Raw genomic sequence first — 92,636 nt, 5'->3', positions numbered from 1 at the left:
ATCTCGATAACCCGATCGCGTGATTTGTCACTTTGATACTTCCTCATATTATCCACAATAACCGGCGATTTTTTCTTCAGCTGGAGCAATTCATGAACAAGGGATTCCTCGGTCATCTTCTCCTCTTCCAACACGCTGGCATACCCCTGATCCAAAAACGAGTTGGCGTTAATAATCTGGTCTCCCCTGCTGGCTTGTTTGGTCAATGGAACCAGCAGCATCGGTTTTCGCAATGCCAAAAACTCAAAGATAGCATTGGAACCCGCTCTGGACAAGACAAAGTCACACGCAGCAAACAGATCTTTCAATTCCTCATTCACGTATTCGTATTGGGTGTAACCATCCCGATCAACTGCAGAATCCGTTTTTCCGTAACCGCAAATATGGACAATTTGAAATTCCGGAAGCAACGCATCAAGTCCGTTTCTGACCGTTTGATTAATTTTTTCGGAACCGCCGCTGCCGCCCATTATCAACAGTACCGGCTTTTCCCGGTTAAATCCGCATTTTTTCAGTCCCGCTTCTTTATCGCCCGTAAAAAGTTCATCACGGATGACCGCTCCAACATACTCTGCCTTAGCTTTAGGAAGATAATTCATCGTTTCCGGAAACGTCGCAAGGACTTTTTTGGCGAACGGAATCGCCAGCTTATTTGCCAGCCCCGGAGTAAAATCAGATTCATGAATAACTGCCGGGACTCCGCGCATTTTTGCTGCCATAATTACCGGCACCGAGACAAATCCGCCCTTGGAAAAAATAACGGATGGTTTCCGTTTACCAATGATACGCCACGCCTGCACCGTGCCTTTTAAAACTTTAAAAGGATCCTTAAAATTTTCCTTTGACATGTACCTGCGCAATTTACCTGTTGCGATTGGATAATATGTAACCCCATCAAGCTGTCCAATCAGTTTCCGCTCAATACCGCTTTTGGAACCAATATAATCAATTTCCCAGCCTTCTTTTTGAAAGATGGGAATAAGAGCAAGGTTAACAATTACATGACCGGCCGTCCCTCCGCCGGTAAACATGATTCGCTTCGTGCCCATTCCTTTATCTCCCTTCTGCCTGTAAACATTAGAAAACCTGGTTGTCATCAAGCCTTTAGGTGACAGCCTTAGTTGCACTTATGCAGTAAGAAAGGATTTTATACTTTCTTAGCTGCTTAGAAAAACTCGGCATTCGCCCTTCTTATAGCGGGGGCCGAAGTTTTTCTTATAAGGTCAACCTTAAGTAATACTTTCTGACGTTATGAAAAATCCCATATGAATAAATTATCTCAAAACAATCCACGAACCACAACGATGAAATTGCCGATTGGAAATAAAAAACCGCCTGGATTAGACGGTTTTTTCAAGATATTTATTACAGAAACAGCCCGGCAACAGTAGCTGACAGGATTGATGCAAGCGTAGCACCAATCAGTAGTTTCATACCAAACCCGGAAACTTCCACTGCCTTCTTGCTGTCAATAGCTTGTACTGATCCCGCAATGATTCCAATCGATGAGAAGTTCGCAAAGCTGGTCAGGAATACCGTTACAATCCCGATGGTCTTCTCTGACATACTGCCCAGCATCTTCTCAAATTCCAGCATTGCCACAAATTCATTCGTGACAATTTTTGTACCCATTACTCCACCAGCTTTTATTACTTCACCAGGATCAATTCCCATCAAAATACCAATCGGCGCAAGAATATAACCAAGTATTTGCTGAAGTGTAACCCCGGCGAAGACAAATTGAATAAGCCAATTAACCAGATTTAACGAAGCAATAAATGCAACAAGCATCGCTGCAACGATTAAAGCGATTTTTCCACCGTCAAGCGCGCCATTACCCATCGCTTCAAAAAGACTTTTATCTGTTGAAACATCTTTAATGTCTACATGGTCTTCTTCTTTAGGTACGCTGACCGGTGCAATTACTGATGAAATCATCAGTGCACTGAACATGTTCAGCGGCAATGCCACAAGCACATATTCGGGCGGCAGAATCTGAATGTATGCTCCAACAATGGATGCTGATACGGATCCCATTGCAGATGCACTGACAATGTACAATCTATTTTTATTTAAATGATGAAACTGGGATTTAATGGCAAGCAGTGCTTCCGACTGTCCGAAAAAGATACTGTTAACCGCATTAAATGACTCGATCCGCGGCAGCCCGGTTATTTTTGATAAAAACCCGCCAAAGTATTTGATGATGGGCGGCAAAATTTTTAAATACGTGAGTACCGACAATAAGGTAGAAAAAAAGATAATTAAAAGCAAAACATCAAAGAAAAAGATGCTTCCACCTTCAGTCCTCGCTACACCACCCAGTATAAAATTCACACCCTCAGAACCAAATTCAATCAGTTTGTTGAATCCGGCTGAAATGCCGTTAATAATGGCTTGGCCAATCTCGGTCGCAAACATAAACCAGGTCGTTAATATTTGTGCAACCAGCATGACCCCAATACCGCGATAATTAATATTTTTTCGGTCATTGGACATAAGATATGCAATTCCAAGAACGATGATGATTGCCAATAACCCAAGAAGTATATCCACGGATGTTCCTCCCTTTTTCTTAGTTGTGATTGAAACTGCTTTCATTCCATAAGCGATTTTAGCAGGTTGTCAGACGTCTTGCAAGTTAATTTTATTGGATGCTTACTCAGTATTCCCTCAGTACCTAGCATATTAACCAAAAAAGAGGCTTCAGCCGCGTTAACAGCTGAAGCCTCTTTTTTTCCTAATGTGCCGGGAAAAAGATCATTTGCAGCAGGAAAATAATTCCAAAAAAGTAGAGAATCCAGTGGACTTCCCTGCCCTTCCCGCTTACCAATTTTAATAGCGGGTATGTGATAAAACCGACAGATATTCCTGTTGCAATGCTGGATGTTAATGGCATCATCAAAATAATGGCAAATGCAGGGAAAGCCTCATCAAACGTTGTCCAGTTAATCCGCGCGAGACCTTCCATCATAAAACATCCGACAATAATAAGTACTGGCGCTGTAATTGCCGAAAGATCAGCAATTGCACTGATAATCGGGGTAAAGAATATAGAAATCGCGAACAATACAGCAACGACAATCGACGTCAGGCCAGTTCTTCCTCCTGCTGCAACCCCAGAAGTAGACTCAACAAATGCAGAGGAAGGACTTGTACCAAACATGGAGCCAACTGTAGTGGCCGTAGCATCCGCCAAAAGTGCCGACTTTGCCCGTGGCAGTTTTCCATCTTTCATAAATCCAGCCTGCTCTGCAACGCCGATCATTGTTCCAGTTGTGTCGAAAATCGTAACAAGCAAAAAGGCAAAGATGACCGTATAAAGACCATTTGCAAACACACCGCCAATATCAAGGTCAAAAAACACCGGAGCTGGCGGCATTGATGTTACCCCGTTAAAGTCCAGTTGGCCGGTAAAAAAACCGATTATTCCCGTAACAAGCATTCCAATGAAAAGTGCGCCTTTTACATTCCAGGCCATCAGGATTAACGTTAAAAACAATCCCGTCAAAGTTAATAATGTCAGCGGCTGATGCAGATCACCAAACGCAACCATGTTGACTTCGCTAGGAACGACAATTCCGGACATTTTCAAGCCAAGAAATGCAATAAACAACCCAATTCCTGATGTGATACCGAACTTAAGCGAAGGGGGAATTGCTTCAATTAGCGTCTCACGCAATTTTGTAAAACTTAAAATGACAAAAATAACACCGGCAAGAAAAACGGTTCCCAGCACAATCTGGTAGGAAACATCCTGGCTCGCAGCAACACTGGCAAAGTACGCATTCATTCCCATGCCGGGTGCAATTGCAATCGGATAATTTGCCCCCAGTGCCATAAACACGGTTCCCACCACAGCAGAAATAACAGTCGCCATGAATACCTGATCAAAAGGAATTCCTGCTGCAGACAGGATAGCCGGATTCACGACAATGATATATACCATTGTAAGAAAAGTTGTTATCCCTGCAACAAACTCTGTTCGGATATCTGTATTGTTTTCTTTAAACTTGAATAGTTTATCCACGTCACTCACCTTACTTCCGAATAATATAATCAACAATTAATATATTATTCGTTTTCGGGAGTGATTGCAATGGTTTCGAATGAATTTTGCTGATAAGCAATCTTACATTATTTTTTCTTCATATTTATCACGAGGGGTGTTCAGAATAAATTCGCTTGGCTCTGCCCTGCTGATCATAATTAAATGATGCATTGCCCTCGTGCAAGCAGTGTATAACAGTGTTCGGTCTTCCTCCCTGGAGTACGACTGGATCGATGCATCAGGAATGATCACTGCATCAAATTCGATTCCTTTGGCTAAATAAACAGGCAGGATGAGAATTCCCTTTTCAAATGCGTATGTTTCCTCGGTTATTTGTTTTACAGGGATCTTATCGTTTAATAAAGTATACACACCATGGCTTTCCTCCATGGTTTTACATATGATAGCAATCGTCTCATTGCCCGAATCCTGCAATTTTCTAAGGTTTTCCATTAAAGTCTGATCCAATTCCGTCTTCTTATTCAACCGGATCAATTGTGGCAAAAATCCTTCCCGATTAAACGGCTCAATTTTTTCTTTACCAGGTGCGAAACAGCTGGTAAATTCCACAATCTGCCGGGTGGACCGGTAGCTTTTTGTCAGGGTAATCCGTTCGTGATGCTCTTCCACTTTTCCCGGAATCAGTGGATTACCATCTGCGGTGTTGGCAAAAATCGCCTGGTTGACATCTCCTAATAATGTCATTCTTGTATACGGGAATACATCATGTAAATATGCAAACTGAAACTCGGAAAAATCCTGTGCTTCGTCAATAAACAAATATCGTACTGATCGGCTGGAATCTGCACCCAGGATACTGTTCCTGAAATAAAGATATGGTGTTGCATCTTCCCATGGTAAAAACCTATTCAGTAAATTTTCCGCTGTTTGGTCACATATTTCATTCCAATCCTGCGTTGCAATATCGGGTGTCCACTCAACAAATAATTGGCGATACGTTGCCGGGACATTAACAAACTCCATACGTTTTATACGTTTTTTTATTGGAGCAAATATCCGCTTTGCAACTTCAGAACGCAACATCTCTTCCTCCAGGGCGGGATCATCAACATCTATTTCCTGATTTTCCTGGTACGCCTTTAAATAATCCTCTTTATCCAGCAGCTCAGCCCGCTCCAGGATCCAATCCTTATCTTTTTCCGATTTCTGACGTTTCCGCAATTCCTTTAACAGCCATTTTAAGACGAGTTCCATCTTGTTGGGAATTGCAATTGTGCTGTCCAACGCATAGAAATAGTCTCGTATCTCATCGCTCGAAATAATGATTTGTTTTTGAAGCGTAATGTTTTTAAACTGTATCCCTTTACTTTCCAAGTGCACAACAAATTGATCGATTAAGTGTTTAAAATCCGCACTCGATTTATAGTTGATATTTTTCATACGAACAGCATTTCCATCAGCATCTGCTTGCGTTAGCACGTACTCCATCTGTTCGAAAGGGGATTCGATTGTCATATTCTTTTCAATCCGATTTTGTAAATAATCCTGAAAAGTCAATTGCCTGACGTTTTCCTCACCCAACTCCGGCAGTACATTGGAAACATAGCTGCTGAACAGCGGGTTAGGCGAAAACAGAACGACATTATCAGGGTTAAGTTCCCCGCGATACCGGTACATCAAATATGCGATACGCTGTAAGGCTGCAGATGTTTTTCCGCTTCCTGCCGCCCCTTGTACAATCAATAGTTTACTACGCTCATTCCGGATAATTTTATTTTGTTCCTGCTGAATGGTCGCTACGATACTTTTCATCGTGGTGCTGGCATTATTGCCAAGTGTCTGCTGCAGAAGCTGATCACCAATTGTTACACCCGTATCAAACATACCCTGAATCAATCCCCGTCTAATAATAAATTGCCGCTTCAGCGAAATTTCACCAGATATAGTGCCATCGATTGTTTCATATGCTGCATCACCAGGGGGATAATCATAGTACAGACTAGAAATGGGGGCCCGCCAATCATAAACGAGAAAATCTTCTTCATCATGATCCATCAGTGAAGCAATGCCAATATAAATCTGTTCCTTTATATTACCCGGGGATTCCGTGAAATCAATTCGTCCGAAATAAGGTGAGTCTTTCAATCTGCTAAGCGTCTTCAATTCTCCGCTTATTTTTCCATGAGTTCGTTCCCTTTCAGACAATAATTCCGACTGTTGTTTAATACTGGCCTGTGTCTCAATCACATCGTCCGGTTCATCCAAATTAACCGTCACATCTTCCCAAAAATTTCTTCGCAGATCCATAACACTTTCTTTGACTCCGGATGATTTGGAATATAGTTTCTCTTCCTTCATTTCGATTTCCCGGGTTACATAATCCACCCGTTGTTGTTCGTTTGAACGGCTGTTTGCATCACTCAAAAGACCCACCCCATTCTTTTTTTATTTTTATTTGACTTTATAAATTGATGATGATATAATTAATATGGATAGATATAATGGATAAATATATACAATGAATGCAACTAACATAATATACCATGTTATGTTTAATTTCGCAAGCTTTTTTATAAAAAAATTCGATTATGATACTTCTTAAAACCAAACAAACCAAGCCGCTGCAAATTAAAGAGGCTGGAAAAAAGTGTTTTATCAAAAGAAAAAACGAATTAACGTGATAGGCTCAGTCGCTTCGGAAATATACTTCACTAGTCTCTTGAATCGTTCGTCTTTTAATTTTTACTTTCTGATTTGTCCCAACCTCTTTCTATATTTCATCTGCAATATTCAAAACATATCGCCTATTAATTTCATTTAATGGACTGAAGTATACTCATGGACCCATACTCGCATTTTTGGTGACCAGCGCATACCCGGATGAATAGATAAAATCGCTTGCTGATAACTTTCCAAATCAGCATAGCCCTCTTTCACTGCATCTTCATCTGTTATGTCACCAAGATATTGCGGATAGACAGCCTCAACTTTAAATTTTTCACCTTGTAATTCCATTATTTCTCCAACGTCAGCATAAATACCATTTCGTCGGGACGCCGTTTTTCCCCCTGACAATACTTTTTCCACTTCTTTCGGAATCGTGACAAGCTTATCTATTGTACAAGTTTTGTTAGGCATTTTTATTTTCCTCCCAGTTTGGACATTTACTCTCAGGTTACCATTAAACATCCATGTTAGGCACATTTCCACACAATTGTTCACATATTTTTTAGATATATACATCCCTTTTTACAAAACTTGGTTGTCACCAAGCCTTTAGGTGACAGCCTTAGCTGCATTTATGCAGTAAGAAAGTTGTATACTAGCTTTTCTGCCAACAAAAAATCCCCATAACGAAAAATCAAATCGTTACGGGGATTTTTTCTTGTTGCCAGGAAATTATAAAATTTTGTACATGTGAATAATTCACTTATTACTAATCAGCCACGTCCAGCTCCAGCGCCCAGCGACTAGCAAACTTCACACTTCCTCACTACGATAAAGAAGACTTGCCGATTGGTGAAACCAGAGGCTTAGTCGCACTTATACCCTTATGGTGAAAGTCGACATCGGTTCGTACTTTAAGGAAGGCCGACTAAAACCGGCCTTTGCGGCCAACGTCGGCACACCCCTATGAAGGGGCGTGTTTCCTTTATCTCATTGCGGTTGAAGGAAGATCGGCTAAAACCGCCGCTTTGCGCGGCAACGCCGACCCACACTAAATGGCAGGGCGCAGTTTGTACGTCGCTAAACGGGCGCTTCCGCTTTTGTTTCCATTTAGCCTTCCAGCAGCAAGTCATAAGGGTCTTCCAGCAATTCCTTGATGCGAACCAGGAATTTTACTGCGTCTTTTCCGTCAACGATGCGGTGATCGTATGACAGTGCCAGATACATCATTGGACGAACTTCAATGGAATCATCCGGCATAACCATTGCACGTTTTTGGATGTTGTGCATGCCAAGAATACCAACTTGTGGCGCGTTTAAGATTGGTGTTGACAGCATGGATCCAAAGGTTCCGCCGTTGGTAATCGTAAAGGTTCCGCCCTGCAGATCTTCCATCTTCAGTTCCTTATTTACTGCTTTCTTACCAAGGTTTCCGATTTCACGTTCCACCCCAGCAAAGTCGAGACGGTCTGCATCACGGACAACCGGTACGACAAGACCTTCTTCTGTTGATACGGCAATACCGATATCATAGAATTTCTTCAGAACAAGTTCTTTGCCTTGAATTTCCGCATTCAAATGAGGGAATTCTTTCAACGCACCGATTACGGCTTTTGTAAAGAACGACATAAACCCAAGTTTCACATCATGCTTTTTCATAAAGCTTTCTTTACGTTTGCTGCGGAGCTTCATAATGTTGGTCATATCCACTTCATTGAACGTAGTCAGCATGGCAGCCTCTTGTTGTACTTCAACAAGATGATTCGCGATTGTTTGACGACGGCGTGACATTTTCACACGTTCAACCGGTTTATCAAATTCTGTTTTCTCGGATTGTGCAGGTTCCTCTTTTTTCTTCGGCTTGGATTCTTTCTGTTCGTTGCCGCCTTTAGCTGCCGAGTCAACATCTTCCGGACGAATACGGCCAAGCGGATCTCTTGCCTGTACACTGCTCAAGTCGATGCCAAGTTCGCGGGCACGTTTACGAGCAGCAGGTGATGCAATGACATCTCCGTTATCCTTTGACTCTTCTTTGGTGTTTTCAATTTCTTTTTCTTCTTTTTTAGGTGCTTCTTCTTTCTTATCGGATGCTTCCTCTTTCGAACTATCCTCAGATTTTTGTTCGGATGATTCGTTGGAGTCATCTGCGGAAGCATCACCGCCAGCTTCTCCATTTTCATCAATCTTTGCAATTACATCGCCAACTTCAACATCATCGCCTTCTTCAGCCACAACTTCTGTAATGACGCCGGCATAATCGGAATTGACTTCCACATTAACCTTGTCTGTTTCCAGTTCTACTACAGGATCGCCTTTTTCAACTTTGTCACCCTTCTTAACCAGCCACTCAGCAATAGTACCCTCTGTAATGGACTCGGCAAGCTCTGGAATTTTAATTTCGTTCACTGGAATCTCCTCCTTTTGACTCGCTTATTGCTTCTTTAATGATTTGACTTTGTTCAGCTTTATGGACATTTGGTTCACCAACGGCCGGTGCTGAACGTTCAGGACGACCAATGTATCGTAAAGATTGCCCTTCTTGTAGCAATTCTCTGAGGTAATCATCAACGAAATCCCAGCTGCCCATATTTTTAGGTTCTTCCTGGACCCAGACAATTTCCTCAAGGTTCGGAAGTTCTTTTAATTCTTTTTCCAGTTGTTTCTTAGGAAACGGATAGATTTGCTCAAGACGAAGTGCCCGGAGCCAATCAAAGTTTTCTTCTGATTCATCAATTGCTTCCTCAATGTCGACCATTACCTTGCCACTGCCAATCAGCAGACGTTTTGCATTTTTCTTGCTGACCTTCAAATTAGGCTGCTGACGGAGCGGTGTGAATTTCCCGTCTGTAAATTCCTTCGAAACCGATGCAACACGCTGATTACGAAGCAGGCTCTTTGGTGTCATCAAGATTAATGGACGTGCCTCTTCTTTACCGCGCATTGCTGCCTGACGACGAATCAGATGGAAAAACTGTGCAGACGATGTGACATTTGCCACCATCCAGTTATTTTCCGCGGCAAGCTGCAAGAACCGTTCAAGTCGGGCACTTGAGTGCTCCGGACCTTGTCCTTCATAGCCATGCGGAAGCAGCATCACCATGTTGGATTTCTCTCCCCACTTGGCTCGGCTTGCTGAAATAAACTGATCAAAAATAACCTGCCCTGCGTTTGCAAAATCACCAAACTGCGCTTCCCAGATTACGAGTGTATTTGGCGATTCAACACTATAACCGTACTCAAATCCAAGCACACCAGCTTCAGACAGCGGACTGTTGCGAATATCAAACGAAGCTTTAGCCTCATCCAATCCGTGCAGTGGACAGTACGATTCGCCAGTATTCACATCATGAAGGACCATATGTCTGTGCGCAAAGGTTCCTCGTTCAGTATCCTGTCCGGTGATTCGTATCGGAATACCGTCTTCGAGAATGGATGCATATGTCAACGCTTCTCCGGCACCCCAGTCGGCTTTTTTGCCTTCTTCCAGAACATCTTTACGGCGTGTCAGGATCTTCTCCAATTTTTTCAGACCTGTGAACCCTTCAGGACGTTTCAACAACCCCTCATTCAGTGCTTTAAGATCGTCCAGCGGCACAGCAGTTTCGAATCGATCAAGTCCGTTCGTTAATGCTTCAGGCATACTTTTAATTTCCGGTTCTGTCGTAGTGTTTTCGCTCATTCCCTCATATACACTGCGCAAACCGGATTGAACCTGTTCTTTTATCTGCTTGAAATCATCATCGTCTACTATACCATTTTCCTTTAATCGTTCAGCAAAAACATTTGCTGCAGTAGGATGCTCGTCAATGGACTTATACAGGTACGGCTGTGTAGCCCTAGGCTCATCCATTTCATTATGGCCATAACGACGATACCCAACCAGATCAATCAGAAAATCTTTATGGAATTTTTGCCTGTATTCATACGCAATACTGATTGCCGATACACATGCAATCGGATCGTCAGCATTAACATGAATAATCGGAATCTCAAAACCTTTAGCGAGGTCACTGGCATACCGGGTTGAACGCCCGTCACCTCGGTTCGTTGTATATCCAAGCAGGTTGTTTGCGATAATATGCAGTGTACCGCCTGTTTTATAGCCGGGCAACCCACTCAGATTCAATGTTTCCGCTACGACACCCTCACCAATGAAGGCAGCATCACCATGAATCAGTACTGGAACTGCTTTTTTGATATCCTGCTCCGGATAACCCTTTTTCGAGCGTTCATCCTGTGCTGCGCGGGCAAAGCCTTCTACAACAGGATTTACGAATTCCAGATGTGACGGATTATGAGCCAATGTAATCCGTGTTGTTGCTTGTTCTTCGTCGCGAACCTCTTTTGTTGCACCAAAATGATATTTTACATCACCTGTCCAGCCATAAGTAACGCCTGTCGATCCTTCCGATGGCATTAACTCCTTATCCGGTGAATGCTGGAACTCGGAGAAAATTTTATCATACGGTTTTCCCAGGACATGAGCCAGAACACTTAAACGGCCGCGATGCGCCATACCCATCATAATATGTTCAATTTTTTCTTCAGTAGCATATTTTACTATGCGATCGAGCATGGGAACCATTGATTCCAAACCTTCAATGGAGAAACGTTTCTGCCCGACAAACGTTTTCTGTAAAAACCCTTCAAATCCTTCAACATGAGCCATCCGTTCAAGTAACTGTTTTTTTTCTTTATCGGAAAGTGACAAATGAAATTTGCCTGATTCAATGCGCTCAAGAAGCCATTGCCGCTCATCTTCATGGTTTACGTGATCATATTCAAACGTAATAGTTCCCGCATAATATTTTTTCAGACGTTTAAAAACATCATAACCATCCTTTACATCTTCAGGAGACTGTTCCCATAACCATGATGCAGGGATGCTGCGTAAATCTTCTTCCGATAAACCATATGTTTCAGGTTGAACAAGCTCCGTTTTTCGGTCCTCATGTCCCACCGGATAAATATCCGCCTCCAAATGTCCAAAACGACGAATAGCCTCAACAAGTTTCATTGCCGAGGTGAGTTTTGTAACATCGTCTATGGACGTCTCAGACCTAGGTACTGCCTGCGATGTATCTCCAGCACGATGGATCCATTCAGGCGCACCATGTTGATCAAACAATGCTTTCATTGATGGATCAACATTTTCAGGGTCCTGTTTAAAGAGGTCATATTGTTCTTCAATATACCCCATGTTTGGACCATAAAATTGTCCCCAGAATCCAAGGCTCGATTCTTCATTCTGTGCCACGTTTTATACCCCCATTAGAAGTTAGCTTTCTCCGCTGTTGCAACGGTCATTTTACACTCAATGTTCATTATAGAACTCTACTGTAACTTCATCAACTAATATACCCTAAATAATGACTTGAAAACAATCAAATCGTAAGCTTTCGATATTTTCAGGTTTTTATCCGAATAATTGGAGCTGAACTTGTGAAAAATACTGACAGATTTCGGTTGATAAAACACGAACATATCTGTTTTATAAGCATTTTTAAACATACTGCTTCTAATGGTTCACATTGCGGGAATTATTCGGTATAATAAGAACATACTAGAATTCATAATCTGATTACATATAATTTTCACGAGGAGGAAGCGTCATGAAACTCGCTTTACTGATGGGCGTTATCGTAACATTCATCGTGTCTTGCTTCACATCAGGCTACGATGCCAAACCGGGAGAACCGAAGAATAATCAATAATTGAATGAACGAAAACCGTCATGCATGTACATGACGGTTTTTTAGCGAAAAATTAAATCCGCACATATAATCCGGCATCAGGCATTATTTCAATTCAGGATAGCCTTGCTGCCTCAGTACTTCATACACAATAATCGCTGCTGTATTCGCCAGATTCAACGAACGGACATTTCCGCTCATCGGAATCCGCAGACACCGTACTTCTTTTCCTTCCAGCAGACTTTTTGGAATTCCGGTAGTTTCACGTCCAAACACGAAAAACAGATCGTCATCCGTGTTACTGTAATCCTGCTCCGTATAGTGTCCCGCACCAAAATTTTCAATATAATAATAAGTTCCCTCAGGATATGTATCGTATAATTCAGTAATCGATGCATATTCACGAATATCAACATGTTTCCAGTAATCCAGCCCGGCCCTTTTCACCATTTTATCGTCGGTGGAAAAGCCGAGCGGATGAATCAGATGCAGAGTGGCGTTGGTAGCCAGGCATGTTCTGGCAATGTTGCCGGTGTTCGCTGGTATTTCCGGCTGGTACAATACGACATTTAAACTCACTTCTCATTCTCCTTGCTTTTTTAATAACCACATCATTATAACACTACTCGCCAATCCGGAAAAATTTATAGTTGATGTCCGGTGTCCATGCCCGTGAATCTTCATAAGACCAATAACGATTCCGGCTGTTATCGGTATGGGCGTTGACAAGTGGCATCCCATACGCATCCTTGCCGATAACTATTGTATTGTGATCCCACCTGTCATCTCCCTGAAAATCGTAACAAATAACATCACCTGGGATAAGTTCATTTGCCGATTCCATTTCTTTTCCCTTTAAACCGGTTGAAGACCCGCTTAAGTACCACCTTAATGAATGGGCCACTGCCCAGCTGTAGCTCCAGTTATCCGACCGATACCACCAGCCGCTTCCCCGGTCAGGCGCACCCCGCATTGGTGCGCCTCCCGCACGGAGGCACTGTGATACATAATTTGTGCAATCAACATCAAATGTGCGATAGACAGGATTATAGCTGTTCCACCAGCGCTCGGCGTACTGAACTGCCGCCCTTCTATCATAGGAAAAGCGTTCACTGGATGCACCGCGCATAGAATCTGACGTTAATACCGGGGTATCTCGATGCTTCATCGGCATGCTAATTTCCCGATGTTCGATTATCTCCCCATTTTCCATTCGGTATTCAAAAGGTATCACTTGTTCCTCCTGGATAAATTCGTCTTGCTGCTTTAACAAAAATGATAAATGCAGCATGTACTTGCAGTTTCGTTTATTGGCATAACTGATTTCTTCAAAGGTATGCCCCCTTCCGCTGATCCGGACAATTTCCGCTTCCCGATCATGGCATAGCGCTTTTTTTCTTTCCCACCAGCTTTCTTCATTTCGATCCGACTGAAAAAAATCCAACCACAAATCCTGTAATTTTCCCATAAAAAATCCCCTCCATCACCATTCTATGAAGGGAAAAAACGGCCATGCCTATAATGTCAACAAAAAATATCCGGCGATAAACTGCGGAATCATAACAACACCAGAAACAAACATCATGTTACGCCGTTCAGCACGACTCTGCTTGCTTTCGGAATGAAAATTAGCTTGCATTTGACTTCCGCTGATAAATGCACCACTTGTCAGTCCCGCAATAATAAAGAAAAATACACCAATACCAACCGCAATCTTTCCAAATAATTCAGTATACTCGGACAATACCCCCGCAAGAAACAGAACTGCTGCAGCAATGACACTTATTAAAAATGCCTTCTTCACTAGATCTCCCCCTTTGCAAAAGGAGTTGTTACTATATAATACGCGAAAAAGGCTGAAAAGTTTCATGATGGTATTGCAAGAAACCCTGTACATGTATCCTGCTTTTACGGGATTGGGTTCGATTTGTTCATCCGAGTTCGGTGCTTTCTCAATCGATTTCAGGTTCAGTTCGCTCGATCTTAGCGGCTGCTTGCTCGCATTAAATACTTTCACCAATTTCATGATTCAGCAAAAATTCCTTTTTATCCAGCCCGCCATTATAACCGACCATTTTTCCATTTGCGCCGATTACCCGGTGGCATGGGACAACAATTGAAAAGGGATTTTTATTAACTGCTCCGCCAACTGCGCGGACTGCTTTCGGCTTGTCGATTGTTTCCGCAATATCCTTGTATGTTTTGGTTTTGCCAAATGAAATCGTATCGAACAACGCCTGCCAGACCTGTTTTTGAAAATCTGTACCATGAAACTCAAAAGGGATCGTGAATTGCTGCCGTTCATTTTTAAAATACTCCTGCAGTTCCTTTTTCGCACCCATAACTTTTTCCGGATCCTTTACAAACGATGCCGCACCGAAATATCGCGCTGCCCAACCGGTCATCTTTTCTTCCAGGTCAGCCATTGAACCATATTCGATCCGTACCATTTTTTCACCGTCACTAACCAGAAGCAATGTGCCAACTGGTGAATCCATTTCATCGTACAATAGCTCCATCGTAATGTCTCCCATCCGATTAGATTTCAGCCGTTTCCTGTTCAAATGCCAATCCCTTTTCCATTTCAAACAAAACCTGTTCATCCATTTCGTCCTTCATAGCCTTCTGAATTCCCGCAAACGCTTCTTCCGTTCCAATTTTACCAAGTGACCATGCGGCTGTTCCGCGAATAACCGGACGCGGATCATCATTCATGACTGAAATAATCTCATCAACCGCTGTTTCATCTTTATAATGTGCCAGAGCAATCAGTGCATTACGCTGCAAGGGTTTTTTCCCGCGCCAGGATCCCGCAATATGGCCAAACGTATTTTTAAACTCCCGGTTGGAAATCCTTAGCATTGGCTTGAGTTGTGGTTTTGCCACTTCTGGCTCTGGTTCAAACTCGGGATGCACATGAAAATCCACTTTTTTATTGTAGGGACAAACGACCTGACATGTGTCAAAGCCATAAATAAAGTTACCGATTTTAGAACGGTACTCGTCATCAAGAAACCCTTTTGTCTGCGTTTGAAAAGCCAGGCACTTCTGAGCATTAAGCTGCCCGCCCTGAACAAGTGCACCGGTTGGACAGGCATCCAGACATTTTGTACAGGAACCACAGCCATCCGCCAGAGGTTCATCTGGTATGAACGGTATGTTGGTAATCAGCTCTCCAAGATAAACGTAGGAGCCGAATTCTGGTGTAATAATCGATGTATTTTTCCCGCTGAAGCCGATTCCCGCTCGTTCCGCGACTGCTCGGTCAGACAATTCGCCGGTATCGACCATCACTTTTGTTTCCACATCCGGGATTTTTTCCTGAATAAACAACGCAAGTTTCTCGAGCTTCTCCCGTAACACAACATGATAGTCAACACCCCAGGATGCACGGCAGAACACACCGCGACAGCTTTCTTTTGTGCTTCTCGGGGCATCTTTCATACGTGATGGATAGGCCAGTGCAATGGAAAGGATTGATTTGGCTTCAGGAAACAACCGCTTCGGCTCTGTCCGCTCTTCAATTGTTCCTTTTTCAAAACCCGACTGGTACCCAAGCTCCTGCTGCCTGCGCAGACGTTCCTTCAACTCTCCAAAAACATCTGCGGCGGCAAAGCCAATTTTATCGATGCCTATTTCTTTGCTGTATTCCGCTATTTCTTTTTTCAAATTGGCCGTATCCATTCCCGCTACCTTCCTTCTATTTTTGGATGACGTTTGCTGTACGCATTCGGTTCAGCACAGCAGCAATTTCATACCGTCTCGGGCGTGCGATATCGCCTGGATGCTGGCTGTTAAAGACAGTAAATGACGCCAAACCATCCTGATCCATTTGCTTTTCAACATCATCCAATAATTGATGTACCGATCGATTTCCCAGCCCATTGGTTCGATCCAAATACTGAATAATCTCAGCAATCATCCGTGTTTGTGATTCATCCGCCAACTGTTCGGTGTCATTAAACGAAATATCCGTTTTCCCCATCAGAATTTTGGTTAAGCCTTTTGCCTGCGTTTTGGCACGATTGCCTTTTCGGGTCTGTAACGAGTTTTGCTTAAAGTAACGGTCGGTAATATCACCGAAAGTTTCAGCTGGCAGTGATTCCCGGTTAAGAGGATCCTGCTCCATAATCCTTCTCGCTTCATCCGTCACATTATAAGGGACATACGCTTCCATCATGATCACCGAGTCGGCAACTGCAAAATAATCACCGGATCCGCCCATGACCAAAATTGTTGAAACATCAAGCTGATCACGCAACTGTTTTATTTTATCGATAAACGGTGTGATTGGTTCTTTTTCCCGTCTGACCAGCCGCTGCATCCGGTGATCACGTATCATAAAGTTCGTCGCACTCGTATCCTCATCAATCAACAGTGTCGTGGCACCCGCTTCCAATGCTTCCATCACATTGGCCGCCTGTGAGGTGCTTCCACTGGCATTTTCGGTTGAAAAGAAATCCGTATCCTGCTTATGCGGCAGGTTATTGATGAACGGTGAAATGTTAACACCAGTTATCTGCCGGCCGTCTTCCGCTCGAATTTTCACTGCATCCGGATCAGTCAGCACGTATTCCCGTCCATCTCTGTGTGTATGCGCATAGACACCACGCTCAATTGCTTCCAGGATGGTACTTTTCCCGTGATAACCGCCGCCGACGATGAGAGAGATACCTTTTTTAATCGCCATTCCTTTCAGTGGTTCCGTTCGATGCGGAATTTCAATTTCCACCTCATTTTCCGACGGGCTTTGAAATGCTACAGCATCCTTCATCGGTCGATTACTGATGCCGCTCTCCCGTGGCAGAACAGCTCCATTTGCAATAAAGGAAATCCAGTTATTTTGACGCATTTCCTTCCTAATGGCTTCCTGCTGATCCGCAAGCTGTGTGACTTTGACAATTTCCTCATCGGTAATTGTAAAAACGGAATTTTTAATAATGGCAGGAATGGCAGTGGAAAATAATTTTTCTGCCTCACGTCCATTGATTCGGCGTCCGTTCGCCGGCAATCCGACCGATATACATACTGTTATGGAATTTGCATCAATCTGTACAGCACTGCGCTTTAATACTTCCTGACCGGGCCTGTCAAAAAAAATACTGCCGCTTTTGCCTGATCCTTTGATGACAAAATTGCCTTTCGCAATCGCCTGGCCGACTTTGCGTGCCATAATGTCTTCCGTTGCCGTCTGCCGTGAATCCGAAGAAAGCCATTCATCTTTTATAGGTCGTTTAGCTGTTGGAATCACAACCCTTATTTTGGATGGAGTTGCAAATGGATCCCCTTGCACATAATCGATATGGAGGGCAAAATCCTTGAATTGGTAACGTCCTTGAATACCTTTGTATGCTTTATAACTTTTTCCATCGATTTGCTTTAATGTTTGCATTAATTTTTGCATGTAAATCCCTCAATTTAATAGAATCTCTATTCAGCATACAGGTATTGTAGTCATTTGTTCAAGTGAAGCGTAAAACACAATAAAAGCCTTATTTCAAAAGTATTGTGCTGCCTAACAATTGAAATAAATTGCCACTAGTTCCAATTAGTAATTTAATATGGCTCCCTTACCACGCCGTTGGAATATACTCGCTTTCACTGCCAGCATAAGTGCGACATCTGCTCAAGCAAGCTTTCGCAGTGTCTTCTTTACCGCGGGCAAGTGCCGAGCCCTCCTCAGCTCGTACCTCGCCTGCGGGGGTCTCACCTAGCTTGTACTTCCCGCAGGAGTCTCGCATATTCCAACGGCTGGTAAAATGGCCAACACTTTTTCAACATTAAGCGAGCAAATCATAGCGGAGGAAATACGCGGAGACTCCTGGGGGAGCTAAGGCATAGGGTGAGACACCGAAGTGCGTATGCACGAGGTGGCTCACAAGCCGCCCCCGGAAAGCGACGTGTATTTCCGCAGCGATGGTAGAACACCATACTATGAGCCTGTCCGATGGAACTAATTTCGTGAATATTTATGCACATACAATAAATAATCGATGTATATTCGACCATATTATGAATAAATATTCGCTAATTTTACTTCGCCGGACAGGCTCCTATGTCACAGTTTATAAATATTGTGTAACAACAACCTTTCAGAAAATAACCTAATTAAAAAACGCAATGCTTCGTATGTGATGGTACGAAACACTGCGTTAAGACTTATGTAATGGAGCGGATGATGGGAATCGAACCCACGTCATCAGCTTGGAAGGCTGAGGTTTTACCATTAAACTACACCCGCATATTAAATTGTTTTTAACCGTTAGCTAATATGTATTTTTTAATCAACGTTTTTTATTATAGCAAGTCTTATTTCCCAAATCAAGTCTTTTTTGAAAAAAAGTGTCGAAAACAGGCTGCGCTTTTCGCACAACCTGTCTACAATACACAATTTTCCACACCGCATTGTTCACAAACGAGAAGTTGTTTAAAATAGTCCACTTTCTTCAGTAAAAAGTATTTATTATCATTATCAATAATTCCCCGTTCCTTCCATTTGTTCACAATGCGGCTGACGGTTTCCCTTGAGATTCCGATATGCTTACTGATATCCTGGATCATAATTGGTTCGGTTATACGCACGCCTTCAGTTGTAACGACCCCGTACATATTGGAATAGCGAATAAACACCGACGCCACGGCGCCTTCAGATCCAAACGCAATATAATCACGGATTTTAGCTTTGCTGGCTTCCAGCGATTCAGCAACCCATCTGGTAAAGTGCAGGCCGATTCCACCGTTATCCGTCAGTATATTTTCCAATGTCTGATTGTCAATACGATATAGCACAGAATCCGTTACAGTTTCGGCAGTATTGGAATATTTTAGCCCACTGAAAACACCAATCTCACCAAATGCATCGTCCTCTCCACGAGTAAAAATCGTCAATTCCTTATTCGGGCCGGTTCGTTTAAAAAGTCTGATTTCGCCTGTATGTATGAAATATAAATAGTCAGCCGAATCACCTTCATTATAAATGGTTGCACCTTTTATGAATTTCACTTTTTGAGAATTTGTAAACAGTAAATGAGCATCTTCTTTTGTCATACGCTGCAATAGTGGTTCCATTTTTTACCGCACCTCCTATTCTAACTACTTTCCATTATAACCGATTTTCAAACAGAAATTGTGATAATTATCACTTATAATGATATTTACATAACTTGTGAAAAAATATAGAATAGGTTTAATTGCAAGGAGGCGAATAGTGTGTCAGTCTATCCAATTATTCTATCACAAACAAAGTTCACCCATCGTGATAAGCTGCGTTACCCATTTGAAGAGCGAGGACTGCAATTTGGCGATGGTGTGTATGAAGTTATCCGAATCTATAAAGGTTCCTATTACCTGCTTCATGAACATGTGAATCGGCTTTTTCGTTCCGCGGAAGCTATTAAACTCGTTCTGCCTTTTTCAAAAGAGGAGATCACCAATCTGTTACTGGATCTGCTGCAACGAAATGACATGACAGCAGACGGCAAGGTATATTTGCAGTCCACCCGTGGTTCGGCCCCAAGGGAGCATACTTTTCCGGAAGATGTGGAAGCAAATGTCTATGCATATGTCCAGGACCTGCCACGAAACCATAAAAATCTCGAAAATGGCGTAAATGTTATCACCCGTCATGACAGCAGATGGGATTATTGCTATATTAAAAGCTTAAATTTACTGCCAAATGTCCTCGCAAAACAGGAAGCAAAAGAAAACGGCTGCTTTGAAGCAATTTTTCATAAAGACGGGTTGGTAACCGAATGCAGCTCATCCAATGCTTATTTGGTAAAAGATGGCAAAATTTATACACATCCTGCATCAAGCAGTATCCTTCATGGCTGTGTTCGCATGCGAGTAGAGCAATTTGCAAGTGATTTGTCACTGCCGTTTATTGAAAATGGGTTTTCATTGGATGATATAAAAGATGCTGATGAGATGTTTTTATCGAGCAGCACTGCAGAAGTGACGCCAATTGTGTCAGTCGACGGTGCAAAAGTTGGAAATGGAACACCCGGAAAACACACCCGGAAACTGCAGGAAGCATATGAAAAAGATGCCAACATTATAAAGCATACCGTGTAGCCTTTTGTTTTTACAAAAGGCTTTTTTCATTAATTGATTCGCATCCCGAAACATAAAGGAGGAAATCTTATATGAGTAATGAAACAAAACGTGCTTTAACTGCAGAAGATTTGAAGAATGTTGAAGTGTTCAGCGACCCGCAATTTATACAGGATGGCAGTGGTTATACGTTTGTTTCCACAATTGTTAATGGCAAAAATGAATACGAATCACACATATTTTTTCAGAGCCTGCATAAATCCGAACCAGCGCAATGGACATTCAGTGAGAGTAAAAACTCCAACCTGCACATTTCGCCGGATGGCAGCCGTGCAGTATTCCAATCGGACCGGTCCGGAATTCCGCAGCTTTACCTTTTACAACTGAATGGCGGCGAAGCAAAGCAGCTGACAGCATTCAAAAATGGTGCCACTTCACCCGTCTGGTCCAGTGATGGCAGCGAAATCTTCTTCCAAGCATCGCTAGAAGAAAACGATGACGTAACAAATCAACGTGAATTAACGAATGATGAACAGAAAAAGGAACAAGAAGAAAAAAGCAAAAAGCCCCTGGTAGTAAACCACCTGAAACATAAGTCCGATGCAAGGGGATTTCGCGACAAGAAGCGTGCGCAGATTGTATCGTTCCAGCTTAAGGAAAAAACGTTTGAACAATTAACAATTGCCGATACCGATCACCATTTGGAGGATGTGTCACCAGACGGAAAGACAATTCTTTTTTCAGCTAACCTTAATGACAATGAAGACTACGAATTAACGAGTGATCTCTTTTTGTTGAACCTGACTACAATGGAACAAGTGCAATTGACCAATGGAATGGGAGCGTATGGCAATGCCCAATTTTCTCCGGATGGGGACAAAATTGCCTGTTTCGGCCATGAATATTCCCATCAGGGCGCAACAATAAATGAATTGTATCTGTTTAATATCCAATCCCAGGAATGGACTTGTCTGAGTAATCACTGGGATATGCAACTTGGTGATACGATGATAGGTGATACCAGGATGGGACAATCAACTAAAGGTCCGGTTTGGTCAGGAGATGGAAAACACATCTTCTTCCTTGGCACGGATTATGGTGCCACGGGATTGTATCAGGCCAATCAGGCTGAAGAACTGCAGGTTCTCTATAAAAACGATAATCATGTATTCGGTTTTTCCTATAACGCCAGCGACGGAAAGTTTATTTTAGGAATCAGCACACCGACCAACCCATGCAACTTCTATCTGTTGGATAGGGACCCCGAACTGCAGCGGCTGACCAATGGAAATGAAGACCTGCTTAGAAAAGTTGCATTAAGTGAACCGGAAACGCTGACGTATCGGGCGAAAGACGGGTGGGAAATTCAGGGATGGATCCTGAAGCCATACGGTTTTGAAGAAGATAAAAAATATCCGCTCCTACTCGAAATCCATGGTGGACCACATGCCATGTATGGTCAGACATTTTTCCATGAACTCCAGCTGCTCGCAGCGCAAGGATATGTTGTGCTTTACACAAACCCGCGTGGAAGTGACGGATACGGTCAGGCTTTTGTTGATGCGTGCCGTGGTGATTATGGCGGAAAAGACTATACTGACTTAATGGCTGCCGTTGATTTTGTATTGGCCAACTATGACTATATTGACGAAGGTCGCCTTGGTGTAACCGGCGGCAGCTACGGCGGGTTTATGACTAACTGGATTGTCGGACACTCCAACCGGTTCAAAGCAGCAGTCACCCAGCGCTGTATCAGCAACTGGCTCAGCTTTTACGGTGTAAGTGACATCGGTTATTTCTTCACCAAATGGGAGCTCGGCAAAAACTTGCTCGAGGATCCGGCAAAGCTGTGGGAATTTTCCCCGCTTAAATACGCCGAAAATATCGAGACACCATTGTTAATCGTTCATGGTGAACAGGATTTACGCTGTCCAATTGAACAAAGTGAACAGCTGTTTATGACACTTAAACACCTTCGAAAAGAAGTCGAATTTGTCCGCTTTCCGGATGCCAATCACGAACTGAGCAGAAGCGGCGATCCGGACATGCGACTGGAGCGTTTGAATCATATCACACGCTGGTTTAAAACATATTTATAAAAACAGCAAAAGGCTGACAACCTTATCTGGTGTCAGCCTTTTGTTTATTGATCACTCATATATTTATCCAAAAATGCTTTCATTTTCTTCACATATTTATCTTTGGCAATAACGAAAGATTCACCATGGTTTGCACCATCCACAGTCATTATTTCCGCTTCACTTTTCGTATTTTCATAAAGTTTAAAGCTCATTTCTGTTGGGACAAATGTATCTGCTTTCCCGTGAATATACAAAATCGGGACTTCTGCCTTTTTCACCTGTTTCAAAGCGGAGGCGCCCTTCAACGAGTAACCTGCCTTAAATTGTGTAACCATGCTGGTACTTGGAAGAATCGGGATATCCGGTAAATGGTACATCCGTTCCATCTGATAGTCGAACATATCATATACACTCGTGTATGGACTGTCAGCAATAATCGCCTTCACATTGTCCGGAAGATCTTCACCGCTTGCCATCAATACGGTCGCAGCACCCATTGACACTCCATGCAGCACAATTTCCGTGTCGTCACCGTATTTTTTCACAATCTTATTGACCCAGTCAATCAGGTCGAGCCGATCGTGCCAGCCGAAGCCAATATAGTCACCTTCACTCGCACCATGTCCACGTGCGTCAGCCATAAAAATATTATAGCCCATCTTCTCGTAATAGTACTGACCGTACAAGCCCATGTCCATCGCATCGCCAAGATACCCATGTGCAAAGACAACAACCTTGTTTGTCGGCTCTTCCGCCTCAAGAAAATATCCTGTTAATTCGAGTCCATCATACGACGTCATCGTCCATTCATCAAAATCCTGTTTATCAACCCAGGTCCGCCAGTCACCTTCCATGAGAACTTCCATGGTTTCGGCGGAGACTTCCAGATCTTCATTTCCTTGCAAAAAATCCTTTTCACCACGATCGATTGCTAAATTATAAAAATAAAAACTGGCAATCACATCTATAATAAATAAAACACTTATAACAGCAATTAAAATCTTAAGCCATTTTTTCCGTTTCACATCTTCTCCCCTTTCGAAAGAGTCTCTTACTCTATTATACTAAAAAACACGGAAATATTCGCCCGATATGGCATGGTACTTCCATGCAAAAGGGGAAAAGTTTGGCTGCTGAATGCTTTTATTACAAATTCAATGCACGCTTCACTTCTCTTAGTTGTTCTGTATGGCGCATTTCATGATATGCCACAAATGGAACCCATTGTTTCAGTGATAACTCCCCAAATGCCGGATGCTGGTACACCCGCTCTTTAAGCATTGTTTCATCGGCATTTATGGCAGTATCAGCTAATAGTTTATGGCTTGCTTCCAGTTTTTGAGTCAATTCTTCAAGTGTTGCAAAATCACCGCCCGGCGTTAGAAAATCAAGTGCATCCACTTTTTTATCACGATTGACTGTCAGATCAATTGGTTTTTCGGATACATGCTCCTTTTTCCCTTTTTCCAGCTGACTCTGAATAATTTTGGCAACCGACCCTTCCATCAGATATAAGTGATCCAGTATCTGCTTTATGGACCATCTATCCCCTGCAGGCTGTTTATTGATATCTTCATCAGAGATTCCCTCTGCTTCTGCAAGCAGTTCTGTACGCGCACGCTCATTTAACCTCATACATAATCCCTCCATAATTTAATGGAACACTTTATTATAGCAATCTTTCACTAAATTTTAAAAGATTGACCAGTAAATGGCCAATCTTTTAATCAAACATATCTTCTTTCCATCAGATGAATTCCGATCCCGGTCATCAACACTCCCATCAGCAGTAAAATACTCATAGGATATAATAATTCATTAATTGGATGCCCATAAATCGCCACACCATACAAAATCTCCATGCCATACGTGATTGGATCGAATTTTGACAGCAGCAGCATGAATTCGGATTGGACAATTTCAATTGGCCAGTATGCACCGCCAATCATCGCCATACTTACCGCAAGGATCGGAATAATCGCATTAAACTGCTGCACCGTTTTTACAATCCCGGTTACCAGAATAGACAACGCGACGATTGCAAACACATACGGAGTGATCAGCAGTAGTGACTCCCAAAACCGGCCATTAAAATCGACACCAATCCAGTAACGGAAAACAAGAAACACGATAATCACCTGTAAATACCCGGTTAAAAAAGTGTACAAGAAATTTGCTGTATACATTTCCCATTTCTGCACGGGTGACAGAATTATCCGGTCCCAAATCCCTTCTTTTTTCTCAAGTAACACATAAAACACATTATAAGCGATTGTGTAAATAACAAAAAACAGCGTAAATCCGAATAGGGTGTGAAATTTCATGTCGAATGTATCTGCCTTTGAACCGTTAAAATAACTTGACTCCATAGAGAACACAGCATTGGCAGATGTTAATTGTTCGATAACTTCTTTTTCTTTCGATGGACTGGTTGCTCCAGCTTCATTTGCGATGTTGTTATATTGTGCTTTTTTCAAATACGCCTCGCGTACTGTCTGTTGTACAAGATTTGCATTTGCGGAAGATACACCGACAATAACATCATAATGATTTTCACTCAGGATCAGCCCCACTTCAGCATTTCCATTTTGAACCTGCTGCTCCACCCGGTCTTTTGATACCCATTCAAAGGAAAAAGCATCCGATTGATCGAGTAGCTCACCAACAACAGATTGACGGATTGAATTGTCTGATGCATGGACTGGTACCGTAACAGTTGCCGGGTTTCCAGAGCCAAGCACGAGAGCAAACCCAACTGACATAACAACCATTATAACGAATGTCCACGGATTACGCAGGAACATTTTTACTTTTGCTAAGAAAATACCAATCATAGGCTTTGCCCCCTTTTCGGAAAACTAAGCGCAGCGATACAAATTAACACAACGGCGAAAATCCCAAGAAAAATCAAATGTTCCCAGGAAGAGGAAATACCGCTGCCCCTGATTATATTCAGATAAGAAGTCATCCCAGCCCCGTTTGGCGTGAGGTTGCCAAGCTTACTCAGTATTTCTGCAGACTGACCAATTGGAAAAAAACTGCCCCCAAGAAAGGCTAATACAGAAATAATAATGTTAGAGAAAAAATTGATAATCATTTCCGAATTTAATCGGTAGCTGATTGCCACCACTAAAACAGATAATCCACCTACCGCAACTGCCATGGTGAGCGTTACAATCAGAAACCCGGTCACATCCGGCCAAGCCACACCGAAGAACAGCCATGCAGCTGCAAATACGATACACAAATGGATAAACGCGAAAATAGCCCCGGCAAGCAGCACTCCCGTGAAATAAATCCATCTGGACACATCTGCCAATATAATCCGGTTAAAAACATGCATTTTCCGCTCACGAAATGCATAAGAGCCTATTGTCGAAGCAATAAACAATACATTCATCACTGCCATTCCAATTGCATAATAATCCTTGGCCGAAACTGGTTCCGCCTGATCCACTGATTTAATGTTACCGGTGATTTGTTCAGCGTCCACCTGTATCGCATCCATCGAAATTCCTTTATCCTGAACAAAATTCACCAATGTCAGATTCTCCTGGTACCGTTGCAGGACATTCTGCACAACAGATGCTCCAATATTTTTTTCTCCGTTTTCATAAACGTTAAGGGAAGACTGGGAATTCTTATTAAGCAGAAGCTTCCGCAACGTTTGATACGTAAAGTTTTCAGGCACTTCAATAATCACTGCATACGAATCATCTTTCAAAACTTTCTCCAGATTGACAGGCTTTACACTCTCCAATGTCACAATATCCTTCAGACCTTCACTTTTAAAAATGCTCTTGATCTCGTGGATTGGCGCCATTTGTTCTGCAGCCTGACGGATTGCACTTACCTTCTTTTCCGGTATGTTACTTTCTTTCACATCATGCATGAACTGTTCAACCTGTTTTTGTTCGTTGCCATTTTCCACAATTGCGACTTTTGCTTCAATGGAAGTTGTTTCACCATTCATCACACCGCCGAGAGCAACACCCAAAATCAAAATTAAGATTAGCGGAAGGCCAATAAGCAACAGCAGTTGAAACGGATTACGAAGCAATGTCAGGCCGGTTTTCTTTATGATTTGCCATATCATCGAACCACCCCTAATCCCTTAAAGCTCTACCGGTAAGGTGCAGGAAAACATCTTCAAGTGTAGGTGTCTGGACGTTAACCGATGTGAGTTCAATTCCTGTTTCCTCCGCATATTTCAAAATGGTTCCGAACACATTCGTTTCTTTTGGCACAATTACAGTAACTGCACTTTCTTCCGTCGTCACGCGGCTGATTGTCGGATTATTTTGTAATGAATGGATAAAAGATTCGTTCCACCGCGCTGCCTGAATCGAAACTGATTTTTCCGTTGAAAGAATCTGCTTTATCTCCTCCTGGGTACCTGATGCAATTAAGTTTCCTTGATCCATGATATAAATCCGGTCACATAGAAACTCCACTTCTTCCATGTAGTGACTGGTGTATAAAACCGTCATTTTTTTCTCTTTATTCAACCGCTTAACCGTTTCCAGAATATAGCTTCGTGACTGTGGATCAATTCCAACTGTCGGTTCATCCATAATAATCAGTTCAGGATCATGAAGAAGTGCCACACCAATATTCAAGCGGCGTTTCATCCCTCCCGAAAATTTCTTAACGACATCTTTTCTCCGCTCCGCTAGACCGATCAATTGTAGCACCTCATCGATTCTTTCTTTTAATTCGACGCCGGATAACCGATAAATCCTTCCGAAAAACTGTAAATTCTCCTGTGCAGTCAAGTCATCATACAGTGCAATTTCCTGAGGTACCATTCCAATTACTTTGCGTATCGGTCCCGGACTGTTAATAATGCTGGCATTCCGGAAACGAACATCACCCTCAGTTGGCTCAGTCAATGACGAAAGCATTGAAATCGCCGTTGACTTACCGGCACCGTTAGGACCGAGCAGACCAACGATTTCACCTTCCTCGATGAACATATTAACCTTCTTCACCGCGTAAAACTGTTTAAATTTCTTAGAAAGATCAACAAGTTCGAGCATTTCCCCGCCTCCTCTAAATTCAGTATACTGCCATCCCACTAATTCGCACACTGTCTCAAGTCATTGATTTTCCGGAATTATGATGACTATGGTCATGATATGGGAAACTGCTGACAATTTGTCGGCGTACAACGGTTTCTGCATTTTGTTCAGCAGTTTTCCACTTTCATTCAGCAGGGCTAGCCAAAAACCTGTTGTTGCGAGATAATTATCAACTACAAATTGGGAACATCAACCGTTGCGAGACAAACATCGACCGCAATTCCAAAACATCAACCGCTGTGAGGCAAACATCGACCGCAATTCCCAAACATCAACCGCTGTGAGGCAAACATCGACCGCAATTCCAAAACATCACCCGCTGTGAGGCAAACATCAACCGCAATTCCAAAACATCAACCGCTGTGAGGCAAACATCAACCGCAATTCCAAAACATCAACCGTTGCAAGGCTTTTGCCCATGAACAAAATAAAAAAGACCCTCTCATTGGAAAGTCTTCTTATCATTCGCCTATACCATGCCTCACTGCAAAAATCGCGAGCTGTGTGCGGTCGCGGAGATCAGTTTTTTGTAAAATATGTGTGATGTTATTTTTGACAGTGCCGATAGACAAGTACAATTCGTCCGCAATTTCTCTATTAGTCTTCCCTTTCCCAACTAAATAGGTTACCTTCATTTCCCTCGGTGAGAGGTCAACGTCAACAGATGATTTTTCAGCTGTACCTTCCAGCAAGCGCGGCATAACCTTAGCAGCTACTTCATCATGAATCGTCAGGCCACCTTTCATGCAGCTGTATACTGCTTCAATCAACTTTGCCGAATCGGACGTTTTCAATAAAAAACCATTAGCCCCCTCCTGTAACGCCTGCAGAGCATATTCATCATCATTGAACGTTGTCAGCATCACTATTTTTACATGCGGCCAGCGTTTTTTAATTTCTCTGGTCGCTTCAATACCGTTCATGACCGGCATCCGCACATCCATGAGAATAAAATCAATGATATTTTTTTCCAATATCTGTAGTGCCCGCTGTCCATTTTCCACATCATGGTCGACCCTAATATTTTCATCCTGTTCCAATATTACCTTCAAACCTTGTCTGACAATGTCCTGATCTTCTGCAATCAGTACCCGCCACATCATGTCAGCCCCCTTCGCCTGGAATGGTTCCTTGAACAACAAACTTTTCCTCTGTCTGATAGACTTGTAACGAACCTTGTATCCCGTCCATCCGTTCTTTCATATTGGACAGTCCAAACCCGTATTCGAATGGAACTGCATGAAAAAGCTGATTGATTACTTCAAAAGAAACCCCGCCGCTAGCTGATTTCCCCAGAACAATCTGAACTTCACGCGACTGTGCATGGCGCATCGTATTCGTCAAAGCTTCCTGAATGGCACGGTACAACACAATATTACCTTTATTGGAAAGTTTAACCGACAGCACCCCTTGCTTCATCGTGAATTGAACAAGAATATGGCTTTCCGCTTCCAGCTTGCGAATTAGATGCACCACAGTTGCCAGTCCTTCCTGCTCATCCTGTTGCAGTGTTTGCACCGCCTGTCTAGTTTCATCAAGACTCTCCTGTGCCATTTTCTTCAGTTCCTGATACTGCGGTTGCTGTCGCTGAATGGAGAGCATTTCAAGTTTCATAATCAGTCCCGTCAATCGATGCCCAACCGAATCATGAATATCCCGGGCAATTTTAGTCCGTTCTTCCAGCCGCGCATTGTTTTCAGCAGCCAAGTTCATCCGTTTTAATTTTCGATATTCCCCCAGCAGCTGTTCATATTGCTCGAGGAGCTGTTTCCGTTCCATTTCCAGGCGGTTCAAAGCAAACACCATAAAATAAAACAGCTCGCTGAAAATCATCAATTCGAGCACGTCATCCGCATACAGCACAGCAGTGGACAAGGATAATAAAAGATTAACCAGAACATATGTAATCAAATTTTTTCGTCGAAGCCGATATAGAGAAACCACCGTGACAAAAAAAAGCAGCAGCACTGTATACACGGAGACATTCGTCAGCAGAATACCATGAACAAAAATAATAAGCGATAATCCGATACAAATAAAAAACATTTCCTTATGGATGGATAAGAAGAAAAACAGCGCCAGTGACAATGCGGCAAAACATATACTGAGCGCTGCATTCCCACTATCCTGTACAATAATGAGCACCCACAGCCCACTGAAAATCACCAAACGCAGCCAAAAAATGCTCACATGAAATCACCCTGCCTTCCAAACTTTGAAAACATGTCATTTATTATATAGTATACCAGGAATCAATTGAGGCAAAGGAGTGTTTTTTGTCATGCGGTGTTCATGCAAAGGAAATGATCTAAATTCAGGCAATGGATTTACCGTGCATGCTTCTTAAGATTGTTGAGGAATTCGATGGATCCGGGATTATCTGTCCCGACATGAGGGATACAATAGAACCAGTGATTCAGTTTTATGCATGACCGAAGTATGCATATTACGATAAAACAGCCGATAATTCTGAGAATTTTGAACCATTTCCTAAAAATTACCACATGAATCATTGCTTTTGTAGTATACTAAAGTAGACATGTTATACAGGGTGACGCTTCTCAAGGGGAGCAGTAAAAAGTATTACTCTTTTTACTTGGCGGCTTCGAATCCCCAGAAAGGGGTGAGCGAGTGATTGAAATTGACAAGACTCTCGAGTTAATGTTGATGTTTGGAACACTCGTAGTTTTACTTGTTGGCAGCCATGAAAAGAAGTAATCACCCTGTCGTCTCCGTAAACGTGGGGTAATTACTCTTTTGTGAATATTCCGATTCGGAGTCGCCGTGCCTTGCGGATAACTGTCCGGGTCGCAAGTTGCAGCTTGCGGCCCGCCTATTGACTCCGGAAAATTACAACCAATGTAATTCTATTTCCTTCCGCTTAAAATTATTCATCATTTCCAAATTACTTGCCAACTAGTCCATTCGTTCCTGTAAAGTTTTGTATACCGTCCATTATTGATACTTTTGTCTTAATTAAATCGTATCATAACCCGTCAGAATCGTCTATCATTATCATTCATTAAAAGAAATTCGTTTTATGAGCAAAAACCAGACTGTTGATTGAGAATTTTGTTGAAAATCTTTTTCCTAATCCACTGTTAACATGATTTCCGCTGCTTATTGATGGAATTTGCGGTTATTCATCAAATATTCTGTCACAGCATCATTACCATATGCTCTTCATCAAGAAACGCTTCACCGAATTTAATTGCCTTTTTATGTATACCAATCGGCACAAATCCCTGTGCATAATACATACTTTTTGCGGTAGTATTTTTTGTAACAACTGAAATGCACAGTTGGCTCACCCCATCGATTGACCTGGCCTGTTCAACAGCTGTTTGCATCAGTTTTTTCCCAACGCCTTTCCCCCTGCAAGTAGGAGTGACATACATACCAAAAACACTGGAGCGGTGATTTATCTTAACTTTTGTTTCACCAACAAGTGCAACCATACCAATCAAATTATCCCCTTTGAACGCACCAAAGTTGAATACCTCACTTGATTGCAGACGTACTTTATAATCATCCTCAGACATTTTTTCGGCTTCCTCATGACTGGTCAGAAATGCTTCAGGACTGTTCAACAGTGCTTCCAGACGCAGCTTCCGATATGCCCAGGCATCTCCAGGCTCCAATATTCTTATTTCCATTTTGCTCCATCCCCTTTTTCCCCTATGAATTATATTTCTACATGAAAAGACATTTTCCTTCTTTTAGAAAAACTTGATTATCACCAGAACTTCAGATGACAACCTTAATTGCACTCATACAGATACTCTGCCAAAAAGAAAAACGTCCCAGCAATTGGATCGTTTTTCTTTTACTATATGTTCAACTGCATTCTATTCATGACAGCTCTGTACAATTATTTTAACGAACAGCAGCATGTTCCCATCGCTGTTTGATATGCGTCCATTTAGTGAAATAAGTTCCATTTTGGATGTTTTTCAAAAAGTACTTCAGTCATAAAAATTGTTGACCTGATGTGTGACTGATATAATTTTTCTTATAGTAGAAAAAGGAAGTGTGTATTTTGGAATACGAGGCTGGCCTAATGCTGGAGGGTGGAGGTATGCGGTGTGCTTTCACAATCGGCGTACTGGATTACTTTCTTGATCAGAAGATTGAATTCCCTTATGTTGCAACTGCATCAGCCGGTGCATTAATAGGAAGTTCCTATATTGCCAGGCAGCGTGACCGGAACGCGAAGCTGCTTCATGCCATTGGTAAAAATCAACAGGCCATATCCATCAAACGACTGTTACAGAAAAAAGAACTGTTTAGTATGGATTATATTTTCGACAAGTTGGCAAATCAAACATTTCCGCTTGAATTCCAGGCTTTCAGTGAAGCAAGTTCCAGGTTTATCATCGGCACCACCGATATAAATACCGGAAAACCGATTTTTCATGATACATTCCAAAAACAGCAGGATCTTTCAACGATTATCAGAGCTTCCTGTTCATTACCGGTTTTAGCCCCAAGCATTGAATATAACGGAAACCAATTAATTGACGGGGGCGTGTCTAATCCGATACCAATTGCACCTTTGCTTGACAGAGGCATTAAAAAGCATGTTGTCATTCTTACCCGCAATAAAGGCTATATTAAAAAGCCGACAAAATTGAATTGGTTTTTCAAACGGGTTTTCAAAAATAATCCGGAACTTATCCGACTGTTGCATGACAGGCATTTGCTTTATAATGAAACCATGAAAAAATTAACTGCTATGCAACAACGAAATGAAGTCTTTATTATCCAGCCGAAAGATCCACTGCAGGCAAGCAGGATTGAAAAAAATCATCACAAGCTGGAGGCTTTATACCGCCAAGGCTACCGGGAAACTGAAAGAAATCATGCTGCACTGTACAGCTTCCTGCATGGTTTACAAAAATCATCCGTACAGAAAAATGCCCTTCATACATAAGGTAAACTTTATGACCCTTACAATGTTTTAATTTTAAAACAGGCGACCTGCCACCCGTGGCTGGACGCCTGTTTAATCGCACATCATTTTTTTTCATAATATCCATATTCTTCACCGTAAAAACGGTTATAGCGCGCTTTGAATTTCCCAAAGATGTATACAGTTATCACTTTAATAATCGCGTATCCCGGTATACCGAGAATCACACCAACAATTCCAAATAAATTTCCCGCTGCCAACAGAACAATAATAATCGTGAGTGGGTGAATACTCAAGGTTCTGCCCATTATATTCGGTGAAATGAAATTCCCTTCAAGGAACTGCACAGCCGCCCATACTATTCCCAGTTTCAATAGCATGATTGGTGAAGCAACCAATGCAATAATTATCGCTGGTGTGATTGCGATGATTGGTCCCAGATACGGAACAACACTTGTAACGGCAGCAATAATTGCCAAGGTTATCGCATAGTCCAGTCCGATTATCAAATAACCGATAAATAATAATGTACCGATACAGAGTGCCACAATTATTTGCCCCTGAATGTAAGAGCCGACTTGAACATCCATATTGTTCAGGATCTGATCGGCATCTTTCCGGTATTTTGGCGGCAATAGCTTCAAACAATACTGCTTAAATTGATTTCCATCTTTAAGCAGGAAGAACAAAATGAAGGGAAACGTGATGATTGCTACCACGATACTGGTCAATGCGCTGGCAATGCCTTGTATTCCCTTGATTGCGCCACCGAGGTAGTCACCAATTTTACTTGTTATGTCACTTAGATGGTTCGTCAGCCATGAATAGCCCTGATCATAATAAGGTGCCAAAAATGAGCTTTGAATCCATGATTGAAACCCGTTTGCCATTTGTTCGAGATACGATGGGAATTTTTCGGCTAAATCTTTAACTTGTGATTCAACCGCTGGAGCAATCAGTAGAACAAGCCCCGTAATCAACCCGCTGATACCCAGAATAATGATAAGGATTCCCCATATTCGGCTTATATGTACACGTTCCAGAAGATTTACAATCGGGTTCAGCAAATAATATGCAATAAACGCAAGGATCACTGGCGGTACAACCGTTGATAGTACAATTATTAACGGATCAAATATAAATTGAACCTGATTAAAAATAAATATGGCAATGCCGGCCAACACTAACAGAATTAATCCAAACAGCAAATCCTGTCCGCCAATAAATTTTATAAATCTGCTCGAATTTTTCATATCAGGCCTCCTTAATACCAAATTATAGAATAAATCATATAAATATTCCATCGAAGTGATACATCCTGGAACACAAAAAAGCCAGCTCCCGTGAGGAAACTGACCTGTTATTTTAAAAGGTAACAGCCACAATTGCCGTATTTTTCATAAAAAGTTTTAAACCACCACTTCGCAAAGTGGGTGTTTGCAGAAACCTTCCTGTCTTCCACTTGGTTCGAGGCACGACATTAGAGCTCCGATATAAAACTCCCTATTCATCTGTTAGAGGTTAAAACTTAGTTTAATACGTACATTGCAGCTTATTTTTATCTTAAACCTATTATCCCGAAATTGCAATGGGAATAAAATCCTATTTTTGCAAACGTTTTCAATGGGGCGATTCATATTCCTGCTGCGCTGATCATGTTGAATCCGCTTCTGTTCATCCTTAAATTTTTGTGTTCTTCTTTTTTGCACGCTGTTCCAACTGTGATTCTGGCCGCTGTTCGCGCTCATCTTCACTCATTCCCTGAGGATTGACACTCGATTTAACCCTTTTATCACTTCTGACCTTATCGTTTTCAGCCATCTGAAACACCTCCAGTCAATAGTATCTCAGGAAGCTGAAAATTTTATGCCAGCATGAAGGCGTTTTTATTTATATTGTGAACTTCTAGCACTTCTACTGTGAACTTCTAGCACTCGAATTAGAAACTCTGACACTTCATCGATAACCTCTCACACCTGCACTATTTCCCAGCTAAATGCTCGTATTGATCCCGTAACGAACGTTTCAATATCTTTCCACTCGGATTCTTCGGCAGTTCATCAGCAAAATCGACATACTTGGGCACTTTGAATTTTGACAGACGCTCCTGGCAAAATTCCATGACGCGATCTCCGGACAATCTTGTACCTTCTTTCGGAACAATAATTGCAGTTACCGCCTCAATCCAGTATGCGTCAGGAATACCAATAATGGCGACTTCCGACACACCATCAAGCTGGTAAATGGTCTCTTCAACTTCTCGGCTGGACACATTAACCCCCCCTGTATTAATCATGTCCTTTTTGCGGTCAATGATCGTTACATAGCCTTCCTCGTCCATCACACCCAAGTCACCACTGTGAAACCAGCCGTCACGGAACGCTTCAGCCGTTTTTTCCGGATCGTGCAAATAGCCCTTCATCGTATGTGGAGTCCGGTGTACAATTTCGCCAATTTCCCCGCGTTCCACTTCCTTATCCTGTTCGTCAACAATTTTTGTCTGCACATTCAAGGTCGGTACACCAGCCGAACCTAATTTACGGAGCTGATCATGCGGCTGCAGTGCTGTCGCAAGCGGCGCTACCTCGGTCTGACCGTAAAAATTCCAGTACTTTGCATTCGGCAGGCGCTCCGCCAGTTCTTTTAATATTTCACGCGGCATAATGGCTGCACCATAGTAGCATTTTTCAAGTGTGGATAAATCGCGTTTGTCAAAATCAGGATTTCGTAACAGCGCAATCCATACGGTTGGCGGGGCAAACAATTGTGTTGCACCTTCTTCTTCAATTGTTTTCAAAATAAGTTCTGGACTTGCTGCTCCCAATACAATTCCGCTTGACCCTACATACACACTTGGTCCCAAAAAAACGTGAAGTTGTGCACTGTGATAAAGTGGGAGAGCATGAATTGCCACATCTTCCGCTGCCATATTTCCATCAACAATACTGCTTACATATTCACTGATTAAACTTTTGTGCGAGAGCATAACCCCCTTGGGCCGTGATTCCGTTCCACTGGTATACAGCACATGGGCAAGGTCATCATCATTCAGGTCAGCATCGACAAAATCAACCGGATGTCCATCCCGCGCTTCTGACAATGCTGTCCAGGCTGCAAGATCTCCGTCATATGTACCGATTGCATCCATCAAATAACGGAACTTAATATCCAGTCTGCCTGCAGATTTGTCCAAAACACCAGCATATTCCTCTGACGCCACAAACCCACTTACTTCTGCATGCTCCAGAATATACGCAACATCTTCACCAGTCAGCATATAATTGATTGGAATCATTACTGCGCCAACCCTCGCTAACGCAAAATTAACCACAACGAAATCCAAGCTGTTCTTCGACATAACCGTAATCATATCGCCCTTCTGCATCCCATCATCTAAAAAAGCATGTGCGGTCTGATTGACGAGATCATCCAGTTCAGCATAATTGAGCCGCTGGGTACCATATGCCAGTGCAAATTTCTCCGGCATCCGGTCGCGGGTTCTTGCCAGCAAATCTCCCAATGTATTTCTGCGAGCCCGGTTCAACATCCTGTTCAAATCATCATGTACATTTGTATCCGCCTTCATGTCTCCACTCCTTAAATGAATTTTGATGACTTATGCGCTGAATTTTCTATCTTTTATTTTAATTCAGATAAAGGTACAAAGCAAACAAAATAAAAACCAGGAACGGGGCGTCCTGCCCCGTTCCCGGATAAAAATTACTCTTCTTTTCGCATCTTCCTGATTTCATCCGCTACAAACTGTACCTGTGTTCCAACCACAACCTGGATATTGTGCTTGCCGACAACATTCACACCCGGTACACCTGTTGCTTTAATTTTTTCTTCGTTCACCTTGTCCATATCATTTACTTCAAGACGCAACCGCGATACGCAGTTATCAACGGTCAGCACATTTTCGTCACCGCCAAGACCATCATAAATTTTTTCTGCCATAACTGCTGTCTCACTTTTTCCACCTGAAGATTTCTCAGTGGCATCAGCGGGTTCAACAGCATCCGCTTCTTCTGTCTCCAAGTCCGCATCATCTTCCCGTCCTGGAGTTTTCAAATTGAATTTTACGATCAGAAAACGGAATAGGAAGTAGTAAATAACCGCAAATACCAGGCCTTGCACAACCAGCATATACGGCTGTTGTGCCATTGGTGCTACGAAACTTAGCGTATAGTCGACAAGCCCTGCACTGAAAGTAAACCCTGCGATCCACTGAAAAGATGCAGCTATAAATAAAGACAAGCCTGTTAACAATGCATGTACAACATATAATGCAGGTGCAAGGAACATAAACGAAAATTCAAGCGGTTCAGTTACACCTGTAAAGAATGACGCAAAGCCTGCTGCCATCATCAGTGAAGCAGTCTGCTTTTTGCGCTTCGTTTTTGCCGTATGATACATTGCCAAAGCGGCTGCGGGCAGACCAAACATCATAATAGGGAAAAAGCCGGCCAAATAGCGACCTGTAATTCCTTGTTCTCCTTCGCCTGTCCAAAATTTAGCAATGTCATTTATTCCGGCAACATCGAACCAAAATACTGAGTTTAAAGCATGGTGTAAACCTGTCGGAATCAATAGACGGTTAAAGAAACCATACAATCCAGCTCCGATTGCACCCAAATTACTGATTCCCTCACCGAAACTAACCAGTGCATTATAAACAAAAGGCCATATAAAGAGCAAAACAGCTGATATCAGAAGCATAACCGCCGCAGTAGTAATCGGAACCAGACGTTTACCGCTGAAAAATGCAAAAGCATCCGGCAGTTTAACATGACTAACTCGATTATAAAGTGCCGCTGCAATCAACCCGGATAAAATCCCGATAAACACGTTTTCAATATTGCCAAACGCAGCATCAACACTGGCTTGTTCGATACCCTTTAATCCTGCTACACCTTTTGTACTAAGCATATTCGTTGTAACAAGGAAACCAACAAGTCCACTTAGCGCTGCGGCACCATCTTTATTTTTCGACATCCCAATTGCAACACCCACTGCAAATAAAACGGCTAAATTCGTTAAGATTGCATTACCGCCATTTTGTAAAAATACCGCAATAATATTCCCTTCATCAAATGCATTTATCCAATTGCCTATCCCCACTATAATAGCTGCTGCCGGCAATACGGCAACAGGCAGCATCAGGGAGCGGCCCAGATTCTGCAAATATTTCATCATGTCGTATTCCTCCAAACGTAATAAATGTGAATTCGTTTTCAAAGTTTCTAAAGTGTTCGCAGCCGTTCAATATGAAGTGTAATATAGCCAAGTTCTTCTTCCGGCAGTGTGAGGTTATAAGAGGTTTTTAATTGTGCTCCCACTTCCTTCGCACATTGAAAAGAAGAACTGTATTTCGTTCTGATCATGTTGAACATTTCCTTGTCCATCACATGACTGTCATAACTTTTTGCCCGCGTCACAGCAAATTGCAGGTGGGTTACAAGACGTTCAAAAGATATATCCGATTCCTGGATTTCAATATTCAAATAATCCCTGATGGTCTGCACCATATCCTGAATCATCGTCGTCTGTCTGACCGTTTGATGCACATCACCTCCTTGCATCTTCATCGTGTGGATATACAATGCGATAAACGCTGCCTCATCTTCTGCCATCTGAACATTGCACTGTTCTTCAATATGCCTGACTGCCCACAAGCCAATTTGAAACTCCTCTGGATAAAGAACCTTTATCTCCCGCAATAATTTATTTTTAAGATGGATGCCATTCTGTTCCCTCTCGATTGCAAACGAAATATGATCGGCGAGCTGGACACGAATATGTTCATTCAGTTCGGTTCCAAGCCATTCTTCTGCATACTTCATAATTTGTTCTGAGACGGTGAAGTGTGATTCAGGTATTCGAAGTAACAGCTGCTGAAGCTTTTCATTTTCTTTCAGGACAAACAGCTTCTCCACCTTATATTGGTTCAATATATCTTTCTTTCGCTTATTGAAGGCTACTCCACTGCCGATTGCAATCTTTTCTTCCCCATCATCAACGACAATGACCGCGTTATTGTTCAGGATTTTTTTAATTTTCATTTGCAGGGCTCCATCCTTTGGCAGATCGGCTTCCGCTATTTATAGGTTATGATGACCGTTTCTGCCGCTTTGCACGATTTTTCTTCTGTCATGACAAACGTCTTTTCTGTTTCCTGACTATTCGTAATTACAATTGGCGTAACCGTATCTGCCGCATGTTCACGCACATACTCCAGATCAAATTCGAGCAGTTCATCACCGGTTGATACACTTTTCCCGACTTCGGTTTTTACTGTGAAGCCTTCACCTTTAAGGGAGACGGATTCGAGACCTATATGGATTAGTATTTCCACTCCATCCGCTGTCCGAAGTCCGATAGCATGTTTTGTTTCGGGAATTTGGATGATTTCTCCGTCAACCGGTGCGACAACTTTCCCATCATCCGGTTGAATGGCAATCCCATCCCCCATCATCTTCTGATTAAAAACCGGGTCCGGAACATCCGATAATTGCACCAGATTGCCATTCATCGGTGCAGCCACTGATACTTCTTTCTTTCCGAATAAATTTTTGAACATCGTAACATCTCCTCCTGATGTGAAACAAAAAGGCATGGCAGTATGAAGACGGTCGTTTCCCCTCTTTCAATACCACCATGCCTGATCCTGTCAGTAACATGTGATTCCTTATTATTTCGTTATATTATAACATGCCATCTGATTCTACACAAATTTTTATTCAGTAAACACGATATTATCCCCAATATCGATCGGTTCACGGTTTCGAAACATAAACAGCTGGATTGGCATGGCAGCCATCCCTGTAATAATTACCAAAACAAGGTGCAGTGTAACATTTTTGGAATATCGTTGAATAATAAAATAAAAACCGTAGATTTGCAGCACACTCAAAATAAACCCAATAAATGGAATAAAAAAATACAGTGCTACAGAGGCAGCAAAGGCCAGACCATAAATCAAAGTAAATTTCCCGCGCATTGATTCATGTACATCCTGTTCAACGAGCTGGGTCAGCAGGAACATGTTGACAATCGGCACCCATGCCATCCAGGCAATATCCCCTTTTCCTTCCCGTTTGGCAATCTTGAACAAACCAATCCCCATGAGAATGTACAAAATAACTGCAACAACAAGTATAATCAGACCAATAATAATCAGGATGCCTGCAAATGCAGCAAGAATAGCCGCTTCTTCACCCGACATAATTTTTCCTCCCCCTTATTTAGTTATAAAGCCCGGACAGCAGTTTGCCCGGGCTTACACCTTCATCTGTCAAAAACTACCCGTGTGCTGCCGATCATATCATGTATCCCCTGTTTCTGCGGGGTGAAGGCAACAACAAAATACAATATGCTTAATATAAAGAAGACACGGTAAATGAACCGGCCGACGACTTCCCTAAACAAAAGGTCACTCCAGCCCAATGGTCCCTCATCTGACCGGACGACCCGCAGGCCGAAGATCATTTTACCTAATGTCTGCCCGAACCATTTTGTCATCAGCAAAAAGTACAGATAAAAAACAACTGCACCCAAACTGCCTGCCACCGTCCAAAATCCGACATCAATTGCTTCACCGCCATTGATAAACTTAAATGGCAGAAGCAGGATGCCGTTTATGCTGAATACGATTATCAAATCAGCCAGATACGCCCAGAAACGCATCCAAAAGCCGGCATAATTTCGATCAAATTCATCTGTTGTGTTATAGGTTACTTGTTCCTCACTCATCAAACGGCACCCCCTTTACTTTGAATATAGATACATGGCACGAGGGCCATCGGATTCACGCAATATTTCGGTCAGGCCGAAGAGATCTGTTCTGGCGCCAAACATGCTTTGCATGGTTCCACCCAAAAACTCATTGAACTGAAAACCAGTTGTATATTTTACAACTTTTGCATTGGACCAGTCATTGTCCTTTTCCATCATGGCAATTGTGTCATCCAACGAACCAAGCGCATCAACCAATCCATTATTTTTGGCCTGCTGACCTGTGTAAACACGTCCATCTCCCAGTTCACGCACTTTTTGTTCCGACATATCGCGTCCTTCAACAATGACTTCGACAAAATCAGCATAAAGTCCATCAATCATCGTCTGCAGAATATCACGTTCCTTATCGGTCATCTTTCTACTTGGTGACATAATATCTTTAAATTGTCCACTCTTGATGGTATTGAATTTAATGCCATGATTATTGGCAAATTCAGCATAGTTAATGCTCTGCATAATAACCCCGATCGAACCGGTCAGTGTTGCAGGATGGGCAACAATTTTGTCAGCCGCTGCAGAAACATAGTATCCGCCTGAGGCTGCGGTGTTCCCCATTGAAACATAAATTGGCTTACTATGTTTTTTCTTTATTTCAACGACTAAATCATGGATTTCGTCACTTTCGACGACACCGCCACCTGGCGTATTGATTCGTAAAATAATGCCGGAAACACTGCTGTCTTCACCAGCAGTTTCAAGCATTTTCATGAACTTATCATGATTGTAGCCGCCCGAATTTAACAGTGATCCGCCTGTACTGTCCTGTATCACACCCTGCAGTTCAAGCACGGCGATTTTATTTCCTGATCCCTGTTCGATAACTTTTTCCGTAAACTCCTGATTAGTCGGGACCTCAAACATTGAATCAAAGTCTGCTGCAGCCAGACTTGAGAAAAATTGAAACCCTATTGATACAACAAATAAAGCAACCGCCACTCCAAGTGCGATCCATCGTTTTGCATTCACTTCCATGTCCTCCATTCATTCCTGTTGATATGTATTACTGCTACTATACAACGTCAATAAGCCGTAAGTAAATCCTGATTTAGATGCACTATTTACAAAGGATTCCCAGTATCAGTTGCCCTGTCAATCCATCTCATTCAGTGCCTCTTTCAGACTGTACAATTCTTCAGATGTCAGTGTAACACCTTTTCCCATCTTTTCTTTATCAGGAGCCCAATCACGCAGATCATACTTCGGATCACGGCCGTTCCAACTGACTAAGTTTAACTCTTTAGTCCACCCTTTAGGTGATTCGGAAAGTACTGCAATTGTTTCGACGATTTCATATTGAATTGCTGCCACACTTTTCCCTCCTCAGTATACTTCATAATTCTGTCCGGTTTGCCGGCCTTCCACGCTTTTTACAAATGCACGGGCCACTTTATCAGCCCGAACCGGATTAAACCCGGCAAATAAATGGCCAATCCGCTCCCATGACTCCTCAACAATATTCGGACTCACACTGTTAATACGAATCCCACGCGGCATTTCGATTGATGCAGACTTAATAAACGCCTTGACACCGCCGTTGGCCATTGCAGCGGATGCACCCATTGGAATCGGATCATCCATCATCACACCGGTTGTCAAGGTGAAACTGCCGCCGTCATTCACATAATCCATCCCAAGTAGTACCAAATTAATTTGTCCTTTCAGCTTGCTTTCAATTCCTTTTTCATTCAGCTCCGGTGTCAGCTCGGAAACAGATGCAAAGTTTGCCCCTCCGGATGCATTGACTACAGCATCCACTTTACCGACCTTTTCATACATGTTCCGGATACTTTCAGCGGATGTATTATCGACCTGAACATCGGCACCATTTCTTCCCGCTCGGATGATCTCATGATTCCTCTCCAGTTCATACGTAATTTCCCTGCCAATGGTTCCACTTGCACCAATAATAAGTATTTTCATTGTGATAAAACCCCTTCCCTTATTTTAGATAGAGCTTTGTGCTACCCTGCTTCCGCTTCACTCTCGGCGGAACATATCCCCGTTCATAAATTTTTCCTTTTGACATATTACACTTCTTTAGAAATATATCCAGTTCAGCTGTCTCATATGTCTCAAAAGCTTTCATAAATATTTTTGCTGCAACACGAGCATCTTCCAGAGCGTGGTGATGGTCGAATGTAATACCGAGACGCGCAGCAACTGTATTTAATTTATGATTATACAACTGCGGCCATATACTCCGGGAAATATTCGCCGTACATAAATAGTCCATATCCGGATACACCAGGTTAAAATAATCAAGTGTGGCGCGGATAACACTCATATCAAAGCTGGCATTATGTGCAACTGCCATTTTGCCTGCAAGATGACTTTCCAGTTTCGGCCATAATTCAGCAAATGTTGGAGCTTCTGCAACATCATCTTCTGTGATCCCATGTATGCGTTTGTTAAACGAGCTGAAGCGCATCATCGGGTTAATCAGACTATAGTATTCATCTGTTATACCATTCTCGTTGGCGAAAACAATCCCTATTGCACAGGGGCTGTTCCGCTTTTCATTGGCAGTTTCAAAGTCAATCGATACGAATTCCATTTGCTTAGCCTCCAATTAACCGAATCTGTTTCTTCCAATTTTAGCATAAAGTTTCCTGCAAAAGCGCGTCAGGTGTTCACCCTGAAAAAGCGGGCGATTTAACATATGCTCGTTTGTGAAGCATATATGCTCGCTTTCAGCCTTTATATGCTCGCATTTACTATGACAGCTCCACTGAATAAAATACGGCAAATAAATAAACTCCACCAAAATACCCTTCCTTTTCCTATACAAAAATAGGTATTTTTAATCGTTTTACATTTTTATGGAAGGGTAATGGACTTGTTAACTGCGAAAGTTTTAACTTCCTGCATATCTTTTAATAAAGGAGGAACAAGTAATGAGCAAAATTCATTTAATCCCCCACAAGGTAGACAAAGTCTATGAATCTGCAGCGGATATTCCTGAAGGTGTTCAGATGATCCAGGCTCCCGATATCTGGGAGGAGGCCAGCAAAGGGAAAGGAAATGTGGTAGCAGTTATTGATACCGGTTGTCAGATTGATCACCCGAATCTTAAAGATCGAATTATTGACGGGAAAAACTTCACATCAGACTATGAGGGCGATTCAACCAACTATGATGACAATAACGGCCACGGAACACACGTATCCGGAACAGTTGCTGCGTACTCATCCCAAGACGGGATTTCCGGTGTTGCTCCAGAAGCAAGCTTGCTGGTTGTCAAAGTTTTAACCGGAGAAGGCAGCGGAGATTACCAATGGATTATTGACGGCATTAACTATGCAGTGAACTGGGAGGGGCCAAACGGTGAAAAAACCCGGGCAATTTCCATGTCGCTCGGCGGACCTGAAGATGTTCCGGAACTTTATGATGCAGTCAAAAAAGCGGTTGATGCAGGAATTCCAGTCATCTGTGCAGCTGGGAACAGCGGTGATGACCGGGCAAACACCGATGAATCTGCCTTTCCCGGGTCCTATAATGAAGTGATTCAGGTTGGTGCCATTGATTTCAGCAGGAAAATTGCTCCATTCAGTAACACAAACGATGAAATTGATTTGGTAGCACCTGGCGTTAACATTCTATCAACCTACAAAGATGGCAAATACGCGAAACTGTCCGGCACCTCCATGGCAACACCACACGTATCCGGATCTCTTGCATTAATCATTAATGTGGCAGAGAAGCGATTTGACCGTCGTCTGACTCAAACTGAACTATATGCCCAGCTTGTAAGACGCACCATCCCGCTCGGCTATCCGAAATCTGCGGAAGGAAACGGTTTGGTCGCACTCGCAATTCTGGAAAAGTTTGAACAGCTTTTTGATGTCTACACAAAGCCTTATGGTTCATGACAAAAATCTGTCTCTGTTTCAAAAAACATTTTTCCGGGAAAATTCACATAAAACAAATATATGGCACATGTAATTTTTCCGATAGGAGGTGTGGCGATGGCTAACGAAATTTATGGACCGTATGACTCGGAAGAAGAGGTCATAAAGGCTGTAGACATCATGACGTTAAAAGGATTCAAAGCGGAAAACATCACCATCCTGGCAAACAAAACATTATCAATGCGACTGGAAAAATGGACAGATGCAAATGTAGAAAGCAATGCGGAGAATGAACATGAAGAATCGTTTTTCAGTAAAATCAAGCACATGTTTGTCGATGAAGAGGAAACAGAGTTTAACTTCCATGATCGATTAGTTGAGTTGGGACTATCGAAGACACAAGCGGAAAAATTTGAAACAGATATTGAATCAGGAAAAATCATTGTTCTTGCAAACGACGATCTGAGAATGGGACATGATCCAACAAGCGAGACTGTCACCATGCAGGAGTCCATTCATCTTGAGAATGAATAAAAGAAAATGCCAAGGGGGCAGCCCCTTGGCATTTTTTCTCATTAACTTTCTGCAGCTGTGCTTTGCGGTCTGGAATTGCGAATGAAGAATGAAAGAATAAGACCGATAATAGCCGATATACCAGCAACAATAAATGATACATTGACACCATGCACCATGCCAGCCACCCCTTCATCCGGAATGATATTATTGGTCATCACCGTAACAAGCAACGCCGTTCCGACCGCACCGGAGACCTGACGCATCGTATTATTCATTGCCGTACCATGTGGAATTAAGTCCATTGGTAAATGGTTAAGTCCCGCCGTGGTGACCGGCATCATGACCATTGCTACCCCGAACATTCTGATCGCATTCATGACGGCCAGATACGTAAACGATGTCTCAGGAGTTAATATCGTAAACATGAATGTTGTAACCGTAACAATAGTCAATCCGATAATCGCCAGCCATCTGGCCCCGAACTTATCAAACAATCTTCCGGTAATCGGGTTCATCAGCCCCATTAATAGCGCACCAGGCAAAAGCATCAGCCCTGATTCAAGTGCGCTGTACCCTAGCATATTTTGCATCAGCAGCGGCAGAACAGTTGCTGCGCCAATCATTGCGATAAATACCAGCATTCCTAGGGCAGTGGTAAGTGTAAACATTTTTATTTTAAACACACGGAACTCAAGAATCGGCTCATCCAGGCGTAGTTGCCGCAAAATAAACCAGGTTAATGTCAGCGCACCAAGGATTAACGGAATCACTACATTAAGCTTTGTCCATCCGCTTCCCGCCACACTGAATCCGTAAAGTAAACCGCCAAACCCAAGTGAAGATAATATAATGGACAAAATATCAACTTTAGGAAACGTTCTCTTTGTCACATTTACCAGCACAAAATAAGCGATAATAAAATCAATAACAACGATTGGAAAAATCACATAAAAAAGACTTCTCCATGGGAAACTTTCAACCAGCCAACCGGATAAGGTCGGGCCAATTGCCGGTGCAAATGCAATCACCATTCCAAACATCCCCATCGCAGTACCACGTTTGTCCACCGGGAAAATAAGAAACAGAATTGTTTGCATCAGTGGCATAATAATTCCGGCACCTGAAGCCTGGATAATTCTCCCCACCATCAGCATCGCGAAGTTGGGTGCCACTGCACAAATCAGTGTACCGACAGCAAACAAACCCATCGCAGTCAAAAATAATGCCCTTGTTGTATAGCGTCCGATTAAAAATGCGGTAATCGGAATCATAATGCCATTTACGAGCATAAATATTGATGTCAGCCACTGTGCCAAATTAGCTTCCAAATGCAAATCTGCCATGATATGCGGCAGTGCAGTCGCCAACAGCGTCTGGTTCAAGATCGCCGCAAATGCACCTGACAGCAGAACAGCTATAAGTGGTATTTTGTTAATATTTAGATTACCTTCTGATTGCTCAGCAACCATTTCTAAAACCTTCTTCCTTCTTTAACTAAGATTTCATCTATTTGTAGATCATTTGATTTCGAATTCTTTCGGTACAAGAGAAAATACTATCATAAACAGAACATAAATTAAAGAGAGAAATTTTAAAAGAAAGCGTTTTCCAGTGTTGACAATATTTTTAACATTACGTATATTAAACGGAAACAATTCAGGAAAAAAGGTGAAATTATGTCAGTTGAAGATCAGTTGCTTCGAATCCCCGGACCCACTCCAATCCCTCCAAGCGTTCAACAGGCCATGAATCAGCCGATGATCGGACACCGGGGCTCTGAAACGAAACAATTACTGCAGCGGCTAAAATCAAGGCTAAAATCGGTATTTGGAACCGGACAGGATGTTTTAATGATGACCGCAAGCGGCACAGCCGGACTTGAAGCGGCTGTTGTTAATACGGTCAGTCCCGGCGAAAAGGTTCTGGTATTGGTAACAGGTGCATTCGGCGAACGATTTGCCAAAATTTGCGATAACCATAAGCTAAATGTTATCCGCCATGATGTCGAATGGGGAAAAGCCGTGTCTCCTGATATAGTACGGAAGTATGCTGAAAAACATCCCAATATTAAAGCTGTATTTGCCACGTTCTGCGAGACTTCAACAGGTGTCTTGAACCCGATACAGGACCTGGCAGAGGCAGTACATACTCACACGGATGGTTTATTTATCGTGGATGGAGTTTCTGCGATTGGCGGTGCCGATGTAAAAATGGACGATTGGGGCATTGATGTGCTTTTAACAGGCTCACAAAAAGCGATGATGCTGCCGCCCGGACTTTGTTTTATTGCAGTAAGTCCAACCGCCTGGAACGTAATCGAAAAAAATTCAGCTCGTCCTTTTTATTTAGACCTTGTCAAATACCGGGACAAACTGGCAGATGATTCAACGCCGTTTACCCCGGGACTGTCACTGTTAATGGGACTGGAGCAGGTTCTGAATCGTATTAACAATGAAGGATTGGAACAGGTTTTCAATCGGCATCTATTAATGAAAGAAATGACCAGAGCCGCATTTCGGGCAATGGATATTCCACTTCTAGCAAGTGACGAGGATGCCTCCCCAACCGTAACTGCAGTTCAGCCGAAAAATTTTGATCCAGACGCAATGCGAAAATTACTTAAAGCTGAATTCGGTCTCGATCTTGCAGGCGGTCAGCAGCATATGAAAGGCGATATTTTCCGGATTGGCCATATGGGATACTGCTCACCTGCAAATGTCCTGCAAACAATCAGCCTCATCGAAATTGGGGTTCAAAAAATCAGCGGTGAAACCGAAACCGCAACCGGAACGAAGGCAGCACAGAAAACTTATCTGGAATGGATGTGATTACGTGATTTTTAATGTGTTGATAGCTGATCCATTAAGTGAAGATGGTGTTCAGCCACTCCGCGAGTCGGAGGACATAAACATCGAGGTGAATACAGACTTAACGGATGCCGATCTGATCCAACGAATCGGTAAGTTTGACGGTCTTATTGTACGAAGTCAAACGAAGGTGACCCGCGAAATCATCCAACATGCCGATAATCTGAAAATAATCGGGCGGGCAGGTGTCGGCGTTGATAACATTGACCTTGATGCTGCCACAGAGCGCGGAATCATTGTTGTCAATGCACCAAATGGGAACACCAATTCCGCAGCCGAGCATACGATGGCAATGCTGATGTCTTTGACGCGGAATATTCCCCAGGCGTTTAATGCCTTAAAAAATAACGAATGGAACCGGAAAAAATACGTCGGTGTCGAGGTAAAGAATAAAACACTCGGCGTTATCGGGCTGGGAAGAATAGGCACAGAAGTTTCATCACGTGCCAAAGGGCAGCGTTTGAATATTATCGCATATGACCCGTTTTTAACCGAAGAAAAAGCCGACAACCTGGGAATCCGCTTTGGTACTGTGGAGGATGTACTAAGGGAAGCAGATTTTATAACGGTACATACCCCGTTGCTGAAAGAGACGAAGCACTTGCTTAATAAAGAAGCATTCCAGATGATGAAAGACGGTGTACAGATTGTTAATTGCGCCCGTGGTGGAATTATTGATGAGGATGCGCTGTACGAAGCCATTCAATCCGGAAAAGTAGCCGGTGCTGCCATGGATGTTTTTGAAGAGGAGCCATTTTTGGATAATAAGCTTCTCGAATTGCCGGAAGTGATCGCAACACCACATCTAGGCGCAAGCACTGTCGAAGCACAGGAAAATGTGGCCGTTGATGTGTGCCAGGATGTAATCCGATTCTTAACTGGTGACTCCGTACGAAACCCTGTGAACCTCCCGTCCGTTCCACAGGAAATCATGTATAAAATCGAACCCTACTTCATGCTGGCGGAAAAACTCGGGAACTTTCTCATTCACCTGGCAGATGAAGTGATCGAGGAAGTAAACATTTACTATGCTGGCGATTTAAACGAACTCGAAGTCGCGCCGTTAACCAGAAACACGGTAAAAGGCCTGTTGCAACGTCATCTTGGTGACCATGTTAATGATGTAAACGCCCTTTTTCTAGCGGAGCAAAAAGGTATATCTGTCCATGAAAACAAAACATCCCGGGCAAAAGGATTCACAAATCTGCTGACGGTCGAGGTGAAAACAAAATCTGCTGTCAGAAGTGTTGCAGGAACATTGTTGAACGGCCTTGGACCACGCATTGTAAAAGTCGATCATTACAGTGTTGACTTCACACCAGCTGGACATCTCGTTGTCATCCATCATCAGGACCAGCCCGGTGTCATCGGTAAAATGGGAAGCATGCTTGCCAGAAATCAGGTCAACATTGCCACCATGCAAGTCGACCGGTCTGATATCGGCGGCGATGCCATCATGATGCTGACCATTGACAGACATCCAGAACAGGAATTGCTTGACCAGCTGCATGAACTGGATGAAATTAACGATGTTACCGCGATAGATTTATAATATATTCCGGCGGTTCTGCAATGCGAGTGGACCCGCCGGCTTTTTTTACCAAAATGATAGCAACTATTCGTCTGTGCGGTTGATATCAGTAAACAAATTCAAGGGCCAAATGCCAGACTATCTCTTCTTCAAAGATTCCAGCAGTGGCAACAAATCCTCCAGCTTCTTAATTTCATATGTTGGCTGCACATCTTCGGCCGCTTTTCCATCCCGATTGATCCAAACGGAAGCAATTCCTGCACTGGATGCACCAAGAATATCAGTATGTAAATTATCACCAACCATCAGCAATTCATCTTTTTCAGCGTTCATCGAACCAACCGCATGTTCAAAGATCGAAACGTCCGGCTTCCCTCTTCCAAATGCACCGGAAATGACAATAGCATCAAAATAATTTCTCAGCTTGGGGGTCAGTTCCAATTTTGTCTCCTGTAATGATGGCGCTCCATTTGTTAGCAGCAGCAATTCATAATTGTCCTTTAACTGATTCAAAACGGAAAATGTATCTGGATAGACGAACGCATTCTTCTTGCGCATAACCGGAAAAGTTCTTGCCAATTCTGCTCCGAGTTCCGGATCATCAATCCCCATCTCATGTAAACCTCTTGTCCAGCTTTTTTTTCGATATGCAGGAGCAAGTTCGCTCAATTTTTGAAAACTCGCTTCTGCATCAGAAAAATCTGCCCACAAACCTTCAAAAGGATTGATACCAATCATTTGTGTGAACGGATATGTCTCAAATGATTCATAAAGTAGCCTTGCCTGTTCACGAACGTTATTCTCCAGCTTGACAGGGGAAACACCATACTTTTGACCTGCCACTTCACAGGTCTTCCGGAAAGCTATTGCCACGCTTTTTTTATCCCAAAGCAGGGTATCATCCAAGTCGAACAGAATAGCTTTTATCATGCATTGCCACCTCCGACAAAATTTAGAAAACGTGGGGAATGTCATAGTTGCGCTTATACAGTGAGAATGTATTTTTACTTAACTGCCAAAAACATAAATTAAAAAGGCAATGAGCGCCAGGAAAATCGTCACTGCATAAATCCACAGCAGTCTCGGTACATTTGATTTCAGCGACTGTGTCTCATATTCACGTGAGCGCTGTAATTCATTTTCAACTGTGTCCCCTTCTTCCTCATACTGCTTCATCTTTTTTTCTTCATGCCTGAAAACAAAAACCGTACCGCCAAGCGCCGCAACAAATAAGACAACTAACAGGACGATGAGTTCAACCGTTAACAAATTGTTCCCTCCAATTCACATTATGTTCCCTCAAACAAGCACAGACGCATACAATGAATGAATAGTGTTTGACGAGAAGGAGTGAATCCAAAAATGTATTTTTCATATGTTCCGTTCTATTGCCAAAATCCTTCCTGCCCAAATAGCCCGCACCACCAGCCCAGACAGCAATATCCTGATGTTGATGCGGCACTTTTGTATGAATCCGCAAATGAAACAAAAAGCCTCATGGAAGATGCCGGTACCGTCCTCAACCAGCTTGCCGATTCGGAGTCATTCGGCGCGGAATTAATGTATGCAGCACAGGCATCTGATATGGAAGAGGTCGAACGATTAATCCAAACAACAGGTATTACTTCCGACGTGGATATAGATTTTAATCCAGATGGACTATCCATGTCGTTCAGTTCACAGGTGGATGAACTGGAATGCTGTAAACTACGTATTGCCCTGCGATGGCGCTAAAACATAGATTCATATTTTTTCAGCAGATTAAAATGATGCTGTTCATGAATCGCCAGTAATTGCACGCTTTGCAACAAGTTGGGATAATTAGCAATTGGGTCGGGATAATAGATTTGCCCAGCAACATCCTGCTCAATATGATTGACGTCCATTCGCAGTTTAACCGTCTCCAATTCAAGCATTTCTTTTATTTGATCAAAATTATATTTATCTGCCACACCTGGAGGCGGTACAATTATTTTCGGGGCGTTCATTGGCCTTTTTTTCTTTTCGGTATATTCCCGGTAAATATTATGTATTGCCATTTTATACGGCCTCTTCCTGCGCAAACAAGCAACAGGTTTTGCCGCTGGAATATAAACACCTGAAAACTTGCGAAAAAATTTGGTCATCAGCATCAAATGATATACCGTTTCACCAACAGACCATTTATCAGGAAAAGGACGTATAAACACTCTGGAAAAATCAATCCCTTCACTGCTGAAAAATGACGCACGCTGTTGCTCCAACTGCTGAAAATAGTTTGCCATTACCGCACTTTTCATGTCCATCACCCCATTATTGCTATCATATCACATCACAAACTTCCGAGGTCAAAAAAAGCACAGCATCCTGCTAAAAAGTCCAAAATGCTGCACCGTTTTTTTGACTAGCTGATTGTCCCTCTGAAAACCATCCCCTGATCGAAATCGATTATTTTAAGTACATTTGTATCTTTCACATAAACACTCTTGAACTGACCATTTCCATCTTCATCATTCAGGATGATTACACGGATATGTTCATTATCCTCAACAATTTGCATTTCGTAATCATCCGCATCAATCTGTTCATCCAGCACGCTGAATTCCGGAAAAGTTCCGACTGCATCCGTCTTCAAATACTGCCGGTGCATCTGCCCGGACCCTGTTTCAGCATTTACTTCTTCTTCATCCGGCTGAAATATACCTGTACCTGCAAATCCTCCGGCAGTAAAAATCAATACACCTGCTGCGGTTGTTACCAGTAGATTTCTCAACGTTATCGCTCCTTCTTCTTTATGCCTGATTCCATCGTAAAATAGTATTTTAAGAATCTCCTTTGAAGAAAATGAGAATTTGCTGAGAATCAGGCAACAACTGCGTAACAATTATTCAGTTCTGTATCATCGGCAAATGTACCCTCGCATAACATTAAAAACCAGCCTAACCGGACGAATGCGATCAATTCCCTGAAGTAAAAATACCCGCCAAAACGATAAGTATAAGGATGATAACAACCCAAAACAGTATATTTTTATAGAATGGATTGTTCGTTTGCATCTACTCACCTCCTGGACGAAAAGTTACAATACAAGTATACCTTAGCTCAGATGCACCTGCACCATTTGAATTTTTTTAGAAAAACTCGGCAATCGCCTCGTCTTATAGCGATTGGCGAAGTTTTTCTTATAAGGTCAACCATAATTTATACTTTCTGACGTTATTAGAAAACTTGGTTGTCACCAAGCTTTAGGCGACAGCCTTAGTTGCACTTATGCAGTAAGAAAGTTTTATACTTATCTGCCAAAAAAAATGATGCCAATGAAGAGCACCATATTTCCACCATTTTCTGTTTTGGATGAGCATTACCGGGGATAAAACCCTTCATGAAATCCGGGGCCGCTTCACCCCTCCGTCAATATATAAGCATCTTTAATTCCCGCATTTCGAACCTTTTTCAAACGGGTCGTTGCATTTTTCCGGTTTGAAAATGCACCTGCCTGAACACGGTACCATCGTTCGTCGGAAATCATCGTTGCATAGACAAACGCTTCCACTCCCTTTGACTGAAGATAGTCAACGCGTTCTTCTGCGTTATCCTTTGATTGAAACGAACCGGCAATTATCTTATAAAGATTCTTCTTATCATCTTTTGGCTCCAGATTAAACGCGCTTGCCAAACCATTAACATGTCCCTGTGCCACAGTTTGACGCCACGACGGATCACTAATTAATGCGGCATCATGCTCATTATCAATAAAACCATTCTCCGTCAACAATGCCGGCATGACTGTCTCACGCAGCACATGGAAATTTGCTTTTTTCTGCCCACGGTTTCTCAGCCGGTTAACTGCAATAATCTTTTCATGCATCACATCCTGATAAGCAGCAGTTTGCGATGAATCAGACAGACTTTCATGAATATAGTCTTCATATCCTTGTGCCTTCCCGTTAAAAGCATTGCAATGAATGGACAGGAAATAGTCCGCACCCCAGGAGTTGGCTTCATTTGTCCGTTCCTCAAGACTCACACTTTTGTCTCCTATACGGCTCATTTTTACGTTAACACCATTGTAATCACTGGTCAAAATATCCCGAATTCTGCGGGCAATATCCAAAACAATTTCCTTCCCGACTATTCCATTTCCACGGGCACCCGGATCACTTCCCCCGTGCCCCGGGTCTAAATATAGTTTCATAGATAGTACTCCTTTCCTTTAAAGGATCATGCAGTATATACTATTAAAACTTTTTAATTGTAAGTGGACAAAAACATCATAAATTGCGAAAATATGCTCAAATTTGCGCCCCAGCCTAACAGTTTTCGGACAAAAATAGAGCATCGCACCTGTAAAGGCACCATGCTCTCACGCATAACATGGTAACGTTACGTGAGGACTGTTTTCACGGATTGCATTTCAGGCAGATCTGGCTTATGATGAATACAACATTCAGAAAAGGAGGCGAAGAAATGATTGCGTTGGTTATGGACAAAATGAAGCGATTTATTGCTTTCATGGCGTCTGTTTTTGGAGCTTTTTCACTAAATTGGATACGTATGTCTAATTTTAGCTATAGCTTCAAAAATAGTTGCTGACGTAAAAATTTCTTGCCTATAATATATCGGTCATATTAGGGAAAGCTCCATCCTTCACTTGTGTTCCAGGCATTGTCTGGGCTTTTTTTGCGTCAGCTGATGGAGGAAATGAAAATTGAAAACAACAAACTTAACCAAAAATATTCGGTTTATTTATATTTATATTTTTATTGTCCAGCTGTTTTTTGATCGGGCGCTGTGGGTTATTTACTTGAATGACAATGGTTTAAGCATGGGTGAAATCGGGTTTGTTGAAGCGCTGATGCATCTAAGTGTTGTACTTTTTGAAATACCCGCCGGCATGGTTGCTGATTTATATGGCCGAAAAATAAGCTTATTTCTTGGTAGTCTCTTGAGCATTGGCTATGGAACATTTATGCTGATTGGCGACTCACTTACCCTGTTTGGCCTGGCATTGATGACCCTCGGCCTCAGCATGACGTTCCAGTCCGGAACAGAAGAAGCACTCATTTATGACACATTGAAAGAAAAAGGCAGGGAAAAACAGTATACCCGCGTGTTCGGGAATATGACAGCACTCGCACTCTTATCTCTTAGTCTGGCTAAACTCACTGGCGGATGGATGGCAGAAATCAGCTGGGAACTCGTATATGGCGGAATTATCGTTACCCATGTTCTTGCGCTGATTCCAATCAGTATGCTGCACGAACCGGAACAGGAAAAGAGCAATGAACATGAAACAGACTTTAGACAACAGTGGTTAGGGCAACTGAAAGCTGGGCTTGCAATCTGGAGGTCTAACCGGACAATTCATATTCCGATTGTATTTTTCGTGATGATTGCCACCTCCATCGTTATATTAACATTCTATGGTCAGGAATATTTTACCCGGTTGGGATTCAGCCCACTGATGGTCGGCAGTATTTTAACAGCGGAAGGATTACTTGGTGTACTAATGGCAAAAATTGCACACCGTCTTGAGGCAAAATGGAGTTTCGCAAACATAACTAGCTTTGGCTATCTGTTGTATTTGCTTTTCTTCCTGTTGTTCATCTGGTCACCGGATTGGGCAATCGTCCTGTCCTTTCTGATTCTGGCCCAACTGGTCACACTGTATGAACCCATTTTTTCAAATTTTATTCAGCAAAAACTGAAGTCCAGTGTCCGCTCCACCTTCTTTTCGATGATTAGTGTTGTCGAGAGTTTCAGCATTATGCTGCTGTTCCCGCTGTTCGGCTTAATGATTGATACAATTGGATTCCGGAATAGTTTTCTGTGCCTTTTTGTACTGCTGGCTGTTTTGTATGCTGGCGGGGTGCGGCGCATGGCATGATATTAGAGTTGGGAACTTCCTCATTGCAGGGCGGAAGTTCCCTTTTTATGTTGCCAGCATGCGGTACAGCTGTTGGATAAATTAAATTATCGGGCACTTGTTGTCGGGTATGGTTATTTCGTAATAAAGGAGTCATTTCGCAACGCTTTAATATAATCCATCTTGTAAACTTCCTTCTTCATCCGGCGCCACTAGTTCAACCTTTATTCGATCCGGATCCTCAAAATAAACAGCATAATGATCTTCCCCGCCGGCAAAAGGATGCTTGTCCGAATACAAAATAGCAACCCCTTTGCACCTAAGCTTTGTAGACACTTCATCCACATGTGCCCTTGAACGTGCATGAAAAGCCAGATGATTCATCCCCAAAATTCGGCGGATTTATCTAAATTGGAAACATACAATTCAACATGATGTAACATGGTTCCCCCTACTCCGCCGGCAAAATTTTCGACATCTGAATATTCGTCATCTCATAGCCCATTTTTTTATACAATTCAAATGCCCGATGATTATGAGCAAAAACATGCAGCGAAATTTTCCGAATATCATGTCGTTCAGCGTATTTGTCAAGTTCCTGCATGGTGGCTTTACCAAGACCTTTTCCCTGTTGTTCATCATCAAGCCTGATGTCATAAATAAACGCATTGGTGCCCAGTGGAGTCGTCCGCACATTGAGCCACAATATACCGATCGGCTCATCATTATTGTACACAGAAAATAGAAAGTGTTCTTTTGTTTCCAATCCATCCGGCAGCATCTGCTCCAGCTGATTTTCAGCTTTTTCTACAGCCTCATCTTCACTCCAGTTGCCCGCTTTCACATGTTCACCTGCGTAGTCCACTACCATCTGCTGTGTATATTGGCTGAACTTCTCTTCACTCATCGGCTTAAATTCAATTGCCATATGTAAAACTCCCCTTTATTGAACTAAAAATATCCCCATTCACCCAATTCGGATTGTGGGGATTCTTTTTCAAAGTGCGTGTCTAGTGTAAATTTATTATAGCATATCTTTTTGCAGAAAATATGAAAATATAGACATACACCTTCCATGAACTATCTCTTTTCTTGTGAACCTCATCAATTGACAAGATTTTCTACTGCCAATCTAACTGCACGCCCTCTACAAAAACGTCCTCCACTTACCATGAAGTGAAGGACATTTTTTACACCTATTGTTTTGGTGCAGAAGGGGTAGAAATATTGGACAGTGCTTGTCCGGCTTTACTGTCATTTTGAGAATCTGCAGCAAGGTCACCTAGCGCAACCATCCCGACTACCTGACCGTTTTCAACAACCGGCAGTCGACGGATCTGGTGATCTGCCATGATTTGCGCAGCCTGTTGTGCATCCATTCCCGGTTCGGCCTGAACGACATGCTGTGAAGACATTACTTGTGATACAGGCGTATTTGCCGCCTTGCCCTCAGCAGTTGTACGAAGTGTAATATCGCGGTCAGTCAGCATTCCGGTCACCTGTCCGCTGCTATTTACGACCGGAAGTGAACCGATATTTTTGGTACTCATAATCTCGGCCGCTTCCTGAATGGATTGTGACTCACCGATTGTCGCTGCATTTTGTGTCATGATATTTCCAATTTGCTGGTTCATTAGAAACCTCCCCTTTCATGACATAGGATTCGATAAACCAAGTCAATTATGAGAGGCAATTATTGCAAACCATACAAAACAGTTATGCCAATATAATCATGGAAAATTTATACTGTGGTTTAATTTGAATTTTTGCCTGGTGAAAAACGTGCGAACTCCCGTTGAAATGTGCGAAACCTGCCTTGAAACGTGCGAACTTTCAACTAAGTTCGCTCCCCAAAATATAACAACAACATTTTTTAACAAATAAAAATGACAATACCTGGATATACTAATCAACACATAATGGATAGATGTGGAAAGGTGGGATAAAAGTGAGTGATGAAGAAAAATCAGATGACAAGATATCGCGCCGCAAATTCATACGGAATTCGAGTTATGTAGCAGGTGGCGCAATTGGCGGTGGTGTTCTGGGGGCTTTTCTTGGCACCAATTTTCTCGATGACGAAACAGCCACCAAGTCCAATCAAAATAACACAACCAATTTTAACCGAGCCTTGATGTTTTTTACCAGACAATCCGATTTCCAAATACTTAGTGCAGCGACTGAACGAATCTATCCAAAAGATGAGCTTGGTCCCGGGGCTATTGAACTTGGTGCTCCCTACTTTATCGACCATGAACTTGCGGGAGCCTATGGAAATAATGACAGGGAGTATATGAAAGGTCCATTTTTTGAAGGAACAGACTATCAGGGTTACCAGACTCCATTGAAACGCAGTGCTGTGTTCATGGTCGGGATCAGAGAGCTGGAAAATCAAAGTAAATCCAATTACAACAAGTCCTTCGTTGATCTGGAAGGTGAACAGCAGGATGAAATACTGAAGAAATTCGAGAATGATGAAGTTAAGTTAAAACATGTCAGTTCGGCCTATTTTTTTGACATGCTGCGCTCGGCAACCATCTCAGGAACATATGCGGATCCGCTTTACGGCGGCAATGCTGACATGGCCGGCTGGAAAATGAAAGATTTCCCTGGCAGTCAAATGAGTTACATTAACCGGATTGGCAGTGAAAAGTTCATTGATATTAAACCAAAATCATTGGGAGACCATTATTCATAATGCAGCAACGTTAGGAGGATTACGATGGTAAAAAAATTAGACAAGGTTGATGTCGTAACAGTAGGCGTCGGCTGGGCAGGCGGTATCATTGCCGCCGAAGTTGCAAAGGCTGGTGTGAAAATTGTTGGTCTGGAACGTGGTGAAGACAGATCAACAGAGGACTTTCAGATGGTTCACGATGAATACCGCTATGCTATCCGTTATGAGTTAATGCAGGACCTTTCCCAGGAAACGATCACATTCCGGAATCACCTTGATGAACGTGCATTGCCAATGCGTCAGTTCGGCGCATTTCTGATTGGGACTGGTGTAGGTGGCGCAGGAGTTCATTGGAACGGGGATACTTGGTTTTTTGCACCGTATGATTTCCAGATCAAAACGATGACCGACAAGAAATACGGCAAGAATAAACTTCCGAAAGAATATACGCTTCAGGATTGGGGAATCACGTACGATGAATTGGCGCCGTACTATCATAAGTTTGAAAAAATGGCTGGAACAAGCGGGGAACTGAATCCACTCAGACCCGAGCGAAAGGAAAAGTATCCAACTCCGCCAATGAAGAACACCCCAATACTCGAAAAGTATATGAAAGCAGCCAAAAACTTAGGACTGCACCCATTCCGGCAGCCATCCGCCAATATTTCGGAACAATATACCAATCCTGATGGCCAGACATTAAACCAGTGTCAGTATTGCGGGTTTTGTGAAAAGTTCGGGTGTGAGTACGGGGCAAAGTCCGACCCGACTGTCACCGTTATTCCGACTGCTCAAAAAACTGGAAACTTTGAGCTTAGGACAAATTCTTATGTAACCGGAATCACCCATGACGGGAATAAGGCGACAGGCGTCAGATATGTCGATGTCCAGACAGGCGAAGAATTTGAGCAGCCTGCAGATGTGGTTGTTTTAACAAGTTACACATTGAATAACTGCCGCTTGTTATTAAACTCCAACCTTGGCCGTCCATATGATCCCAAAACCGGAAAAGGTGTCATCGGGAAAAATTACTGTTACCAGATTACTGCCGTCGCAACCGGATTTTTCAAAGACAGGTTTAATGCAGCCATGGGCGCCGGTGCGCTGGGAACTACACTTGATGACTACAATAATGACAACTTTGATCATTCCGACCTGGACTTTATCCACGGCGGTTCTATTACAATGAAACAACTGGGAAAAAGACCAATTAATGAAAACGGAGCACCAAGCGATACACCACGGTGGGGAAAAAAGTTTAAACAGGAATCCATTAAATGGTTTAATCGTTCCATACCAGTTACATCGCAAGGCGCCTCGATGCCGCACAAGCACAATTATTTGAGTCTGGACCCAACGTACAAAGACAGTTTTGGTAACCCATTGCTCCGGATGACATATGACTTTACGGAACAGGATCATGCACTATATGACTATATCACAGCCAGATGTGCCGAGATCCTGGAAGAAATGGGCGCCGAGGTTGTCGAACCGAAAGAGCTGACGGAACACTTTAACATTGTTCCTGCCCAGAATGACCATATTACCGGCGGCGTCATCATGGGGGAGGACCCAGAGACATCCGCCCTTAATAACTACCTGCAAATGTGGGATGTCGATAATGTATTCGTCATTGGGGCATCTGCGTTCGCCCATAACGGAGGCTATAATCCAACAGGTACAGTTGGTGCACTTGCTTACAGAGCAGCAGAAGGTATATTACAATACCGGAAAAATAAAGGTCAGCTTGTTAAGCGGAAGCAAAATAGTAAGACTGTTTAAACTTATGGAGGAAAGGAGAAATTCCTATGGGTATTGCAAATATAGGCATTCCCGGATTAATTCTTATCTTAGGCATCACGCTTATTATTTTCGGACCAAAAAAACTTCCTGAAATTGGCCGTTCCCTAGGACAAACACTCTCAGAATTTAAAAGTTCCACAAACAAACTGATGAATGATGACGAAGAAACGGACCAGAAGCACTCAAAAAATACAGCAAAAAAGGATGTATAGCCCTTTGCCGAAATTGGCTGGCATTGCAGAATGCAGCCGGGAACCTGATTCCCGGCTTTACTGTGTCTATTAGGGAAATGTGCTATCATTGGCTTATAATCGCGTGAAACCTTGGAGTGAACCAATATGAATCCAACCAAACGAAATAAGCCTGTCGTTTTCATAACAGGAGCATCAGGCGGATTTGGCTTTTTAACAAGTTTAGCGCTTGCAAGATCCGGCTATTCTGTAGTGGCTACGATGCGGAATTTGGCAAAAAAGGAAGTCCTGCTTGAACTGGCACGGGAGAAAGAAGTAGAATCATACATCAATTGTATCCAATTGGATGTGACCAAACAAGAAGAAGTTGACACAGTGTTTTCAAAAGTAATCCATCAGTTCGGATCGATTGATGTGCTCATCAACAATGCAGGTTATGCTGCAGGCGGCTTTACGGAAGAAATTTCACTTGAAGCATGGCGGCAGCAATTTGAAACGAACTTTTTTGGACTCGTTGCTGTAACAAAGGCAGTTCTCCCGCATATGCGTCAACGGCAGCACGGTACCATTATCAACCTTTCCAGCATCAGCGGCAGAATGGCACTTCCCGGTCTTGGTCCCTATTCTGCATCCAAACATGCAGTGGAAGGATTCAGTGAATCGTTACGGTTGGAAATGATGCCGTTCGGTGTTCATGTTGTATTAATAGAACCCGGTTCCTACCAAACGGATATTTGGGCAAAAGGAATGAACGATTTCACTTCAGATCCCGCCTCCCCTTATAAAGACAAAAATAAGCGTTTGCTGAAGATCGTCAACCACATTGCCAAAACAGCCGGAGACCCAGAGGAAGTCGTTCAGCAGATTGTCAACGTGGCGCGGGATGATTATCCTGATCTGCGCTATCCTGTAGGGAAAGGGGTAAAAAAACAGATTCGCTTAAAAAATATACTTCCTTGGAAATGGGTGGAGCGGGTGATTTTGAAAAGATTATGAGCGGAAAAGAAATTCCTAGTTACGAAGCAAGCATATTTCTACCTAAATCGCTAAAAATTGACTAAAATGAATCAAAACAACAATATGAGGAATAAAAAATGAGAGAATTTAACGAACTGACAAATCTCGAAGCAGTAATGAATTTATAAACAAACAGCCATTATCTTTTCTGTATATCACAATACCCAATTGCAGCGTCTGCCACGGGTTAAAGCCACAAGTTCAGGAGTTAATGGAAAAATACCCAAAAATTGCGATGGGATCAGTCAATGCGCAGGAAGTAACCGAAATTGCCGGGATGTACTCCATCTTCACCGCACCGGTTTTACTGCTTTTTGTGGATGGAAAAGAATTTCTTCGGGAAGCACGTATCGTTCACCTGGATCTGCTTGAAGAAAAAATTGATAAAATTCATCGGCATATGGCTGGTTAGATCCACTGGAGTACAATTCATTCCCAACTTTCTTATTTTCCGTGAATAAATAATCTATAATGAAAATATAATATGAAGTAGCAAAGGGAAAGCGAAAAACTTTCCCTTTGCCTGTGGTTTGCTGACTATCGCTTGGTGGAGCGATGGTCTTTCTTCTTGATGTTAAATAACGTGATTGCAAGATTAACCAACGCAGTAAACAGTCCAACAATAGCTGCAATTGATATCACAATCTCCATATAGCCGTTTCCCCGATCGTATGCCAGCGGTTAAAAATTCTCCCTTTCTACCCTACTTTACCATAGAAAGGTCCAACACCCTTTTCATCCCACAGTTCAAGAAGCTGTGAAACAGTTACCATCTGATAACCCTGCTTTTCCAGCGAGGTTAATAATTGAGGCAAAGCATCAGCAGTGGAAGGATGAATATCGTGCATTAACACAATGGATCCCGACGTAACATTGGACATCACTTCCTCGTTAACTGCTGCCGCATTACGGCTTTTCCAGTCGAGTGAATCCACCGACCACATGACAATAGGAACCCGCAAGTCTGTTGCAACCTGTTCAACATTGCTGTTTGATGCACCATATGGCGGACGCAATAAGGTTGGTGTACGGCCGGTAGCTTTTTCAATAATACCACTGGATTTCTGTACTTCTTCCCTGATTTTCTCTGGTGGCAGGACGGTTAAATCCTGATGATTCATCGTATGGTTTCCAATTTCGTGACCCGCTTCCTCTACCTTATTGGCAAGGGTTGGGTAATATTCCACCTGACTGCCAAGCATGAAGAATGTTGCTTTGGCATCATGCTTTTTCAGTGTATCTAGAATACGTGGCGTCACATCCGGATGCGGACCGTCATCAAATGTCAGCGCGACATATTTTCCATCCGGATCAAGTTCCGCGTAATCTTCTGCATGCTGTTCTTCATTCTCGCTGTTTTCTTTATCCGGCACCTTCACATTTATTTTTTTTGCAAATCTTTCTTTAAGGTACGGTTTCATTTTCTTTATTGGGACTTTTGCTTGGATTGCTCCTGCCGCGCCTGCGGCAATTTCATATTCATCAAAATAAAATGTTACATTCTTACGGCTGATCGACCACTTCCATTTTGTAGGGTTTTTTAAAGCTTTCTCCACCATATCATCAAAGAGATAGTTACTGATTTTTTGATTGCTGTGCAATTCTTCCAAAATAAGCTTTTGGATATCCTTTACCGACTCTTTATTCAGCTGAAAAACATCATTAAGCTGCAACAGTTTATTCCGATTTAAATCAATGACAAATGACCTCATTTTTGTTATTCCATTTGCACCGCCTGTTATCTGATATGCTTCAAATTTCAACGTATACATTTTATCGGCTATCTTTTTCGTTTCCGCTTGTATATTTAAGTGTGCACGAAAATCATTCTTCTTCAGGAAGTTTCCCGATTTTTTTATCCCTGTGGTAAAATCTTTTTTCTGCTTATCAACCCACTCGTCAATGGGTTTATTAATTTGTTTATTTTCTGTGTACGGCTGACTGACCGATAATGTATAGAGGTCCGTCTCTTTTGTCTTTGTTTTAATGTTCAAACCTGGATAAACACTGGAATACTCAATTTTCTCTTTCGGTTCAGATGTTTCCTCCAAAACCTTAGCAACCACTTGATTGATTCCAAAAATTATTCCAACTGCTAGAAAAATAATTATAATCCACCCGGGTACTTTTATCCGTTTAATCATGGTAGCTCATTTCCTTCAATTAATAGTTTAGTAGAATACTATATTACCATAATTTATATATGGAATTAATCCCTCCATCAATATGATAAATAACGTTTAGGGTGGCTGATACAAAAAAATCCCTCGCTGTTACCGGGCAAGGGCTATATACAAAAAGGCTCTTTTCTTTCATATGACCTTTCCTTATAACTTTGATTCACTTTTTCTCATTTTTAAAAGTAGTAAGCTTTAAAACGGTTCGCATGAACTCATCGAATGAAGCAAAGCGTTTGTGCTGCTGATTATACCATTTTCGAACTGTTTCAATTAACCAGAACGGTATCGTGTTTCCATCAATTAAATGATAATGGGCTTCATACCCTTTTTTTAAATGCTCCCAACGAAAATCATTTCCTGGCTGTATATATTCGGAAACATCAATTATTTTGGCTCTGCCATCCTGCAGTAAAATATTCTTTAAATGCATGTCACGCGGATTTAATCCTTTTTCACGCACATACTCTCTTGCATCTTCCACATCTTTTATAACCTGTTCGGGAATATGAATACCTTGTAATAAGCAGTCAAAGAGCGTTACCCCTTCCTCATAACTTAAAACGAGATATCGATCATTTGCTGCATAACATACCGGAAAGTAAGATGTATCTCCCAACATATCATAAATATTTTTTTCCGTTTTTATCTTGGATATTTTTTCCTCTGCATAAACTTTAAATGCGTAAGAAGGGGCGTAAAGATGCTGGAAAACAGCAGCATCTGTTCCTACACCAACACACTTCAGTTCTTCAGCATGACCGGATATGGTGACAGGTTTATTGTCCGGATTTGAATAAACAGTTATTTTGGAAAGCGAATCACTTGCGATGTCCCACTTATTTTCCATATAATTGTTCTCCTTCTCTGGATCGGCTTTCCTTTCACGACCTATTATGCTCTCTAATGGACGGACTCTTTTGTATGAAAACCCCACATTATTATATTAAATGAAAAATCCGGAACAACCATGTTATAAATGTGGAAAAAAAGAGTGATTTACGTTACAATTTCCTTCACTCTGCCTACTGTGCCATCCTCCAGCATAACTTTGATGCCATGCGGGTGTGAAGCAGAATTTGTCAATATTTTTGACACAATTCCTTCTGTTAATTTTCCGGTACGTTGGTCCTGCTTTTTTACAACGCGTACTTTTTGTCCTTGTTTTATATTTTCTCTTTGTGTTCCTGTCATGTGTTTTGTCTCCTTACGTTTAGTTTCATTCGCAAATGCTAAATTATACAATTTAGCATATTAGAACAACTCGGCATTCGCCTCGTCTTATAGCGATTGCCGAAGTTTTTCTTATAAGGTCAACCATAATTTATACTTTCTGACGTTACAAAAAAACAGCAAACCCTATTCGATAGACCACTTTCAAATCGAACCCCTGTTTTCTTTTTACTACTAATCTCTTAAAATACATAGTAAAATGAAAACAGCAACTACATAGTATAGTGGGCGGTTGACCATCTTCCTTTTGAAGGGAGGTGGTTGGATGACGGCATACGAAGCATTAAGTTTGGTAGCGCGCAATTTAGTATTTCTTTAACAGCGATGCTGAACTGATTGTAACTATTGTCGTCTTCTTGCAAAGAAAAAAGTAACCGCCCCGTGACCATGGTGTGCGTGTTACTTCTTCTTTGCTAATTACTTCGAATGGTCAGCCGCTCTTTATGCGGTCTGTAGTTGCCGGTGCCAGGCAGTTGACGCTGCCGGTACCTTATTCTTATTATAAGAATAAGTGGAATCCGTTATACTGTCAAATTGTTGATGCCAAATTAGATGATTCCACGCAACACAATCAACACTATCAAAAATATTAATCCGTAAATGATTGACTAAGAACATTAAACGTTTCTCCCCATACGGCGAGATATGTTTTTTGCGCCTGTGGTGGCAATGATATAATCGGCGCTCCAAAGCTCTCAATCAAGAAGTCCATTGTTTTATAATCAGCTTCCCGGACTTCTGCAATTTAATAACAATCCCCCATCTTATACCTTTTGTATACTAACGGTGTCATATTCATCACGCTTCTAAATTTATCGATGAAATAGCTTGTACTGTTAAATCCCACTTGATAGGCGACTTCGGTAACATTGGAATCCGCCTGCTGCAACAGACTTAAACTTTGTTGAATTCGATAATGAATCACGTAACGAAGCGGGGTTGTTTTTAAATGTTGTTTGAAATACCGACAGCATTCAGAACGGCTTAATTGGCCCGCTCTCGCGATATCCTCCAGCAGCACTTTCTCCGTATAATGCTGATGTATCCAGTTAATCATTTGTTTCATTCGTTGGTTCTTTACCATTGCTGTCTGATCGTATTCCAGTGGAAAGCCATTCATGATAATGTTTTTCCAAATAAACGTCAGTTGTATCGTGATGTCCATCTCATAGTATGGTGCTTTTTGTAGGATGCTTTTTTTGATTTCTTCAATGGCAGCTAAAACAGGTTTGCCCCACGCCGCTATGGCATCAATATATAAGTACGATAAATTGGTCGCTTGAATATAAGGCAAAACATAGCGTGTGTAAAGTTCTTGTGACAAAACAAAATGTGGCGAAACATTTAAGCAAGTATAAATACAGTTCGATTGGTTCCTATCCTCTGCCATGTGCAGACTTCCACTATTGATAAACAACCCGTCACCTTCCCGGACAACAATGCTATCTTCATTTATTTGAAAAACGGCTTCACCTTTTTTAATGAACACAAATTGAAATTCATCATGCCAATGAAGCGGTATATAGCCCTGTATATTTTGATTGATCGCTGTTTCATAGCATGCAATTGGCAACACGACTGTCCGATGCTGGGTCAATTCTCTTAAATTCTGATCAATCTCAATATCTTTTACCTGCACATAACCACCTCAATATAGTTATATTTTTTTATTCGATATGAGTATTATTCTAACGGTTTTTCTCTTATTATATCATTATTATTATATTGATAAGATGGAGGATTTGAATGAATAATCCCGCAAGAAAAACAGGGCTATTTCTGGTCATAACGGGGGCGACCTTTTGGGGCGTCGGCGGAACCGTTGCCCAAAAACTTTTCCAGGAGTACGGTATTGATGTTAATTGGCTCGTTTCATCACGGCTGCTCATTGCCGGTTTTTTATTGTTAACTGTTCAATTTTTTGGAAAAGACCGTTCACAGGTTCTCGGGGTGTGGAAAAAAAGAAAAACAGCTGTTCAACTGGTTATCTTCGGCCTGCTGGGTATGCTTGGGGTTCAATATACATATATGGCGTCTATTAACCACGGTAATGCTGCGGTTGCCACATTATTACAATATTTAGCACCCGCCATGATTATCGTTTATTTACTGTTACGGAGACAAACAATTCTGACAAGACGTGATGTGCTAACAGTGCTGCTCGCTTTAACAGGAACTTTTTTCTTATTAACCAACGGATCCATTTCCGGGCTATCGGTACCAGCGCCCGGCATCGTTTGGGGAGTTTTATCCGGAGCAGCCCTGGCATTTTACACTTTATATGCTGTCCCTTTGCTGAAAGAATATGATTCCCTTGTCATTGTTGGCTGGGCTATGCTCATCGGCGGTCTGGCGTTAAGCTTAATCCACCCGCCCTGGCAAGTAGATGTTACCAGGCTGATCCTGGAAGTCTATGGATACTTACTATTCGTTATCATCCTAGGGACGATGATTGCATTTTGGTTTTACATTGAAAGTTTACAAAGTCTTTCACCAAAAGAAACAAGCCTGCTGGGCAGTCTGGAGCCATTGTCAGCAGTTTTAACAACCGTTTTTTGGTTAAATGAATCGTTCGGTATTTTTCAATGGATTGGTACAGCTTGTATTATCGGGATGATTTTTCTATTGGCATTGAATAAAAAACCCTCCTGATTGCTTGTTCTCAGGTCAATCCGACCGCCGTCATAATGAAGGTCATAGTCGGCCGTACGCGGATATCTACGAAAACAGACCGGATATCCGCGATTTGCACTCAAATGCTTACACAGGTTCGCCCCATATATGTGCGATTTTGGAGCTGATATGTGCGATTTTGACCTGGATATGTGCGATTCCAGAGCTGATATGTGCGATTTTGACCTGGATATGTGCGATTCTCCACCAAAATACACCTTCAGTCAGCCTTGCTGCTTCTCACTAACCGGGAATTCTGTCTGCGATACATTGAAATCAACGCCGCACCTATCGATAGAATAACAAAAAACCCGCCGATTGTGGCATTTTGTTCAACCGACACTTGCTCAATAACCAGACCGCCAATCAATGATCCAAATGCGATACCAAGGTGGAGCGCTGAATTATTTAGACTCTGCTGAATGTCAGAAGTTTCCGGTGACAGGCCGATCAGATAGGACATTGTTGCCGGAGCCAGTGTCCAACTGAGCATGCCCCAGACTACGAGAATCAACAAAAATGCCGTTAATGCAAATGTCGTATACGGGATAGTGAACATTACCATCGTAAATATAACTATCGTTAACATAATAGTCCGCTTCGGCCCTATCGTGTCAGATAACGTACCACCGACAGCACCACCGCTTACCGCTGCAATACCGAAAATCATATAAATAATGCTTACCCAAGTTCCGTCCATCCCCATGGTTGTTTTTACAAAAGGGGTCAAATAAGCGTATAGAACTGTATGTCCGGTCATGAACAGAAATGTTATGACCTGCCCAAAAAATATTCTGCGATTCTTCAAAGTTGCCAATTGTTCGCCAATCGTACTCGAAGGCTTCGGCTCAATTTGCTCCATCAAAAAGAATACGCCGGCCATGGAAAGAACCGTCAATACCGCAATCAACACAAACGGCGCCCGCCAGCCGAAAGCATTTCCCAAAACCAGTCCGACAGGCAGCCCCAGTACAATCGACGCACTGACACCCATGGACACGATGCCGATTGCCCTGCCGCGGTATTTCGGATAGACAATGGATGGTGCGATAGTCAGGCATAAAATAATCAGCAGGGACCCGCTCAATGCTGAGATAACTCTTCCGATAAAGACAACTGTATATGTTGGACTGAAGACTGTTACTATATTGCCCAGCAAAAATATGAACAGTGAAATCAGTGTCAGCTTTTTTCGTTCGATATTTGAAGTGAGAATTAATAAAATCGGTGCACCGACCGCAAAAATCAGCGAGAAAATCGTAATCAGAAAACCTACCTGACCGAGACTGACACCAAGGTCTTTTGCCATCAGATCCAGTAACCCGCCAATGATTAATTCGACCATTCCTACTACGAATGCAACGATCATCAAAAAGTAAACACGTTTATTCATTCTATGACGCCTTTCATCTCTCTTATTTTTTGCAACAATTAATCTTAAACCTATTTGTTGTAAAAAACAAGCATGTAATTCCAGGAAAAAATATTCAAAAACCAAAGTCAAACTTATCCCTCATGTACATCACATGGCACATGAGGGATTTTCGCCACTTCCTTGGATAATCCATAGAAACTAATTCACAGGTTCGTTTGTAATCGCAGTAAGTTTTTCATGGATGGCAAATATCTTCCCGTTCACTTCTGGTATTCCGAATCCGCCCAGCCCTTTTGGAGTGCAATCCAAGTAATTCTCAGCTGCCTTTTTTGTTTCAAAAACATAGATACCTCCAGCTTCATTTGTTTCCGGATTTTCTGTCCAGATTTTCCACATAAAGACTTTCCTGATTAATACTTTTTGCTAAATCAGCAAACGCTTCTGCCATTTCATCTCCGAATGATCCCTGCACTTTGAAATCGACCTGCCTTACGTATTCACTATGATGCTTCTTTATTCTTTTACAAAGTAGGTTTCACCAAGAATTTCCTTGGTCTAATAATAGTTGGTTTCCACCAAAACAGTCATTACTTCCCGCAAAGATAATTATTTCGTTAAACACGATAGTGTCCGGAGCTCTGTATAAAAACAGCAAACTCCCAATTGCCCCTTAATCAAAATCCTCCAGTTCAACCTTTATAATGTTTCCGGTACTACCATTCACTTCAACCTCATACACCCTATTTTCTGATGTCAGTATAAAGATTTCGTAGACAAAAACTCCATGTTCCAAATCCATATCCACATGAAAAATTTGTCCGGGGACCCTTTGAAGGGCAATATCCTGTGCCTGTTGCACCGATAACTTTTGTCTAAACATATGCATCCGATTCCCCTTATTATAAAATATAGTCATTCGTCAGGTGTATCATATGTTTGGAACAAAATGTCGGTGCAGAAGTTTATATGCTTTTAACCTATTTCGTAATTTTATCTCGTTAATTTTGTTGCCCTGCTCGCACCTAAATACATTAGAAACATTGAAATACAAACAAACAGGACCCAATAATGATTGCTGCTAACAGCCAGAATTATACCAACAACCGCTGATAAAATGGATGTTGATTGAAAAACCAACCACTTTAAATCTTTTACCACTGGCCAGTTCACCATTGCACCTCCCATCTGAATTTAATCTAATCATATGCAATATACCTAGCCATAAACGGCATAAATAAGGTAAGAAGAGCTGCCGTTATCAGTGGTATTGCTATGATTAGTATAATAGGCAATTGCAACGTATTTATTTGCCATCCAAAAAAGTACCAAATTAAAATAAATGTCGGTACTACCGATAACAAACCAACCCTGATCCTTGTCGCACTCGTAACCTTTTGTTTCATCCCACATTTATGGCATTGTATCGGTCGATACCCCAGCATCAATGACTTATAAATCGTCCGCCATCTCATTTGATAATCGCAGCCAACACATTTTTGCAATATCATTATCTTCAAAATTCTTTCCCCCGAAACTATTTCTTTACAACAGGAATCAGAATATCAAAATGGGGATCATTCATGTCACGATCCACCGGGTAGTGTTCATGTTTTATCGGTAAAGCATCGTAGTACGTAACATCAGATTCCATAAAAGGGGTGAAATCGCTCTCCTCTTTTACCCATTGAGCAACCTTTTTATACGTTTCTCCAATGTCCTGTCCTTTCTCATGGTGTGTTAACATGCAGGTCATCTCAGGGACATGTATCTCTACCATGTCAGCAGGAATTGGCTGGTCATAACTTACCTCAAATACGGAATAATGAACAAATCCATCTGGTCTAAGGTGGTACGACAAGCCCAATTGGATGTCAGGATTTACAACATGCTCTAATTCACCAACTCTGATTCTCATGTTTTCAACAAGTTTCCCTAATGAACTAACCTCCACATACGAACCGTCCCATTTCAAACCAACTCCACGATACGCAGGTATTGTTACAATTTCATACTGGAAATCTTTCATTGAATCCCTCCCGTAAAAATTTTTAAATTCCTTCAAAATACTAGAAAGAAATAATTCAAATCCTAACTTTGCATTTCAATTGGTCTTTCATATTTTCGATATTGATTTTCCATTATGCGAAATCAACTCCATTAAATTGTCTGGAACCAATCGCCGGTTACCTTCCTGAAAATCACTTAATGAACACCAGATCAGCTTAAAAACAGACCCATCATCCTCTTTTCCTTCAAAAGATCCAATATTATAAAATGAATTGTCTACAAAATCAGCATCATAAACCATAACGATCTCATGGCCAACTTCCCCATTAAACGTGAAAATATTTTCAATCGTTCCCAAATAAGTTACTTCACGAATTTCCGCCTCAATTTCTTCCCGAACTTCCCTCACTACTGCATCTTCACTTAATTCTCCGTATTCTATTCCGCCTCCAATCGGCCGGTAAAAATACTTATCCTTCACGGAATCATATCCTTCCGCAACGAGAATTAAATCACGATAACTGAATATGCAGATGGCCAGCGATCTGATCTCTCCTTTTTTCATGAACAGCCTCCAAATGTATGAAATTATGAAGTTACAATATGATTTCTATGTGGTGGTATTGATAAGGATCTAAATGCGTTATACAAAAAGAAACAGGAAAACGGACTTGGATCGTCAAGTCCGTAAATTCCAGAAGGGCATTACATTGGACCGGAAATTTGACCAACACCTCTATATTTATTTTGCTCTTGTTCCAATTCTTCAGTGGATTTTGTTTGATGGTTAGTTTGTTTTTGCGGATTCTTATATTTATTGTATTTCCTCCAACTGATAAAACCAAATAGCGCGGCAAGAAAAACGACGTAGAGCCCAATCTGAAGCAAGCAATTTCACTCCCTTTTACTTTTATTTTAACATATAGCAACAGCCGCACGAGAATAAAGTGTTACTTTTCTGATATTTATTTGCGACAACAGCCTGTAATTTAGTCTACGAATCTAATCTTCCATTCGTGTTCAAACACTCACTGCTGATTATTTAATCACCTGGCTTTAGAATAATAGCGGGCTCAGCTTTTTTCCAGATTTTCGCCCGTTGGCTCAACAATGGAAACAATACATTCTTAGGATGGGTTACTTATTCCTCAAAGCATATTTGAAGTAATATTCACCTTAAATGTTCAAGGATTTGCAGTGTTCTTAAAAAAGGATTACCTAGATCATTTGTGTTTTTTGACGCTATATGTTTCATTTCATTAACACAAGATGTATAGTCCTGATTGATAACCAATTCTAAAGTTTCTATACTTCTCAGATTTTCGGTAATATAGCCTACTGGGACATATGGGGACCAAAGCATGAAAACTTTATTAGGGAAGTTATTTAACATAGCATCAGCATAATCCTTTTGATTTTTATGCTTTTGCTTAATTTTCTCAACAGTTGTTTTATTGCTGCCATACAGCAACCCTCTTATATGCGTTGTTACCTCACAAAGATATGCTGTATTACTCTTAAAATTTATTCCTACTACATCTAATTCAGATAACCCTTTTAACCCACCGCCAGGAATACGAATATTATAGTCTACAAAATCACATTCTTTTATACTCTTCAAATACGCTCCTACAATATATTCACCCACATCTGTTTGCATCTATTAACCTTCCAATGCTAAGTATTTTTGAGATTCATATTCATAAATATATTATTACTTTCGCGCCCTTATATATGGAACGAGCTCCGAAATATATTTCGGAATGGCGCCCGATGAATAGTCGTTTTCCATTTTAAGCTGCTATTGCTTTAAAAAATTATTTCTCACCTAAAGAAAAGCCATCAAATAATCGTCCCCGGATGCAATATTTCATCAACCAACGTCACAACTTTATTTTTAACACCACTTCATATGTAGCCCAATAGCCTCTAATACACACACTTGAAATTCCTTCAACATGATCTTCGTTGGCCTTCATCACTTGTATCAGATAGGATTCTCCTTTCCCTCTTTGTATAATATCATCTCGGGGTAATTATTAAACAAATTGGCCCTTATCTATGCTTCGCGCGCGAATTTATTAGGGAATGGTGCCGGTTTGCTTAACTATGGTCTAACTTTTATTGCTTATTTTCCGAAAGTAATATGTCTATCTTTTCTTCAATTTTATTTAATCGATTCCTTCTTTGTCTAAACATAACAAACAAAAAAATTACTCCTACAACTACAGCTATTAAAATTAATAATAAAAACAGTTGGAAAATAATATCACCTACATGTAGTCCGCCAATTCCTGCTAATAAAAAAATAACAAAATCCCCCCCTCTCGAAAAGCTTTACAAGGATTTACTCTGATAAATTAGCCTGAAACGGCCATTTCGTTGCTTAAACTTTATTCCAGATTCCTGTCCGATTGTTAATCCCCCGGTTTTGCATAGGTAACATAGGTGCCTGCAATAAAGTCGTGTATAGCACGTTTGTCTTCGCGAAGGCCAACCATGAACGCACTGACAATCATCGCGATACCAAGCGTTAGACCATAAACGATTATGAATCCCACAATATAACGGAGCGCCATTGTTCCAAAGCCAATCTTCTCTCCGTCTTTGCGTGCAATGCGAATATTGCAAAATCTTTTACCAACAGTGTAGCCATACCATAATACAGGTAACAATAAATAATAAGGTACGGAAATGACGGTGTTGATGGTATCTCTATCTCCGACAGATAATCCAAATATCACAGCAAGAATAGCAATAGGAACACCAAGTAAAAGACCATCCAAAATATTAGCCCCCAAACGAATCCAAAATCCAGCTCGTGATTTTTCCATTTATAAGCCCCCTTCTTCTTTAAAAATATGCGAAGGTCCTTTTACATTATATCGACTAAAAACTTCTTCGAGTACGGGTACAGAAAAAGTTCATATTAAAAAACTCATTCGGTTTTATTAAATAAGAAATTCCAAAACGAAGCCACCGCCAAGCATCCAATACCATAAAAAAGTTATAGAAATTAAAAGCCAGATTAATTTCCAAGTAATCGTTTTCTTTTGAAACTGAACTAGGTATAAAAAGCCCCAAATTATGAAAGAAGTTATAATCGAAAAACTAATGCAGGGCATGAAACAGCACTCATTGCATTCCCGAACCAAGCAAACAGTATAAGAACAATTAAAATGACTATGTTAAGACTATGAATCACCCAACTTCTCACCTTAGACCTCCTGACAATATTCAACAATCCTTCTCTTTTGCATAATACCAATTATTTCAAACTCCAGGTATTTCCTCAATCCTTTTTTCCATAAAAATGGCACTTACCCTATTCGAGATAAGCGCTCGATCGTATTGCTTTACTTGTATACTGTTCGTCTCGTTTATGTCTTTTTATGAGAAAATCGGGATACGCCTTCAATCACAAACAAAACCCCTAATATAATCCAAATCGTAGGATGATCCGGAGCAAAAATATCGAAAGCGGATAAAATAATCATTGCTAAACCAACTATTAAAAGAACTGTATGAACAACAGCATCAAATTTTTTATATGTATTACCTTGCTGCAATTTCAATCCCCCACATCTAAAACAATATTTATCTGGTGCCAGTTTAGCATCATTAAACAATCTCACTTATACGCTATACGAGCGCTGGCGTGATATCGTTATTCCGGATAAGCGCTCGATCGGAATAGTCCTTTCTCTATTGGCTGGTTTCGTATTGTTTAATATGGGACTAACTAATCCTAAATAACTTATGAATTAACTCCAGGTGAGAACATACTAAACTGGAGTTAATTCACAAAAACTGCACCTGATAAAGCATTTCCATTAGCACTATTAACTTGTACTCTAAAAGTCTTATAATCACTCAGTTGTTTTTTTGCCTTAACTATTTTGGTTATAATCTTATCAGCCTTTTGTGTATCTGCATTTGACTTAACGGAAAAATTTATTGAGGTTTCAATTATAATTGAGTTTTCAATTGTAACCGAATCTTTCTTTTTAGCCGTTATACTGCGGACCACATCATTCTTTTTTATTTCATTCTCAATTATTTTAATTACTTCCGACAACTGCTCATTCTTTTTTTCACCATTAGATAATCCTTTTGCATCAGATTTTTCAACAGGAAAATTAAAAGCGAATACAGTTATCACAACCAAAATGAAAACACTCGCTACAACAAGATACTTCCTATTCAAAATAGACACACCTCCACTGACTGTTTTACCTCAAAGGTATGTCCATTTTGAATTATTTATTCTTTTATTCAGTTAGCGCGCCCGTTCGTATTACGGAAGATCATTCCAAGGCGTTATTAAAATAAAGCTACCCGTACTTTAAAGTACATTTCTTCAAGAATTTTTATGCATTTTAACGAATTAAGACTAATAGTCCATTAAAAATTCTGCAAATCCTTCAATCAAACAGGAAGAGAAATCGCAAAAAAGGTGTACAATTGCTTATACACCTTTTAAGTGGAATTTCATCAGACATGATTGATAGATGACTACGATGAAGATATCTTGTCCTTGAATTGATTGAGCTTTTTGGTTGTTTCTTCAATCAGCTTTGTAACCTTATTGGTATCCGGCTTTTCTTTCTGTGCTTCACTAATGAGCGGATACAGACTCTCTTCAATATTTTCATAAGCATCAGGATTCCGTTCTTCTACTTTCTTTTCAACAGGCTCCCAATTTTCTGAAAGGGATTTCCCTTTACTATTAATTTTTTCGGTATCATCGGGTGAGGTTTCAATGGAATCTTTCAATTCCTGGAGGGAAGTCAATACCTTTTCAATTCCTTTATCCAAAGAGGCTTGATTTGACTTCTGTTCATTTTCTTCACTTGATGACTCGCTATCGCCGCCTGATCCACAGGCAGATAACATCACAGCAACGATTAAGAATACGGATAGCAACAATATGTTTGATTTTTTCATCTGAACACCTCCACTGTTTATTAGTTGTTCCATTTTAACAACGGATAAATGTTAAGTGAAATAAATATTAATAATAGTCGTTATAAGAATTTTTGATAGACTATGAACTTTAAAAGATTCAAATTAGAAAAGAGGTGAGACAAAAACCTATAAAAGAGAATAAACCGCATAAAATCAAGTGATAAAGTTTGATTTTTTTCATGATTTGTATGGACTTATATGACATTGGCGCTAATCCTATTATCGAAAAGCACCCCATTTGTGGTATAGTTAGATAATGGCTACTAAGCCAAACGCATCCGTTTACTGAACAATAATTTTTATATTCCTTGTCGTTAAATTAATAGAGAAACCAAAATTCTTCATTCATTACAGTATAAATGATAGCAATATATTATAATAAAATATAATAGACTGGCTTCGCATGAGGGGTTCAGTCTATTACGACCGTTCCATGTATCTTCATGGGCAGTCTTTATTAGTGTATGCACTTCTTTCTATGTTAATTATACCAGGAAACCATTTGCTTAAATAACACCATCTCTTTCTGAATTTCCAAACAACCTTTTGTCACTATTATCGCTGTACAGCATAGACAATTACATCTTGTCCGGAAAGCACAATTTCTTTTTCAATTTGCATACCGATTTTCTCTGCAACATTTTTGGAAGCTGCATTTCGAGGTTGGACCAAGGCAATCAATTTTTGTTTTGCTAACTCCTGCAATCCAAAATTTTTAAGTGCCACGGCAATTTCCGTCGCATATCCAATCCCCCAGTATGGACGGTTAACCCAATAGCCGATTTCTATTTCATTTTTTCCTTCAACCTGTTGTGGAACCAGTCCAGCGTGACCAACGGGAACGTCATCATCTTTCAGAACCATTACATGCAGTCCAAATTCAGAACCATGCTCATATGTACGATAGATCCAGTCCATGAAATGTTTTGTCCCACTTTCATCTTTTGGCTTTCCATTTCCAATGAAACGCATGATCTCAGGGTTAGACAGCATTGTCTGAAGAAAACCCATATCTTTATCTTCATACGGTCTCAGTATTAATCTTTCAGTGGATAAAATCATGTTATAGTCTCCTTTCTCGGATACTATTCCCAATAACAAACCTGAAGCTTGTTGTAATCAGGGTCATAGAAATTAAAGAATGTATTTTGCCCGTCATGTTTAATTTCACTGACTTCCACATTCTGTTCTTTTAATTGATGGAATGTATCTTGAATATTTTTGGTGAAAAATATTGGGTATACTGCATCCTGTTGCGGCGCCTTTTTTTCAGTACTTTTTTCAATGGTCAAAGGCATTTCACTCTGACCAATACTATAAATGCGGTATGTATCACCTTTATAAGCCACTTTAAAGCCTAACACTTCTTCATACCATATGGCTGATTTTTCAATATCACTTACGGTAAAACAAATGGTATCGATCCTTTCAAATAAGCTCATAATGAGTCACTCCTTTTATTACCGCTTTTTGAGAAGATACATCTCCCGAACTTTCGCTGTTCTCTCCCATATCAGTGCGTTTAGCAGCATAGTAGAACAAATAAAACTTGAAACTGCTTTCCATTAGTTTACCATGAAAATCCAAAAGACGTATCTCCTTTTTCAGGAAACACGTCTGGATAACAGTAAATTTTTTTCTATATCATACCCTAATCTCTTACCTTTTCACTATGGAAAATACTTGTTTCAGGTCTGCTATTAAATCATCTGTTTGTTCAATGCCAACAGAAAAGCGTAATAACCGGTTGTCAATCCCGCGGCGGGTTCGTTCCGCTTCCGGAATTTCGGCATGAGTTTGGGTGGCAGGATACGTAATAAAACTTTCTACACCGCCAAGGCTTTCTGCAAACGTGATAAGCTCCAGGTTTTCTAAAAACGGCTCAACCCAAGTGGCTTTTTGTAGACGAAATGAGAGCATGCCGCCTTTGCCTGGATATAATACGTCAGAAATCATCGGTTCATCTGTTAAATAGGATACAATCTTTCGCGCATTAATATCGTGCTGTCTCATTCGCAGCGAGAGCGTTTTTAACCCCCTGATAATCAACCATGAATCAAATGGGGATAACACTCCACCGGAAGCGTTGTGGATTTCAGATAGTTTTTCACAGTTGGCTTCACCTTTTGCAACAACCAAGCCCGCCAGTACATCATTATGACCGCCAATATATTTTGTGGCACTGTGAACAACGATATCTGCACCTAGCTCAAGCGGCCGCTGCAAGCATGGTGTTAAGAATGTATTATCAACAATGAGCAGCAAATTGTGCTTATGTGCGAGTTTGGCATATTGTCTGATATCAATTTCCTGCATCAAAGGATTCGTCGGCGTTTCGATCAATAGAGCTCTTGTTTTAGAAGTAATTAACTTCTCTGTCGCGTCCACATTCACAAACTCCGAATAGGTTGCCTTTATATCATAAACATCTGAATAATGCTGAAGTAACCGGTAAGTTCCTCCATAGATATCTTCCGGAACAATAAATTCATCACCGGAGCGAAACAGGGAAAGAACCAATTGAATGGCGGCCATTCCCGAACTGCAGGCATAGCCGCTGTCACCAGATTCCAAATCTGCAATCCCATTTTCCAGAATCGCACGTGTCGGGTTTTTCGTACGGGTATAATCATAACCGGTTGACTTACCGATGCCTTCATGCTGAAATGCTGTTGACAGATAAACAGGTGGATTTACAGCACCTGTAGCCTTGTCACTTTTATTTCCTAATTGCGCCAATTTGGTTTCAATGCTATTTACTGACATGTTGTTCACCCTTTTTTTAGAAAACTTGGTTGTCACCAAGCCTTTAGGTGACAGCCATAGTTGCACTTATGCAGTAAGAAAGTTTTATACTTTTCTGCTAAAAAATGAGGGACCTCCAATAAGAGGAAGATCCCTAAAATGAAACCTTTCCTATCTTCAGGTAGTCACTACTTTTGGGTTTAGCACCGCCCTTCTGAAGCGGTTGCTGAGACATCACAAGGCCAATTCCTCCAAATGACTGTTAATCAATCACGCTTTTAATCGATACTTCAAATTGTGCTCTTGTAATGTTTTGTCCGTCCCAAACAGGAAATGTTTCTCCATATCGGGGGAGTATTTTGAATTAATTGTTTCAACATCTACCGCTTCTGCCACTGCCCGCAGCATCGCTGGTGATGCCCCACAGCACAAACCAATATAATTAAGACCCGTATCTTTTGCTTCTCTAGCCCATTCCGCTAACTCATAGCGGTTATGATACAGTGGGTCGAGAGCAGTTGGAAATGTTGTTTCGGTAGGTAAATGGCAGCTGCAGCCTCCATCAGGCAAATTAAAAAATGTTGGGTGCTCTTCTGTAGTACGATATGGGATTGGCAAGCCACCAACATATCCATCCACATTGTTTCGGATGGCAGCAAGGTATGGCTGCATCGTATCAGGACCCCGAAAACAATTCATGCCAACGACCAACGCACCTTTTTCGGAAAGTATTTTACAAGATTCCTCTACAGTGTATCCATCCCTTAAAATATTCTCGCCCATTAAACCAAACGTAATGACTGCCGGTAAACCTTGTTTGGTGACTTCCTCCAGCGCAATTAACGCTTCTTCGTGGTAATAGAATGTTTCACCATTTATGAAATCGACTCCTTCTTCTTTGCACCATTTCACCATTTCTGCAAAAATAGTTCTGACTTTATCTTTTGACTCCGAATCATCCGGATTAAAGATGTTGGTATTCGATATATTTCCTGCCACCAACGCTTCTTCTTTTGGATGTTCTTTGGCAACCTCTTTGGCCAGGCGAATGGCATTCTTGTTTAAGGGTTCCAGTAGATCTTCTTTTCCAATAATACGCATTTTTTCCCGATGAGCATTGTATGTAAAAGCTAATACAACATCAGAACCAGCATTCATATAATCCCGATATGCTTGCTTCAGTGCCTCCGGATTATCCAGCGCCACCTCAGGAACAAACGAACCTGCCTGCAAATACCCCCTTCGTTCCAATTCAAATAAATAGCCTTCCCCTGCAATTACGGTACCTTCTTTTAAACGCTCTTCCAAACTACGCTTCATCACATTTCCTCCCTTAAATTGATTGCAAAGATCATTAGAAAACTTGGTTGTCACTAAGCTTTTGGGTGACGACCTTAATTGCACTGATGCAGTAAGAAAGTTTTCAACTTTCTCATCTGCAAAAACCCCCTTCTTAAAATAAGAAGAGGGTTTGACCGTGTGTTAACTACTCTCCTTATCTTCAAGCTTCACGCTACTGGAATTAGCACAGTACAAAAAAGTCTGTTGCTGAGGCTTCACAGGGCCAGTCCCTCTGCCTCTCTTGATAAGAAAATGAAATATTCAATTTTGATTACTATATACACTACACGCAGCATTTTTAAAAGTCAAGATATTTTTAAACCAATTCGATTATTATTCGATCATACCAGAGAAATGTCTGTTTAAGATTTTCGGAAATTGCCGATTACTTCACTTGTTTCACTAACACTGACAAAGGCCTTCGGATCAACATTTTTAATGAGCGACTTGACCAATGCCAATTCATAACGGGTGATAACGGTATAGAGCACTTTATTTTCATTATTGGAATACGCACCATATCCGCTCATAATGGTAATACCACGAATCAAGTTTCCGATTAGTTCATTTTTAAGTTCCTCACCTTTAGTTGTGATTACCATCAAACTTAATTTTATATGGCGGGTATGCACACGATCGATGACAACGCCGGTAATATAAATCGAAGCCATCGTTAATATGGCCAGATTCCAGGAAAAAACAAATCCGGAAATAAATACGACCGTACTGTTTATGCCAAAAATCAACACGCCAAGCGGAATATCATGCTTTTGTGTTACGACCAACCCAATGATATCGGCTCCCCCGGTTGATCCATAAAATCGTACAATAAAGCCAATGGCAATACCGGTGATGACACCGCCAAAAACTGCCGAGAGCAGTGCATCATCGGTCACCTTCATGATTGGAATATACTGCATTGAAACGGACGTAATGAAAACTGAAAAGATACTGTTCCAAATAAATTCCTTGCCCAGCTTCATTAAACCTATAATAAAAACAGGAATGTTCAAAATAACAAGCCAGATACCGGAATTAATCGGTGAAAGCAGTCCCAGTATCATAGCAAGCCCTGTTACTCCACCTGATAAGACTTCATGAGGAAGCAGAAACATGTTAAACGCAAACCCTAAAACAATCGAAAATACAAATAGTACTGTATATTTATAAACATAATACATGATGATGACACCCCCATCAAGATCGTTAAAAACACTCCATGAATTCTAGTGGCCGAGCTGTGAAAAGTCAATATTTTACTTAAGATTGTTAATCTGATGTAACCTGGGGGTGTCCCCAACCCATGAGCAGAACCGCATTTACAAAAATAATCCCTAATATTTTTAACTTTTTACCGTATGAACCAAAAAATACCCCGCATTCTTTTACCAAGAATACGGGGGGGTTAGAAAAATATTTATACTATAAAACATGACTGTTTAAATGCCTATAGCTTTTCACCATTTGACGCAATCACATCTTTTTTCCTGAAGTAACAAACCTAAAAATTAATTATTCATTTAAATCTATTAAAAACGAACACTATAATAATCTCAAAGTTTATCTCCTTCATAACTATTCAGTTTATATATTTCACGGGCCAATGATTCCAGAATATAAACTACAGGTACTTGCGTTGTAATATTAGCGTTTTCAAACCATTCCTCCGTTACATAGTATGGAATGTTTATCTCAGAGATTTTTGCAATGGTTGCATATTTATTGTTGGTAATACTAATAATCCTGCTTCCTTCATGTTTCAGTTGATTAAGGTGTGTGACAGTAAAATTATTTTCTCCCGAGACGGATAACGCAATTGTTACGCTATTATCTAACTTGGAGTGGATTGGAAAATGCGGATCTTTAATATACATCGAAAATTTACCTAAACTTGAGAAATATCTTGCCCCATACTCAGCAAGAATACCCGAGCTTCCTATTCCAATAAAAATTACACTACCTGCCTGATCAACTAAACTTGCGGCCTTTTGGATATTCTCATCTATATCTCCTTTGAACGTCCGCTCAAAAAACTCCATCACGGAATGTTGGGACTCTTTTAAGGTAGTCTTCTTATTCTTTTCCAAGTGCATTTTGAGCTTTACTTTAAACTCTGAAAAACCCTCACAATCTATTTTTCTGCAAAAACGTAAAATCGTAGCTGTCGATACATGGGCTTCATCTGCAAGTTCACGGATTCGCATATAAACAACTTTCTCACTGTTTTGGCTGATATAGTTATATAAAGAAGTTTCCAATTCATTGAATGAAGCGATCATATCGTATGTAAACATTTATGCAGCATTCCCTTTCTATAACAAAGCTAACTTAAGCTTAGCACAATTCCTTGCCAAGTTACACATTGTTACACTTATGAAACAAATGACTTTTCTTGTTATAAAAAACGAAATTCCCTCCGTCTATTTAACTTCTTACTAAATGCAGATACAATTTTTATAAAGGTTAACTATTCTGGAGGTGCAGTGAGTATGTCAAAAGGTATTAAAATTGCAACGATAGGTGGAGGATCCAGTTATACCCCCGAATTAATAGAAGGATTTATAAAACGATACAATGAATTACCAGTTAAAGAGTTATGGTTAGTAGATATTGAAGCAGGAAAAGAAAAGTTAGCAATCATTGGAAATTTTGCGAAACGGATGATTGAAAAAGCAGGTCTGCCAATCGAGGTTCATTTAACATTTGATCGAAAAGCAGCCCTAAAGGATGCTGATTTTGTTACCACACAATTTCGTGTTGGTGGTTTGGCTGCTCGTGCAAAAGATGAACGTATTCCAGTAAAATATGGGGTGCTTGGTCAAGAAACGAATGGACCCGGGGGGCTGTTTAAAGGCTTACGTACGATCCCGATTATTTTGGAAATCACGAAAGAAATGGAAGAACTTTGCCCAAATGCCTGGTTAATTAATTTCACGAATCCAGCTGGAATGGTAACCGAAGCTGTATTACGCTACTCCAATATAAGTAAAGTCGTAGGATTGTGTAATGTACCGATTGGAATGGAAATGGGTATTGCAAAATTATTGGATGTAGACCATTCCCGTGTCCGTATTGATTTTGCAGGCCTGAATCATATGGTATACGGTCTAGATGTATACCTTGATGGCGTTAGTGTGAAAGATGACGTCATTCAAAAAATATCTGATCCGGAAAACTCAAGTTTCGTTAAAAACATAGATGGAATGGGCTGGGAACCTGAGTTTATTCAAGCATTAAATGCTTTGACGTGTCCATACCATATGTATTATTACAAATCGAAGGAAATGTTGGATAAGGCGATTGAAAGCTCAAAGACGAAAGGTACGCGTGCTGAAGTCGTTCAACAATTGGAAAATGACTTGTTTGAGCTTTATAAAGACCCCGATCTTGCTGTAAAACCGCCCCAATTGGAAGAACGAGGCGGAGCATATTATTCCGATGCAGCAGTTCGTTTGATTACGTCTATCTATAACGACAAACGAGACATTCAACCGGTAAACACCATGAATCGTGGTGCCATTGCCAGTATTCCGGATGAATCAGCAGTTGAAATCAGTTGTGTTATTACCAAAGATGGTCCAATACCATTGGCAATGGGAGATCTCCCGGTTGCTGCCCGTGGACTTGTCCAGCAGATTAAGTCATTTGAACGCATTGCAGCTAAATCAGCTGTTAACGGGGATTATAATGAAGCAGTACTTGCGTTAACGATTAATCCGCTGACACCAAGTGACGCAATTGCGAAACAAATTGTAGATGAAATGATGGAGGCACATAAAGAACACCTGCCTCAATTTCAAAAAGAAACAGTTAGCATGGATTAATGCTTCATAACCGATTAAAAAATCAAAGGAGCAAATCACATGATTAAATTAGTTTTAACAGATATGGATGGAACGTTCTTGAATAACAGCGGTGACTTTAACAGGGAATTATACAAGGATGCAAAAAAGCTAATGAAAGAAAAAGGCGTTGTTTTCGCTCCCGTTACAGGCAAACAATGCGAACGTGTAGAAGAGCTATTTGGTGATGATGCAGATGATTTATGGATTTTGGGCGACAGTGCTACCCGTATCAAGCATAATGGAGAATTTGTCTATGACTCTCTTCTTAATAATCTATTTTCGTAGTTCCAACGCCATTAGTTCTTCATCATAATATGTATCGCCAAATTTAAGTGCACGTTTTTCCACCCCAAACACTTCAAAACCCAGCTTTTTATAGAGTCTTTTAGCTTTTTCATTCGTGGTTACGACGGCTAATTGCAGTATTTCTATCGCCTCAATTGATTCTGCATAATCGATTGCCTTTACCAGCAGTTGCTCCCCTGCACCTGCCCCACGCATTTTTGGGCTTACATACATCGCTAATACGTGTGCCTTATGCCTGAGCTTCAGCGGTGATTGCTGCTGAAGTACTGTCACCATACCAACCAGTTCTTCACCATTAAATGTACCAAATGTACAGTTTTCTCCTAACCGCCGAGCTGTACTTTTTATGGGTTTTTCCCTGTCCATCGCTTCCTCATAACTTGTAGCAAAAGCTTCCGGATTTTGTTTGAGCGCTTCCAGTCTTAATTTCCAATATTTATCTGCATCTGACGGTTCCAATAATCGAATATTCATGGTTCTCCTTTATCAATAAAAATTTTACGATGTCTTTATGAGCATAACATACGCCCTTATATCGAGCCAAAAGGCGTTTCCTGATAAATAGCCCCTATTTTATATAGAGGGTACAAATGATTATGCAATAAAATCTTCTCTGTCAATATCGTGGTTCTTTTTCTTGATATAATATTGGCCTTTCGTAGCAATCGCAATCACAGTTGTAAGGAAAAATAAGACGATAAAGGCAAGCTCCTATAGTTTGACCATTTTCCTACTGTCTGTTTTTCAATAGTATTTACGAAATGAGGTTCAATCTTACTTACCTGCATAACTCGTTCCATAATATCCATGTAATTCCATAAATCCTACCTCGTGAGGGCTATTCCCCCGACGCAATATTTGGCATTGATAATATATGCTCGTTTTTAACCCGGATATGCTCGGTTTCAGATCATATATGCTCGTTTCATCACCATTTATGCTCGATTTTAGATATCATATGCTCGTTTTTCAGTTAACCACTAGTCCAACCATCGAAAGCAGTTTATTGCGTTGTACCTTTTTCACAGCAGAATTGACTGTAGCGAAAGTGATATTCACGGGATGTCCAACACTTTTTTATAGCTTTGAATTCGTTTGTCAGTTCACGAAACCATTCTTCATCTTTAGTGGATAACACTAAATCTATTAAGCAAGCATTTGACCCTCTGTTACCCTAAAAGAATCAGGAAGTTTGCGAAGCCATTTATCCTCTAATTTAATCGAACGACCTTCAACTTCTTTATGATCACAAGCAATCACTTTCACCTTAACTCCTTAGTTAATTATTCCATCATAATACAGCATAAATCTTTTCGAATATCATTAGCTTACACCCTGGAGCCGACTCCAAATCAACAATTTTACGTTGAGGAAAGATAATCATAACGAGTCCATTAGACTATCTATATTGATCATAAAACATAGCCAGAAGGTGCCCCTCTGTACTTTTCCATTTTAGGATGCTAATTTCCACTCGCCAATTCTTTCTCTTCCAACTTTCTAATCGCCTCTATCGCCACAAGTAAATGTTTTTCGTCTGGTTTAGAAGTGAAAAGAAGATATTGTGCAGCCTTACCTATTACGAGTATTGCACTCCAAATGATTTTTGGTTCACCCCTCCATATCTCGTATCCAATACCCCAAGAAACCAGAAACAGCCAGAAAGCATCACCAAATGCCACGAAGAATATACAGAAACAAATGAAAATGGATGCCACCAGATTCGTACCACAATTTTTATGTGTTCTTGGCTGTTCCTTCACTTTTTCCAATGTTAAGTTCGAATCCCTATCATAAGCATTGGCAGCCATGTGTTCTGCAGAATGGTACTTTCCAATGGGAGTTATTTTTATGAAAAGACCGGCGATAATAAAGAAGCAAAACAACATCATTAAGGTGTTAACTGGAATGGAATCTAAAAAATTTGTATTCGACTTTCCGGTTAATGAAAATTCCAGCAAAAAGGAGGCTATTACATAAAACAAAAATACCTTCCAATACTCGATTATTAGTTCGAATAATAAGGAAAAAGCTCGAACAAAAGGTATCTTCGAGAAAAAAATAAATGGTTTCTTTCTACCATTCTTCCGTCTTGTAATTGTTATGATTTCCCCATCTTTGAATCGGGCTAATGACTGATATTTTGACCCTTTAAAACTGACAGAATTATATCCAGCTCTCCCTCCGTATATTTCCAACGTCTTTACCTCCCTGGTATAGGTCACATGCGCCTTGTTCACTTCTATATATCTGAAACTATTTTACCATAAATTCTAATTTCAGGAGGGTGTGCAGTCACGAAAAGACCGAATCGTTATTGGATCCGGCAGAATTTATATTGGTGGTACCAAGTTAACAGAAGTCAGAAATAGCCCATTTGAAAAATCGGGAGCCTTGGGAGCTGGTCACAAACGCTTGGAATGCAGTGATGATTTTTCAGTCATTGGCGCCTATCCTAACGGGCAGAATTATGATTTTTGCTACGGCTGCGCAGACGAACGTCCAGATAAATTAGAGAATATCAAACAAGTGCCTTTACCGGATAATGATCCACTGTTTGGTAAAAATGGTCCACTTTTTTCGTATTGGCAAAATTAAAAGGTCTGAGTATATCAGACCTTTTTGTAACCCAATTATTTAAAAGCATCTAAACTTGAATAGTGCCCTTATGCCCAGTTCAGGCGTTGTTTCTATCTCTTCACCATTGCTTTTCTTTTGGTTTATTACACTTATAGGATACATAACCTTCCTGAAGAGATTTATACACCCAATACTGCCCTAATAGAAAACATTGCAATCTTCTTCGGATTCTTTCTGTCATAAACTCCCTCCGTTCTTATTTATAACGTCAAAAAGTATAAATTATGGTTGACCCTTATAAGAAAAACTTCGGCACTCGCTATACAGCCGGGGCATCTTTGTCTAAAGCGGGCTTCTGATATTTGGTGAAGTTATCATCTGTCGTTGTACACCCGAATACCATCCTTGATGATGACAATGCGGGTTTTCTCCAAAAGCAAGATTGTAAAACAGTTTACCACTTTCTTTCCCTTCAGGTGCAACCATATAGTTTCTGATTATTTTACCATCCACTGATACAAGCATATGGCAAAAAATATATGGTCGATTCATTTTTGTACTCTCCTTTTTGTTGCATCTCGTTTACTCATGTTCTGCTTTTAAAAATTGAGTATGAACAGTCTACCATCTGGAGTTAACTCTAAGTCAATAATAAAAGACGACATCAGATATCACAAATAAACTTTTCATAAAAAGGAAAAGAAGATACATAATAAAACTGAAAATTACTTAGCCGCATTTGCAAGGTGTAATTCCATAGCGCAAAATTTTCGGATAAGCATTACGTAAATGTTGCGGGAATACTCAACAACCATCATTAGCATAAATTTCCTGGGAATCAAAGACAAGCTTAATTTAATAACAACGTTAGCGGAACGAACCCTATTTTGTATATTAAATGCCATGTTAAGGAGTTGATACAAAATGAAATTTAACAAGAAAAAAATTAACGTTGTGGATATTCAACAAACGAAAAAAAGTGTATATGCTACAGGAATAGGAAATGCTATGGAATGGTTTGATTTTGGTTTGTATTCATATTTGGCCGTTATTATTAGTCAAACCTTTTTTAGTGCTGTTGAGAATGATCAGCTCAAATTGGTGTTCACGTTTGCTACGTTTGCGATTGCCTTTTTAATGCGCCCGCTAGGCGGTGTGATCTTTGGTAAAATCGGTGATAAATCGGGGAGAAAAGTTGTTTTAACGACCACGATTATTGTAATGGCTTTTTCCACATTTCTAATCGGTGTATTACCTACGTATGATCAAATAGGAATATGGGCGCCTATACTCTTATTAGCAGCCAGAATTATTCAGGGTTTTTCAACTGGCGGCGAGTACGCTGGCGCAATGGTCTACATTGCAGAATCTTCTCCGGACAATAAACGCAATATGCTTGGAAGTGGGTTGGAGATCGGCACGCTTACTGGTTTTATATTGGCTTCAGTGCTTGCAAGTGCACTCTTTATCTTTTTATCAGATGATCAGATGGCGTCATGGGGTTGGAGATTACCGTTTCTGCTTGGCTTGCCTTTAGGGCTTATAGGGTTGTACCTAAGAAAAGGTTTGGAAGAAACACCCATTTTTGAAAATGAACTTTCCGAAGATGAAAGCGAAGAGGAAAGCTTCCTGTCCATTTTAAAAAATCACAAAAAAGATGTGCTTGTATGTTTTGTAGCTGTGGCATTTTTTAACATTACAAACTATATGCTATTATCGTACATGCCTTCATACTTAGACGAAATCATTGGATTATCCAGTACAACAGGAACCATCATAATCACTGTTATAATGGTTATTATGGTACCGCTGGCCCTAATGTTTGGAAAGCTTAGTGATAATATCGGAAACAAGACCGTTTTCCTGATTGGTTTAGGCGGATTAACGCTGTTCTCTGCACTTGCTTTCTATTTCTTGAACCTGGATTCATTAGTGTTTGTTTCTTTAGGTATCCTGATTCTGGGTGTTCTGCTTTCAACTTATGAAGGTACAATGCCTGGAACATTACCGACGATGTTCACAACAGATATTCGTTATCGAACATTAGCTGTGACCTTCAATGTCTCCGTTTCATTATTTGGCGGAACTACCCCATTAATTGCGACATGGCTGGTCTACCAAACTGGGAGTAACCTGGCACCCGGGTTCTACCTGACAATCGTTAGTATTATCGGATTTGCAGTGACAGCATTCTTTTTCACAAACACATCAGGAAAATCCCTGAAAGGTTCGTATCCAACAGTTGCTTCCAAGTCCGAGTATAAAGAAGCTGTCGAAAATCCAAAAGATGCATTATGGTGGAAAGAAGGAGTGGAAACGGCTGAAGAAATCATGCCAGTTGAAGAAAAAAAGGACAATCAGGATTCAGATAAATAAAGCAAAACATCAGGGAAGGCGGTGACACAAAGGTCATCGCCTTCCTTGTACCTCTATGTGTCCTTGGTTAATAAACATTCCGGTAATCAACTGTACCTCTTCTCTACTCTTTCCACCCCCAAGATAAGACACTGCGTTTCCTGAATTAGGTAAGCTTATAATGACGGATTACTCCAATAAATCTAATTGTTAATTTTGATATTGACCACTCTATGGAAAATTTTATCCAGCTCCTCAGAACTTTTTTCACTGTTATTACTGCGATTCCAGTCCATAATTGCCTGAAGATTCGCCCCGTAAATATAAATAATTAAATCATTAGGCACACTTGAATCCACCGAAAATCGATCTGCATTTTCTTTAATATCATGTTGAAACACGTCCACAAAGTAATTCGCTAACGTTTCGTAAAATTGACGGTCATTCTTTTGGCGCTTGCTAATGTTATCAATGCGTGTGTTGATGATATACGAAATAGATGTAAAAGGTGAATTAATACGATGTTTTAAATCCAGCTCAAAGTAGTCTTTGGAAAAGCCTTTAAATAAATGAATCAGCAGATCGTACTTATCATAAAAGTGCTTATAAAACGTTGTACGATGCACCAGGGACTCATTACAAATCATACTCACTGTTATTGACGACATGGTATGTTTTTCCAGTAAGTCGAATAGTGCTTTCGAAAGAGATCTTTTTGTTTTTATCACTCTTAGGTCGGTATTATTCATGCTACAGTTCTCCTTTTTTGTAGCTTATCTATACACTGTATGTAAATTATATCTTTATATACAGGTATATAAGTAGTAATATGCTTCATGTGCAATCTACACAGTATGTATAAAATTATAGGAGGAAGTATTTTGGCAAAGTTTTTGTACAAAACAGGTTCATTTATTGCAAAACACAAGTGGTCTGCTATAGTGGCATGGGCTGTTATTCTGGCGGCTATAGTCATCCCGCTCATCATAAATAATCCGAAGTTCTCCAGCAGCATCACGATGAATGGTTTAAGTTCATTGGATACGAATGACAAGATTGCGGAAGAATTCAATCAGGACAGTGAGAAAGCAAAAATAAGGGTTGTTTTTAAATCAGATGAAGAAAAAGGCATCACGGATAAAAGTACGATAAAGGCTGTTCGGGATGCGTTACAGGAAGTTAAAACGGACGATAAGCACGTTAATCAAATAACAGATCCGTATAAAAATAAACAAATCAATAAGGAATAGACAACAGCATTTGCCGATATTAAATATGATGTTTCGAAAACGTCCATCGACAAGGACTCCATCGACAATGTGAAAGATGCAATGAAGTCATTGGGTAAGGATATACGAACGGAATTGACTGGCAATGCAATGACCATGACAAACATCAGTTCCACTCCAGAAATTATTGGTGTTGTTGTTGCATTTATCATCTTGTTGATTGCATTTGGATCATTAATTGCAGCAGGTATGCCAATAATCAGTGCCATCATCGGGCTTGGCTCCGGGATTGGAACGATCGCCCTGTTGACGTATGCATTTGATATTCCGAATGTAACCTTAGCGCTTGCAGTTATGATTGGACTCGCGTTAGGCATCGACTATGCGCTGTTCATTCTCTTCAGATACCGTGAGATTATTAAAACGGAGTCCAACCATATGAAAGCAATTGGCATGGCGGTCGGGACAGCTGGCAGTGCCGTTATTTTTGCCGGCGTCACTGTAATTATTGCTGTATGCGGACTGTCACTTGTAGGTATCGACTTCCTGACCGTGATGGGTTTTGCATCTGCAATTACTGTGTTATTTGCGGTGTTAACTGCACTCACCCTGCTGCCGGCGTTAATTAGCATCTTCCATAAAAAAATCAAACCAAAACGGAATAAATCTGGCTACGGCAGCAATTTAAATACACCATGGTCCAAATTTGTTGTTGGCAAACCAGTCATTGCCTTTTTGACCGGACTGATTTTACTGGCTGCACTGGCTATACCATTTTCGCATATGCGTTTGGGAATTCCTGACAATGGCATGAAACCTGAAGATTCAACAGCGAAACAAGCGTATGAGCTGATGGCAGACGGTTTTGGCGAAGGAATTAATGGTCCCATCGCAATGCTTGTAGATATTTCTGATAAAGATAATCCAAAGGCATTACAAAACGATTTATCCAACATGGTGGGATATCTTCAGGACAAGGAAAATGTTGCACGAGTAACACCACCACAAATGGATGAGGATAAAGACTATGCATTGATCTCCCTCATTCCGGAAAAAGGTCCGAACCATGAATCAACCTATGACCTGGTTCATGAGCTGCGTGATTATAGCGATCATGCAGAGGATCAGTATGAATTACACACAGAAATTTCCGGCAGGAGTGTCATCAATATTGAAATGTCTGAAAAGCTGAATGATGCGATCCCATTGTTTGCGGGTGTCATTATTTTACTTGCATTCGTATTGCTGATGGTTGTTTTCCGTTCCATCATCGTACCTCTTAAGGCTGTGCTTGGATTTGTTCTGTCACTCGCAGCAACCTTAGGATTTACAACCTTAGTCATGCAGGATGGCGTTTTAAATGATCTGTTTGGCATCAGCACAACCGGTCCAATACTTGCTTTTCTGCCCGTGATAACAATTGGTTTGCTGTTTGGGCTTGCCATGGACTATGAAGTATTCCTGATGTCACGTATTCACGAAGAATACAAGCAGACTCACGATAACATCCACTCCATCAAAACCGGTCTGAAAGAAAGTGGCCCTGTTATCGTTGCTGCAGCACTAGCATTATTGAAATTATTAAGTCAACAAGGTGAGAATATCCATGACCTTAATGAGCTAATCAAACAAAACAAGATGTCTGAACAACAGGATTTGAACGCGGAGGCGTTGAAATTATTGAACCAACAAGGTGAAAACATTCATGAGCTCAATGAGTTGATGAAACGAATCGTTTATAAAAACAATGATTTTTTGTATCAGCATTATTCGTGCTGTAAGTGTTTAGAAAACTTGGCATTCGCCAAACTCTATTGCGAATGCCATAGTTGCGCTTATGCAGTAAGAAAGTATTTATACTTTCTTAACTGCCAAGAACCCCCCCATCTGTAAATCAGGTGGGGGTCTTTTATCATGTGCTTTCAAAAGGTTATCATTGGAATTGCTTTATAAATCTTCCTTTATAAAAAGAACAACATCGCCACGGACTACTTTATCACCGACTTTCACGTCTAATGCCTCCACTACCCCGTCTACTCCGGTCAAAATTTGTTTTACATTTCCCTGCTCTTCCCGAATCATTGCCAAGATTTGCTGTCCCTGAATCTTTTCTCCTGATTCAACCATAATACTTTCTACAATTCCTTTAATTGGGCTTGTGATAATTTGTCTATATCCCCAGCGTTGCGGAAACACTTCATATTCCATAACCATCATGACAATCATCTCCTTTATTTATGAACATTGGTAAAAGTATTCTATTAACTTACAGACTTGTATCATGCAGGTCAGGATGCAGAAACCGATTCTAAATTTACTGTATATTAGTAATTATATGTTTAAATTTCAATCGAAACAATATATAATTTAGATTAAAACAATCTGTTTTTGAGATGAAAGGTGGATGATAGCAATGGAGCTGCGTCAATTACAATATTTTATGGAAGTGGCAGAGCGGGAACACGTATCGGAGGCAGCCATTCATTTGCATGTGGCTCAGTCAGCAATAAGCAGGCAAATTGCCAATCTTGAAGATGAGCTTGGGGTCGAATTGTTTAGCCGCAGAGGCCGAAATATAAAGTTAACACACATTGGAAGAACTTTTTATACACATGTAAAGAATGCCGTAAAGGCCCTTGAACATGCTACCAACCAAATTGACGAATACCTGGATCCCGAGCGCGGAACAATCAAGATTGGTTTTCCGACAAGCTTATCAAGTCATCTGATGCCAGATGTGATTTCTGCCTTTAAGGATGAATACCCGAATACCAGATTCCATCTGCGGCAGGGATCGTATCAATTTTTAATTGATTCCATAAAAGCAGGTGAAATGGGTTTGGCTTTCCTTGGACCGGTTCCTAAGGACGGACCCGAAATCGAATCGCATATTTTGTTCACCGAAAACATCTTGGCGTTACTGCCAATACACCACCATTTAACAGAAAGGGAAAGTCTCAATCTTAGTGATTTGAGGGGGGATGAGTTTATCAGTTTTCCTGAGGGATATGTCCTGCGACAGATTCTCATGGATACATGCAAACAAGTAGGCTTCACCCCCGCTATTTCCGGAGAGGGAGAAGATCTTGACGCAATCAAAGGGCTAGTTTCTGCGGGCATAGGCATCACCCTTTTACCGGAGAGCACGTTTCATGAATCAACTCCAAGAATGACAGTAAAAATACCGCTTAACATTCCTGAGGTCAGGCGCA

General features: G+C 41.2%; 89 protein-coding genes, 1 tRNA gene, 1 other RNA gene, 4 pseudogenes and 1 riboswitch. Of the genes and pseudogenes, 21 read left to right on the top strand and 74 right to left on the bottom strand.

The features are described from left to right. From ABD010_RS05020 to ABD010_RS04950, 15 genes are all read right to left on the bottom strand, one after another. Nucleotides 1–1,049, bottom strand: a 1,049-nt coding sequence (locus ABD010_RS05020; RefSeq protein WP_343810817.1) for an undecaprenyldiphospho-muramoylpentapeptide beta-N-acetylglucosaminyltransferase, incomplete at its 3' end; no start/stop codon positions are given. 316 nt (nucleotides 1,050–1,365) lie between these two features. Further along, nucleotides 1,366–2,556: a NupC/NupG family nucleoside CNT transporter gene (locus ABD010_RS05015; RefSeq protein WP_343810815.1), complete on the bottom strand. Its 1,191-nt coding sequence runs from the start codon at nucleotides 2,554–2,556 to the stop codon at nucleotides 1,366–1,368. A gap of 184 nt (nucleotides 2,557–2,740) precedes the next feature. Further along, a complete protein-coding gene (locus tag ABD010_RS05010; RefSeq protein WP_343810813.1) occupies nucleotides 2,741–4,030 on the bottom strand; it encodes an NCS2 family permease in 1,290 nt (429 codons plus the stop codon). A 102-nt stretch (nucleotides 4,031–4,132) separates the two neighbouring features. Continuing rightward, the gene (gene helD / locus ABD010_RS05005; RefSeq protein ID WP_343810811.1) at nucleotides 4,133–6,436 is read right to left on the bottom strand and encodes an RNA polymerase recycling motor HelD; all 2,304 of its coding nucleotides are present in this window, start codon (nucleotides 6,434–6,436) and stop codon (nucleotides 4,133–4,135) included. Between the two features lie 393 nt (nucleotides 6,437–6,829). Continuing rightward, nucleotides 6,830–7,150, bottom strand: a complete 321-nt coding sequence (locus ABD010_RS05000) for an ASCH domain-containing protein (protein WP_343810809.1) — start codon at nucleotides 7,148–7,150, stop codon at nucleotides 6,830–6,832. A gap of 639 nt (nucleotides 7,151–7,789) precedes the next feature. Then, a complete protein-coding gene (gene odhB, locus ABD010_RS04995; protein ID WP_343810807.1) occupies nucleotides 7,790–9,085 on the bottom strand; it encodes a 2-oxoglutarate dehydrogenase complex dihydrolipoyllysine-residue succinyltransferase in 1,296 nt (431 codons plus the stop codon). Beyond that, a complete protein-coding gene (locus tag ABD010_RS04990; protein ID WP_343810805.1) occupies nucleotides 9,072–11,936 on the bottom strand; it encodes a 2-oxoglutarate dehydrogenase E1 component in 2,865 nt (954 codons plus the stop codon). The genes odhB and ABD010_RS04990 overlap by 14 nt, the downstream gene beginning before the upstream one ends. Nucleotides 11,937–12,477: 541 nt before the next feature. Beyond that, nucleotides 12,478–12,951 (bottom strand): tRNA (uridine(34)/cytosine(34)/5-carboxymethylaminomethyluridine(34)-2'-O)-methyltransferase TrmL, encoded by a 474-nt coding sequence (trmL, locus tag ABD010_RS04985; protein WP_343810803.1) that lies wholly within the window; start codon nucleotides 12,949–12,951, stop codon nucleotides 12,478–12,480. Nucleotides 12,952–12,994: 43 nt separating this feature from the next. Beyond that, on the bottom strand, nucleotides 12,995–13,840 hold the full coding sequence (locus ABD010_RS04980; RefSeq protein ID WP_343810801.1) for an amidase domain-containing protein: 846 nt from the start codon (nucleotides 13,838–13,840) through the stop codon (nucleotides 12,995–12,997). Nucleotides 13,841–13,888: 48 nt separating this feature from the next. After that, nucleotides 13,889–14,176: a DUF5316 family protein gene (locus tag ABD010_RS04975; protein ID WP_343810799.1), complete on the bottom strand. Its 288-nt coding sequence runs from the start codon at nucleotides 14,174–14,176 to the stop codon at nucleotides 13,889–13,891. 199 nt (nucleotides 14,177–14,375) lie between these two features. Next, complete coding sequence (locus ABD010_RS04970; protein ID WP_343810797.1) at nucleotides 14,376–14,891, bottom strand: methylated-DNA--[protein]-cysteine S-methyltransferase; 516 nt, start codon at nucleotides 14,889–14,891, stop codon at nucleotides 14,376–14,378. Between the two features lie 19 nt (nucleotides 14,892–14,910). Beyond that, nucleotides 14,911–16,056, bottom strand: a complete 1,146-nt coding sequence (gene queG / locus ABD010_RS04965; RefSeq protein WP_343810795.1) for a tRNA epoxyqueuosine(34) reductase QueG — start codon at nucleotides 16,054–16,056, stop codon at nucleotides 14,911–14,913. A gap of 16 nt (nucleotides 16,057–16,072) precedes the next feature. Next, nucleotides 16,073–17,776: an ABC-ATPase domain-containing protein gene (locus tag ABD010_RS04960; protein WP_343810793.1), complete on the bottom strand. Its 1,704-nt coding sequence runs from the start codon at nucleotides 17,774–17,776 to the stop codon at nucleotides 16,073–16,075. A gap of 763 nt (nucleotides 17,777–18,539) precedes the next feature. Then, nucleotides 18,540–18,613, bottom strand: a tRNA-Gly gene (locus tag ABD010_RS04955). A 137-nt stretch (nucleotides 18,614–18,750) separates the two neighbouring features. Then, entirely contained in the window at nucleotides 18,751–19,440 is a 690-nt protein-coding gene (locus ABD010_RS04950; protein WP_343810791.1) for a Crp/Fnr family transcriptional regulator, read from the bottom strand. 141 nt (nucleotides 19,441–19,581) lie between these two features. Between ABD010_RS04950 and dat the strand changes: the two genes are divergently transcribed. Together dat and ABD010_RS04940 are read left to right on the top strand one after the other, a co-directional pair. Further along, complete coding sequence (gene dat / locus ABD010_RS04945; RefSeq protein WP_343810789.1) at nucleotides 19,582–20,445, top strand: D-amino-acid transaminase; 864 nt, start codon at nucleotides 19,582–19,584, stop codon at nucleotides 20,443–20,445. A gap of 71 nt (nucleotides 20,446–20,516) precedes the next feature. After that, complete coding sequence (locus ABD010_RS04940) at nucleotides 20,517–22,523, top strand: S9 family peptidase (RefSeq protein WP_343810787.1); 2,007 nt, start codon at nucleotides 20,517–20,519, stop codon at nucleotides 22,521–22,523. A 44-nt stretch (nucleotides 22,524–22,567) separates the two neighbouring features. Here the strand turns inward: ABD010_RS04940 and ABD010_RS04935 are convergent, their stop codons facing one another. From ABD010_RS04935 to ABD010_RS04900, 8 genes are all read right to left on the bottom strand, one after another. Beyond that, nucleotides 22,568–23,530 carry an alpha/beta hydrolase gene (locus ABD010_RS04935; protein ID WP_343810785.1) on the bottom strand — a complete coding sequence of 321 codons (963 nt, stop codon included), beginning with the start codon at nucleotides 23,528–23,530 and terminating at the stop codon, nucleotides 22,568–22,570. Between the two features lie 121 nt (nucleotides 23,531–23,651). Further along, nucleotides 23,652–24,140 (bottom strand): DinB family protein, encoded by a 489-nt coding sequence (locus ABD010_RS04930; protein ID WP_343810783.1) that lies wholly within the window; start codon nucleotides 24,138–24,140, stop codon nucleotides 23,652–23,654. A 92-nt stretch (nucleotides 24,141–24,232) separates the two neighbouring features. Next, on the bottom strand, nucleotides 24,233–25,339 hold the full coding sequence (locus tag ABD010_RS04925; RefSeq protein WP_343810781.1) for an ABC transporter permease: 1,107 nt from the start codon (nucleotides 25,337–25,339) through the stop codon (nucleotides 24,233–24,235). Continuing rightward, on the bottom strand, nucleotides 25,336–26,601 hold the full coding sequence (locus ABD010_RS04920; RefSeq protein WP_343810779.1) for an ABC transporter permease: 1,266 nt from the start codon (nucleotides 26,599–26,601) through the stop codon (nucleotides 25,336–25,338). The genes ABD010_RS04925 and ABD010_RS04920 overlap by 4 nt, the downstream gene beginning before the upstream one ends. 10 nt (nucleotides 26,602–26,611) lie before the next feature. After that, nucleotides 26,612–27,544: an ABC transporter ATP-binding protein gene (locus tag ABD010_RS04915; protein ID WP_343810777.1), complete on the bottom strand. Its 933-nt coding sequence runs from the start codon at nucleotides 27,542–27,544 to the stop codon at nucleotides 26,612–26,614. A 503-nt stretch (nucleotides 27,545–28,047) separates the two neighbouring features. Next, the gene (locus ABD010_RS04910; RefSeq protein ID WP_343811047.1) at nucleotides 28,048–28,686 is read right to left on the bottom strand and encodes a response regulator transcription factor; all 639 of its coding nucleotides are present in this window, start codon (nucleotides 28,684–28,686) and stop codon (nucleotides 28,048–28,050) included. A 4-nt stretch (nucleotides 28,687–28,690) separates the two neighbouring features. After that, nucleotides 28,691–29,776, bottom strand: a complete 1,086-nt coding sequence (locus tag ABD010_RS04905) for a sensor histidine kinase (RefSeq protein WP_343810775.1) — start codon at nucleotides 29,774–29,776, stop codon at nucleotides 28,691–28,693. Nucleotides 29,777–30,744: 968 nt separating this feature from the next. Next, nucleotides 30,745–31,242 (bottom strand): GNAT family N-acetyltransferase, encoded by a 498-nt coding sequence (locus tag ABD010_RS04900; RefSeq protein WP_343810773.1) that lies wholly within the window; start codon nucleotides 31,240–31,242, stop codon nucleotides 30,745–30,747. A 404-nt stretch (nucleotides 31,243–31,646) separates the two neighbouring features. Between ABD010_RS04900 and ABD010_RS04895 the strand changes: the two genes are divergently transcribed. Beyond that, entirely contained in the window at nucleotides 31,647–32,519 is an 873-nt protein-coding gene (locus ABD010_RS04895; protein ID WP_343811046.1) for a patatin-like phospholipase family protein, read from the top strand. An 83-nt stretch (nucleotides 32,520–32,602) separates the two neighbouring features. Here ABD010_RS04895 and ABD010_RS04890 read toward each other — a convergent pair whose 3' ends face one another. The 13 genes from ABD010_RS04890 to ABD010_RS04830 all read right to left on the bottom strand — a co-directional run bounded on the left by ABD010_RS04890 (nucleotide 32,603) and on the right by ABD010_RS04830 (nucleotide 42,849). Next, nucleotides 32,603–33,751, bottom strand: a complete 1,149-nt coding sequence (locus ABD010_RS04890; RefSeq protein ID WP_343810771.1) for an AI-2E family transporter — start codon at nucleotides 33,749–33,751, stop codon at nucleotides 32,603–32,605. A gap of 119 nt (nucleotides 33,752–33,870) precedes the next feature. After that, nucleotides 33,871–34,055: non-coding RNA, 6S RNA (gene ssrS / locus ABD010_RS04885), on the bottom strand. 123 nt (nucleotides 34,056–34,178) lie between these two features. Further along, on the bottom strand, nucleotides 34,179–34,319 hold the full coding sequence (gene sspL, locus ABD010_RS04880; protein ID WP_343810769.1) for a small, acid-soluble spore protein L: 141 nt from the start codon (nucleotides 34,317–34,319) through the stop codon (nucleotides 34,179–34,181). 160 nt (nucleotides 34,320–34,479) lie between these two features. Then, nucleotides 34,480–36,084 (bottom strand): fatty acyl-CoA synthetase, encoded by a 1,605-nt coding sequence (locus tag ABD010_RS04875; protein ID WP_343810767.1) that lies wholly within the window; start codon nucleotides 36,082–36,084, stop codon nucleotides 34,480–34,482. Nucleotides 36,085–36,218: 134 nt separating this feature from the next. Next, nucleotides 36,219–37,694 (bottom strand): N-acetylglucosamine-specific PTS transporter subunit IIBC, encoded by a 1,476-nt coding sequence (nagE, locus tag ABD010_RS04870; RefSeq protein WP_343810765.1) that lies wholly within the window; start codon nucleotides 37,692–37,694, stop codon nucleotides 36,219–36,221. A 47-nt stretch (nucleotides 37,695–37,741) separates the two neighbouring features. Beyond that, complete coding sequence (locus tag ABD010_RS04865; RefSeq protein ID WP_343810763.1) at nucleotides 37,742–38,560, bottom strand: PRD domain-containing protein; 819 nt, start codon at nucleotides 38,558–38,560, stop codon at nucleotides 37,742–37,744. 35 nt (nucleotides 38,561–38,595) lie between these two features. Beyond that, a complete protein-coding gene (locus ABD010_RS04860) occupies nucleotides 38,596–39,078 on the bottom strand; it encodes a PTS sugar transporter subunit IIA (RefSeq protein WP_343810761.1) in 483 nt (160 codons plus the stop codon). Nucleotides 39,079–39,234: 156 nt separating this feature from the next. Beyond that, on the bottom strand, nucleotides 39,235–39,723 hold the full coding sequence (locus ABD010_RS04855) for a hypothetical protein (RefSeq protein WP_343810759.1): 489 nt from the start codon (nucleotides 39,721–39,723) through the stop codon (nucleotides 39,235–39,237). A gap of 62 nt (nucleotides 39,724–39,785) precedes the next feature. Next, entirely contained in the window at nucleotides 39,786–40,250 is a 465-nt protein-coding gene (locus ABD010_RS04850) for an RDD family protein (protein WP_343810757.1), read from the bottom strand. 15 nt (nucleotides 40,251–40,265) lie between these two features. Then, on the bottom strand, nucleotides 40,266–41,261 hold the full coding sequence (gene sppA / locus ABD010_RS04845) for a signal peptide peptidase SppA (RefSeq protein WP_343810755.1): 996 nt from the start codon (nucleotides 41,259–41,261) through the stop codon (nucleotides 40,266–40,268). Nucleotides 41,262–41,384: 123 nt separating this feature from the next. Next, nucleotides 41,385–41,603, bottom strand: a complete 219-nt coding sequence (locus ABD010_RS04840) for a YdbC family protein (protein ID WP_343810753.1) — start codon at nucleotides 41,601–41,603, stop codon at nucleotides 41,385–41,387. A 12-nt stretch (nucleotides 41,604–41,615) separates the two neighbouring features. After that, a complete protein-coding gene (locus tag ABD010_RS04835) occupies nucleotides 41,616–42,215 on the bottom strand; it encodes a short chain dehydrogenase (protein WP_343810751.1) in 600 nt (199 codons plus the stop codon). A gap of 19 nt (nucleotides 42,216–42,234) precedes the next feature. Then, nucleotides 42,235–42,849 carry a 3'-5' exonuclease gene (locus ABD010_RS04830; RefSeq protein ID WP_343810749.1) on the bottom strand — a complete coding sequence of 205 codons (615 nt, stop codon included), beginning with the start codon at nucleotides 42,847–42,849 and terminating at the stop codon, nucleotides 42,235–42,237. A gap of 340 nt (nucleotides 42,850–43,189) precedes the next feature. Between ABD010_RS04830 and ABD010_RS04825 the strand changes: the two genes are divergently transcribed. Both ABD010_RS04825 and ABD010_RS04820 read left to right on the top strand, forming a co-directional pair. Further along, entirely contained in the window at nucleotides 43,190–44,164 is a 975-nt protein-coding gene (locus tag ABD010_RS04825; RefSeq protein ID WP_343810747.1) for a S8 family peptidase, read from the top strand. 96 nt (nucleotides 44,165–44,260) lie between these two features. Continuing rightward, a complete protein-coding gene (locus ABD010_RS04820) occupies nucleotides 44,261–44,677 on the top strand; it encodes a YflT domain-containing protein (RefSeq protein ID WP_343810745.1) in 417 nt (138 codons plus the stop codon). 41 nt (nucleotides 44,678–44,718) lie between these two features. Here the strand turns inward: ABD010_RS04820 and ABD010_RS04815 are convergent, their stop codons facing one another. Further along, nucleotides 44,719–46,128, bottom strand: a complete 1,410-nt coding sequence (locus ABD010_RS04815; protein ID WP_343810743.1) for an MDR family MFS transporter — start codon at nucleotides 46,126–46,128, stop codon at nucleotides 44,719–44,721. 207 nt (nucleotides 46,129–46,335) lie between these two features. On the opposite strand from ABD010_RS04815, the gene ABD010_RS04810 reads away from it, so the two are divergent. Beyond that, nucleotides 46,336–47,487, top strand: coding sequence for a pyridoxal-phosphate-dependent aminotransferase family protein (locus ABD010_RS04810; protein ID WP_343810740.1), 1,152 nt, complete (start codon nucleotides 46,336–46,338; stop codon nucleotides 47,485–47,487). Nucleotides 47,488–47,491: 4 nt separating this feature from the next. After that, nucleotides 47,492–49,078, top strand: coding sequence for a phosphoglycerate dehydrogenase (gene serA / locus ABD010_RS04805; RefSeq protein WP_343810738.1), 1,587 nt, complete (start codon nucleotides 47,492–47,494; stop codon nucleotides 49,076–49,078). Between the two features lie 117 nt (nucleotides 49,079–49,195). Here serA and ABD010_RS04800 read toward each other — a convergent pair whose 3' ends face one another. Further along, on the bottom strand, nucleotides 49,196–49,987 hold the full coding sequence (locus ABD010_RS04800; protein WP_343810736.1) for an HAD family hydrolase: 792 nt from the start codon (nucleotides 49,985–49,987) through the stop codon (nucleotides 49,196–49,198). Nucleotides 49,988–50,065: 78 nt separating this feature from the next. After that, nucleotides 50,066–50,326 (bottom strand): hypothetical protein, encoded by a 261-nt coding sequence (locus ABD010_RS04795; protein WP_343810734.1) that lies wholly within the window; start codon nucleotides 50,324–50,326, stop codon nucleotides 50,066–50,068. 93 nt (nucleotides 50,327–50,419) lie between these two features. Here ABD010_RS04795 and ABD010_RS04790 point away from each other — a divergent pair, with 93 nt between their 5' ends. After that, a complete protein-coding gene (locus ABD010_RS04790) occupies nucleotides 50,420–50,791 on the top strand; it encodes a YuzC family spore coat inner layer protein (RefSeq protein WP_343810732.1) in 372 nt (123 codons plus the stop codon). Here the strand turns inward: ABD010_RS04790 and ABD010_RS04785 are convergent. From ABD010_RS04785 to ABD010_RS04775, 3 genes are all read right to left on the bottom strand, one after another. Continuing rightward, a complete protein-coding gene (locus ABD010_RS04785) occupies nucleotides 50,788–51,336 on the bottom strand; it encodes a DinB family protein (RefSeq protein WP_343810730.1) in 549 nt (182 codons plus the stop codon). The genes ABD010_RS04790 and ABD010_RS04785 overlap by 4 nt on opposite strands. A 104-nt stretch (nucleotides 51,337–51,440) precedes the next feature. Beyond that, the gene (locus ABD010_RS04780) at nucleotides 51,441–51,809 is read right to left on the bottom strand and encodes a hypothetical protein (protein WP_343810729.1); all 369 of its coding nucleotides are present in this window, start codon (nucleotides 51,807–51,809) and stop codon (nucleotides 51,441–51,443) included. 627 nt (nucleotides 51,810–52,436) lie between these two features. Continuing rightward, on the bottom strand, nucleotides 52,437–53,231 hold the full coding sequence (locus ABD010_RS04775; protein ID WP_343810727.1) for an N-acetylmuramoyl-L-alanine amidase: 795 nt from the start codon (nucleotides 53,229–53,231) through the stop codon (nucleotides 52,437–52,439). A 513-nt stretch (nucleotides 53,232–53,744) separates the two neighbouring features. On the opposite strand from ABD010_RS04775, the gene ABD010_RS04770 reads away from it, so the two are divergent. Further along, nucleotides 53,745–54,923: an MFS transporter gene (locus ABD010_RS04770; protein WP_343810725.1), complete on the top strand. Its 1,179-nt coding sequence runs from the start codon at nucleotides 53,745–53,747 to the stop codon at nucleotides 54,921–54,923. Nucleotides 54,924–55,070: 147 nt separating this feature from the next. On the opposite strand, the pseudogene ABD010_RS04765 reads toward ABD010_RS04770, so the two are convergent. The 3 genes and pseudogenes from ABD010_RS04765 to ABD010_RS04755 all read right to left on the bottom strand — a co-directional run. Continuing rightward, a pseudogene (locus tag ABD010_RS04765) lies at nucleotides 55,071–55,292 on the bottom strand (VOC family protein); the annotation flags it as partial. A 61-nt stretch (nucleotides 55,293–55,353) separates the two neighbouring features. Further along, on the bottom strand, nucleotides 55,354–55,830 hold the full coding sequence (locus ABD010_RS04760) for a GNAT family N-acetyltransferase (protein ID WP_343810723.1): 477 nt from the start codon (nucleotides 55,828–55,830) through the stop codon (nucleotides 55,354–55,356). A 268-nt stretch (nucleotides 55,831–56,098) separates the two neighbouring features. Further along, nucleotides 56,099–56,536 (bottom strand): CBS domain-containing protein, encoded by a 438-nt coding sequence (locus tag ABD010_RS04755; protein WP_343810721.1) that lies wholly within the window; start codon nucleotides 56,534–56,536, stop codon nucleotides 56,099–56,101. Nucleotides 56,537–56,850: 314 nt separating this feature from the next. Between ABD010_RS04755 and ABD010_RS04750 the strand changes: the two genes are divergently transcribed. The 5 genes from ABD010_RS04750 (at nucleotide 56,851) to ABD010_RS04730 (ending at nucleotide 61,002) form a co-directional block, all read left to right on the top strand. Further along, entirely contained in the window at nucleotides 56,851–57,600 is a 750-nt protein-coding gene (locus ABD010_RS04750) for a gluconate 2-dehydrogenase subunit 3 family protein (protein ID WP_343810719.1), read from the top strand. Between the two features lie 24 nt (nucleotides 57,601–57,624). After that, complete coding sequence (locus ABD010_RS04745) at nucleotides 57,625–59,361, top strand: GMC family oxidoreductase (RefSeq protein WP_343810717.1); 1,737 nt, start codon at nucleotides 57,625–57,627, stop codon at nucleotides 59,359–59,361. Between the two features lie 26 nt (nucleotides 59,362–59,387). Beyond that, nucleotides 59,388–59,594 carry a twin-arginine translocase TatA/TatE family subunit gene (tatA, locus tag ABD010_RS04740; RefSeq protein ID WP_343810715.1) on the top strand — a complete coding sequence of 69 codons (207 nt, stop codon included), beginning with the start codon at nucleotides 59,388–59,390 and terminating at the stop codon, nucleotides 59,592–59,594. 126 nt (nucleotides 59,595–59,720) lie between these two features. Further along, on the top strand, nucleotides 59,721–60,569 hold the full coding sequence (locus ABD010_RS04735; protein ID WP_343810713.1) for an oxidoreductase: 849 nt from the start codon (nucleotides 59,721–59,723) through the stop codon (nucleotides 60,567–60,569). 145 nt (nucleotides 60,570–60,714) lie between these two features. Further along, a complete protein-coding gene (locus ABD010_RS04730) occupies nucleotides 60,715–61,002 on the top strand; it encodes a thioredoxin family protein (protein ID WP_343811044.1) in 288 nt (95 codons plus the stop codon). A gap of 286 nt (nucleotides 61,003–61,288) precedes the next feature. Here the strand turns inward: ABD010_RS04730 and ABD010_RS04725 are convergent, their stop codons facing one another. From ABD010_RS04725 to ABD010_RS04705, 5 genes are all read right to left on the bottom strand, one after another. Beyond that, nucleotides 61,289–62,734 (bottom strand): polysaccharide deacetylase family protein, encoded by a 1,446-nt coding sequence (locus tag ABD010_RS04725; protein WP_343810712.1) that lies wholly within the window; start codon nucleotides 62,732–62,734, stop codon nucleotides 61,289–61,291. Between the two features lie 196 nt (nucleotides 62,735–62,930). Beyond that, nucleotides 62,931–63,617, bottom strand: coding sequence for a serine/threonine protein kinase (locus ABD010_RS04720; protein WP_343810711.1), 687 nt, complete (start codon nucleotides 63,615–63,617; stop codon nucleotides 62,931–62,933). Nucleotides 63,618–63,766: 149 nt separating this feature from the next. Further along, a complete protein-coding gene (locus tag ABD010_RS04715; protein ID WP_343810709.1) occupies nucleotides 63,767–63,961 on the bottom strand; it encodes a YwbE family protein in 195 nt (64 codons plus the stop codon). A 480-nt stretch (nucleotides 63,962–64,441) separates the two neighbouring features. Beyond that, entirely contained in the window at nucleotides 64,442–64,618 is a 177-nt protein-coding gene (locus ABD010_RS04710) for a hypothetical protein (protein WP_343810707.1), read from the bottom strand. A 127-nt stretch (nucleotides 64,619–64,745) separates the two neighbouring features. Further along, nucleotides 64,746–65,639: an AraC family transcriptional regulator gene (locus tag ABD010_RS04705; protein WP_343810705.1), complete on the bottom strand. Its 894-nt coding sequence runs from the start codon at nucleotides 65,637–65,639 to the stop codon at nucleotides 64,746–64,748. A gap of 107 nt (nucleotides 65,640–65,746) precedes the next feature. On the opposite strand from ABD010_RS04705, the gene ABD010_RS04700 reads away from it, so the two are divergent. After that, nucleotides 65,747–66,652, top strand: coding sequence for an EamA family transporter (locus ABD010_RS04700; RefSeq protein WP_343810703.1), 906 nt, complete (start codon nucleotides 65,747–65,749; stop codon nucleotides 66,650–66,652). Nucleotides 66,653–66,893: 241 nt separating this feature from the next. Here the strand turns inward: ABD010_RS04700 and ABD010_RS04695 are convergent, their stop codons facing one another. From ABD010_RS04695 to ABD010_RS04610, 19 genes and pseudogenes are all read right to left on the bottom strand, one after another. Continuing rightward, nucleotides 66,894–68,066: an MFS transporter gene (locus tag ABD010_RS04695; RefSeq protein WP_343810702.1), complete on the bottom strand. Its 1,173-nt coding sequence runs from the start codon at nucleotides 68,064–68,066 to the stop codon at nucleotides 66,894–66,896. 180 nt (nucleotides 68,067–68,246) lie between these two features. After that, nucleotides 68,247–68,496: pseudogene (locus ABD010_RS04690) on the bottom strand (YdhR family protein). Nucleotides 68,497–68,718: 222 nt separating this feature from the next. Continuing rightward, nucleotides 68,719–68,928, bottom strand: a complete 210-nt coding sequence (locus ABD010_RS04685; protein ID WP_343810701.1) for a PepSY domain-containing protein — start codon at nucleotides 68,926–68,928, stop codon at nucleotides 68,719–68,721. Nucleotides 68,929–69,038: 110 nt separating this feature from the next. Further along, on the bottom strand, nucleotides 69,039–69,221 hold the full coding sequence (locus tag ABD010_RS04680; protein ID WP_343810700.1) for a damage-inducible protein DinB: 183 nt from the start codon (nucleotides 69,219–69,221) through the stop codon (nucleotides 69,039–69,041). 23 nt (nucleotides 69,222–69,244) lie between these two features. Beyond that, on the bottom strand, nucleotides 69,245–69,556 hold the full coding sequence (locus ABD010_RS18320; protein ID WP_390351181.1) for a TIGR04104 family putative zinc finger protein: 312 nt from the start codon (nucleotides 69,554–69,556) through the stop codon (nucleotides 69,245–69,247). Nucleotides 69,557–69,582: 26 nt separating this feature from the next. Next, nucleotides 69,583–70,074, bottom strand: a complete 492-nt coding sequence (locus ABD010_RS04675; protein WP_343810699.1) for a GyrI-like domain-containing protein — start codon at nucleotides 70,072–70,074, stop codon at nucleotides 69,583–69,585. Nucleotides 70,075–70,161: 87 nt separating this feature from the next. Beyond that, on the bottom strand, nucleotides 70,162–70,620 hold the full coding sequence (locus tag ABD010_RS04670) for an NUDIX hydrolase (RefSeq protein ID WP_343810698.1): 459 nt from the start codon (nucleotides 70,618–70,620) through the stop codon (nucleotides 70,162–70,164). A 606-nt stretch (nucleotides 70,621–71,226) separates the two neighbouring features. Beyond that, the gene (locus tag ABD010_RS04665; protein ID WP_343810696.1) at nucleotides 71,227–71,715 is read right to left on the bottom strand and encodes a hypothetical protein; all 489 of its coding nucleotides are present in this window, start codon (nucleotides 71,713–71,715) and stop codon (nucleotides 71,227–71,229) included. A gap of 757 nt (nucleotides 71,716–72,472) precedes the next feature. Continuing rightward, nucleotides 72,473–72,889 (bottom strand): RDD family protein, encoded by a 417-nt coding sequence (locus ABD010_RS04660; protein WP_343810695.1) that lies wholly within the window; start codon nucleotides 72,887–72,889, stop codon nucleotides 72,473–72,475. 546 nt (nucleotides 72,890–73,435) lie between these two features. Further along, nucleotides 73,436–73,624, bottom strand: a complete 189-nt coding sequence (locus ABD010_RS04655) for a hypothetical protein (protein WP_343810693.1) — start codon at nucleotides 73,622–73,624, stop codon at nucleotides 73,436–73,438. Nucleotides 73,625–73,851: 227 nt separating this feature from the next. Next, on the bottom strand, nucleotides 73,852–74,262 hold the full coding sequence (locus ABD010_RS04650; RefSeq protein ID WP_343810691.1) for a hypothetical protein: 411 nt from the start codon (nucleotides 74,260–74,262) through the stop codon (nucleotides 73,852–73,854). Nucleotides 74,263–74,570: 308 nt separating this feature from the next. Then, on the bottom strand, nucleotides 74,571–75,002 hold the full coding sequence (locus tag ABD010_RS04645; RefSeq protein ID WP_343810689.1) for a hypothetical protein: 432 nt from the start codon (nucleotides 75,000–75,002) through the stop codon (nucleotides 74,571–74,573). Nucleotides 75,003–75,578: 576 nt separating this feature from the next. Continuing rightward, the gene (locus ABD010_RS04640; RefSeq protein WP_343810687.1) at nucleotides 75,579–76,085 is read right to left on the bottom strand and encodes a GNAT family N-acetyltransferase; all 507 of its coding nucleotides are present in this window, start codon (nucleotides 76,083–76,085) and stop codon (nucleotides 75,579–75,581) included. 23 nt (nucleotides 76,086–76,108) lie between these two features. Continuing rightward, the gene (locus ABD010_RS04635) at nucleotides 76,109–76,465 is read right to left on the bottom strand and encodes a VOC family protein (RefSeq protein WP_343810685.1); all 357 of its coding nucleotides are present in this window, start codon (nucleotides 76,463–76,465) and stop codon (nucleotides 76,109–76,111) included. Next, nucleotides 76,452–76,610, bottom strand: coding sequence for a hypothetical protein (locus tag ABD010_RS04630; RefSeq protein ID WP_343810683.1), 159 nt, complete (start codon nucleotides 76,608–76,610; stop codon nucleotides 76,452–76,454). The genes ABD010_RS04635 and ABD010_RS04630 overlap by 14 nt, the downstream gene beginning before the upstream one ends. Nucleotides 76,611–76,682: 72 nt before the next feature. Continuing rightward, nucleotides 76,683–77,789: a methionine biosynthesis PLP-dependent protein gene (locus ABD010_RS04625; RefSeq protein ID WP_343810682.1), complete on the bottom strand. Its 1,107-nt coding sequence runs from the start codon at nucleotides 77,787–77,789 to the stop codon at nucleotides 76,683–76,685. A 249-nt stretch (nucleotides 77,790–78,038) separates the two neighbouring features. After that, nucleotides 78,039–79,088: a homocysteine S-methyltransferase family protein gene (locus ABD010_RS04620; RefSeq protein ID WP_343810681.1), complete on the bottom strand. Its 1,050-nt coding sequence runs from the start codon at nucleotides 79,086–79,088 to the stop codon at nucleotides 78,039–78,041. Nucleotides 79,089–79,260: 172 nt separating this feature from the next. Beyond that, nucleotides 79,261–79,360: riboswitch (SAM riboswitch) on the bottom strand. A gap of 111 nt (nucleotides 79,361–79,471) precedes the next feature. Then, entirely contained in the window at nucleotides 79,472–80,290 is an 819-nt protein-coding gene (locus ABD010_RS04615) for a YitT family protein (protein ID WP_343810679.1), read from the bottom strand. 372 nt (nucleotides 80,291–80,662) lie between these two features. After that, nucleotides 80,663–81,403, bottom strand: coding sequence for a MurR/RpiR family transcriptional regulator (locus ABD010_RS04610; protein WP_343810677.1), 741 nt, complete (start codon nucleotides 81,401–81,403; stop codon nucleotides 80,663–80,665). Between the two features lie 195 nt (nucleotides 81,404–81,598). Here ABD010_RS04610 and ABD010_RS04605 point away from each other — a divergent pair, with 195 nt between their 5' ends. Both ABD010_RS04605 and ABD010_RS04600 read left to right on the top strand, forming a co-directional pair. Beyond that, complete coding sequence (locus tag ABD010_RS04605) at nucleotides 81,599–82,933, top strand: 6-phospho-beta-glucosidase (RefSeq protein ID WP_343810675.1); 1,335 nt, start codon at nucleotides 81,599–81,601, stop codon at nucleotides 82,931–82,933. 39 nt (nucleotides 82,934–82,972) lie between these two features. Beyond that, nucleotides 82,973–83,227, top strand: a pseudogene (locus tag ABD010_RS04600) (HAD hydrolase family protein); the annotation flags it as partial. On the opposite strand, the gene ABD010_RS04595 reads toward ABD010_RS04600, so the two are convergent. Next, complete coding sequence (locus tag ABD010_RS04595) at nucleotides 83,228–83,734, bottom strand: GNAT family N-acetyltransferase (protein ID WP_343810673.1); 507 nt, start codon at nucleotides 83,732–83,734, stop codon at nucleotides 83,228–83,230. A 989-nt stretch (nucleotides 83,735–84,723) separates the two neighbouring features. Then, a complete protein-coding gene (locus ABD010_RS04590) occupies nucleotides 84,724–85,458 on the bottom strand; it encodes a DUF1385 domain-containing protein (RefSeq protein WP_343810671.1) in 735 nt (244 codons plus the stop codon). A gap of 91 nt (nucleotides 85,459–85,549) precedes the next feature. Here ABD010_RS04590 and ABD010_RS04585 point away from each other — a divergent pair, with 91 nt between their 5' ends. Further along, on the top strand, nucleotides 85,550–85,858 hold the full coding sequence (locus tag ABD010_RS04585; protein ID WP_343810669.1) for a hypothetical protein: 309 nt from the start codon (nucleotides 85,550–85,552) through the stop codon (nucleotides 85,856–85,858). Nucleotides 85,859–86,182: 324 nt separating this feature from the next. Here ABD010_RS04585 and ABD010_RS04580 read toward each other — a convergent pair whose 3' ends face one another. Next, the gene (locus tag ABD010_RS04580; protein ID WP_343810667.1) at nucleotides 86,183–86,392 is read right to left on the bottom strand and encodes a hypothetical protein; all 210 of its coding nucleotides are present in this window, start codon (nucleotides 86,390–86,392) and stop codon (nucleotides 86,183–86,185) included. 372 nt (nucleotides 86,393–86,764) lie between these two features. Between ABD010_RS04580 and ABD010_RS04575 the strand changes: the two genes are divergently transcribed. Beyond that, nucleotides 86,765–88,216, top strand: coding sequence for an MFS transporter (locus ABD010_RS04575; RefSeq protein ID WP_343810665.1), 1,452 nt, complete (start codon nucleotides 86,765–86,767; stop codon nucleotides 88,214–88,216). Nucleotides 88,217–88,398: 182 nt separating this feature from the next. Here ABD010_RS04575 and ABD010_RS04570 read toward each other — a convergent pair whose 3' ends face one another. Next, the gene (locus ABD010_RS04570) at nucleotides 88,399–88,944 is read right to left on the bottom strand and encodes a TetR/AcrR family transcriptional regulator (RefSeq protein ID WP_343810663.1); all 546 of its coding nucleotides are present in this window, start codon (nucleotides 88,942–88,944) and stop codon (nucleotides 88,399–88,401) included. 132 nt (nucleotides 88,945–89,076) lie between these two features. On the opposite strand from ABD010_RS04570, the pseudogene ABD010_RS04565 reads away from it, so the two are divergent. Further along, a pseudogene (locus ABD010_RS04565) lies at nucleotides 89,077–91,005 on the top strand (MMPL family transporter); the annotation flags it as partial. Between the two features lie 366 nt (nucleotides 91,006–91,371). Here ABD010_RS04565 and ABD010_RS04560 read toward each other — a convergent pair. Beyond that, complete coding sequence (locus tag ABD010_RS04560) at nucleotides 91,372–91,641, bottom strand: DUF2118 domain-containing protein (protein WP_343810661.1); 270 nt, start codon at nucleotides 91,639–91,641, stop codon at nucleotides 91,372–91,374. Nucleotides 91,642–91,837: 196 nt separating this feature from the next. On the opposite strand from ABD010_RS04560, the gene gltC reads away from it, so the two are divergent. Then, nucleotides 91,838–92,636 (top strand): glutamate biosynthesis transcriptional regulator GltC (gene gltC, locus ABD010_RS04555; protein ID WP_343810659.1); only part of this gene is annotated, 799 nt, incomplete at its 3' end.

Source organism: Virgibacillus siamensis, from assembly GCF_039522605.1.
In the GTDB taxonomy this organism is placed as follows: domain Bacteria; phylum Bacillota; class Bacilli; order Bacillales; family Amphibacillaceae; genus Lentibacillus; species Lentibacillus siamensis.
Note: the sequence above shows the minus strand (reverse complement) of the source record. Positions and strands in the feature narration are given on the sequence as shown.

What these genes read in the sequence shown, in the direction of transcription:
- ABD010_RS05000 (WP_343810809.1), bottom strand. Translation starts at nt 7,150, where the DNA reads ATGCCTAACAAAACTTGTACAATAGATAAGCTTGTCACGATTCCGAAA.
- ABD010_RS04980 (WP_343810801.1), bottom strand. Translation starts at nt 13,840, where the DNA reads ATGGGAAAATTACAGGATTTGTGGTTGGATTTTTTTCAGTCGGATCGA.
- ABD010_RS04970 (WP_343810797.1), bottom strand. Translation starts at nt 14,891, where the DNA reads ATGGAGCTATTGTACGATGAAATGGATTCACCAGTTGGCACATTGCTT.
- queG (WP_343810795.1), bottom strand. Translation starts at nt 16,056, where the DNA reads ATGGATACGGCCAATTTGAAAAAAGAAATAGCGGAATACAGCAAAGAA.
- ABD010_RS04960 (WP_343810793.1), bottom strand. Translation starts at nt 17,776, where the DNA reads ATGCAAAAATTAATGCAAACATTAAAGCAAATCGATGGAAAAAGTTAT.
- ABD010_RS04950 (WP_343810791.1), bottom strand. Translation starts at nt 19,440, where the DNA reads ATGGAACCACTATTGCAGCGTATGACAAAAGAAGATGCTCATTTACTG.
- ABD010_RS04940 (WP_343810787.1), top strand. Translation starts at nt 20,517, where the DNA reads ATGAGTAATGAAACAAAACGTGCTTTAACTGCAGAAGATTTGAAGAAT.
- ABD010_RS04930 (WP_343810783.1), bottom strand. Translation starts at nt 24,140, where the DNA reads ATGAGGTTAAATGAGCGTGCGCGTACAGAACTGCTTGCAGAAGCAGAG.
- ABD010_RS04925 (WP_343810781.1), bottom strand. Translation starts at nt 25,339, where the DNA reads ATGATTGGTATTTTCTTAGCAAAAGTAAAAATGTTCCTGCGTAATCCG.
- ABD010_RS04920 (WP_343810779.1), bottom strand. Translation starts at nt 26,601, where the DNA reads ATGATATGGCAAATCATAAAGAAAACCGGCCTGACATTGCTTCGTAAT.
- ABD010_RS04915 (WP_343810777.1), bottom strand. Translation starts at nt 27,544, where the DNA reads ATGCTCGAACTTGTTGATCTTTCTAAGAAATTTAAACAGTTTTACGCG.
- ABD010_RS04910 (WP_343811047.1), bottom strand. Translation starts at nt 28,686, where the DNA reads ATGTGGCGGGTACTGATTGCAGAAGATCAGGACATTGTCAGACAAGGT.
- ABD010_RS04900 (WP_343810773.1), bottom strand. Translation starts at nt 31,242, where the DNA reads ATGGAAATAAGAATATTGGAGCCTGGAGATGCCTGGGCATATCGGAAG.
- ABD010_RS04895 (WP_343811046.1), top strand. Translation starts at nt 31,647, where the DNA reads ATGCTGGAGGGTGGAGGTATGCGGTGTGCTTTCACAATCGGCGTACTG.
- ABD010_RS04890 (WP_343810771.1), bottom strand. Translation starts at nt 33,751, where the DNA reads ATGAAAAATTCGAGCAGATTTATAAAATTTATTGGCGGACAGGATTTG.
- sspL (WP_343810769.1), bottom strand. Translation starts at nt 34,319, where the DNA reads ATGGCTGAAAACGATAAGGTCAGAAGTGATAAAAGGGTTAAATCGAGT.
- ABD010_RS04875 (WP_343810767.1), bottom strand. Translation starts at nt 36,084, where the DNA reads ATGAAGGCGGATACAAATGTACATGATGATTTGAACAGGATGTTGAAC.
- nagE (WP_343810765.1), bottom strand. Translation starts at nt 37,694, where the DNA reads ATGATGAAATATTTGCAGAATCTGGGCCGCTCCCTGATGCTGCCTGTT.
- ABD010_RS04865 (WP_343810763.1), bottom strand. Translation starts at nt 38,560, where the DNA reads ATGAAAATTAAAAAAATCCTGAACAATAACGCGGTCATTGTCGTTGAT.
- ABD010_RS04860 (WP_343810761.1), bottom strand. Translation starts at nt 39,078, where the DNA reads ATGTTCAAAAATTTATTCGGAAAGAAAGAAGTATCAGTGGCTGCACCG.
- ABD010_RS04855 (WP_343810759.1), bottom strand. Translation starts at nt 39,723, where the DNA reads ATGTCGGGTGAAGAAGCGGCTATTCTTGCTGCATTTGCAGGCATCCTG.
- ABD010_RS04850 (WP_343810757.1), bottom strand. Translation starts at nt 40,250, where the DNA reads ATGAGTGAGGAACAAGTAACCTATAACACAACAGATGAATTTGATCGA.
- ABD010_RS04835 (WP_343810751.1), bottom strand. Translation starts at nt 42,215, where the DNA reads ATGAAAATACTTATTATTGGTGCAAGTGGAACCATTGGCAGGGAAATT.
- ABD010_RS04830 (WP_343810749.1), bottom strand. Translation starts at nt 42,849, where the DNA reads ATGGAATTCGTATCGATTGACTTTGAAACTGCCAATGAAAAGCGGAAC.
- ABD010_RS04825 (WP_343810747.1), top strand. Translation starts at nt 43,190, where the DNA reads ATGAGCAAAATTCATTTAATCCCCCACAAGGTAGACAAAGTCTATGAA.
- ABD010_RS04820 (WP_343810745.1), top strand. Translation starts at nt 44,261, where the DNA reads ATGGCTAACGAAATTTATGGACCGTATGACTCGGAAGAAGAGGTCATA.
- ABD010_RS04815 (WP_343810743.1), bottom strand. Translation starts at nt 46,128, where the DNA reads ATGGTTGCTGAGCAATCAGAAGGTAATCTAAATATTAACAAAATACCA.
- ABD010_RS04810 (WP_343810740.1), top strand. Translation starts at nt 46,336, where the DNA reads ATGTCAGTTGAAGATCAGTTGCTTCGAATCCCCGGACCCACTCCAATC.
- ABD010_RS04800 (WP_343810736.1), bottom strand. Translation starts at nt 49,987, where the DNA reads ATGATAAAAGCTATTCTGTTCGACTTGGATGATACCCTGCTTTGGGAT.
- ABD010_RS04790 (WP_343810732.1), top strand. Translation starts at nt 50,420, where the DNA reads ATGTATTTTTCATATGTTCCGTTCTATTGCCAAAATCCTTCCTGCCCA.
- ABD010_RS04785 (WP_343810730.1), bottom strand. Translation starts at nt 51,336, where the DNA reads ATGAAAAGTGCGGTAATGGCAAACTATTTTCAGCAGTTGGAGCAACAG.
- ABD010_RS04775 (WP_343810727.1), bottom strand. Translation starts at nt 53,231, where the DNA reads ATGAAACTATATTTAGACCCGGGGCACGGGGGAAGTGATCCGGGTGCC.
- ABD010_RS04760 (WP_343810723.1), bottom strand. Translation starts at nt 55,830, where the DNA reads ATGGCAATTGAATTTAAGCCGATGAGTGAAGAGAAGTTCAGCCAATAT.
- ABD010_RS04755 (WP_343810721.1), bottom strand. Translation starts at nt 56,536, where the DNA reads ATGAACCAGCAAATTGGAAATATCATGACACAAAATGCAGCGACAATC.
- ABD010_RS04745 (WP_343810717.1), top strand. Translation starts at nt 57,625, where the DNA reads ATGGTAAAAAAATTAGACAAGGTTGATGTCGTAACAGTAGGCGTCGGC.
- tatA (WP_343810715.1), top strand. Translation starts at nt 59,388, where the DNA reads ATGGGTATTGCAAATATAGGCATTCCCGGATTAATTCTTATCTTAGGC.
- ABD010_RS04735 (WP_343810713.1), top strand. Translation starts at nt 59,721, where the DNA reads ATGAATCCAACCAAACGAAATAAGCCTGTCGTTTTCATAACAGGAGCA.
- ABD010_RS04725 (WP_343810712.1), bottom strand. Translation starts at nt 62,734, where the DNA reads ATGATTAAACGGATAAAAGTACCCGGGTGGATTATAATTATTTTTCTA.
- ABD010_RS04720 (WP_343810711.1), bottom strand. Translation starts at nt 63,617, where the DNA reads ATGGAAAATAAGTGGGACATCGCAAGTGATTCGCTTTCCAAAATAACT.
- ABD010_RS04715 (WP_343810709.1), bottom strand. Translation starts at nt 63,961, where the DNA reads ATGACAGGAACACAAAGAGAAAATATAAAACAAGGACAAAAAGTACGC.
- ABD010_RS04710 (WP_343810707.1), bottom strand. Translation starts at nt 64,618, where the DNA reads ATGTTCTTAGTCAATCATTTACGGATTAATATTTTTGATAGTGTTGAT.
- ABD010_RS04700 (WP_343810703.1), top strand. Translation starts at nt 65,747, where the DNA reads ATGAATAATCCCGCAAGAAAAACAGGGCTATTTCTGGTCATAACGGGG.
- ABD010_RS04695 (WP_343810702.1), bottom strand. Translation starts at nt 68,066, where the DNA reads ATGAATAAACGTGTTTACTTTTTGATGATCGTTGCATTCGTAGTAGGA.
- ABD010_RS04685 (WP_343810701.1), bottom strand. Translation starts at nt 68,928, where the DNA reads ATGTTTAGACAAAAGTTATCGGTGCAACAGGCACAGGATATTGCCCTT.
- ABD010_RS04680 (WP_343810700.1), bottom strand. Translation starts at nt 69,221, where the DNA reads ATGGTGAACTGGCCAGTGGTAAAAGATTTAAAGTGGTTGGTTTTTCAA.
- ABD010_RS18320 (WP_390351181.1), bottom strand. Translation starts at nt 69,556, where the DNA reads ATGATATTGCAAAAATGTGTTGGCTGCGATTATCAAATGAGATGGCGG.
- ABD010_RS04675 (WP_343810699.1), bottom strand. Translation starts at nt 70,074, where the DNA reads ATGAAAGATTTCCAGTATGAAATTGTAACAATACCTGCGTATCGTGGA.
- ABD010_RS04670 (WP_343810698.1), bottom strand. Translation starts at nt 70,620, where the DNA reads ATGAAAAAAGGAGAGATCAGATCGCTGGCCATCTGCATATTCAGTTAT.
- ABD010_RS04665 (WP_343810696.1), bottom strand. Translation starts at nt 71,715, where the DNA reads ATGCAAACAGATGTGGGTGAATATATTGTAGGAGCGTATTTGAAGAGT.
- ABD010_RS04660 (WP_343810695.1), bottom strand. Translation starts at nt 72,889, where the DNA reads ATGGAAAAATCACGAGCTGGATTTTGGATTCGTTTGGGGGCTAATATT.
- ABD010_RS04645 (WP_343810689.1), bottom strand. Translation starts at nt 75,002, where the DNA reads ATGAAAAAATCAAACATATTGTTGCTATCCGTATTCTTAATCGTTGCT.
- ABD010_RS04640 (WP_343810687.1), bottom strand. Translation starts at nt 76,085, where the DNA reads ATGATTTTATCCACTGAAAGATTAATACTGAGACCGTATGAAGATAAA.
- ABD010_RS04635 (WP_343810685.1), bottom strand. Translation starts at nt 76,465, where the DNA reads ATGAGCTTATTTGAAAGGATCGATACCATTTGTTTTACCGTAAGTGAT.
- ABD010_RS04625 (WP_343810682.1), bottom strand. Translation starts at nt 77,789, where the DNA reads ATGTCAGTAAATAGCATTGAAACCAAATTGGCGCAATTAGGAAATAAA.
- ABD010_RS04620 (WP_343810681.1), bottom strand. Translation starts at nt 79,088, where the DNA reads ATGAAGCGTAGTTTGGAAGAGCGTTTAAAAGAAGGTACCGTAATTGCA.
- ABD010_RS04615 (WP_343810679.1), bottom strand. Translation starts at nt 80,290, where the DNA reads ATGTATTATGTTTATAAATATACAGTACTATTTGTATTTTCGATTGTT.
- ABD010_RS04610 (WP_343810677.1), bottom strand. Translation starts at nt 81,403, where the DNA reads ATGTTTACATACGATATGATCGCTTCATTCAATGAATTGGAAACTTCT.
- ABD010_RS04605 (WP_343810675.1), top strand. Translation starts at nt 81,599, where the DNA reads ATGTCAAAAGGTATTAAAATTGCAACGATAGGTGGAGGATCCAGTTAT.
- ABD010_RS04595 (WP_343810673.1), bottom strand. Translation starts at nt 83,734, where the DNA reads ATGAATATTCGATTATTGGAACCGTCAGATGCAGATAAATATTGGAAA.
- ABD010_RS04580 (WP_343810667.1), bottom strand. Translation starts at nt 86,392, where the DNA reads ATGAATCGACCATATATTTTTTGCCATATGCTTGTATCAGTGGATGGT.
- ABD010_RS04575 (WP_343810665.1), top strand. Translation starts at nt 86,765, where the DNA reads ATGAAATTTAACAAGAAAAAAATTAACGTTGTGGATATTCAACAAACG.
- ABD010_RS04570 (WP_343810663.1), bottom strand. Translation starts at nt 88,944, where the DNA reads ATGAATAATACCGACCTAAGAGTGATAAAAACAAAAAGATCTCTTTCG.
- ABD010_RS04560 (WP_343810661.1), bottom strand. Translation starts at nt 91,641, where the DNA reads ATGATGGTTATGGAATATGAAGTGTTTCCGCAACGCTGGGGATATAGA.